We start from the raw sequence: 115,343 nt of genomic DNA on the forward strand, positions 1-115,343 counted from the left end.
AACGCTCCATGGTGGTGGAGTAAGTATACTAAAGCGATTTATTTTTTAATCGCTTCCATGTTACTTGTATTTTGGTTTAGGTTAAGGCAAAAGCGTTTTCAGCAAGTCGTTAACGATAATAAAATCATGAATGAGCTGCAAGAACGGCTAGAGCTTTCTTTGTGGGCCAGCCAAGATGAAATGTGGGATTGGCATATCGATACCGATAAGATTTATCGTCACTGTGTAAAGCCTAGGATTGAATATGGCCATTGTCAGGCTGAGATGTCTGTCCATGATGCTGTGCAATTTATACATCCAAAAGATTACATCGGGTGGGAAGAAAAACTGGAGGCATGTTTAGAGGGTGAGCAGGATACTTATGAAATTGCCATTAGAGTAAAAACAATTGATGAAAAGTGGACGTGGGTGCTCGAGCGAGGCAAGGTGGTCAGCAGAGATAGCCATGGAAAAGTGAAGCGGTTGGCGGGGTCGCTAAAGGATATTGCAGAGCTCAAAGCACATCAAAATGCCTTGCAGTTGCTGAATGAAGATTTGGAAATAAAAGTTGCGGTTCGTACCGATGAACTTTACCAAAAAAACCAAAAATTAGAACAAGCCATGATTGAGCTTAAACGGACTCAACAAGAGCTCATTGAAAGTGAGAAAATGGCCTCCTTGGGTAATGTTGTTGCTGGGATCGCACATGAAATCAACACACCATTGGGGATTTCTATTACCGCTATTTCATATAATCAGGAAAGCCTTAAGCAAGTATCAACTAAATTGCAAAATCAGACACTGAAGCAATCAGATTTAGAGCAGTCTATCGAGGAGCAGCAGGAAGGTTACTTACTGATGAGCCGAAATTTGGATCGGGCAAAGGAGCTTATCAGTAACTTTAAACAGGTCGCAGTCGATCATTCAAGTGAAGTTCAAAGGGAAATAAACGTTAAGTGTTATGTAGAGGATGTCTTCAAGTCTTTGAGCCCATTAGCCAATGGCAAGCAAATTATATTAGAAATTGATGGAGATGAGAGTATTGATGTGGATACTTATCCGGGCGCTTTGTATCAAATACTAACAAACTTATATAACAACTCGATATTGCATGGTTTTGAGGGAGCAGATCAAGGCAGTGTAAGTGTGATAGTTCAGAAGCTTGAAGGGCTTTGGACGTTAACTTATAAAGATGACGGGGTAGGGATGGGAGAGAGCAGTTTACAAACAATGTTTGACCCATTCGTTACGACTAAGCGTAGTCAAGGGGGGTGTGGTTTAGGTATGCACATTGTCTATAATTTGGTTACGCAATTACTGAAAGGCGAGATATCAGCATGGTCAAAGCCAGGCAAAGGGCTCGAAGTGAAATTGAAAGTACCTATTCGGCAAGTGAACGAGCGTAAATAAACATAATAGACCAGCGCTCATTAAACTTAATGTAAAACCAGTCTAATTTTATATGGGTTAAATGCACTATTTTACTGTAATGAAAATATCGTGGTCGATATTATCTTGCCGTATATTCCAATACTCTAATAGCCGTGTGGTGCCTCCCGTATTTCGACAAATTATTTGCGTCGCAATTCTGCCTGTTCTGGCATCATAATAAACTGCCTCATCAAATGAAATTATGTCATCAGTGAATCCATCATTGTGCCATGGTTGTAATTGTAGCGGAGAGTCACTTTCAATACTTGAAGCGATACAAAAGCCAGCTGGCTCGCTATTGTCAATATTAAGGGTTGCACGATATCGGACATCTTGATAAAAACCTGGATAAAGGTGATCGCCGTCAAGCCAATGCTTTGCATCTAGTTGACTCTTTAGTTTGATTTTGGGCGCAGGTGCAATGTGATGCCGTATATGTTCAGTTGAACTAGTTTCATTAGTGCAACGAAGTTCAACGTACTTTTCTTTATTTTCATACCCTTTTGGTATTTTGCCTGTAAGAATTTTGCCTTGAATTTCCATTCCTGTTAGTAAACGATGATCATTGAGCGTGTAAACGGCCGCAGATTGACAAGGTATATTGCTCGTGGGATGGGGAGTGTATATGCGAACATCATATGCAGAACTAGATTGCGTTACCATAACGTTTATGGAGGCTTGGCTATAGTATGTTACTCTGCCAGGTGTTCCATCGGTATCATGAATCACTGTACCAGCAACGGCGGTTGTATGGATGACTATCGCGATAGGTAGCACTGATTTTATTCTCATTATAATTTCCTTTTTACATGTTATTAAAAATTACTTTATCGCGAGATGTGTTTTAGTTAAAGCATTATTAGATAGGGTAATTATGATTGCTTTTTAATTGTTTTATGTTTGGAAATAATTGAACTGTAAGAACGTGATAACCTAATTTGGGTATACCCTGATACTTTTATAAAGAGCTAAGTAACAAATAATTCGGGAAATACTAAAGTACTATAAAGAAGCAGGATAATAACGAAGGGAATATTATAAATAAGATTCAAGAGGAATAGATTCTAGTTTTTAAATACAGGGCATGGCTGTCATTACCATGCCCCAATGTTAGGTATGAGGTTACATTACGCGCATACCTGGCTCAGAACCATCATCTGGGTTCAAGATATATATTTCTTTGCCACCAGGACCTGCTGCAAGCACCATGCCTTCAGACATGCCGAAGCGCATCTTACGAGGCTTAAGATTAGCAACCATGACGGTCAACTTGCCTTCAATGTCTTCTGGTGCATAAGCGGACTTGATGCCTGCAAATACTTGGCGAGTTTCACCACCTAAATCTAACGTTAGTTTAAGTAGCTTCTCCGCGCCTTCAACATGCTCAGCTTTGGCGATTTTAGCTACTCGTAAATCAACCTTAGCAAAGTCATTGAATTCAATTTCGTCTGCGATTGGTTCTTTAGCCAGCGGGCTGTTAGGGTCTAAAGCCGGCTTAGCAGGCTCTAAGCTTTCTTTAGAAGCATCTACCATTGCATTTACTTTATCCAAATCTACACGCTGCATTAGTGCTTTAAATTTATTGATTTCATGGCCTACTAATGGCTGAGAAACTGTTTCCCATGTTAGTTCAGTCGCAAGGAACTGCTCAACATTTGCACTCATGCCCGGTAAGACTGGCTTCAAGTAAGTCAGGATAATCTTGAACATATTCAAGCCCAGCGAGCACACCTGATGCGCACGTTCTTGAGTCGTTTCGTCTTTGATTAATACCCAAGGCGCTTCCGCGTCAATGAATTGGTTTGCTTTGTCTGCAAGTGTCATGATTTCACGGATGGCACGGCTATATTCACGATTCTCAAAATGTGTCGCAATGGTATCCGAAACTGCGCTGAACTCTGCTAGAAGCGCTTCGTCCATGATTTCATTGCTTAGCTTACCTGCGAACTTTTTAGTGATAAAACCAGCACAACGGCTAGCAATATTTACTACTTTACCAACTAGATCTGAATTTACACGCTGTGCAAAATCTTCAAGGTTTAAATCTAAGTCTGTAATGCCACTGTTTAGCTTTGCCGCATAGTAATAGCGAAGATATTCAGGGTCTAAATGCTCTAGGTAGGTACGAGCTTTAATGAATGTACCTTTTGACTTAGACATTTTAGCGCCATTTACCGTTACGAAACCGTGTGCGAATACATTGGTCGGTTTCCTAAATTCAGCACCTTCAAGCATTGCTGGCCAAAATAGGCTGTGGAAGTAGATAATATCTTTACCGATAAAATGATACAGTTCTGCGTCTGAGTCTTTCCCCCAAAACGCATCAAAGTCGATGCCACTTTTATCACATAGGTTTTTAAAACTCGCCATGTAACCAATTGGCGCATCTAACCATACATAGAAGTACTTACCAGGCGCACCAGGGATCTCAAAACCAAAATAAGGTGCATCACGGCTAATATCCCACTGTTGCAAGCCTTCAGCAAACCACTCTTCTAGTTTGTTAGCCATTTCAGCTTGCAAACTACCAGAGTGAAGCCACTCTTTAAGCATGCCTTCAAAAGCAGGCAGGTCAAAGAAAAAGTGCTCAGAGTCTTTCAAAATAGGAGTCGCACCAGACATCGCAGAGCGAGGATCTTTTAACTCTGTTGGGCTGTAAGTGGCACCACAAGCATCACAACTGTCGCCATTTTGATCAACTGCATCACATGTAGGGCATGTACCAGTTACGAATCTATCAGGTAAAAAGATGTTTTTTTCTGGGTCGAAAAGCTGCGAAATAGTGCGTTTTTTGATGTGACCTTTGTCGTTTAAGCGAGTATAGATTAACTCACTCAGTGCTTTATTTTCATCACTATGGGTGCTGTGGTAGTTGTCAAAAACAATATTGAAGTCAGCAAAGTCACGTTGTCTTTCGATACTTACGTTTTTGACCATTTCTTCAGGCGTGATCCCTTGCTTCTGGGCGTTTAACATGATTGGCGTACCGTGCGCATCATCTGCACATACGTAGTAAGCCTCATGACCACGCATTTTTTGAAAGCGAGACCAAATATCAGTCTGAATGTATTCAAGTAGGTGCCCTAAATGTGTTGGGCCATTTGCATATGGTAATGCACTTGTAATGAGAATTTTTCTCTTTGTCATAGTTTTCCCATGGTTAATTAGCCGTTATGGCTAACGCCAGTGTAAACTTTGCGCTCAATTTGACGGTGAAATTGAGAACAATTTTTTTGTCCAACTGGATTATGCCCTAATAACGCGATTTTGACTGGTCTTAATTTATCGAATGTTACATAATTCCTGCGTTCTTTTCATCACCTGATGGCGTTTTATTTGTATGTTTGGCATCAAGAAGTTTTTTAGTAAAGAAGATCCAACTGAAACTGAGATTGTTACGCGATTAAATGGGTATCGCAGTGCTATTTTTCCTATGGGTATTTTAACGGAGTGGATAATATCTGTTAAAAAGGATACATCTTATTACAATGTTGCAATTGAGTTGCCTTTTGCAGCTTGTACCCAGAGCAAACAGCTTGAGCAATACTTGCTTGCACATCACATTAAAGATGTTCATATCTCTATTAAAACCAATATACCGGATACGTATCAATTTAAAAAAATCAAACATATTATTCTTGTTGCATCAGGGAAGGGCGGTGTAGGTAAATCAACTACGGCGGTGAATTTAGCGCTTGCTTTGAAAGAGGAAGGCGCTGAGGTCGGTTTGCTTGATGCGGATATTTATGGGCCTTCAATTCCGTCATTATTAGGGTTAGTGGGTGAGCAGCCTAGTGCAAAAGATGATAAGACGCTTAATCCAATGCAGAAGTATGGACTAAATACGATGTCGATTGGATATTTGGTACCTGCTGAAAAGGCGACGGTTTGGCGAGGCCCTATGGCCTCTCAAGCACTCAACCAGTTGTTAAATGAGACTGATTGGGGAGAACTTGATTATCTCATCGTAGATATGCCACCGGGTACGGGTGACATCCAACTCACGATGACGCAGAAGTTACCAGCGAGCGGCGCGGTTATCATAACAACGCCTCAAGATCTTGCATTAGCTGATGCACAAAAAGGTATTGCCATGTTTTCTCAGGTGAACTTACCGATTATTGGTTTGATTGAAAATATGAGTTATTTTAACTGCCAGCACTGTGGTGAAAAAAATGCGTTGTTTGGTAGCGACGGTGGCAGTGAGTTGGCAGCGCGACATGGCGTCCCTTTATTGGCTGAAATTCCGTTGGATATTCATATCAGAGAGGGATCGGAAAAAGGTGATAACATTATTAAGCAAGGCAATAATATTGCTGACCATTACATCTACAGTGCGCAACTAATTAGTAGCATGCTTAACCTTCAATCATCGCAGTCGGCAGGCGTGGAAATTATTTTTACCGATGATTAAACTTCGCGTTTAGAACATATTGCGCACTTTATTTCTTACAAACACTGGCAAATGTGCTCTCAGCCTACATACTTATCTATGAAGTTTTAGGGTACCTAGCTGATATGTGTTAGGTAGGCATGATTGTGATAGTCCTCTTGGATAGCCGATCAAAATCACTTACTCAAGGAGGTGGGTATGTGGTTGTATATAAAAAAGTTAATTTTATTTATTTGGCTTATTGTTGTCGGGCAGTGTGCGCTTGCGTCACAACAAATTACGGTTAAACAGTTTACCGATACATCAAATCAATTGACGGTTGACACGGTTATAGATAGAAAGCTCAGCTTTGAGACTGCGAACGAGGGCGTTAAATTTGTCAAAGGAGAAACGCTCTGGGTAAAAGTCACCAGTTCAAGCGCGGCAAGTGATCAATTGGTTGTTATTACTAGCTCGATAGAGGGGACCCTGAAGCTATATCAAGTTGCTGATGGTAAGGTGACAGAATACAAACTCGTATCACCAGAAATGGCGCATTTAGCACCCAATGCGCATATATTACCGTCAATAGCCATGGCCGATGATACCAGAAGTTACGATATTTATATTCAGGTTCAGGCAAAGTATAGTGGTATGCTCTCGCTGTCAGTTATGTCTACAGAAGAGTACGGGAAAGCACTAAACAGACGGTTGTTTGTGATAGGGGTGAGTAGTGGTATTCATTACTTTATCACGTTATTTGTTTTTTTAATGGCGGCAAGTCAATCTAGAAAGGGCCTTGCTGCTTTAACGGCTTATTTTATTTGCGTTAGTATTCAAAGCGGTGTGTCTACCGGGGCTAACAATCTTGTTTTTCCAAGTGAGGTCGCAAGTTATTTTGCCCTCTACCAGAATCAAGTTTATTTACTATCTCTCATTTTTGCTGTGTTGTTTCTCAATTATTTTATGGTGGTTAAACGCGCAGAACCTGCATTTACTCGTTTGGTGAGCGCTTCTATTTGGGTTCTAGGGTTGCTCATAGTACTGGTTGCTCCTTTAAAAGCCCAGCATTCTCTCGTGTTTAACTTTCTCGGAAGCCTAGTGTGTGGTGCCGTTTATTTTCTTGTTTTGGCGAACCAGTTCAAGCTGCATAAAAGTGAAGTACTCGCGATTGTGATTACTTGGTTACCTGTATTTGCGTTCAAAGCCTATGTATTTGTTAATCAATTTGGTATTTATTTACCCTTAGACACATCGATATTAAATCAGGTATTAATCACTACACACATCATTTTGCTCGCTTCTTTTTTATATTGGCATGACAAGAATAAGAAAAAACAGCTGCTCTTTTATGCAACACATGACAAGGATACCGGTGCGCCAAACCGCTATATGCTGCAGCAAAGTTTAGAGTCTTTGGGGAATAAGAATAAAGATCATACCTTATTGTTATTTAGACCCTTGGTATTACAAACCATTCGATTAAATATGGGATGGAGTTACGCCAATGCGCACCTAAAAAAGTTACTCAATAAAGTGAGTGGACAGCTTAACACGTATGGAAATGCAGTGATTGCAGGGCACGATAGTTTGCATACCTCAATATACCGGTTGGATGATTCCTTGTTTGCAATTATTTTGCTGGGTAAATTCGAGTTGAGCCAAGTAGAGCAGTTTGTTTGTGTGTTGTCGGCCAGTTTTGAAGAAGGGGTAGATTTTGGAGGTGATTTGCTAGTTGACCAATTGGAAATTGGTGTAGCAAGTAATCCTATTCATGCAACAAATTCAGATTCTTTGATCCAGTGTGCAATGCAAGCAATGGCTTCAAAGCCAGCGGGAACAAATAAATGGCAATTGTTTGATTTTGGCAACTCCATTGTGTCTCAAAGGCGTATAAAAATTGCGTCGGCTTTGAAAGTGGCCATTGAACGTGAGCAATTGAGTTTATATTTACAGCCGCAATTACACTTAGGCACGGGCCGAGTATATGGTTCAGAAGCGTTACTTCGATGGCATCACCCAGAGTTAGGGGTTGTACCGCCGAGTGAGTTTATCCCGATCGCCGAGTCTTCAGGTATTGTATTTGAGCTGACAGAGTGGGTCATTGAAACTGGTCTAAAGCAACAGGCGGAGATTATCAAATTATTGCCATCCCATACTTTATCACTGAACATCTCAGGAAAAGATGTTGGACGTAAAGAACTGACGGTGCAACTCATTGAACTGGTGAATCAGTATGCATTGGCACCATCACAAATTGTATTGGAAGTGACGGAGTCAGCAACCGTTGAAAATGAAAATATACTGTTTGATACTTTGGCTGATTATCGCAGCATAGGATTACGCGTTGCCATTGATGATTTTGGTACAGGATACTCATCCCTGGCCTATTTGAGCCAACTGGGCTTTGATAAACTTAAAATTGACAAGCGTTTTGTTATGGATGTAGAAAGCTCGAAAACCAATCAGACCATTTGTAAGGCTACATGTGACATGGCCCGCAGCTTAGGCTCTGTTGTTGTTGCTGAGGGGATTGAGAGTGAGGGGAGCTATCGACAGCTACAGAGTTATCACTGTGATATTGGGCAAGGCTATTTTATATCAAGACCTTTACCATTTGAGCAATATAAAGCATGGCTTCAAAGAATGATCGATGTCGAAGATGTTATTCACTATTTGACGTCCTAGTCTTTGCGCTTATTTACGGTGTTTTTTCGATACAAGTAGCGATAATTCGGCCAAGTGTCATAAAGTCAATGGGCTTGGGAAGTATGTCATGCATGCCAGCAGCTGCAAAATGCTTTTGACTGAGTTCGTCTGTATTGGCTGTCATGGCAATAATTTGGCAATGCTCTGCTACTAGGCCTTTGTCTAAAATGGTGCTAGTCGCGGTCAGTCCGTCCATAACAGGCATTATACTATCCATAAAAATAACGTCGTATGTGCTTTGCTCGCATTGTTGAATTGCTAATTTACCATTGGGAGCAATATCAGGAGTGATATTAAACTTGCTTAAAAAAGCACTGATGACCTTTTGATTAATATCGTTATCTTCGACAACTAGGACCGCTAATTTTGAGGCGTCAAACTCTTTAGTGGATGGTAGGGTCTTAGCTTTAGGCTCAGGTGCACTGGTTAATGGGATACACACCTTAAACTGGCTACCGTGTTTTAATATGCTGTGTACTTCGATGGTGCCTTGCATCAGCTCGATGAGCTCTTTCACAATGGACATGCCAAGACCGGTCCCTCCAAAATGACTACCAACCTCGTTTTCACCTTGTTTGAATGGGTCGAATAAATGTTTGATACTGGTAGACGACATGCCTATACCTGTGTCATTGACTTCAATAAATAAATCTATATCTGGTTGCCGTTCTTTTGAATATGCTCTTAATTCAACGCCACCGGAGTCGGTAAATTTTACAGCATTGCTGACCAGGTTGGTGATGATCTGATTCAGTCTAACAGGGTCACATTTGACCCAACATTGTGGCGGTAAGTCGATGCTATATGAGAACTCAATGTCTTTTTTGTTAGCTAATTGCTTTGATAGCTCGACGACATCGTAAATAATACGCGTGATGTTACTATGATGATAAGTCAGAGAAAGGCCTTTCTGGGAAATTTTAGAAAAATCTAATATCTCATTGACTAAGCTAGTTAATATCTCTGTACTGCGCAGTGCCAATTGTATATTTTCGGTCACTTTTGCTTGCTCAGGTTCATCCATTGCGTTTAAGAGCAATCCATTAATTCCATTTAATGGTGTTCTCATTTCATGACTTATTTTTGCTAGTAATAAACTTCTTTCATTTAAAAGTGTTTCAGCTTCTAGCTTCTGATCTTTCAACTTTTCTCTCAGTAGAACATCTTTGGTGATATCTTGAAGTGAGCCGATTAGGTTAATGCACCCACCGTCTTTAGATTCAACTTCGCCATGGCATGAAAGCCAAATTTTGCGCTTATCCTGTGTTGTTGCTGGAAACTCTAACTCCCACGATTCACCGTCATTTTTGGAATGAGATACTGCGTGTAAAAACTTTTGTTGATATAACTCACTGTCAATAAATTTCACCCATTCAGAGAGGGAAGGGGTCGTATTCAAGTCTATACCATGAAGTTTCTTTGTTTCATTGCTCCAAAATACTTGTTGATTGGACATATTAACCCTCCAACTCCCGATGGCGGCAACTTGTTCAACCTTTTTTAGCGTCTTGTAATTATTTCTTAACCTAACCTCTGACTCAATTCTAGCAAGTTCAAAGCCTAGCCACTGCGCAAATAATTCAACATAATCAATGTGCTCAGCTGTAAAAGGTTGACTAACTTTAGCAGCAGAGAAGTTGATTGTACCAAACGTTCGGTTAGCAACGCGAATAGGCGCGCCAATATAAGATTCTAACTGAAACTGCGTATAACAGGGGTGCTTTGAGATGTCGCTATTACCAGCATGGTGAAATGACAGCGCTTTGTTGGCTTTAAGCGTATGAACACAGTATGTGCCTTGTAAGTCAAATTTGCACTGTGGAGTAAGCTCTGCGTTGTCTGACTCAACATATAATATAGTGTAGGTTGCATCAGTAACCTCACTGACAATGGCGATCTCCAGATCAAAGATTTCAAGCCCAAATTTAAGTAATAACTGAATTTTCTCTGTTGTACTTATGTTTTGCTGTGACACGATGTTATGGAATCGTCTTAAAAAGCTCACTAGCATAAATCCTTTTTTTTGGGCCGCCGGTCAGTAACCGCAGTGACATATCTTAAGTATAGAATGGTGATACTATATTAAAAAATACAGATTTCAATTTTATATTTTATTTTTAACGGGTGTGCTAATTGCTTTCTTTATGCAAGGCTTTACCTAGTATTTGGAAATAATAGCTAATGTTTTGCGCTATTTTTACTTGTTCTTCGGCAAGTGGAAATCCGCCGGCAGACTCTAATTTTGACTGAATGACATCTGAGACAAGAAATTCGTTTTGAATACTTTGGTCGTGCGCAATATAGCACTCAAAAGCGCGTGCAGTGAGCTCTTGAGGTAAGCTGTAATATAAGTGCTGCGCTCGTTTATCCAAAGCGATTGCGCGTTCAAAAAACGCGCTTGGTTTAGCACCATCTTCTGTGAGTAATATTGATTTATAGACTTCGTTAAGCAATTGGTTAAGCGGGTGCGATAAGTTTGGAGAAGATGTTAGCCATAAAGAAGAGGCGAAATCACTGGCTTTGCTTTGCGTGAACAGGTGTTTACAAATGTAGTGGTCAAATGCGTGCCACCATTCGTGCGCGAGTGCACCGCCACCAGCATTTTTAGCTAAGGCCAGAGTGCGTTTTGCGGGTGCATAGTGTGCTTGAACACCTTTTTGACCACCACTACCGAAAGCTAAGTTTAATGTGCCCCGCAGCCCCATTGCTTTTGGTGGTAATGATAATATTTGAGCAAGATCTGCCAGTGCATCATAAATCAAGTTTGCGGCAATGTGCTGTTCTTGTTGAGAAACCCAATTCCCAAGAACAATAGTCTTAAAGCCAAAAGTTGACTTTAACTCATCAAAACAAACTTGATCACCAAAGCGGTAATCAGGACCAAGCCGTCTAAATTGCCGATGTAATCTAGTTGTCTTCACTTAGGTATCGCTTTTTTACATCGTCAGGCATGAACTTTGTTTGCTCGTGGATCATGCCAGCGAGTAAATGATGTAACGGTTCTATTTCTAAGTTTTCGTAACATGCTAAGAAGTAGGCACAAGCTTCTAACGTTGAGAGACTGTACGATTGTTCAGCTTTTCTAATTGAGTAGTTATTTTCAGGTAGCTGTGAGAACGTAATTTTGTTGAGGTTATTAAGCCATGGGTTTAACAAAGCTATTTTATTGGCTTTTTTCCAAGTGCCGTCTAATACGAAGAGCACATCGACAGGCTTTGATTTTGATGAGATTGACTCAACATTAATGGCATTTGGATCTGGATATAAAAGCCCGCAATTATATGTTCTAGCAATTTCTTGAGGCACTTTAAAATCCGAAGGACTTTCGCCTACGTACACTTCTATAGCAGACAATTGCAACTTTAAAAGCCGAACAGTGTTTTTCGCAACGGGTACTTCGCTAGGATGTTGTAATACTATAATCCTAGTTTGATTACTCAATTTTGGGCTTGTCACATAACTACACACACATGTTTTTGTTGAAAAGTGACAAATATCGCAAGTACTTCTTTTCATAGAGGCTTTTAACAGGTTTAATTGGTATATATATTAACATAATTTAGAGTTGGCTTTGCTCTTGTTGATACTCTTAACTAGCATATAGGTATAAAACAGTATACGGGCAATAGACAATAAAGGACTTTTATGGAAACTAAAATTGATGAAACTTGTTTGGAAAACATGCAAGCGCTGTTGGGCGAACAGTTTAGCGATACGTTGGAGTTTTGCCTTAGCGAATTTGATAGGTTAGCAAATGAAGTGAGGGCAACCATTGATAATGACTTGGAAGCCGCAACGAGAAATGCGCATAGCTTAAAGTCTAATGCAGCCCAGTTCGGTGCTATGAGTCTTGCTGATGTGTCGAGAAGTATAGAGATGGCATTGGTGGAAGGCAATGTTGATTATGCTAAAACACAGGTGAGTGTGTTATGTAGCGAAGTTGATGCTTCTAAGGCTTTGTTACAGCGTTGGTTAACTTCAACAAAAGTTTAGTTATACAAAAGCCGTTATCATGCTTTAGTGACGTAAGGTAAACAGTCAAATATTCTGCCAACGCAGTATTTAGGTATGTGCTGTTGATATTCCCCAAATGATACTTTCATATTCCCTCATTCATGGTTATGCTAGGCTAGGAATGAGGGAGAAAAGAATGAATAAAATAAGTAAAAGCAATAAATTAAATGGGGTTTGCTACGATATTCGCGGGCCGGTTTTGTCTCAAGCACAGAAAATGGAAGACGAAGGCGTAAAAGTACTCAAGCTGAACATTGGAAATCCTGCCGCATTCGGTTTTGATATGCCTGAGGATATGCACAGAGACATTATCAGAAACTTGCGTCAGGGTCAGGGATATTGTGATTCAAAAGGGCTATATTCTGCGCGCGTAGCCGTTTATCAATACTATCAACAAAAAAACTTCCCAAATATTAGTGTCGACAATACCTTTATTGGCAATGGAGTGAGTGAGCTCATTCAAATGGTCACTCAAGCACTACTCAATGATGGTGATGAGGTTCTCATTCCAGCACCTGATTATCCGCTGTGGACTGCATCAGTTAAGCTCTCTGGTGGTGTTCCTGTGCATTATATGTGTGATGAGTGTGCGGATTGGTTCCCTGATATTGCGGATATTAAAGATAAAATTAATAGTAAAACTAAAGCACTTGTGTTGATTAATCCTAATAATCCAACAGGCGCAGTCTACAGCAAAGCGTTGTTAGAGGCGCTTATTGAGGTTGCGAGAGAGCACAACTTGCTTATCTTAAGTGATGAAATTTACGAGAAAGTCCTGTTCGATGGTACCGAGCATTTCTCCATAGGATCCTTGTGTGATGACCTACCAGTGATCACCTTCAATGGGTTGGCAAAAACCTACCGAGCTGCCGGCCTGAGAATGGGGTGGATGGTTGCCAGTGGCAAGGTCTCAGCAATGCGAGATTTACTTGAAGGACTAAACATGTTGGCATCAATGCGTTTATGTGCAAACGTGCCTGCTCAATTCGCAATACAACAAGCGCTCGGTGGAGTGCAATCGATAGACGATTTGTTATTGCCTGGTGGACGTTTATACGAACAGCGTAATATTGCATGGGAAGGTTTAAATGATATTCAAGGCATATCTTGCGTAAAACCTAAAGGGGCATTATATGCATTTGCTAAGATCGATACTAAGCATTTTAATGTGAAAAATGATGAGCTGATGGTTTTGGATTTACTCAGAGAAGAAAAAATTCTACTCGTACATGGTCGCGCATTTAACTGGCCATCACCAGATCATTTTAGGCTGGTATTTTTGCCTCATAAAGATGAACTTGAACCCGCGCTGCAATCTATGCAACGCTTTTTTGACCATTACCGACAGTAAACATATTGGTCGGAAATTATTACCGATTTAATTAGTTTTTTGCGATATTAGTAACATATTGAGTATATAGCCTTGGTAGGTCTGCTAATATCGCTTCTTTACCGAGTATATCCTGTTTTGCGATGGCATCGTGTATTGTGTTGGGCGTAACACATTTTGTCATCATGTTCGCAGTTTTGATATGGCTAATATGCCAAGGCTCAGCGGCAACACCACCTCGATATTTATCATACGGTTTAAAAAAGCCGAATTCAGATAATGAAGATTCGAGCCAGCAAGAAAATTCATAAAATGGCCCACCAGATTGATATTCCCATGGTTCAAGTTGAAGCGATTGACCCGGGTTGAGGAAATTACTGGCATAGACGTCTAAATCACTACCAAAATGGTGGCGGCTAGTAGCTGGTAAAGCTGAAAAAAGCATAATGGCTTCAACAATTGCTTCATCGCTTAAGGTATCAATGTTAACCGCTTGATTGTTTTGGTCGAAAATAGGGCGTTGGCCACTAAACTTCGCATTCCAAATATGAGCTTGTCGATGAAAATCTCGGTGAGCAGACGCGATTGTAAACTCAAATCCTGCGCTGCGTGCTGCGCTGCTAAGCGCATCTAAATCATCAACAATTTGTGCGTGTACCAGATTGCTCTGGTACTCGACAAGATGTGTGGTATCTAAACCTAAAGCTTGCTTTATAATGGAGGTCATTATGCCTTCACCAGCAGCTTTTCAAGAATGGATTCATAAATGAGTGCTAAATCATCCAGCGATTTGGCACAGACTTGCTCATCTACCTGATGAATAGTTTTGTTCACAGGTCCAAGTTCAATGACCTTACAACCTGTCTGCGCGATGAAACGCCCGTCAGATGTACCACCCGTTGTTTCAGGAGTCGAATCAATACGAGTAACTTCTTTGATTGCTTCTAAAGTTACGTTAAGCAGCTCTCCTGGCTCAGTTAAGAAGGGGAGTCCATTTACTGTCCAGTTAAGGTCATAATCAAGCTTATGGGCTTTTAAAATGTCGTTGACGCCCTGTTGCAGTTGTTCAACGGTCGACTCAGTACTGAATCTAAAATTGAACTGCACGTCGACAGTACCAGGTATCACGTTCCCAGCGCCTGTGCCGCCATGGATATTTGAAATCTGAAAGCTGGTTGCTGGGAAAAAGTCGTTTCCTTTATCCCATTCCTGAGTGCTTAACTCAGTAAGTGCGGGAGCCACATCATGAATTGGGTTCTTTGCAAGGTGAGGGTAGGCAACATGCCCTTGAATACCTTTAACGGTTAAATGCCCTGTTAAAGAGCCTCGACGACCGTTTTTGACCACGTCTCCTAATGTATCCCTAGAAGAAGGCTCACCAACTAGGCACATATCGATTTTTTCATTGCGCGCCTCAAGTAAGTCGACAACCTTAGTGGTACCGTTAATGAATGGACCTTCCTCATCTGAAGTAATTAAAAAGCTGATAGAGCCGTCATGATCTGGGTGTTTTGCAACAAAACGTTCTGTGGCAACGACCATCGCAGCCAAAGAGCCTTTCATGTCAGCTGCGCCCCTTCCGTGCAGAATGCCATCTTCAACGAGGCCTGCAAAAGGAGGATGGCGCCAGTCTTGTTCGTTGCCAACAGGTACCACGTCAGTATGTCCTGCAAAGCAAAAATGAGGTCCTTGAACACCTTTTCTTGCCCATGTATTGAGCGTATCAATAAAAAAGTGCTCTTCAATCTTGAAGCCTAGCTTTTCTAAACGGCTGTTAATTAAGCTCTGACACCCAGCATCCTCTGGTGTGACTGAAGGGCGTTGGATTAGTGCTGAGGCGAGTTCAACAACTTCGCTTAGAGGGGGTTGGCTCATTTGAAAATCTCTTGATATTGTGCAGCTTTAAAACCGATATGTAGATCCGAGTTCACTTTTAAAATCGGACGTTTAATCATTGCTGGTGCGTCAAGCATGTGCTGTTTGGCTGAGGCTTCATTTAAGCTCTGCTTTTGCTCATCGCTCAGAGCTCGATAAGTCGTCCCTCGCTTGTTTAACACGGTTTCCCAACCTAATTTCTCAACAAAGTGATCAAGCAGTTCAGGTGTCAACCCATCTTTGCGGTAGTCGTGAAAATCGAACTCAATATTTTGTTCTTGCAGAAACTTTTTGGCTTTTTTAATCGTGTCACAATTTGGAATACCGTATAAAACTATACTCATAATTTACTAGCTCTCGATAATGTAATTAGCGGTTCTTTACCCGCATTCACTTGATTTAACGGATAATAACATGGCCCTAGTTTATCTGCATTGAGAATTAACAATGTACCAGTGATGGGCAATTCTTGAGGTACATCAAAATAGCAAAGAATATCACCGGTGATGATATGTTTCTGACCAACGCTATGTTTTATTAAGTTTTCCATCTTTCGGTATTCACTTGGGATGTGCAAGTGTAGAAGTAGCTGAAGCCCTGATTCTGCTCTGATCACAAATTCACAGCCTTGCTGACTGACTTTGATCACTTTTCCATTACATGGTGACATCATCAATGCTTGGTTCATTTTGACACATACACCACTGCCAATCATCCCAGTTGAAAACAAGGGTAAAGGGTGGTGAGTTAATGGGAAGACTTTACCAGTAAATGGACTCGCAATATGTAAAAGGGGGTTTGCTATTTGCGTTATAGGTGCGTAATTAATAGGTTTAGAGAATATCATTAAACAAAAAGGTAACCGTCTTTTCTGAGCGCTTGAATGGCGTTATTGAGCTGTTGCTCTTTCACTAAAATATAATCTGTGTCGTATGTAGAAATAGAGAAAATAGAAACGTTTGCGCTGGCAAGTACTCCAGAAATGTTTGACATAATTCCTGTCAATGAAAAACCAAGTGGGCCAATAATCTCAATCGCTCTCCAATATGGTTCAGCCGCGAAGCTTTCTAATTTGATATCAGATGGGCAAACGATAGACAATTCTTCCGTTGTTTTTGCAATGAAAAAGATATCAGATTGCAATACATTTGCAGGAATTTCAGCATCGTTATCGAGGCTGTGAATTGTAAAGTCTTGTTGTAGTATTTGTAGCGTTTGTTTGGACATACTTGCGCTCTAACTGCACCGACTCTTTCATAGTATAGGCAAGCAAAAAGAAAATAAACCCTTTTATTCAGGGAGTAGAGATTTCTACTCCCTTGATAGCTTTAAAAAAGGCTTGTTATGGGCGTTGGCCTGCCTGGATAGCAGTCAAAGCAATTGTGTAAACAATGTCATCGACGAGGGCGCCACGGCTCAGGTCGTTGACCGGCTTACGCATCCCTTGCAACATTGGACCGATACTGATCAAGTCTGCGCTTCGCTGTACCGCTTTGTAGGTTGTATTACCTGTATTTAGGTCAGGGAAAACAAACACAGTTGCTTTACCAGCAACTTTACTGTTTGGCGCTTTTTTACGGGCTACGTTTTCCATAATCGCAGCATCATACTGTAGTGGACCATCGATATCCAAATCAGGGCGTTTTTGTTGTGCAAGTTTCGTAGCTTCTCGCACTTTGTCTACGTCTGCACCTTGACCAGAGGTACCTGTACTGTAACTGATCATTGCAACTTTGGGCTCAATACCGAACGCCGCAGCTGAGTCCGCTGATTGAATCGCGATATCAGCAAGTTGCTCGGCGGTAGGGTCAGGGTTAATCGCACAATCACCATAAACCAATACTTGATCAGGCAATAGCATAAAGAATACTGAGCTGACTAAAGAAGAGTCTGGTGCCGTCTTGATGAGCTGTAGTGGTGGGCGGATCGTATTCGCAGTGGTGTTAACTGCCCCAGAAACTAAGCCATCCACTTCATTCTCTGCAAGCATCATGGTCCCTAGTACTACGTTGTCTTGCAGCTGTTCAGCAGCCACAACTTCGGTAAGCCCTTTGTTCTTACGAAGCTCAACCATAGGTGCTATGTACTTATCGACGGCTTCATTAGGATCAACAATGGTGATGTTTTCGTTTAATACCACGCCTTGCTGTGCTGCAATGCGTTGTATTTCGTCATGATCACCCAATAAAACGGTTTTGGCGATACCACGTTCTCCGCAGATAGCGGCGGCTTTGATTGTCCGTGGTTCATTGCCCTCTGGCAGTACGATGGTTTTATTGGCTCTACGAGCTAGATCCGTCAACATAAATCTAAATGCAGGAGGTGACAGTTTTCTGGTGCGAGCAACACCCTGTGATAAGCTATCTAGCCAGTCAGGGTCAATGTGATCCGCATTGTGCTGTTTCACTTTATCGATTCGTTGTTCGTCATCTGCAGGTACTTCCATATTGAAGTTGTGCAGCAGTAGAGACGTTCTCCAAGTATCGGCTTCAGTTGCAAGAATGGGTAGGCCCGTATTCATAGCTTGCTCGCACAGTTCCATAATTCTTGGTTCTGGCTTAAAGCCTCCGGTAAGTAAAATTGCACCTAGTTTTGTACCATTCATTGCAGAGAGGCACGCAGCGACCAAGATGTCTGAACGGTCGCCTGGTGTTACTAATAACGCACCCGGTGTAAAGTGATTTAGGATATTGGATACCGTACGCGCACAAAATGTAACGCGGCGCAGACGCCTATGCGCCATGTCCCCTTCATTAATGACTTCAGCTTGCAGATATTCACTCAGATCTCTCACTCGAGGTGCTACAAGGTCAAAATCCCAAGGGATGGCGCCCAACAACATAAACGGATGTTTACGGAAAATTGGCAGTGATGCCAAACGGTTCATCTCGTTTTCTAGTTGCTCAGGCTCATGCTGGTCTACCAAGTCGGCGCGAGCACGTCCGTCTTCATCAAGAGGCGCATTGACTTTGTTAAAGATACAACCCAACACTCTTGCATGATCAATACCACCATAGTTACCAGAAGCGATTTCAAGGCGGTCTTCAAGCTGATCATTCGTGTCATTACCTGGTGTTAATACGAATACAATATCAGCGCCCAAGGTTTGCGCAATTTCCCGGTTTACACGGCCGGCGTATGGTTGTTTTCGAGTTGGCACCATACCTTCAATAATGGCCACCTCATCGTCTTGAACACTGCTTTCAAAGCGCTCAACGATTTCCTCTAAAAGGTCATCCCCTTTTCCATCTCCAATCATTTGTTCTGCATAGTGCAGTTCAAATGGGGTAGGAGGGGCAATTGAAGACCCTTGCTTGATAATTAACGTCGACTTCTCCGGGCCCACATCAGCATTGCGAGGTTGTGCAATAGGCTTGAAAAAGTTAACTTTTACAGCTTTTTGCTCTAGAGCACGCACTAAACCGACAGAAACAGATGTTAAACCAACCCCAGTTGAGATTGGGATAAGCATTATTCTACGACCCATATTTATTGCTCCCCAGCAAGCATGGCTGCATCTTGTGCGATGACTAGCTCTTCGTTGGTTGGAATAACCATCGCAATAGGGTTAGAAGAGTCCTCAGTGATGACGCCTTCGCTGCCGAATCTGGCTGCCAAATTTCGTTCATTGTTTAACTCGAAGCCCAAGAAGCTTAATTGGTCAACAACACTTGCGCGGATCACATCAGAGTTCTCTCCAATACCACCTGTAAATACCAATGCATCAATCCCGCCAAGAGGTACAGCGAAACTGGCGATTTGTTTGGCGAGTCTGAAGCAGAAAATATCTAGAGCCAGTTGTGCTTTTTCATGTCCGTCAGCTGCACTTTCTTCAATAGTACGGCAGTCATTTGATAGTTCACTGATCCCTAGCAGGCCACTTTCTTTGTTTAATAAAGTATCTATCTGTGAAGCTGAGTAACCAAGTTGATTAACTAGGTAGGCAAATAACCCAGGGTCTATATCACCGCTGCGAGTGCCCATAACAAGGCCTTCTAATGGGGTTAATCCCATACTGGTATCGACAGATTTTCCATCTTTTACAGCACAGACAGAGCAGCCGTTACCAAGGTGCGCGGTAACAATTTTAGAAGATTTGTTTGTTAAGCCTAATTGTTCGATGGCCTGGGCCGATACGTAGAAGTGGCTAGTACCATGGAATCCATAGCGTCTGATGCTGTGCTTTTCATATAGCGAGTAGGGTAGCGCGTATAAAAATGCAGTTGGTTCCATCGATTGGTGGAAAGCAGTGTCGAAAACAGCAACCTGAGGTAAAGTTGCAAATGCTTCGCTGGCAGCTTCAATGCCAAGCAAGTTTGCAGGGTTATGTAAAGGCGCAAGTGTCGCTGTTTGCTTGATAGCATCTAGCACTGTGTCGTTGATCAGTGCTGATTTAGTGAAGTGTTCACCACCGTGAACAACGCGATGGCCAACAGCAACTAACTGCTGGTCAAGCTTGAGTGATTTAACAAGATCGACCAGTTTATTGATAGCGACTTCGTGGGCATCACCGCTGGATAAAGAAATAATGTGCTTTTGGCCATTAAATTTGTATTTAATTTGAGGTGAAGACTCACCTAAACGCTCCGCTAAGCCGGATAAATGCTCTTTTGCAGAGCTTGAATCTATGATTGCAAATTTGAGGCTAGAACTGCCACAATTGAGGACCAAAACATGCGACGATGACATAATGACTTTCCGTTTTGACAATAAGAGTAATTGCGTATTAAGCTAAATGGTGAAGTTCATTCAGCATTACACTTAATACTAAGGTATAATTGACATGAATGACGTAATTTTACCTTATTTTTTTAAGAAAAGTTAGCACCTAGGAGTTATGATGCAGAAAAGTCTTATTTCACAAGTGCAACTGGGCCGTCAATATGCTAAAGAATGGCCAATGCGTAAGGAACTTGCGCCTCTATTCCCTGAGTTTAGAGTGATTAAGGCTACGGAACTTGCTTTGCAAACTATGCCAATTTTGGCGCTTTTTACTGTTTTTTTTCAAACCAGCCTATTAGGTATGGAGTTTTTACCTCAGTCGATTGCAATTGCTTTATTTTTTCTTACATTACCTGTGCAGGGGCTGTTGTGGCTAGGTAAACGCTGTGATACGTCTTTAAGTCCAGCTTTGTCTTCTTGGTATAGGGAGCTTTACCAAAAAATGGTGGCTAATGGGTATCAAGGCGATATGTGTACAGGGAAACCAACTTATCGAGCGCTTGCAAAGTTACTCAGAGATATGTTTGATAAAATGGACAAAGCGTTTACCAAAGAAAATTTATAACTAAGCCATGCACATCTCAAGGTGTGCTAATTAAGGGCATTTGCATATACACTTCTTTTCCTCAGCGTGACTAGCAGAAGTAAGGGGGTTAACCAACCCAGTGTACCCCCTGAGCTCGATTCAGCTGTTGATGTTTGCACTTGGTTGGAAGGGGCTGTTGGCTCAACTGGATCTGAAGTATTTTCATTGTTTGGTACTACAATAAACTCAAAATTATCGTGTGCAACCATTACATCATCATAATATGCTTTTACACTCACAGCGTGCGTGCCGACCTCATCAAATATAAAGTCAATCTCTTGTCCAGTATGGAACAAACCGCCTGGAAACTCCCATTGGTAGTCTAATGAGAGGTCGTAATCTGATGAGAGTAAGACCCTTGCGTTAACTCTTTTTCCTACCTCAATCATGTCAGGTAAAGCCAAGCTAATAGATTTAATTGCAGGGGAAATGGCGTTGACTTCATACTGCTGACTATAACTCAGCTTTTCATTGATAGAGGCCGTGAGTGAAACGGTATAAATACCAGGTGTGCTATATTCATGCGTCGGACTTTCTTCGGTGCTTGTTGTCCCATCTCCAAAATCCCATAAATAAGCAGTTTCTTGAGCTATAAGCAGGTAAGGTATGCAATACATCAAACTTGCTATACATGTATTCCTTTTAATCGACATAAGTTAAACCCTTCACCTTTAAGCTCTTATTAATTACTTTTCAAATATAGAACAGAACTTTATTTGCAAGTCAAAAACGTTATTAATCTAATACACTTAAAAAAACTTTTAAATACATACTTTAATATTATGAAATTGTTTATATATTATCCTAGCTCCACTTTTTAATCTGGATTAATAGTCTTTTTTTGGTTATTTTTTATTAGTTTTATTTGAATAAAATAACTTCAGAAAGGAGTCTCAGTGTCTAACTTACGACTTGTTGTTGCCTTAATTACTTCCCTGACCTTTACGTATAATGCGAAGGCAAAAGAGCAATTATCCTTTGTTCATCAAGCTAACAGCTTAAAATTGTCAGGCTTTGAGTATAAATTAAGTAAAGTTAAGCAGGCTGATAGTGCCACTCGTTTTGAGCACTATGAGTTATATTGGCAAGGTGTACGGTTATATAATAGTACTTTGGTTTTTCAAAATACGATGGGTGTTGCTTCACGACTAATTTCAGGAAATACCAGGTTAACTACCCAACTAGCATCGGATAAATTACATGCAACGAGCATAGAAAGTAAGTTTACGTTTTCAGATGAAGCAGTTACTCAACACGTATATCAGCACTACCCATCAACTTTAGATATTATTAACACCGAACGCTTAATTGTTCGAGAAGAAAATCTAGCCTCTCACTTTGTGTATCGAGTTGAGGTGAAATCAAAGCAGCATAATCGTCTGTTTTTAATTTTGGATGGTCAAACACTTGAGCAGTTAGGTTCGTCGGCAAGTCATTACGCATTTGATGGGCATCATGATCAAAGCTATCACGCGGTCGCAACAACCACAGGTAATTATAAGTTAGGCTTAAATTGCCACCAAGCGCCAAATATGACAACGCAAAAGTGTCAAAATACGGTGCTACCAATGGAGCATCCGCTGACACAAAAACATTTTCCTAATTATCCAAGTGTAAGAAATGTTTATTTTAGAGGCGAAGCAACTAGCGCGTTTGACGAGTTTAGTGGCTACCCAATGGTTGTAAAACTTGAAAGCAACCGGTGCATTTTTAAGAATAATTGGGTTGAAACATATCAAGGCAGTGCCTTAGAGCCATATTCTTATGCATGCCCTAATGGAGCAGTGGAAAGCCATGGCATTGATGGCGACCCTTATTTTTATTACTTCTTGAAAGGTGCATTTAAAGCCGTTAACGATGGGCACTTTTTCGGTGGTGTGGCTGCGCAAACTTTACACTGGCATTTTAATGCACTCTTTCCAAACCAACAAAACCGCTGCGACGCAAAAGCGGGTTATTGCCTAAATACAATTAAACAGCGCATTGATGCTGGTAACCTTTATCAAAGTAGTTGGGACGGTGAGTTTACGAACTATGCTGGTGGCACCATAGGAAGCCCATTTCCTCATGGTAGTTCTTTAGACATTGTTGCACACGAAATAGGGCATGCAATTTTAGAGTGGAACACTGGCAATATTCTTTCTGATTTGAATTTTGGCGGTGAATCAGCTGAACTTCGCGCGAAACGCAGTGCTTTACATGAGAGTTTTGCTGATATTACAGCCATTGCTGTGAAAGATTATTATGCGCGTCATTTGCAAGCGGAACCTTCAGATTCTAACTGGATACAGACTGCTATTTTCTCCGAATTGTATCACTATGATAATAAGTTTTGGGCTATCGGTTATGATAGCAGACTTGCTAATTCTTTTTTGCGCCATGTATCTGTGCCTAGACTAGACGGCATTAGCATGGATGACTATCGAGATTATGAACAAACAAGGGGATCCCACCAGCGCGCTGGGGCACTAAATAAATTGTTTTATTTAATTTCCACTAGCGACGGTTGGGATGTACAACGTGCGTATAGACTGGTTTTAAAAGCGATGACAGGGTGTTTTCCTGCCAATGCTGGCATGTATGAGGCGTCACAGTGTCTTATTGCTACAGCCGATGAGTATGATAAACAACATATCACTAATCTTGCTGAGCAGGTTGGCTTTGTTGCGGCTTCAGAGGCCGATAACCAACTTGAAGTAATTGTAAAGCGCATGTATGGAGAAGCACAGTTTGATATTAGCGACTCGAGAATATCGCAGGATAATATTGCTCAATTAGAAGTGAAGCTGGATGATAAGCCATTTCTTTCATGGACACCGCAAAGTGCTGAGCTGTGGGAGGATGTAAAGTCTATACGTCATACTTTTGGGGATGGAGAGCATGCGTTATCATGGCATGTTGAGCTTTACGATGGCTCCGAATTGACATCAAAACGGCTACTGAGTCTATTTGAATCGCCTTTATGTAAACCAGACCAAACTACTGAACGTTTTATATCTGAGCTGTCTTTCAATGGTCAAAAAAGTGAAATCAAAGCAGGAACCAGTGACATCATATTGACCGACCCTGTATATAAGCAATCACCTATTAAAATAGACATGTTTAAACTTGATGGCTATTCAACCATTGCTGCCTATTTAGATACGGATAGAAACGGCTATTTTGATGCAGATAGTGAAAAGTTGATCAATCAGAATGACTTTGAGGATAAAGTTGTTTATGACCTTAGCCAATTCCAAAACTTAGAGACTGGCCCAAGTGTGGTGAGATTTGTGTTATCTGCACAACAAGAAACATCGAGCTGTACTGGCTTAAATGAATCACAAATCATAGATGTACATATTACCTTAAATGAAGGGGAGTATGTTGCACCCAGCATTGATTTCGGCTTTAAACAAAAAAACAACGACCTACATTTATCTGTTAAGCAACAGTTTAGCAATGCCTATACATTTAAATGGATTTTTGGTCAGGAGGAAGTCGTGACCTCTGACTATCATATTGTTAAATCACTACACCAAACATCACAGGTTACCTTAGTATTACTTCGAGACGATGTGGAAGTTAACCGCCTGCCTAAAACGGTGAATGTTGCATCAGAGCCTGAGTTTAGTATTAACTGCCAACAAAACGGTACTGAATGTAAGTTATCAATAGAAGGTGAGCTACCGAGTAATATTGTAAGGTTTGCTTGGCGAGTAGATGATCAGCACTACACGAGTAGTAATCGCTATTTAGTATATGACTTCGGTACGACGGGGCTTAAAAATGTGACTGTATCCCTTATTTTTCAGGGTGCCTCAGTCATATTTGAAAAGTCACAATCTATCGAGTTAAAAGAAGTTATTAATCTTGAGGTTAACGTTCAACAAGAAAACGCTGACTTTATTTTGAATATTTCTCAAACGCTTCCGAAGGGGTACTCTTTGGTTTGGGTTGTAAACGATATTGAATACCCGCACAGTTTAGCTGGCATTAAACTAGCCGGACTAGCACCAGAGGATAGCGTCAGTTACATTTTGAAAAAAGATGGGGAAACGATACTGGAGAAGCCGCTAAGTATAATTCATGTTAGCGATCCTAATTTGAAGGTTAGTTACCATAGTGCCGGCTTAAAGCGTATTTTTTTGGCTGAACATCAGGCAAATGCAAAGGAATTAAAGTACATTTGGGACTTTGGTGATGGCACTGTTAAAGAAACTGATACACAGCAAATGAGTTATAGTTATTCTGAACTAGGTGAATATAAAGCCAGTGTCACTCTTGTTGTTGAGGGGCGTGCCAAGTTCACAGCTCAAACATTCGTGAATGTGTTATCAACTACACCAAACATAACGATTAATGTCCATCAGCATAACCAAATGCTCTCTGTGAGCGCTTCCGGTGATATAAATGATGAGATGACATTTCAGTGGTTAATAAACAATGAGATCAAGTTTGGACGCACTATTGATTATCAATTTCCTGACAAAACACAGGTAACGAGCATCAAACTCAATGTATATCAAAATAATCAAGAAGTGATAGAGGTCATTGAGGACATTCAAGTGGTTGAAAATATGAATTTAGACTTTGGATGGTCTCAAAGTGATGGGGATAACCCCCTTAAGTTTAGTTTTTCTGTAAGGAAAGAGTAGGTTTGAAATTGAAATGGCCCATCGCTTTATGCGCAAGGGCCATTTAGTGAATCATTCGGTAATTTTTTTGTATTGGGTGATTAAAAAAGAAAAGGTCACGTTATGGGCTTTTCTTTGCGCTAATTCATTGTAATGAGAGTCTTTGAATTTCCACGCAAATGGGGTCATTTTAATTAAATGTTCCACAATATCAGATGCAACGGATTGATTATCTTCGACTAGAGTTTGCTCTACGACCTCAAAACCTTCAGGACATTCTGGTGCTTCGTGTAAACGAACATCATCATAGATCTTTTGTTTTAGCTCAAACAAGTGTTTTGGGCCTGGGCCTACGACAATCAAGGTGCCATCTGGCTGTAATAGGCGTGCAGATTCTTGTGTAAAGACAGGAGCAAAAATACTCAAGACAACATCAGCATATTCACTTTTAAAAGGTGCATCTTTACTAGAGGCGACGCTAAAGTTTGGCTTAGTATATCTCTTAGCTGCATATTTGACTGCTGGTTTACTAATATCTAATCCATAGACTGCGGTCGAGTCTGTGACAGCTGTTGCGATAGCTTGGGTATAAAACCCTTCACCGCAGCCAAGGTCTATCACCGCTTTGGGGGTTTTGGATGCGACTAATCTGGCTAGCGATTGCTGTAAAAAGGCGTAGTGATTAGTTGCAAAAAAGGCGCGTCGAGCTTGCACCATATCTAAATTGTCACCGGGTTGCTTTGAGCGTTTAAACTGCACTGGAAGCAAATTGACATAGCCTTCTTTTGCAAAGTCGAATTGATGACGATTTATGCAGCCCAGTGTATTGTTTGTTTGTGATAGTGGTTCTGAGCATATGGGGCAACGGTAATCTAATGTCATCTATCTAAATATTCCTGATCATAAAAGGTCCTAACCCAGTTAGGCCGGTAGGTGATCATCAGTGTAATTGCCATGCCATTTAACATTGCTTCCGGAAACCACATGATCACTGAGTAAAACATATAATTGTATTGCAGTGTCTGCCAGTCGTATAGACCTACTGACCAATAATAGACACCGGTGAGCAGTATTTTACAGGCTGCGACAATGCCTGCGCAAATAAATGCGCATACAAATATATAAATAAAAAAGTGCCTCGGTAAATACTGATAACAAAGTAGAAAAATTGCGTAACTGATATATACAGGAATAATGCCGGTTAAAAACCAAAAAGTGAAAAATTCGATTTGGGTCGAAGTGAAGATGAAGTGTAATAAAGAGGCAAGCAATGTGCTTATTAGGGATAACCGCCAGCCCAATACTAAAGTGACAGTGGTAATGGCCAAAATATGGATGTCTAAAAATGGCAAAATACCAGCCTGAATCTGCCATAATATAGCCATGACCAGCGCACAGCAAAATACGCCAGTTTGTCTTTGCGGAGTTTTGAGAAGTGCAAAAAATTGCACTTTGTCAAAACTCACTGCAAATGCGAGCAATGAAAACAACATAATTGCCATTGGCTGTTACCTGTCATTGCAAGGAGTTGCTATCTATTGTACTTAAATATCGAAAGTGGCCCAAATTGGTGCGTGATCAGATGGCTTTTCGATGCCTCTGAGCTCATAATCTATATCACTTTCGGTACAGGTCGCCATTAAGCTTTCTGTGGCAAGCACGACATCGATACGTAATCCTCGGTTATCATTAAATCCTTTTGAGCGATAGTCAAACCACGAGTATTTGTCTTGTGCGTCTGGTGTTAATTCTCTAAAGGTGTCTTTTAATCCCCAATCCATCAGTGTTTTAAGCCACTCACGTTCTTCTGGCTGGAATGAGCATTTGCCAGTTTTTAGCCAACGCTTCATATTGGCATCGCCAATACCAATATCACTGTCAGTAGGTGAGATATTGATATCGCCCATAACCACAAGATTATCCTCTGCAGATTCATGAGTATTGAGGTGGGTCATTAAATCTTTATAAAATTGGCGTTTATACGGAAACTTAGTCTCGTGGCTGATGTTGTCACCTTGCGGGAAATAACCATTCATGACAGTGACTTCTTTACCACTATCACTCTCGAATACGCCAGAGATCATGCGCTTTTGAGCTTCTTCGGTATCTGTTGCAAACCCTTTAAGAATAGCCTTTGCAGGTTTCTTAGATAACAGAGCTACACCGTAATGCGCTTTTTGACCGTGAAAGTATACGTTGTAACCCATTGATTCCACGTCTTCGATAGGAAACGCTTCATCATGCACCTTAATTTCTTGTAAGCCGATGACGTCAGGCTGATGTTTGTCGATAAGTGCTTGTAGTTGATGCAGCCTAGCTCTAAGGCCATTGATATTGAAGGAGATAATTTTCATATATAAAAGTTATTGGTAAATAAAAATGAGTGTAACACTTTTGCTTATAAGATAGGTGAAAAGTTTACTGATGAAGGCTTCTGAATTGTTAATTTTTTTTACCATTCTCGCCAGTTAAAGCGACATGTTTATGAAGTTGTTAATTGATCATTAAATAGTCAAAAAAGTTTATTTTTATCATTTACAGACTATTTTTTGATTATATAATGCGCAGCAATTCGTTCTTTTGAGGTAGATTATGTTTAAGTCTTTCACTATTGCTGCACTTGTTTCTCTTACGTCAACTGGTGTATTTGCATCTGAAGTTCAGAGTTTTAAAGCAAGCGATGCATCTGTAATTTCTAAAGTATGCGAGGTTGCTGCAAACCAAGGTTTAAGTGCTGCAAGAAAAGAGGGAGCACAACACGGTGTGTTTATTTCTCGTTTCTCTGAAACGGTAAAATGTAACGGTGAAGACATTCGTACATTTGCTAAATCTCAAAATGAAATGCAAATAGTGAAACAAACGACCCAGTCAAAGTTGGTGGCAAAAAACACATCAATAGCAACTGAATTGTGTTTAAAGGCGGCTAAAGAAGGCTTAGACAGTTTGAAAACATATCGCGGTCAAGCTAGAAGCTTAAAGTGTAATAATCTACCAGTTAAGCAATTTGTTCAACAGGTTAACAAAACAGCTATGTAATTAGTTGCTTAATAAAATTAAAAACCCAGCATTATTGCTGGGTTTTTTTATGTCTTTATTTTGACTGTATCATCTCAAGTTTAAACTTTTCCCATTAGTTTATTTTTTGTAAATTAAACGCATGTTAAATGTGTTTTTATTGTTTTTTCTATGTGTTATAAATGTTGTCGAGATGTTTTTTTATAACACTACGGAGAAGAAAGATAATGAAAAAGGGGATTACGCTAATAGCATCTGCGGTCGGTATTGCATTGCTTGGAGGGGCAAGTCCAACATTTGCAAATGACGGAGAGGTCGAGCGAATTGAAGTAACTGGCTCACATATTAAACGCTCTGATTTGGAAGGGCCGTCGCCAATCCAAACAATTTCTGCAGGCGACCTAGCAGCAACAGGATCTACAGACCTTATCGGTGCCTTACAAAAGTTGCCAGTCGCTGGTGCAGGTACGTTCAGTACACAAGGTAACTCAAGTGATGATACTGCAAATGGCGGGTCAAGCGTTGCTTTAAGAGGCTTAGGTGCTTCATCTACTTTGGTATTGATCAATGGTCGTCGCGTTGCAGTGAGTCCATTTGCGAAAGATATTGAAACATCTTTTGTCGATTTAAATACAATTCCAGTTTCATCGGTTAAGCGAATTGATGTTTTGAAAGACGGTGCGTCAGCAACTTATGGTTCTGATGCTGTCGCTGGTGTTATTAATATTATTTTACGAGATGATATTGATGGGTTCGAAGTCGCAGGCAAAATATCTGATACTGCCGATGGTGGTGCAAAAGAGGAAAACTTTACACTTTTATGGGGTAGCTCGACCGATAAAGGACACCACAATTTCTCACTGGATTATTTCAAACGCGGCGATGTATTTTATGCGGATAGAGACTATGCATCTACGGCAGATCAAAGATTTAGAGGTGGCAATAACGCACTGAGTTCTTCTGGTATACCAGGCAGTATTGAAATAGTAAGGTCTGCCGTTACTGATGCTCAATGGGAAGCGTTGCCTGTAACCCGTGTTGAAGATGATGGCACTAAAGTAAGACAAACCTTGTTTGCTGATGTATGGGGTTCAGATACATGTCCTGAAAATATGATCATTGGTGATATTTGTCGTTACGACTATGCACCGCATATGACCCTTATTCCGTCTACAGAGCGCATCAGCTTTAACTATAACGGCGTGCAAGAAATCACTGACAGTGTAGAAGGTTTTGCTGAATTTTCTGCGCAGCATACGTCAACGTTTATTCAAGGCGCGGCCAGCCCGAGTTTTACTGAATTATTTATGTCAGGTGATAATCCTAATCATCCGCTTGCAAATCAGCCTGATCACTTCCTGCATGGCGTAGATATTTCTATGCGACGACGAACAGTTGATATTGGCAATCGTAAAAAAGACGTCGATTCTGAATACTATCGAGCAGTTATGGGGATGCGTGGTGAGTTTAAAGAATGGGATTGGGAGTTTGCCTATTCTGCTATCCGTTCGAGTGCAGTTGAAAAAGGCTTTGATGGCTTTCCAAACAAAATTAGAGCACAAGCTGAGATAGATAATGGTAATTGGAATCCATTTGAACCTAGTCAAAACTCACAAGAAACATTAGACAGAATAGAAACAACGACGACCCGTTATGGTGCATCGACTATGCAATCTTTCGATGCGACCATTTCCGGTGAGTTATTTGAGTTTGGTGATGGCTATGTCGTGGCTGCATTTGGTTTAGAGCACCGGTATGAAAAAATTGAAGATAACCCAGACAGTCAGTACTTAAATGGAGAAATTTTCGGGACTGAAGCGACACAAGCAAATGGTGATCGTGATAATACGGCTTTGTTTGCTGAATTTAATGTGCCAGCTACTGAAACTTTAGAACTACAACTTGCATTACGTTATGAAGATTATAGTGATTTTGGTAACACGACGGACCCTAAAGTCGCATTTCGTTGGACGCCTCTTGAGGAAATTGTCGTACGTGGCTCATGGGGTACCGCATTCAGAGCGCCTTCATTGGTGCAACTACACTTAGGTAAAACAGAAGAGTCTCCAAGCGTCATTGACCGCGAGCGCTGTAAAATCACGAAAGATCCTTTAGATTGTGAACCATTTGAGTATACGGCTGATGTGGCAGGTAATAAAAACTTGCAACCTGAAGAGTCTACTAACTACAACTTGGGTGTGATCTGGCAGGCATCCGATGAATTTAGTATCGGTTTGGACTATTGGAATTACGATCAAGATAATCTAATCAAGAAAATTGGTGCGCAGGAGATAGTGGATTGCTGTGGCGATGACACAAGTTTAGTCACAAGGGATCCAAGCACTGGAAGTACGCCGGGTCGTATCCGCCGAATTAATGATACGTTCGTCAATATTGGTGGCAGAAAAACTGACGGTATAGATATTGATTTAGAGTATAGGTTGCAAACCCAAGACATGGGTGAGTTTAAATTTGGCTACAACGTTACATATGTGCTTAATTACGATGAAGAGTTATCAAAAACAGATGATAACGGTAATCAGATCACAGTCATAGAAGATGAAAATGGAGAGTATCAACATCCAGATTTGCGTTGGAATGCGCGAGTTGATTGGACATTAGACGATTGGGTCGCTAACTTCAGCGTCAATTATATAGACTCATATAATGACTTAGCAGATAGTGACGGCAACAAATTTGAAATTGACTCTTGGACGACCATAGATACGAGTGTCACGTATATTGGTTACGAGCAACTAACTGTAACAGTAGGTGCCTCTAACTTAACAAATGAAGAAGCGCCATTTGCGCCATCTGAATCTATGGGCGTAGACAATAAAACCCATAGCGTGCTTGGACGCCAGGCCTACTTAAAGTTCGCTTACAAATTCTAACCCCTTTAAATTGTCAATTACAAGGTCCTGCATCATGGGGCCTTTTTCTGCTTTTTAAACGCAATAGATGTGTTAAAAGCACGCTTCTCGTAACAGCTTCTTCAATAAATTGCGTATCGATTCTATTATTTAGAGTAATAATTGAAGGAGCACTGTCTATGCACTCAAGCAAATTTATTATCACCGGTGTCGTTCAAGGGGTTGGTTTTAGATATCACACTAAGATTAAAGCTTGCTCTTTAGGGTTAACGGGATTTGCCAAAAATTTACCGGATAGAAGTGTGGAAGTGGTCGTGACTGGTCAGGAAGAGGACATCATAGCACTCGAAGCATGGTTAAAAAAAGGGCCAGTTATGGCAAAGGTCGCATCAATAAGTAAAGAAAGCATCGATGAGGTCATGTCAGAAGGCTTTGAAATACTCTGAAAAGAGCATATTTTTTGTGAATTACGCACGAATATATATGTAAAGTAAAGCTTACGTATTTGAAATGTTCTCAAAAAAGGGCGAATTTTGACATAAAAAAAGAGGCTAATAAGCCTCTTTTTTCAAATAAAGTGAGTGATTAACGCTCACCTTGGTCCTGATAATCGCGTGCAGTGTAGCCAGTGTAAAGCTGACGAGGGCGACCGATTTTGTGACCAGCTTGAGAAAGCATTTCATTCCAGTGTGAAATCCAGCCAACTGTACGAGACATAGCGAAGATTACAGTGAACATGCTTGTTGGAATACCAATTGCCTTAAGAATGATACCTGAGTAGAAATCTACATTCGGGTAAAGCTTCTTCTCGATGAAGTATGGGTCTTCTAGTGCAATTTGCTCTAGCTTCATTGCAACGTCAAGAAGTGGATCTTGGATATCCAATTCTTTAAGTACTTCGTGGCACGTTTGACGCATTACTGTCGCGCGTGGATCAAAGTTCTTGTAAACACGGTGTCCGAAGCCCATAAGACGGAACGGGTCGTTCTTGTCTTTTGCTTTTGCTACGTACTCGTCGATACGGTCTACAGAGCCGATCTCTTCAAGCATAGTTAGACAAGCTTCGTTTGCACCACCGTGCGCAGGACCCCAAAGTGAAGCGATACCAGCAGCGATACACGCATAAGGGTTTGCGCCTGAAGAACCAGCTAGACGAACAGTTGAAGTCGAAGCATTTTGTTCGTGGTCAGCGTGCAACATGAAGATACGGTCCATTGCTTTTGCTAGCACTGGGCTTACTTTGTACTCTTCAGCTGGAACAGAGAACATCATGTGTAAGAAGTTTTCTGCATAGCTAAGATCGTTACGAGGATATACGAAAGGTTGGCCTACGTTATATTTGTATGCCATTGCAGCGATAGTTGGTAGTTTAGCAACTAGCTTAGTTGCACAACGCATACGCTGTTCTGAGTCTGAAATATCTAAATCATCGTGGTAGAAAGATGATAGTGCGCCTACTACACCACATAGCATTGCCATTGGGTGTGAATCAACACGGAAGCCTTGGAAGAAAGCAGCAATCTTCTCATGCATCATAGTGTTACGAGTGATCTCGTCAGAGAACGTGTGTAGTTGCTCTGCGTTTGGTAGTTCACCGTTAAGAAGTAAGTAGCAAAGCTCGATGTAGTTTGAGTGCTCTGCTAATTGTTCAATCGGGTAGCCGCGGTGAAGAAGTACACCTTTTGCACCATCAATGTAAGTAATAGATGATTCACAAGAGCCAGTCGACATGAAACCAGGGTCATATGTGAAGAAGCCGTGAGCACCTAAAGTACGAACGTCGATAACGTCTTGGCCAGCTGTACCAGAGTGGATCGGTAGTTCGATTGGGTCGTGCCCATCGATATGGACTGTGGCTTTCTTATCTGCCATCTATCTTATCTCCTATGAAATAACAACATTCTGATTGTTATGTTGTGATACTAATGTTAAGCAAATTCAGATCATTGTAACTTATAAATGGGGTGAAAAGTCAATTTTTCTAAGAATTATGCAAAAATGTATAATAAGTATTCTAACTAGATTAAATATTATACCATTGGCTAATTCGCAAGCGTACGAAACTAAACAAGAATTGTAAAAACACGCACAGCCTTATATACTGTCAACGGTTTTATACCGTGTCGTCTGTGGGTAAACCTATTTTTACATCGAAGTTTTACAGGCAAGTGATCTTTTAAGTGTTTAAACAGGTTTATCTAGAGTGTGCCATTTGTGCATGTCGTGCAAGTGGGTTGATAAAAACAAGTAGATGAAGCTCTTATCGAGCAAAGATGGGCAAGTAACTGTGAAAAAGCAAAGACCTGTAAATCTAGATCTTACGACTATATCTATGCCAGCAACGGCAAAGGCGTCGATCTTACATCGTGTCACTGGTGTCGCGTTGTTCTTCGCGCTGACATTTGTCATTTGGGCGTGGTCTGAATCTCTCTCTTCTCCTGAAGGTTTTGAATTTGTAAAAGAGCTTATGACTGGCTTTGTTGCAAAATTCATTGCGTGGGGCACCTTGGCTGTATTGTCTTACCACATCATTGGCGGCATCCGTCACATGATCCAAGACATGGGCCACTGGGAAGAGTTAGAGTCGGGCAATGCAAGTGCTAAAATTGCAATCGCCATTTGGGTAATCGTTGCGATTCTTGGTGGAGTGTGGATATGGTCTTAAATCAAGCAACTCTGAAACGTGATGGTGTACAAGATTATGTATCACTTCGCGCAACAGCATTAATCATTGCAGCATATGCTGTATTTATCGTGGGCTACTTAGCGTTAACTCCTGAATTAACGTATGAAGCATGGACTGGGTTGTTCGACAACTTGGCTATGAAAGCTGCAACTATTATTACACTAGTTTGTATAATGGTTCATACTCGTATTGGTCTTTGGCAAGTTCTTACTGACTACGTCAAGTGTTCAACAATGCGTTCAGTTTTAGGCTTTGTATTAAATCTAATGGCACTTGCATATGTTGCTGTTGGTTTGTTTGTTCTGTGGGGTGTTTAAGTGAAATATAATGTCCGTGAATTTGATGCTGTAGTTGTTGGAGCCGGCGGCGCGGGTATGCGTGCTGCACTTGCTATTTCTGAGTCAGGCAAGACATGTGCTCTTATCTCTAAAGTATTCCCAACTCGTTCTCACACAGTATCTGCGCAAGGTGGTATTACGGTAGCACTTGGCAACTCTCATGAAGATAACTGGGAATGGCACATGTACGATACTGTCAAAGGTTCTGATTATATCGGTGACCAAGACGCTATCGAATATATGACTAAAACGGGTCCTGAAGCTATTACTGAATTAGAAAACATGGGTTTACCATTTTCTCGTTTTGAAAATGGCCGTGTTTATCAGCGTCCTTTTGGTGGTCAGTCAAAGCATTTTGGCGGCGAGCAGGCTGCACGTACAGCAGCTGCTGCTGACCGTACTGGTCACGCACTTCTTCATTGTCTATACCAACAAAACGTTAAAAACAAAACAAACGTTTTCTCTGAGTGGTATGCCCTTGACCTAGTTAAAAATGACAAAGGCGACGTTGTTGGTGTTACAGCGATTGAGATCGAGACTGGTGAAGTTGTTTACTTCAAGTCTAAAGCCGTTGTACTTGCAACTGGTGGTGCTGGTCGTATCTATGCATCAACAACAAATGCACACATTAACACTGGTGACGGTGTTGGTATGGCAGTGCGAGCTGGCATCGGCATGCAAGACATGGAGATGTGGCAGTTCCACCCGACAGGCATCGCAGGTGCTGGTACGCTAGTAACAGAAGGTTGTCGTGGTGAAGGTGGTTACCTTCTGAATAAAGATGGCGAACGTTTCATGGAACGTTATGCCCCTAATGCTAAAGACCTTGCTGGTCGTGACGTTGTTGCACGTGCAATGATGACTGAGATCCGTGAAGGCCGTGGTTGTGAAGGCCCTTGGGGTATTCACATTAAGTTGAAACTTGACCACCTTGGTGAAGAGATGCTTAACCTTCGTCTACCAGGCGTTTGTGACCTATCAAAAACATTCGCACACGTAGACCCAGCTAAAGAGCCAATTCCAGTAATCCCAACATGTCACTACATGATGGGTGGTGTACCTACAAATGTAAACGGTCAAGTACTTGACGTAGACAATAACGGTAACGAACGTATCGTTGAAGGTCTATTCGCAGTAGGTGAGATTGCTTGTGTATCAGTACACGGTGCAAACCGTCTAGGTGGTAACTCGCTACTTGACTTAGTTGTATTTGGTCGTGCAGCAGGTAACTTCCTAGGTTCTTACTTGAAAGACTTTGAGTCAACTGGTGAAGCGTCTAAAGACGATGTTGATGCAGCGTTTGCTCGTTACAATCGTTGGGAAACTTCTGAAGTTGGTAAGGGTGAAGACCCGGTTCAAATCAAGAAAGATCTGCAAGAGTGTATGCAGCTTAACTTCTCGGTATTCCGTGAAGGTGATGCAATGGCTGATGGCCTTAAGCAGCTTAAAGAAATCCGTGAACGTCTTCAGTATGCGCGTCTTGATGACAAGTCAACTGAATTCAACACGCAGCGTATTGAGTGTCTTGAACTAGATAACTTGATGGAAACAGCATACTCAACAGCAGTTGCTGCTAACTTCCGTACGGAAAGCCGTGGTGCGCACTCAAGATTTGACTTCCCTGAGCGTGATGACGAGAACTGGTTATGCCATTCAATGTATCACCCTCAAAGTGAGTCAATGACAAAGCGTGATGTTAACTTTGCGCCGACTACGCGTGAAGCATTCCCACCTAAAGCTCGTACGTACTAGGAGTTAGACGATGGCAACAGCAACTTTAGAATTATCTGTTTATCGTTACAACCCAGATGTTGATACTGCACCTCGTATGCAGGAATACAAACTTGAGGTTGAAGAAGGTCGTGACATGATGGTGCTTGACGCACTACTTATGTTAAAAGAGCAGGACTCAACACTTTCTTTCCGTCGTTCATGTCGTGAAGGTGTTTGTGGTTCTGATGGTCTAAACATGAATGGTAAAAATGGCCTTGCATGTATTACTCCATTGTCTGCTCTACAAAAGAATGGCAAAGGTAAAATTATCGTACGTCCACTTCCTGGCTTGCCAGTAATTCGTGACTTGGTAATTGACATGAGTCAGTTCTACACTCAATACGAGAAAGTAAAGCCTTACTTGATCAATGATAAGCCAACTGGTGGTGAAGAGCGTCTTCAATCTGTTGAAGACCGTGAAAAGCTAGATGGTCTTTATGAGTGTATTTTATGTGCATGTTGTTCTACTTCATGCCCATCATTCTGGTGGAACCCAGATAAATTTATCGGTCCTGCGGGCCTTCTTCATGCGTATCGTTTCTTGGCAGATAGCCGCGATACAGCAACTGAAGAGCGTTTAGCTGGTCTTGATGACGCGTTCAGCGTATTCCGTTGTCACAGTATCATGAACTGTGTTAGCGTTTGTCCGAAAGGTTTGAATCCAACCAAAGCGATTGGACACATTAAATCTATGCTATTAAACCGTTCGGTTTAAAGCATATTATTATCTTAAGATGGCATGCTGAGCATGCCATCTTGTTTTCGTTTAAGTTTAAGTTTCTGCGCTAGAGAAAAGGGCTAATAAATGCACGAAGGTGTGATGAAAGCATGGCTGGAATCTTCTCACTTATACGGCGGTAACGTTGCATATGTAGAAGATTTATATGAGGCGTATCTTGATGATGCGGCTTCAGTGCCAGAAGAATGGCGAGAAGTGTTTGATCAACTGCCTAAAGTAGAAGGTGTTGATGTTGATATTAAACATTCCGATGTAAGAGCACAATTTGCTGAGCTTGCTAAGAACAAACACAGAGAAGTAGTAGTTTCTGCAGAAGGTGCGGCAGATGCAAAACAAGTGCGTGTGTTGCAGCTTATTAATGCATTTAGATTTAGGGGCCACCAAAATGCCAATCTAGACCCGTTGGGTTTATGGCAACGTGACCGAGTGAGAGAACTCGAGTTGGCTTACCACGATTTAGATGATGTGGATCACGATAAAGAATTCAACGTTGGCTCTTTTGCCTGTGGCAAAGAGACAATGAAATTAAAAGACTTGTACGCTGCGTTAAAGTCTACCTACTGTGGTTCAGTTGGTGCAGAGTACATGCACATCACATCAACCGAAGAAAAGCGCTGGTTACAACAACGCTTAGAAGCCGGTTTCTCTAAGCCTCAATTTAGCAAAGAAAACAAACTACGCTTATTGCAAGGTTTAATCGCTGCAGATGGTCTTGAAAAATATCTTGGTGCTAAGTTCCCAGGTGCAAAACGTTTCTCACTAGAAGGTGGCGATGCACTTGTACCAATGCTGAAAGAGCTGGTACACAGAGCTGGTGAAAGTGGCCAAGAAGAAGTTGTTATCGGTATGGCTCACCGTGGTCGTCTTAACGTATTAGTTAACGTCCTTGGTAAGAACCCTCAAGAATTATTCGATGAATTCGCTGGTAAATATGGCGAGTCTGCAGGTTCTGGTGATGTTAAATATCACATGGGCTTCTCTTCTGATTTCGCGACGCAAGGCGGCGATGTTCACATGGCATTGGCGTTTAACCCGTCTCACTTAGAAATCGTTAACCCAGTGGTTATGGGCTCGGTAAGAGCACGTCTTGACCGTTTAGATTGCGCAAGTGGCTCTAAGGCACTACCAATTACGATTCATGGTGACTCGGCAATTGCAGGTCAAGGTGTTGTACAAGAGACGTTTAACTTATCTAAGACGCGTGCATATGGCGTTGGCGGTACTGTTCGTATCGTTGTGAATAACCAAGTTGGTTTCACAACATCTAAACCAGAAGATACACGTTCAACAGAATACTGTACTGACATCGCAAAGATGGTTCAGGCACCAATCTTCCACGTAAACTCTGACGATCCTGAAGCAGTTGCATTCGTAACACAAATTGCGCTTGATTTTCGTAACAAGTTTAAGCGTGATGTTGTTATTGATTTAGTATGTTACCGTCGCCACGGTCACAACGAAGCTGATGAGCCAAATGCAACTCAGCCTCTAATGTATCAAAAGATCAAAAAGCACCCAGTACCGCGTCAGCTTTATTCTGACAAACTTGTCGCTGAAGGTGTATTGTCAGCACAAGAAGCAAAACAGCTTGCTGATGACTACCGAAATGGCTTAGACAATGGTGTGTGTGTTGTTTCTGAAATCCAGCCAGAAACGAAGCATTCATCTGAGTGGTCTAAGTATGTCGGTCATGACTGGGATACGCCTTACGAGACAGAAGTTTCTGTTGATAAGCTTAAAGAGCTTGGTGAAAAGGTTGCTAGCTACCCAGAAGATCACAAAGCACAGTCTCGTGTTAAGAAAATATACGATGACCGTAAAGCGATGGCTAAAGGTGATAAGCCACTCGATTGGGGTATGGCAGAGACGCTTGCATATGCAACTATGGTTGACCAAGGTACTGACATTCGTCTAACTGGTCAGGACTCTGGCCGTGGTACTTTCTTCCACCGTCACGCCGTTGTTCATAATCAAAACGATGCGTCTACTTATTTGCCGTTGCAAAATATCAGCCCAGAGCAGGGTACTTTTGAGGTTTATGACTCAGTACTTTCTGAAGAAGCTGTATTAGCATTCGAATACGGTTACGCTACTGCAGAGCCTACTTCATTGGTTCTTTGGGAAGCACAATTTGGTGACTTCGCAAACGGCGCACAGGTTGTATTTGACCAATTCTTAAGTTCTGGTGAGCAAAAGTGGGGCCGTTTGTGTGGCTTGACTCTGTTGCTTCCACACGGTTACGAAGGTCAAGGTCCAGAGCATAGTTCTTCACGTATGGAGCGTTACCTGCAGCTTTGTGCTGACCACAATATGCAAGTATGTGTACCAACTACACCTGCGCAAGTTTACGCAATGCTGCGTCGTCAATCAGTACGTCCATTACGTCGTCCATTGATTGTAATGACACCAAAATCATTGCTACGTCACCCATTAGCGGTTTCTAGTCTTGAAGAACTGTCTGATGGTGTTTTCCACAATATGATCGATGAAATCGATGAGATTAAGCCGGAAAACGTAGAGCGTGTTGTATTCTGTAGTGGTAAGGTTTACTACGAACTACTTCAAGAGCGTCGTAAGCTTGAACTAAACAATATTGCTATTGTACGTGTTGAACAGTTATATCCATTCCCTCACAAAGAGATGGATGAGATCATGGCTCGTTACCAGCATGTTAAAGATTTCGTATGGTGTCAGGAAGAACCACAGAACCAAGGTGCTTGGTACTGTTCTCAACACCATTTCTGGGAAGCAATCCCTGCAGGTGCAAACCTAACATATGCTGGCCGTAAGGCATCAGCTGCACCGGCATGTGGATATATGTCTACCCACACTAAAGAACAAAACGCGTTGATTGCTGACGCATTAACAATTAAAAAATAAGGAATAAGAGATGACAACCGAAATTAAGGTGCCTGTTCTTCCTGAGTCAGTTGCAGACGCGACCGTTGCGACATGGCATGTAAGCGTTGGTGATACGGTAAGCCGTGACCAAAACCTAGTTGACATCGAAACGGATAAAGTCGTTTTAGAAGTTGTCGCACCTGAAGATGGTGTAATTGTTGCTATCTCCGAAGAAGAAGGCGCAACAGTATTAGGCGAGCAAGTAATTGCACAAATCGGTGCTGCGGGTGCGGCACCAACTCAATCAAATGAACAACCAGCAGCGCCAGCGGCAGCGGCGCCAGCAGCAGAAGGTAAAGAAGTGGACATTAAAGTACCAGTACTTCCAGAGTCAGTAGCAGACGCTACAATCGCAACTTGGCACGTTCAACCAGGTGAGGCAGTAAGCCGTGATCAAAACCTAGTTGACATCGAAACAGACAAAGTTGTTTTAGAAGTTGTTGCACCTGAAGACGGTGTAATGGGTGAGCACTTGCATGCTGAAGGCGATACAGTACTTGGTGAGCAGGTTATTGGTAAGCTTTCTGCAGGTGGTGCACCAGCTGCAGCGCCAGCAACTTCTGACGCAGCACCTGCAACATCTGACGAAAACGCAGATGTGCTTACGCCTTCAGTTCGTCGTTTAATCGCTGAGAAAGGCTTAGATGCTTCTCAGATTAAAGGTTCTGGCAAAGGTGGTCGCATCACCAAAGAAGATGTTGACGCATTCCTTAAAGCGCCAGCAGCTAAGCCAGCAGCAGCACCAGCAAAAGCGGCAGCGCCAGCAGCACCAGTAGGTGATCGTACGCAGAAGCGTGTTCCAATGACACGTCTTCGTAAGACAATTGCTAACCGTCTTCTTGAAGCAAAGAATTCAACAGCAATGCTTACTACGTTCAACGAAGTAAACATGAAGCCAATCATGGACCTTCGTAAGCAGTACAAAGATGTATTTGAAGAGCGTCACGGTATCCGTCTTGGTTTCATGTCTTTCTACGTGAAAGCAGTAACAGAAGCACTTAAGCGTTTCCCTGAAGTAAATGCATCAATCGACGGTGATGATATCGTTTATCACAACTACTTCGACATCAGCATCGCTGTTTCTACACCTCGTGGTCTAGTAACACCAGTACTTCGTGACTGTGACAAGCTATCTGTTGCTGAAATCGAAAAAGGTATCCGTGAGCTAGCGCTTAAAGGTCGTGATGGTAAACTAACAGTTGATGATATGACTGGTGGTAACTTCACAATCACAAACGGTGGTGTATTTGGTTCACTACTTTCTACGCCTATCATCAACCTACCACAGTCTTCAATTCTTGGTATGCACAAGATCCAAGAGCGTCCAATGGCTGTAAACGGTAAGGTAGAAATTCTACCTATGATGTACCTAGCGCTTTCTTATGACCACCGTCAAATCGATGGTAAAGAATCAGTTGGTTTCCTAGTAACAATCAAAGAATTACTAGAAGATCCAACACGTCTACTTCTAGACGTTTAATCAAAAGATTAAATCTTAAGCTGTATGCGTGCAATTAAGCAACATACAGCTTTTTTTTTGCGCCTTTGGTCTAACTGGGGTTTTATTAAAACGCCGTGGGATCTATACTATGTGCGCAATTTGGGATAGCTGATTATTTGCATAAATATTCAGCATTTTTAGTATAAAAAATTGGATAAAGCATCATGAATTTGCATGAGTATCAGGCAAAACAACTTTTTGCCGAATATGGTTTACCTGTGTCTGAGGGTTACGCTTGTGACACTCCTCAGGAAGCAGTTGAAGCTGCTGGTAAAATTGGTGGCGACAAGTGGGTCGTTAAATGTCAAGTACACGCGGGTGGCCGTGGTAAAGCTGGCGGTGTTAAGCTAGCTGATAGCAAAGACGAGATCCGCGCATTTGCTGAAAACTGGTTAGGTAAAAACCTAGTAACTTACCAGACTGACGAAAAAGGTCAGCCTGTTGCTAAGATCCTAGTTGAAAGCTGCACTGATATTGCAAATGAGCTATACCTTGGTGCTGTTGTTGACCGTGCTTCACGTAAAATCGTGTTCATGGCTTCAACTGAAGGTGGTGTTGAAATCGAGCAAGTTGCTGAAGAAACGCCAGAACTAATTCACAAAGCTGAAATCGATCCACTAGTAGGCCCTCAGGCATACCAAGGTCGTGAGCTAGGCTTCAAGCTTGGTCTTAACCCAGCACAGATCAAACAGTTCACTAAGATCTTCCTAGGTCTAGCGAACATGTTCATCGATCACGATTTCGCACTTCTAGAGATCAACCCTCTAGTAATCACTGACGAAAACAACCTACATTGCCTAGACGGCAAGATTGGTGTTGATGGCAACGCGCTTTTCCGTCAGCCTAAGATCCGTGAATTCCACGATCCTTCACAAGAAGATGCACGTGAAGCTCACGCTGCAAGCTTTGAATTAAACTACGTTGCTCTAGACGGTAACGTTGGTTGTATGGTTAACGGTGCAGGCCTAGCGATGGGTACAATGGACATCGTAAACCTACACGGCGGTAAACCAGCTAACTTCCTAGACGTTGGTGGCGGCGCGACTAAAGAGCGTGTATCTGAAGCATTCAAGATCATCCTTTCAGATGACAACGTAAAAGCAGTACTAGTTAACATCTTCGGTGGTATCGTTCGTTGTGACATGATCGCTGAAGGTATCATTGGTGCAGTTAAAGAAGTTGGTGTAAGCGTACCTGTAGTTGTACGTCTTGAAGGTACTAACGCTGAAGCTGGCCGTGAAGTACTAGCTAACTCTGGTCTTGACATCATCGCTGCTGAATCACTAACTGATGCTGCAGAGAAAGTAGTTGCTGCTGCGGAGGGCAAATAATGTCTGTACTAATTAATAAAGATACTAAAGTAATCTGTCAGGGTTTCACTGGTGGTCAGGGTACTTTCCACTCAGAGCAAGCTATCCAGTACGGTACGCAAATGGTTGGTGGTGTTTCACCTGGTAAAGGTGGTCAAACTCACCTTGGTCTTCCAGTATTCAACACTGTACGTGAAGCTGTAGAAGCAACTGGCGCAACAGCGACAGTAATCTACGTACCAGCTGCATTCTGTAAAGACGCTATCTTAGAAGCTATCGACGGTGGCATTAAGCTAATCGTCTGTATCACTGAAGGCATCCCTACACTAGATATGGTTGATGTTAAAGTGAAGCTAGAAGAAACTGGCGTTCGTATGATCGGTCCTAACTGTCCAGGTGTTATCACTCCGGGCGAGTGTAAGATTGGTATCATGCCTGGTCACATCCACTTACCTGGTAAAGTAGGTATCGTATCTCGTTCAGGTACGCTTACTTATGAAGCAGTTAAGCAAACTACTGACGCTGGCTTCGGTCAATCTACTTGTGTTGGTATCGGTGGTGATCCAATCCCAGGTACTAACTTCATCGACGTACTAGAAATGTTCCAGAACGATCCAAAGACTGAAGCAATCGTAATGATTGGTGAGATCGGTGGTACAGCAGAAGAAGAAGCTGCAGAGTACATCAAACACAACGTGACTAAGCCAGTTGTTTCTTACATCGCTGGTGTTACTGCTCCTCCGGGCAAGCGTATGGGTCACGCTGGTGCAATCATCTCTGGCGGTAAAGGTACTGCTGATGAGAAGTTCGCAGCTCTAGAAGAAGCAGGCGTTAAGACTGTTCGCTCTCTAGCTGAGATCGGTTCTGCACTTAAAGAAAAAGCTGGTTGGTAATCGTTTACCATTCAGTTAAAAAAGGCTCCCTAGGGAGCCTTTTTTGTTTTTATTAACTCGTTCTAAATAGCGTTCATACTTTTCAAACTGAATTTGGAGAGCGTAATATAATCACTAGCTAAGCAAACTCTGCACGATTATTATTTAGCAATTAAATGAGTCTTAGAAGAACCATTAAAAGGCGAGCCAATCTACGACTCGTCATAAGTTGCGATTAAACCCAATTTACATTGATCCCACATAATATCTAGAGGTTGAGTTAGTTACACAAAACGAGGAGCGCACTATTGTTTAATGAGACGAATACCTTTAACAGATTATTCAAAAGCTTAAGCTTGTCTGCACGACCTTGACTTGGTGTCTTTCATCTCTTATTACTAGTTTTTATTTTAAACTAAGACCTAATTTATCTTTTACAGTTAGTTGTAATTAAATGTGCTTGAAGTGACACTATATTCCCTGTTATAAACATCAACTCGATGCCATTTAATATAGGTAACACTATGTCCAAGAAGGACTTTGTTAGTCATTTACTGACAGAATGCGATGTCATGATCCGCTATGCTTCAGGCGAAGGAAAGACCATGCCAAGCTATATCCCGAACACAGTTTATCAATTACAAAATAAGCAAGAGGTGAGAGAGGGAGATAGTTATAGCTTAATGTTAGAGCACGAGTTAACTGCCCTGACGAAGTGTCATAAAGAGTTATCTTTACTGGTTTATCCAGCTAAGCCACTGACGCTTGCTATTATGGACAAGGAGTCTACTTCGGTTAGTTGGTTAAGGTTTTTAGGGCCTGTTAAGTTAGTTCGGCATATGTCATTGCTGGCGCTTTTCTTTTTAATTTCTATTATTTCGCTGTCTATATCACCTGAGGTCAATCAGAAAACAATTAATGAAGGTTTATTTAACTCAGAAGGCAGGGTGCTCTTACTGAATCAGTTATTTTTGCTCTGCTGCGCGGGGCTTGGGGCAACATTTGCTTGTTTACATAAATCTCGTAATTTTATTCGATTATGCAATTACGATCCCAAGTTTGATTCTACTTATTGGTCTATGGTGATTATGGGATTTATGGCGGGATTGATGATTGCAGAGCTGATCCCAACCCAAGAGATAACTCAAAATCACTCTTCATTGGGTGACTTTCATAAGCCGCTCGCTGCATTACTCGGTGGTTTTTCAGCAGATGTGATATACAGCGTGTTGAGTCGATTAGTTGAAGTAGTTAACCAGCTGATGGGCAGCACAGATCAGAGAACCAAAGATAAAGTAAAAAATGGGCTAACCCGAGCCGATCTCGCTGAGCAATTGCAGCAGCAAAATAAAGATATCAAAGATACTATCTCACAAAGCCAACGATTAAATCAGCAGCTCATGTCTACAATTACACAAGAGAGCGAACCTTCGTTATACAGTCAAGCACCATTGCCTCATTCTCCTCAGCAGAAGAGTACTGAGACGTTAAAATCGACTCATGACACGATAAAAACATCGGCTAGCAAATCTAAAGCGGCTTTAATGGAGCCTTAGTATCTATAAAATCTATTGAGCATTCTTTTGGATATCAAGCCCGTAATTATTGTACATTTCGTAATAAAGGATTACATTTAAAGCGAGAGATTTTATACGGGCTTTTATATTTGCAACTATTCATTTTTTTCGCAGTTTCTTTATTATTTACGTGTTCTGCATTCGGTGTTTCAAAAAAGCAGCTTTTGGAGTACGAAGCTGAAGCTGTAACATCGCCATCAACGCTGCTTTCGACTCAAGTACCACCAGAGTCGACTGATGAAGTCTTATGGCTCACATTGAAAGCACGCGCCGCTTTTTTTAGAGGAGATATTGAAACGGCTGAAGCTGTTTATGATTCGGGAAAAGTAAAAGTTCAAGCATCTCCTTTAAAGCTATCGTCTGGATATTGGTTCTTGTATCGTGCTTTTTTTTCCATAGAGCAGGGAGAGTTGGACAAGGCAAAGCAATATATCAAACAAGCTAGGTTGTGCTTTACACAAAATAAAGCAACCGATTTTCTGATCCGAACCTATGCAATGGAGGCGATTATTTCTGTTTGGCGTGAGGAATACAGTTTTGCGTTGAAGTCACTTCAATCAGCTCAAGCGCTGCTCACGCGGAGCGAAAATAAGTCCGACCCCATTACGAGAATGATGGTATATGATAGCTCCACAGCTTATTATTCGACGTTAAAGTTTTATGTTAAAGCCTTGGGTTATGCACATCAGGCACAGGATTTGGCTCAGCAGTCTCACAATTTGTTAGACGGACTCCCTATTAAGTATAATTTGTGCTTAACATTGTTACGTGCTCAACTGATTGAAAAAGCCCAGCAGTGTTACCAGAAAATGTATAACGTCTCTGAGTTACATAATTTGCCTAGATACGAGTTTTGGGCCTTATCTGGGCTCGGTAAAATAGCGCTTTCAAATAAAAATTTTACTGATGCGATTAAATATCTTCAAGCTGCTCGACAAACACAGCATAACGCCATTATTAATCCGGCACACATCATTGTGTTACATAATAATTTAGCCTATGCGTTTGCTCAGATGAAGTTATTCGACCAAGCGTTAGAGCAAATCGCGCTATCTAAGCAAGTGTTAAAGTCGTATAACAGTGCGCTTAATAATCGCTATACTCGACAAACTTTAAAAATTGAAGCCGATGTTTATCAATCGAAACAAGATTTGCCGCAAACAATTTCTACGCTGCGTACTTACATTCGCTTGCTTGAAGAAAGTGAACTTAAAACACAAAGCAAACCTGAACACAAAGCAATTGTACTCGAGCAACCAATCAGATCAGCTCGCCAAGTTAACACGGCAGCTGAAGACGAAGTTGTAAAAGCGCTTAAGCATGCCCGTATTATTATCGCACTGCTTATTGTTACTTTGTGCGCTGTGATTATTTACTATAGGCGCTCTAAACACAATTTAGCACAATCTTTGAACTATAAAGATACTGTAACAGGGCTATATAACAGGCGGTATTTTATTGAGCAGTTTGAAGGGATCTCAAAGAAGAATCTCGATTATGCCATGGCGCTTATTGAGATCAGTCCTGAACAAAGTGAAACTATGTCTGCCTCGGATATGGATGCCAAGTCTATTAAATTTGCGGCACAACAGCTATCTATGCAGTTTAGGGATGATGGCGATCTTGTATGTCGAGTGAGTGGGCAAGAGTTCGTCATTTTGTGTGAAGGGATGAAAAAGCCTGTTTTACAAAAAAGATTAGCGGTATTACAGCATGTATTTGCCGCACAAGAAAATGTAACGGCACTGCAAATGTCAGGGGCGCTGATATGCTCGGAGGAAGGGGATTTTGGTAATATCTTTGCTGAATTAGAGAGCCGGTTAATTCATGTTAAACGGACTGCAAAAGGGCAGGTGGTCGCATTTTGACCACCCGCTTTAGATTGCCTTATTTGATTAGTAAGTATAACTAATATGCTGGAAGAACCGCATTGTTACATCCTGCTTCTCAGGGTTTATAGGTAGTTGAGTAATAAATCGTCGAACCATCGTTTCTACATTATTCATAAATTTTCCATAGCCAGCATCTTTGTTATCCGCATCACTGGCCACGATGACAAAGTGCATGACATCACATAAATGTTGCGCGTCCCAAATTGTATGGGTTTGACCGTCTGCTAAAGATGTATCAAAGCTTAACTTTTGTAGCTCTCTATTGTGTGCCGACTTATCGATTTGACTGTTTCTTATTATTGGCATTCGACCATCAGCCACAAACCCTACATGAGAAAGCTGTAGCTGAGTACAGGTTGTCAATAGTTTGTCTTCAATATGTCGGTAAAACCCAGAATAATCTCCTGGTCTCAATAAGTGTTGATATTCAGTCTTTATCGCTCTGGTGATCGGTACTGAAAAAGTAACATAAGTGATTTCACTGTGTGCCTCTGGCAGTGAGCAGTTTCTTGCCTGATATCTTGGATATAAGCTTCTTAACTTATAGCCATATGTTTCTCTGTGTCCTTTTATTTTCGAGAATATATCGTAAGTTAGGTGTTGATGGTCCCTTACTTTAAAGCACATGTTCTCTTTTTCGTATTGTGTTTGTAAAGCATCTAAGGTGCGCTTTACTTTGCTGTGAAATGCCGCTGCATTTGCTCTTAATTCATCACCCGTTGCTAAAAATAACAAACGGATCTTTCTCGCTTTGTGGCCTTCGTCTTGATAGATCTTATGGGCTTCATGGTATTTTGGGTTGTAAAAAAACAGTATTTGCTTATCTGTTTGTAAGCTATATGCTTCTTCATGATATCGGACAACTGGTAATTTGTCGTTCACGATAAGTTGAACGTTATAGAGTTCATATTCATCACACAGTGCAAATAACTTTCTCGCAAGCCTTTGATATGCACTCTCTAAGTCATCAAAATGGCTGTAAAATGAGTCATCAGGTTTAAACTCAGCCAGAATGTAGTGGTTATTGCGAGCATTGGTTGGAATATAGACGCGATGTAAATTCAATGATGCCATTTTTAATCCTTAACGATACACCTAATTTGACTTCATATTATTGAATTTACGTGACGATTTTATTGCGCTGGAACAAAAGTTGTCACAAAACTTGGGTTTGTTCTTATATTTAATCGTAGGAAATTAATCATGTTTGTGCTGCAAATTAGGATAACAGATTAGACAAGTAAATGATTCTCGTTTAAAGTTTTTGTGTATTAAATAGGAACTTGATAAATGAATCTATTACCTTTGAGTGATCGAGCACTCAACTTTTTAGCTTTAGCCGAAGCAAATAATAACAATGCTAACTCTTGCGACCTTGTCATTTTAGAAGGCCATTATGGCATGCAACGGTTGTTTGACTGTGTGGATAAAATTGCAAGCTTACATCCAATAATGCAAAGTCGCATTGTCAGAAAAGGGCTAAAGTATTTTTGGGAGTATGATGAAACGCTTTACCCTGAAAAGTTGCAACTGGATTGGACTGATCGCTTTGTAGACTTAAAGCAATGGCATATCGCGCTGCGACAGTACGCGATTGACAACCCCGTTGACCCATATGTTGGATCCCCAGTTCAATTTGTCTGTATCCGGTTTAAACAGTACAGCGCATTGTTATTTCTTTCTTCACATACTGCATCAGATGCCCGCAGCGGCTACATTTTATTTGAACAGTTACATTCACTTTTACTCAACCAGCCTATTTCGTGTATTGATAATAGCTTTTGTGAAGAGCATATGCTTTTTGATAAAGTTGGTACAAAAGCATTGTTTCATGCTGGTGTTAGATTAGCCGTTGATTTATTTAGAACGAAAAAAAGAATTGCGATTGCAGACTCAGAGTGTTGGTGTGTTGATTATCATGACTTCGGTTTGGACGCGACTAAAGCGCTGAAAACCTGGTCTAAACGGCATCAGGTTTCTGTGAATGTCGCGCTTAATTATGTCTTAAATAAAGCACTGAATAATGGTCAAAAATACACTGTACTTGAAACTATTTCGCTCAGGGGAATAGCGAAAAAGGATCTTGCTGCCTCATATAATAATTTAATTATGCCTTTCGGTTCAGAGATCGGAGGCGAAAGTTGTTGGATTAAGGCGTACCAGGCGCGTTTGCAAGAGTTGAAACTTGAAGGGTATAAGGTGCATCAAGCCGAGCAGAAGATTCAGTCTTACTCAATAAATCTAGTACCAAAATCTGCGCTTAAATTACTTGTTGAAAGTTATAAAAGGTTGTTTCTCAATGGTAATGTGATCTTGTCCAACCTAGGTAAATTGGAGTTTAACTTAAGCTATATTGGCTCTTTTAAGATTATTGATGTGTATAATTTTAGTGTACCATTGCCACCTGCTGGTCTGGCGTTAGTTGCCAGTACGTACCAGGGGCGATTGCGTATTTCATATGCTCATAGGGGTGAGGTAGAGTTATCGATCACGCCTTCGATTGAACGTGAGATAGCAGCGCTGAATACTTAAATGTCATAAGTGCTTCGCAATTAGTCACTTTGGATATGGATAATGCCCCCTACAATTGGATGGGATGTTTTATCCAATATCAAGCTAAATACCTATTTTCTTGTAAAGTTTTATCATTACAACGCGCTTTGCTTCTCATTTGAAATACTGAGTGTTAAACAGAATAGAGTTATACATCAAATAAACAATGGTTTATATATTGTATTAATTTTGTTTTCACATAAATGGTAATAGCGCGTCTTTCCTCCGATATAAATTTTTTTATTGGAGAAATGATGTTACATACAGGGGAGTTGGTTGCCTTAAAACAAAGGCAGCTAAAAGGACATAGTGAATTTTGGAAAGTTTGGCTTGAAAACAAAGATAAATTATTAAGTTGTTGTCATAGGTGGTTAAGAAATGACAGCGATAAGGTAGAAGATGTACTTGCGCAAACCTGTGAAAAGGCATTTAGAGCATATAATCGTGCTGATTATACTATCGAGAATGAATTCGCTTGGTTATGTCGCATTGCTCACAACCTCTGCATGGATGAACATCGTGCTAAAGCAAAACACCAAGATATTGTTAATCATGTATCTGAATTACCAGACCATTTTTTCTTCGCAGATAATCAATCTACTTCGCTAGAAAGCGATCATTGGAATTCTAGTTTGTATACAAGGCTAGTAAATGAAATCTCTATTTTGCCAAAGGATTTACGCCTTGTGATGCAATATAAATTTATATATGAAATGGATTACCCTGAAATAGCCAGGCGCCTTCACTTATCACTAGAAAATGTTAGAAAACGTGTGCAACTCGCGAGAAGACAGCTGACAAGTTTAAAAGAAGAATATAAGAGATATAGCTAACGGATTTTTGATAGTCTGGTGGCGTATAAATTTTTTAATATAAATATTTAACCTAAAAGCTCAATAAATAAATTCACACATATCTCAGTCTTACGTTTATACCTTGATAGGTTTTTGAACATAAGCCCAACCTGTAAAGTGGCCTTATTATGTAAGGTCACTTTTTTCAAACTATTAAAAATTTAATTTTCACAAAAAATAACTATTTCCGTCTGTTTAGTATTAAACCAGCAATAGGAAATCGAAAAGTTTTTATTGCTATAGCTAAAAACTAACTGCCGTTTAAGTTGCTTCATATTGGGGGTGATGTGGCGGAGCGTATCTGGAATTTGTGATGACAACAATAAGAAACTGGTATGTAGTTTACACCAAACCGAATACTGAAAAAAAATTCGCGGAGCAGGTTTCACTCATAAAGAGTGGCTGTGAGGTTTTTTTACCATTAATAGTCGAGAAAAAACAGTGGAGCGACCGAATTAAATCAATAGCGAAACCTTTATTCAAATCTTATGTATTTGTTTATGTCGATGACTTTGAATATCACCATGTAAAGCGACTTAGTGGTTTTGTCGATTTTATTAAATTTAACGGTAAACCTAGCATGGTGAGTAATTCAGAAATTGTAAAAATTAAAACGGTGATGTCGTCAGGTTACCAGTGCGAACCAGTACCGACTCGATTTGCCGTTGGGAGCGTTGTAGAAATTACTGTGGGCACTCTTAAAGGGTACCAAGGAAAGCTCGTTGAACGTAAAAATGACTCCGTATTTGTTATCGAGATAGAAGGATTGGAGCAAAGCTTAATGATATCAGTGCCTTCAGACCTTTTGCTTTCGAAGGAGGTGTCATGACTCACGGTGTCTCGCGTCAAAACCTTGAAGCATTGAAGGTACAATTGATTTGCCATGAAGGACTTACTGTTAAACCGGTGAGAAACAGCGACGGCGTACTCGTTGTCGGTGTCGGTAGGCAAATAGAGCAGGTAGGTATTAGCGAACAAGAGGCGGAATATATGCTTGAAAACGATATTGCCTATTTAGCTCACACTCTTTCGGTAGAGGTACCAATTTTCAATCGTTTGAATGAGTCTAGAAAGCTGGTCCTGCTTAATATGGCCTTTAGCATTGGTATCGATGGCTTAAAAGGATTGAAAAAACTATTAGCAGCCTTGTGTGTCGAGGACTTTTCATTGGCTGCGCATGAGGTTTGGCACTGTGGCTGGGTAGACACGTGTTGTGATAGAGCGATGGAGCTCGCTATTCAAATGAAACATGGGTGACCAAATGGAAATTCATGACGACTCAGCAAAACAATTTAAAGCCGAAAAGCAGCTATCATTGCGATTTTTTCAGGTTGGCATAGCGCTAGCTAATGATGATGACAATATACAGGAGCGATTAAGTCAACTTGATGAAGCATTAAGTACACTGATTAACACCTCTAGATTTAAGTATGTTGAAGGGCGTTTTTCTCTCACATCACATGAAATTAGGTTGATTGCTCTTGTCTACATTCAAACTCTGGAGCCGGATATTTTAATGCCTTATATCGGCCTGAGTTGGTATGAGCAAGGGCCAATGTTAAGTCTCGATAAATTGCTTTTCCTTTGCCAGCGAGGCTCTAAACGAGCCTTAATTTCTAAAAATGTGCTATGTGGTCAAGTATTCGATTGGCGTTTATTGCAATGCTCCGAAAAAAAGTTGCTGACTGAAAGTGTCAGTTTACATATCGAACTCAGGCAATTCTTACATACTGGTCAAGTCACTTTGAGTAATGATCACTTTGTAAAGCTGGGCTCGTCTACCGTTCAGGATGTGGCTTTTACATCGTGTTTCAACCCTAACATTGACTTAAGTGACTCACAGTTATTCGAACTTGGCACAACTGACCCTCGGATGGCTCAGTGGTACACAGAGCAACTGGCTTTGTTATCAGGAGGGGATTTTGGTTATTTTTCAGATGAGCAAGCGCAAGATCTGACTTTGTCAGAAATCATGTTGTCGTTGGTTGGACTAATATTAAATGCGAATTCTAAATGCGTGTTTATATTTATTGAAAAACTTCATACAAAACATGCCCATGCACTACAAAAAATGCTGGAGCATGGACAGGGTGCCCAAACCCGATTGTATTTTTTTACTTTAGAGGCTTCAAACACGAATCGAGATAAAAGCTTGTTTCGTGTGATCGAGTGTCAACCGCCTTCACATAAGTCGTTAGTATGCGCCTGGCTGAAACTGTCTTTAGAGCCTGATGAAGCAAAAGCGCAGTGTATCGCTACGAGGTACCCTGTGCCAATTTATCTAATGTCAGGGCTAGCGCAAGCCGCTAAAGTTACCCTTCAGAATAACGCTGATTTTTGGCGTGAATTACAGCTTCGGTGTTTGGAAGAGCTAAATAAAGGACCTGAAGACCTAGCGAAACTTTCTGAACCAAGGTTCAAGTTGTCTGACATGGTGCTGTCTCCAGCAATACACAGCCAACTTTATGAATTAGTCGGCCGAATTGACAGGCAAGCCGAATTACAATCCTTACTTCAGCGCTTTACGCCAGGTTGTAAGGCAATTTTTTGGGGCCGTCCTGGTACAGGCAAGTCAATGGCTGCTGAAGCAATTGCAGGTGAACTACAGCTTCCTTTATATGTCGTTAATTTAGCTAATATTGCCAGTAAATGGATTGGTGAAACTGAAAAGCACTTAGCGAAGCTATTCGATCAAGCTCAAAAACACAATGCAGTGTTGATGTTTGATGAGGCTGATGCTGTGTTTGCAAAACGTAGTGCTGTTGAATCCAGTCAGGACAAGAATGCCAACATGGGTGTCAGTTACCTCTTACAGAAAATGGAACACTACAGCGGGTTACTGCTGTTAAGCACCAACTTAAAATCAAACTTAGATGACGCGTTTTTGAGGCGTTTTCATAATGTGATTGAGTTTACTATGCCTTCAGCTCAGCATCGGGAAGAGATATGGCAGCGTATGTTGAGCGGTATTTCAAACGATGCGTTGACCAAATCTATTGGGAGTTTGGCACAAAGGTTTGAGTTAAGTGCAGCACAAATTATCAATATTACAGAGTCAGCGTTACTTCAACGTTTGATAGAACAGCATAGCTGTATTGACCCGGAATCATTAGCCAGAGCGCTCAAAAGAGAGCTTGCGAAACAGCATGAAGGGTTTATGGCACAGCATGAAATTAAAGCTTGGTTGCAAGGAAATTAAGATGGACCCAAAAATTGTTTATAACACTCAACAAGCACTGAAGACGTTTTTGACTGAGCGGATTTTGTCTATGAGCAAAGGCGGAGATACCGAGTTAGAAGGGGATATTGCATTGAGTTTTGTCGCGCCCGATAAGGCCTTTTATGACAAACAGGTGAGTGATGAACCGACAGTAAACTGCTATCTAATTGGTGTAGCAGAGGACACGACACGCAGACAAAGTGAGCCACCGAGAAGTTATCTAAATACAGCTCAGACTCATAGAGTGCATTATAAAGAGCCTCGATTTGTATCGTTAACTTATATGCTGACGGTCTGGAGTAAAGCGGAGATGGGAAGTGCTGAGTTAGAGCATATGGTGCTGAGTTACTTACTGTGTGGCTTAGGGGCTTATGACTTTTTACCAGAGGACATTCTTACGATGTATGGCGTGGAAGATAAGCCTTATGGCATTCGAACGCAGTTGTTTGGTAATGAACATAGCGAAAAAGTAAGTGGGCATGTCTGGCAGGCATTAGGGTCCACACCCAAGCCTACACTGTTGCTGTCTTTGTCAGTACCTGTGCCAGTATTCACGCCAGATATATTGCCGATTGTTCAAGATATTGAAACGCAAATGGATAACAAATCGGTTTAATCCTAGCTTTGTTTACCCGCAATATTTTCTTGCTACTGAACTTCCTCCCTTCCAGTGGCAAGTCCCCACAATACACGACTAATTATCAAAGGTTAACTATGAAACATTCAGAACTGAATACGGAGTTACGCGGCTATTTTGAAAATGGAGACATTCCTACACAAGAGGAATTTCGTAAGCTCATAGATGCGGCAACGGATAACTCGACAACATTTAGCTTACTGGCCCATTTGTTCGGCACTACAGTAGATTGCGCAGTCAGTGAGTCCAACCTTGATTTGCAATCCGACTTGACTGAAATTCTATCACCATACTCACTAGTACCTGGTGAGCGAGTGATCATATATCTTCAGCAAGACGTGACTCAAAATGGTGTCTACATTTACGATGCATCTTCAATAGAAAGCGCCGCGACGTTGACCAAGCAAACCATTAATGAATATGAAGGCATGTTAATTAAGGCTAATAGGTCATTGGATAACAGTGCCAGCTACTTTCATTATGTCATGCTGAACGAAACCAGCGAAAACTTGAATTGGTACAAAGTTGAAAACTTTGACGTACCTGAGTATTACTCAGAGCATATTCAAAACGCGCGTTTTCCTGTTGAAGTTGATTTGACTCAGCAAGGAGATATTACACATAGTAAGTTGACGGCAGACTATTTGGTTGGGGATGGTGAAGGCATCACAAACCTAAATAATGCTCACCTTCCAGCTCATATCGATTTGACACAAGTGGCGAGTGACTCAAGTATCACCGCAAAAAGTATAACCGGACATGGTGGCTCGCTGACCGATTTAGATGCAGGGCAATTGACTGTTGGACAAGTGCCGCCTCAAAGGTTAAATTTCGCAGATACAAATGATTTAAAATCTGGCGGCACAGATAAAATACTCAGTGCAGATCACGGTCAGTGGTTAAATCAAAAAGTAGAGTCTTTGGGCGTCTATACATTCAATGAAGTGATGATCACTTGTGCTGAAACGTCTATTAATATTGATGTCTCGCTACCACTTAATACTCTGGATGATATTGTACTTCAGGTAGGGGATCTAATTTTATTAACCGCACAAGATGACCCATCTGAAAATCAAATTTGGCAAGTTCAATTAGATAAATCGTTGGCTGTGCCTGCTGCGGCTATTTCATTATATCAGGGCCTTGCTCTCTCAATTTCTGCAGGTACTTCCCACCAACATAAAGTATTTGTATTGACCTCTCAATTTATTAATCACTCTGGTAAAAGTGAAAATCACTGGCAAGACTCGTCGCAGATTGCACTTGTTGGCGCTGGTTTAAAAGCATTTAACAACCAAATTTCTGTTGATATTGCGACGCCAGCTGATATCGAGGCGGGACTGGCAGATAAATTATTGGATGCTGCGCAATTTAAAACGCAGCAATCTTCGGGCTCAAATGCTTTAAAAGCAGATTACAACGCTAAAATCACGGTTCAAAAGGAGCGAATTGACAGTATTTTAGAAGCCAGTGATGCCGATGCGGACTCGTTTAAAGAAATTGTTGATCTTATCAACTCTGTCGACACTGAGTCGGATCAAGCTTTTGCCAATTACGTTTTAACAAATGATGCCCGCAGCGCTCAGATAGAAACAGAGTTAGCAAATGAATCTAATACGAGAAGCCAACAAGTTGCTACATTACAGAGTGCTTTGCAGCAAGAAGTTACCGACCGAACTGCGGACTCTACGAATCGTTATACTAAAACAGAGTCAGATCAACGCTTTTTGAAATCGGTCAATACGCAGTTAGTTGGTTCCGTCGACATTACCCAAGCGACCTTCTCGGGCGATATGGCTGTCACAGGCGCGATAACAGCAACAGGAGATGTCACAGCATTCTCTGATGCTCGCCTGAAATCCAATATCAAACCGATTGAAAATGCGTTGGCTTCGATTCATAAGCTGGAAGGTGTTACGTTTGAACGAGCAGATGTTGATACTGGTAGACGTTATACCGGACTGATCGCACAAAATGTTGAGCAAGTCATACCTGAAGCTGTCTATGAGCAAGATGAATATATGTCAGTGGCTTATGGTAATTTAGTTGGCTTGTTAGTTGAAAGCATAAAAGAGCTCAATGAGAAAGTGGTGGGGCTTGAGCAAAAAATAGTGAAACTTGAGTCTAACTAAGGGGAGTGAAGCATAATGACTTTACAAACGAGTGGACCAATATCACTTAAAGATATCGGTGATGAATACCGTGATACTCAGCCTTTTGAGCTTGGTTTTTATAGTGAACACGTCACTAAAGTACCTGGAGATACGATTGCAATTAGTGAATTTTATGGGAAATCTGCACAAACGATACGCCTAGAATTGAAAACCTTTGAAGTTTATACGCAGCGCACAGCAATCATTCCAATTGCTAATATCCTTGAAGGGAGTTTTGATGAATATAGCAACGGGCAAGATCCAGTGCGGTTGATAGCTGTACACACACCTCAGTTTGGCACAGTGCGGATAGAGGGAGCTAACATCGAGTTTACTTCAAATAGTGGGATCGGAAGCGCGGCAGGCTTTGATTATGTGGTAGAAAATAGTATAGGGATCCGAAAAACAAACTTCGTCACAATGTCAGTCGTTGCTGTTCCGCCTATCGTGTGTAACCCTGATACGTTTAGTTTGCAACAGGGGGAGTCTGTATTTATCAGTAAGCAGCAACTCATTGTAAATGATGAAGATGGTTCTGGTACTGGCTTGTCTTTAATCGGTGTATCGAATGCACAGGGCGGTACAGTGTCTCTTAGTGGCGATACAATTACTTTTGTGTCTACGGGTCTTGCAGAGCAACCAGCGCAATTTTACTATAAAGTGCGCAACGGCCACGGTGTTGAGCAAACAGGCGTCGTCTATATAAATATTACGCCATTGCCTGAGCTTGAGTCATACATATACCGCACTCAGCAACAAGCTGATCAAGCACGACAAGACTACAGACCGCCGACGGTACAAGATATATTCAACAACTGGGCGAGATTTAACGGCAATGAGTATTTCTTAAACAAGCAAGACGCAGAAAATCGCAATAGCGCTAACGCAAAAGCATGGTTCTACCAAGCTTCTACAGACAGTGTTGTAATGCCACTTAATGTTTCACCTGCGAACGGGTTTGTATCCGCAGAAAAAGTTGATAACTATACACTAGAAGCGACGTTATCCTCTGATAGTACAGACAATGATACCATTGGTGTGGTTGCCGCGTTTGTCAGAGAGGGGAATATAAATTATGTACTCACTATTGTCTTGAATACAGGCGGTACTCCCCCTAACGCGACAGGGTGTGGTGTATATTTTGGTTATGCTGGAGTGGGGTCTGGGTCTGATAAGCTTTTAGGACAGTATAATATTGGAACCGGTGGTAGTTGGAGCAATAAACGGGTTCGTGTAAAGGTTCAGCGTCAAGGGGATATTTTTAAATTCTATGTGACTCCTTGGGATCAAACTGGCAGCTTTCAGTCGGCCAGCGAAATTGTGGTTGATTTAAATAATGACACTGATTTGCATCGCTTCAAGGGTAAGCAATCCTATGGCTACATTACTTACTCTCAGCCTAATTCCACTTATCTTGATATCGATTTACGGGGTGGCCTAGATGTATCAAAAATATATGATGCACAAAATAACGATGTTTGGGAATATGTAGGCAGTACCTGGCAAAGAGTGTCTGGCAGTATCCAAACTCACCTTGGCTACGTTCGAAAAGCATATAATCCGCAAAGTAAAGAACGCTTCTTAATATCTCCAAATGAAGTTAATTATCTAGGTAACTTAGTAGAAAACAGTGTGTGGGATACAACCAAAATACTAGATGAAAGGCAGTATATATTAGCCGAGCAAACATTATCACAACATGGGGCACCTGCCGGTCGACGCATGTTAGCACTATATACAAAGGGCAAAGAAGAAAAAAATTATCTGAAAGATAAGCCGAGTGTTTCATCTATCTCAGCCCATACTCACCACAATAGCAACCCGGGTTTTAATAACATTGGTAGTCGTAACTGGTTTACTGATAATCAAATAGATTTAGCGATTACCGATTTTGTTGGGGGCACTGTGGTATTCGAAGGGGGAGTCGTTGGCATTATCACAAGCATAGGTAATGACAATGGCACCAGTGCGTTTGTGCATTATCAAGTGGCAGATTATCGTCTTTTTGAATATATCCCTTAAGTTTCACTTTTAACCTCACTCATCACAGGTACTTCACCATTACGCCGTCCAGTTAGGACTGTTCCCCATAGCTAATTCGATTTTCTAACCCGTTGCGTGTGTTTATACACGCAACATTTATCAAGGAGGCCTTATGGCTCAAAAAACGCTCTCTGGTATTCTCGCAGCGATTGATGCTGAACAAATTGCAGTGAATATGACAGCAACGAAATCACTTTATCGTTATACCGGCATTATTGACCGTGTGAATAGCGCTAAAAAGGATACGAATGTCGATTTGTCGACAGCAAACAATGACAACTATTTAACCAACACGTTGAATCTTGCCGATGGCGACAAGATTTTGCTTACCAAGCAATCTACGCCTTCTCAAAATGGTGTGTATCAACGAATTGCTGACACACTTAACAAAGTGACGTATCCAAACATTGAGCTAGGTAACTTAGTTGAGTTACTTGGTACACCGCCGACCTCATCTACTGTGTTTTATAAATTGATGGAAGGCGATCAGTGGAGTGAAGTCACCTTAAGTGACGGCGCGATCGCAGTTTAATTATGAACTGGTCAAGCGATATGCTTGGCCAGTAATTTACGCGGGGTTATGAATATGGCTGCAGGGTACGTCAATGTTAATCAATTACTAGATAGATTTATGAGGCACCAACGTCATATAGAACGATTTGTTGGGTTCATTGGTGTCTTAGATGTGGTTTTCGATACTCATCAGAATATAGATTTACCTCTACCCCCAAGCTATTGGCAAATGTATGTGTTACTGCTAGCACAAAGAGATAAAACAGAGAATGGCATATATGTGATAGGTGCGTCTGGTCTGTGGGAACGTGCAGCTATTGAGCTGGAGCTAGGTAACATAGTGTCAGTAAATACAGCACAAAATGGGGGCGCTGAAAGTTACTTTAAAGTCACTGAAATATCTCATACAGGCCAGGTTTGGCAAGCACTTCACCTTCCTAAAAATGAGATCAGCACGGCAAGTGGTCTTAAACTTTCTTAACCTCATGCAAGGAGTGTAAATGGCAATGCAGCTTCGAAAAACGCTTAAATCTTTTTTTAAGCGCGGCGCAAAGCCGACAGAATCACAGTTTGCCCAGTGGCTAGATGCATGTTTATTGCAAGGTGAAGATGGTATTGCAAAGCGTAGCACGGGCCTAGAAATCACTCAAAACTTGAAGATCAGTGGCAGTTTAATTGTGGAAGGCACATTTTGGCTTGCTGAACAAACACAAACAGCATCGCTACATACAAAAGCAACGCAGACAAATGGGGTGCCAAATGGGGCCGTTTTTCTATACCACGGTCAGTCAATACCGCTAGGCTACGGGTTATGCGATGGTAAAGACGGAAGACCACTGCTAAATACCCCGCCAGGTGGAGCTGACCACCTTCACTACATAATTAAACTGCCGTGACGTCACAAAACAAAAAACAGGGCATATACATGACAGAAGAAGCACGTGCAAAAAAGCTTAATGAGGTGTTTAATGGCGTCGGTTATGCGCAATTAAAGCCAGCACCCAAAGCGACTTTTTTGACTGAACAACAAAAACAAAAATGTGTATTTAACAAAGCGCCAGAGGCTGATATATGGTCAGCACAAGACCCGTCACCACAAAACGATTGCTGGCATAATCAAGCTTGGATCGCCCTTTATTTTGATCTGCTTACAGCTTGGCTACACGACATAAAAGGCAATAATCTGTTAAACCAGTCTGAGCCAATATATCTATTGTGTCTTGGAGAGGCGCGTTACGCCTTTGGTTTGGCGTTAATGAATAAACTTTTGGAAGAGGGGCCACAACAAGGCTTGGAAGAATTCAATGTGTGTTTGTTGTTGATGGAAACAGACAAAACGGCACAGGCACAGCTTTTGCGCCACCCCGATTTCAGCCATTATCATCAGATTGGAAAAGCACACATACTAGATTGGAGTATATCTTCAGAACAGCCGTTACCGCATCAAGATATTGACGAAACGATGCTTGCATTAGGCGCAAATCCAGCATTCATGATAGCTCATGGTGTGCTTTCTAAGTTGCCACAGGCGATATATCATACACACTACCAAGATCTTTACCGAGCCGAGATAGCAAATATCGGCCCCAGCAACAGTGCCGCAAGCACTGAAGAGGCTAATAGCCAAGAGCTGCCGCTACTTTGGCGTATGAAAGCGCACTCACCCTCGGATAAAGCTGAGGATAAAATTCGACTTGCATATCAGTGGTTCAAGACGAGTATAGATCTTGAAGTCGGGCACGGCGACATAGCTTTGCTATTTGACGACATATTGAGAAAAGAGTTGGCAAGCGGGAGCTGTAAACCTATCGCGCTTCCAATCAATGCGGTACAAGTATGTATGCGTTTAGAGCAGGCTTTTGACAAAGGGGTATGTCATTTAATTAGCGATCATTTGACGCCAGAGCACGGGCTTAATCTTCCAACAGTGATTACACAAACTGGGGTGGAGTTACCTTTAGATTTGAAGGCATTAAGTTATGTGAGTTCGGCTGTAACCCATACCCAAATAAAAAAACACGAAGGCACAGAGATGGCGACGTGTATGAGGTTAGGCCATCAAAACCCAGCGGAATTTATTTACACGCAGCATATATTTGAGAAAGCCTGCTCTGAGCATTTACCCAGTTGCCAGGTAAATATCTATGAAAGCTTAAAAAGCTGCTCTGAGAGCTTAACTGAGGCGCAAATGTTAGCGTTTGCTAGATTCTGCAAATATGATCCAAATGTGTTGCAGATTTTCCTCCCACAATTGCTCAAGCAGGGGGTGTCTGTTGAAAATCGTATACAGTGGTGCGGTGTACTCTCTCAAGTTTGGCAAAATCACATTGTTGCCTGTAGACAAGAGTCTTTTGCTTTTGCACTAGGCTTGTTGGCCATTGATCTTAGCCATTGGGAGTTAGCGAAAAACTGTATGCTGGCTTGTATGGAAGTTAATGGGCCTAGTACAGCATATTTACACAATTTGGCATTAGTGGCTTGGGCTACTGGGGAGCAAGAAGTGGCGAGTCAAAGCGCAGAATTGGCACTTGATTTCAGTCCTGAAGATGCGCAAGTAAAGCAGCTTAATATCGATATTGCTACTTATCAGCAGCAAACTAACCAACTATCTTGGTTTGAAAAAGGACTTAGGTGCACTCGATGCGAAGTGTCAGGGCTCAGAATTTTACCACTTGGAGCACATCAGTTAGGTGAGTTTTATATTCAGTATCGACAAGATGATATTGCCGAACGCCTGCGTGGTTTGAAAATTGATCAGTTTAATCACTTACAAGCAGTTTGGCCGACTTGGCTTGAAGAGGGACTGCGTGGTGAAAAGGCGCATTTTGCACTCGTTCATGAGTCTTTTGGTTTTGTGGGGGCAATTGTTGTGGACTTTTATCCGCTGCCGGATGCGATTGACAATCAAAATTCGCAACGTCATGCACACTTATCGTTTTGGGTGGGGTGCGATTACCAGCATCGTGGTTTTGGAAAAATAGGGGTTAGCTTGGCAGTAGCCACATTAAAACAGCGCTCGCTCAAACTGAACATCTCTCATATTAAGACCTCTGCGTGGGTACATAACACGGCCTCTCGGCACATTTTAACGCAAGTTGGATTTAACGCGTTGGAAGAGGCCATAGGCGAAGGGGCTGAGCAAGAAGTGTTTTATCAATTAGCACTTGTGAATTAGAAAGTGAAACAAGCACTCATTTTAAGCTGTTTCGAGTCGATCTAGAAATATATTGACCATTGGTAAGCACCCATGCTTAAAGTCAATGAGCACAATACCCTCCGTTTTATTTATTCAGAAATACCTCATATAGCAGAGCTCAAATACTCGTAAACTACTAAAGGACCGCCCACTATGATGTCAGATATGGATGCTTCATACTTGCTTGATAGCGAAGAACAGAAGCAAAGGGACAAAGCCCGCCGTCAAAAAAGAAACCGAACGGAAGAAGCGTCTTCTCGTTTTCGAGAACGTAGTCCTATTCGGGAGCCAAAGCACAACCTATCTCGGCAAAACTCAGATATGAGTATGCAAGAAGAGGATATTGAAACAATTGTGCTTGATGATTTAGATTACAGTGAGTCGATTTCAGAAGATGAGTATGACAATTTTATTCCTATATTAGATCAGTACTCGACTGATTTGACGTCGACTGAAAAAGTTGAACAAGCAGTTGAAGTCATCGGTAGCAGCCATTTTGATGTGTTGATGGATGAGGAGCAAGTTTATGATGTCGCACAACGGTACTATCAAGTCGTTGGCGCGAGGCTTAGCCACATTTACAAACTGCTTCTTCCAGAGAGCAAGGATGTTGACTTTGCGTTCAAAGTCATCAATCAAGTGGCTCAAAAAGATATGCCCGGAGTTAACTTAATTCAAAACTTTGCTTATCAATACAACCCATATTTAATAGGGACTTCATTCTCAATTAACCCTGCATGGAATATAGCCATACCTGCTGGAGGCAGCGAAGAAAGGGTACGTGAAACTGCTGGTTCAGATTCGATAAATGATACAAAAATTAAGTTTTTTGCGGCCAAAGACTTTAAGTATAATAATGCATCCGGTGCTGATGTAACGATTAGTAATATTGTTGGTGATAAAGTTGAGGCTCGATTATCTCGTTTAGCCCCCAGAGGCGAGTCTGCTGAAGTCAATGCCGATCAAAGCGATTTGATGAAGAATAAGCTTGTTTATAATAACAACGGGAATAATGCCAATGAAAAAGGGTGGATCCGTGGCCACCTTCTCAATGACAACCTAGGCGGCTCAGCACTGAAGTTTAATTTGTATCCTATTACAGGATCTGCGAATAAAGAGCATCACGCTCGAGTTGAATCTCATGTAAAAAACCTCGTCGAAGCCGGTTATATTGTTGAATATAAGGTAGAAGTTGTACCAACTGTCCCTGCACCTCATCAAAAAGAAACCGCCCCTGGGTATAAAAGCGGCGCTGCGCCCAAGGCAAATTTAGTATGCGAGGTAAAAATTTTAAGTGATATCAGTACGGATGCGGCGAGTAATTACCATCCTGAAGGGTCGTTTTCAGTGACCATCACATCTGAATACAAAACCAAACATGCCTCCACAGGAGATGTGTCGACTTTAAAGGCATTTACAAACAAAGCGGTTAAAAGCAAAGACAACACGGTTGACAGTAAGGCATATATGCGACCTTGGACAACGAGAAAAGGGCTTATTAAGCCGTTGGGTCTTGCACATAAAGATGATAAACACATTCGTGATAAAGACTATAAAGATTGGACAGATAAGCAAAAAAATAGCAAGTTCTGGACATGGGACCAAACACGGATTGATGCGCTTAAAACGGCACTAAAAGGCTAAGTTAACTCTCACTGATATTAGAAATACCCGCTTCACACATGCATTTGCGCTTCTACTCAATACCTCTTCTAAGTTTCTATTCTTTACACAAGCAACAATAGGAAATTATTGAAATGCAACAACAAGAACAGGAGCAAGCTCCTACCTTTCAAAGTTATCCCACGCGCACTGCGTTATCAGTGAGCAATGCACTAGACTCTGATTCTGTGAGTGTTGATCTACTCTCATCGGGCGTTGATGTTGCAAAGCGATATGCCTCACAAGTGGTTTGGGATCATTTTAATGGCGATGCAACAGCTAAGCTGATTATCTCAAGTGTATTTAATTATGCGGTGGCATCATTAAAGTCTTTGAACCCATGGGTGACGGCAATCTCACAAGCACTTTTACTTTTGGCAAAAGTTCCGCCCGGTGTTGTTTCCGCTGTTTTATGGGCCATTGGCAAAATCTGGCTTTGGGCTGCAAATAAATTTTATAACGGTGGTTGGATAGCCGCTGCGTGGGGAGATATTGATGAGCCATATATTTATCAATGGTTAAAAAAAGGCAGTGATGCACATGGGGCATTACGGGCACTCGTGGATGATTTAAAAGCATGGGTCAAGTATATTCAAGATAAGCTTGCCAGTAGCGTTGCACGTTTAATTGGTGTCTCGAATTCAAGTAGTGAAGAAGAGCAAAGCGATGAGCAACAAACGGATCAAGATGCACAAACATCACCTAACATAGTGGATAATAAGTTCATTTCATTGGGGATAAACCAACCTGAATTATTGGACTGGGAAGAGGGGGCAAGTAAGCCCAAGCGCGCTGGATTACATGGTACGGGTGTTGCCAAGGTCAATCTGCTTGGTCAGCAATTTGGTGGTGATATAGATGTAAAATTACCATTTGGCAGTGGCTGGGAAGTGGCGGTATCTCCGGTTTTTGCAAGCCAACAAGGGGTGGGTTTTAGTGGTTATATTGAAGCGCATCAAGTATTGGGCGATGAGCTGACCATTAATGAAGAAGGCCTTGCTCGTTTTAAAGCAAGCATTGTTGGGCTAAACATTGCGAACAAGCGGGTTTACTCCGATTTAATGTCACTTGATTACAATAAGCAGCAAAAAGAAGTTCATTTTGCAGGTGATGCACATGTGCCGCTTTGGGATAAAAAGAAACTGGATGGTGAGTTTGATTTAAAATTGGATACTGCAGGTAAATTCAAATCAGGCAGGACCAAAATATCTTCTAAAGATACATTCGAAGTGATCCCCAAGTTTTTGTCTATCAGCAACCCGAGTGGTGAAGTAGAAGTTAAAGAAGATGCTTCACCAGAGTTTGAGGTGAGTACTGACGCTGCGCTTTACGGCTTACCCGCTGGTGTGAAAGCATCAATTACGCAAGCAAAAGTGATGTATCACGATGAGCAATTAGGCGGTGAGATTGAGCAGGCTGATGTGGAGATCCCAATTAGCAAACACACTACAATGACGCTGGCCATGACTAAGGCTAAGTTTACAAAAGATGCAATTGAAGCTGAAAATGCTTTTATGGATCTCGATCATGATAATGCCAAAGTGCTTAATGAAACGGCCATTGTCGAGTCAGACTTTTTCTCTGGAAACTTCGATTTTGGAAAAGTGTTTGAGCTTAAGCAGTTGAAAGTCCACCAAGGGTTAAACGCGCTTAAATTTGCTGGTGGTAAATTCTCCTACGAGAAGGATAGCAACAATGGCTTGCAGTTACTTAGGGCACGTATTTTAGGCCTTGAGGCTTACTATAATAGAAAAGATCGTGAAGGTGGGATCACTGGAGAATGGCACAAAGGGATTGATTTTCCGGCTTTCTCTTTGGACTTTCCCGTTGCGGCTGGTGTTGCAGGTGTTGGAGTCGATATTACCGGGGGGTTTGAGTTTGGTGCGAGTATCGGCGCTAAGCTTAAAAATGAAGAGCAGCATAACACAGAGACACAAATGCTTTTCTCTGTGAATGGTGCAGCTTCGGCCAGTGCCAAAGCTAAAGCGAGAATTGAGGCTGGTGCTTTTGTGGGGGTCCCTTATCTTGCAAAGGTTCAAGGTGGTGTATTTGGTGAGATCCGAGGTGGTGTTGAAGGTAAGGTTGAAACAGAAGGGCGTTTGAAATACACGCGTGGCAAAGGCGGTGATAGCTTTGGTCAATTTGCCATTGATAGTGATTATCCAATGGAGGCGAGCTTTAGCCTAACCGGCTCATTAGAAGCGGAAGTAGGTGCATCGATAAAAGCCAAAGTACTGACATTTGAAAAAGAAATTGCGTCGGTATCTATTGGTGATTGGACACTGGGTGAGTACACGCTTAATGGTAAAATCAAGAAAGATCCTAATGGGAAAGGGTATATCGTTGAGCGCTCTAAAGGGGAGTTTACCGAAGGCAAACCAAAACCTGCCGAGGTAACTAAGGAGGCACTCCCAGTAGATAAGTGGGTTAATCAGTTAGAAAAAGATCATACTCATATTGAATACACCGAAGATGAAGCCAAAAGAAAGTTACCTGAGGTTGCACGTAAAACGGTATATAGTCACCTGAGTCCAATGCAAAAAGAGGATGTAAGTGAGCGATATACTCATTTGCTCAAGTTGATATCGCAGCAAAACAAGTTCACTGAAATTTATCGAGAAACCAAAGCTGATAGGGATAAGTTACCGACCAGTGGCACTTATATTTGGACCTCTAAAGTTTGGAATGAAGCGGTACAGCGCAAGAGTTTCTGGATTTTCGAAATGAGTAAGAGTAAAGCAAAAGTGGCGGATAAGCTGGATAAATATCACAAAACGCACTCTATTTTAGAGCGGAGGCTGTTACTTGCAAAGCTAGAAGAGATAGCCTCGGACTATCGCAAAAACCGCTCGAAAAACGCAGAAAATAAAGAAGCTGCCGGGGAGTTTTTAGAGAGTATTGAAAAAGAAAGGCTCATTTTAATGTAATGATCTGTTAGTCACAAACTAACTTGTTCTGATAATTGAAAAAATGACAATGAGTGTAATAAGGCGTAATAGATATTGGCTAGTGAGTTCTTTATGTTGCTAGTTAGATTTGAGTGGCTGTGAGTTCATAACTGCTCGTATCGATACAACATGTAAAAGGAACATTGATCCATGCCAAAGCCTAATTGGCGATACACACACGCGGTCAGAGATGGCCCTTCGCTCTTTGATTCAATAAAAGCAGCCTGATGGCTGCTTTTTTTATAACCCCAAAAAAGAGGTTTACTTTTAATTTAATATATTTTTATAGCTGCATTTTTGGTTTGGACACGTTTTTAACAGCGCATCCTTACAGTACGATTTAATACTAACTAGGTGGTTGGGCATATAGTAGTCCATTGTTAAAAAATTAGTTATACCTTTTTGCCCACCATTTTTTATTTCAAAGTATAAACCTTTTGGGTTTCCACCAATATATTTGTGAGCCCAATTGGGGATGCTTAATATTAAGCTTCCTGTAAAGTTAATATCCCCTGTAGATTGTCTATATTTACCATAATCGTAAGACTTATCAATTAGAGTAAAGCGATAGCCATCATCAATTAAGTTGCTACTCGTAGGTAAGATACGGGTCTCGACGTCTTTTGAAAGCCCGTGCTTAGAAATTGAAAATGGAGAATAGCACTTATCAATAACTACGTTTTAACTGAAAAAGTAACACCCTTACAGTGAAGTTAAGCTAGTAAATAAAATTATTGATTTTATGGTGTTATATCATTTTTTAATGATTCATATTTTCTGATTTTTTAATTAATGTGTGATAACACAGGCAAAAAACGTTTACTTAAAACGAGTGATTTAAAGCGTAATCACGACAATAGTTCGGTTTAATCTGTGTTTACTACATCATAATACGCTCTTATGGGTGTGGTACCAGGTACGTAAAGTACTTAATATCCTGATAAACATGAGTTTGTGCGTTATTTTTGTCTCTAAATAAAATACAAGCGTGTTGCATTTCGTGTACAATTCGAAAAATTTTTTTAGTTATGAACTTCATGAAAGTAAACCAATTGACAGTTACCCCTATTTTGGCTTCGATATTTGTGCTGGCAGGATGCGGTGGGTCTTCAAGTGATCAACAAGACAATAATCCTGTTGTAACAAAGCCAGATGCACAACCAACTCTGACATTAAATGTTAAAAAGCGTACAGAGTGCGGTTTGGTTGCTTACCCTAATGCGAGTATTGTATTTCACGACGACAACGGTCAAGTTGTTGCGTCACATTCTAGTGATAGTAGCGGGTATTTTAGTCAGCAAATTCCCACTGGCGCTAAACATGCCTCTATTATTGGCATGGAGAATAACGGTGGCTTTGAAAATATTCGAAAAATATATACCAAGTTAGATATTTCTTCAGGCGCTGATTTTACGACAATCGAATTTCAGGACCTGTCTGCTTATTGTAAATGTAAAGAAATAGACGTTGATCTGAGTGCACTTAAAGTAACACATAGCAGGTTTCGTGTTTCAAGATCTAACGGTGGTGATATACAAGACTATCAAGATGTTGTAAAGGTCTGTGGAAATGACGAAAAGGTATATTACACTATCGATCAACCAGGCTATGATTCTAGCCTACTAGCGGTAATTGATGTGCCCGAAGGTGTAAATACAATCACAGTAAATGGTAGTGACTTTGTGCACCACAGTGCAGATTTATCGACATCACAATTTGAGCAAAAATCGAAAGTCTATTTGAGTGCTGTTGATAAGATAGGCAATCACTTTTTTCAAGATTTTGATTTTTCAGTTGAAGGTGGTGTCAATCTAAAAATGTACCCAACAGGGTTTGTTGAGCATGAACTCAGTAACTACCAGAGTATATTGTTCCATTATGAGGGGCTCCCTGTCGCTATATCAAATGGCGTGACACTGCGCTTTGATAAACTAGACCAAATTGGCGAATTGACGTTTCCAATTGCATCTACTGAGCTGGCGCAGCAATTAACTGTGGCTATTTCCTCTCTAGAGCAGGGGGATGCAGTAAGTTATGACTTTACTGGGTTAGATACACGTATTCAGAGCGCAGCATGGGAATTTAGTTTTGATACGAGCAAGTACCCAATAAAGTGGCACGTCTCTGGTGCTTTGGTTTCTGAACTACCGAGTTTTAGTTTTGGTGATGAGACCTTTTTGCCTGCGCAGAATAGACCTGATCATTCTCGTGTAATGTTGTCTGGCTTTGATGGGGCACCAGCAAGCCTTTCTGAATATCGACGTTATGTTTATCAGCGCCCTGATAAAAAAGCGCTTGGCCACCGTGTATTTATTTCCGTATCCACGTTTAATCATTCTCAACTTTAAGATATAAAATAAATGGCAGCTAATTTAAGCTGCCATTTTCAAATCGTTTCTGGTCACTACTTACTTAACGATAAGTTGGTCTTCATAAGTGTAGATACCGTTTGGATCTGTTAAGTTGAATACTTTAACAGCCATTGTTTTACCAGCAGCATTTTCACACTGAACAATTTGGTAAAGAACAGGTTGTGCAGTGTCATTGCTGTACACTTTGTCTTGTGTGAATACATCTGAATGGAAAGTATTCGAAGTATCACTACCGTGGAATAGGCCTAGAGATAGACCACGGTTAGCAACTGTGTAACAGTATGACTGGCTCTTATTTTGGTTGTTCACATTAAGCGTGCTCTTAACACGGAATGCTGAATGGTAACCAAATGAGTATGGCTGGTTTACGAACTCACCTGCAGGCTCAACTGTAATGTCCCAATTTACAATAGGCGCACCAGGTACGTTTACCAGAACGTTATACCAAGTATTGTCTGCATCATAGCAGCTTAAGTGAAGTGTTTTGTTGTGTGTTAATTTGTCTTCTGCAATTGCGTTAGTCACACCGATTGTTGCTGCATTTGCGTTAGACGCATTTGCTTGAACACCAACATTTACAACATGGCTGCTGTCAACGTTTGAATATAGGTTACCATTATCACAACGCGCGCCGTCGCGAAGTTCAATGTCAGCTGAGAAGTTGTGCGCAAACTCACTGGTGATCACGACGCGGCTTACTGGGCCCTGTGAGTAAACAGTGTGGCGGTCATAGCCATTTGTGTCAGCAACGTTGATAGGCGCAGCAACGGCACTTACTGTGGTTAATAAAGCAGCTGCAAGTGTACCTAATTTAAACATTTTCATTTTTTTTCCTTTGGTCGTTCTTTAATTCAGTTGTTTATTACTTGTTAGTTTTAGTGAGTTATCACTTGGGCCCAAAGTGTTAACGAGATGCAAAGTATCAAACAAAATGAACATCAGCAAATTGGTGATATGTAAAAGTTAAATTGTAGAGGTTGAGAATTTATATGTATAAAAATCAATGTTTTGATGGTTTTTTCAAGTGGTTTAATTAATTAGTTAATTTGACTAAATATGCAATTCATAAGCTTCAATTAGCTTTACTGATGACTTCATTGTTTAAAAATAATCAACCATTTTAATTTAATGTAAATTATTGTGCTTTTCTAAAGTGCAATAATTAGGCTGGACAGACAAAGGAATAAATATTTTCTATATTTTTATGAAGTGACTTAAAGCTCATCAAAGAGAGAAACTTATTGAATGGTTTTTACCGCATCTTGTAACTTTTTATCTGACCATTTCTCTGGTTTGCTTGGTGGCTTGCCAAAAGTCAGCGTTGTACCTAACCCGGGGGTTGATATGGTGACTCGGCCGTATTCATTTTCAACAACAAGCGGGTGTTCACTGTCTAGCAAAATAACATCGATTGTGTCTTCGCTATATAAATTGCCTCCCCAAAAGTCTGTGCCTCTGATCCCAATAGAGCCCATCGGTGTTTTAATTTTAAAATCGGGATTGGTAACCTGAGTGATTTGACCTGTCACGACTCTGAATGCGCCTTGTATAAATTCAAAGTGCGCTTCAGAGACTGTTTCATGTTCAAATTGATCGACAATAAACTGAGTATGCTCACCCAGTGACAAAATCGTACCATCATAAAACCTAAATTGTGCTCGGGCATTTTTTCCTGTTTTTAGTATGTCTGCGCGATAGACCGGGGACTTTCGGCTCAATCTGCGCTCAACCGAAGCCGATGTGGCCATGACTTGCTCTTTAGCAAGCATGACCTTAGCGACTTGCGCATCAGCTAAGCAGGCGCTTGAAAAAAGTATAAAACTTAAAAGTTGAATTTTCATTGCATGTGGCCGTGTGTTTTCTTTAAAAGTAGAAGCTCAGTGGTAGGGTGTCGACTTTATCTAGCCATTACTTTAACGAATTGTTCACAAAGCTCAGTTTAGTACGTCGGGTTATCGATCTAATTTGAAAGGGTAAAAAATTCGTGCAGGTGAGAGCAACTTCCGTTTATAACAGTGAGCCTTTGGCAATTATGCGCACTGGCTCCTTGCATTGGGCAACAATGCAGCTAAATAAGGCGCCTTATTTCACAAAGTCGCTATTAAGACAGCTTAGCCAGTTCTTTTTACCAGAATCTAATACACAAAAGCGTGTAATTAAGGTCCTCAGCAGCGACAAATCAGGTGTATTTAGTTTGGGAGGAGACTTAGGTAGCTTAGCAAGTTGTGTGTCTGAGCAAGATGGCGTTTGGCTCAAAGACTATGCGTTTACTTATATGACGCTGCTGCAGCGAATTTTACACGGCGCGAAACATAATGTGACCAGTATCGCATTGATACAAGGCCGTGCTTACGGTACAGGTATGGAAGTTGCTTTGTGTGCGGATTGTGTTGTAGCAGAGGAAGGCGCAGTCTTTATGTATCCTTCTACGATGTTTAATCATGGCTTAGAGCATCTTTTAATTGCGAAGCTACAGCACAAAACATCGCGCAGTGCCTTGATGGAAGTCATGTATTCAGATAAGCGGTTCAGTGCCAAAGAGCTGTATGAACTCGGTTTGATTGATGTGTTAGTCAATGTCGGTGAAGGAGAGAAGAAGGTCAGAAGTCTGGTTGCTCGAGCGCAAGCTTGTGATATTGGACATGCGGCTTTACAGAAATACCGTTATCAGAAAAGCATTAATACGTTCAATCAGTTAAATAGCGTTGCTGAGACTTGGGTAAAAAACGCAATTAAAGTGGATGCCGTGCAGCAAAAATATTTACGCCGATTGGCACGCAAGCAATATTAGATCGCAATAATCATGGCGAAGAGGGCCGCTTTACGCGCACGGAAGGGGTAAGCGGCCCTATATAATAGGCAGTTTAGTATTTATTTTTCGTTGTGCTTACGGTGTTTTTTAATGGCTTTTGCAATACGCTTAGCCGCGCGTTGCATGGTTTTCCTATTCGGGTGTAATCCGTCATCCATGGGTTCAAAGCCTTTCCAGATATCCAAAAAAATGGCATCGGGCACTTCAGCTCGGAGGCGGTTTAGCCTGAGTTCAGAAAACGTCTCGTAATTTTCTTTACTGATTATCCAAGGCCAGTTGAATCGGCTTCGCAACGTTTCCCAATCTATGGCGTCATAGCTCGGTGCTTTTGAAAATATGGGAGTGATCCCAGCATCTAATGCTCGATTAGCGACGCTGACAAATGTATCAATGTACGAGTTCATTTGCTCAATGGTGCATTCTGATGTGTCTGCCATTGGTATACCGAATGCATCTGGGTGGTTACAATCGTTACCGCGAATAATTACGATATACTCTGCGGAGACTTCACCGGAAAATGAAGTTACTCTACTTAAAGCCTTGGTAAATAGCTTTTCATACCCTTCCCAGCCTGGGCCTACGCATTCTGGCCCCGGAAAGCAAGTGAGCCTGTCAAATGTTGTGGCACCAGCTTGGCCTTCGTTTATCAGGTGCCCAGATAGTCGAGGTTCTCTGATCAAGGCATTACCCAGTGATAAGTACTTCCCTGAATTGATTGCTATACCGTTTAGTGGGGCCTCAAGGTTATCGAAATAAGGCATTTTTGCATTCGCGAATGAAGCACCAATTAACAGCAGTGGTGGCTCTTCAGATTTGGGAGCAGCATGTAGGTGCGAAGTGAGCAATAAGCTTGTACTGAATAGAATGGTTTTTAACGTATTTGATGTCAACATAAAGGTCCTTTTGGCTGAAAATTAAACACTTCTAAGTTATGGGATGGAATTCAAACTGTAATTAGGACTTTGGTCGATTATCATAAAGATTGGTTATTAGCCTTATTTCGCAACGGATAAGTTCATTGCGAAAATAAAATTCACAACTTAGGCTCAGCGCCGTTGTATCTAGAGTCGCCCAAAGGCGTTCATCTCCATCAGCTTTTGAGTAGTGACTTTGTGAGGAGTAAAAGTATAAAAACTCTAAAGCACACCCGTTTATCGCATTGCGCTAGGTATCAATAATGATAAAAATTCTCAATGAAAGTACCGTTTTTAATTTGTTGCTAGATAAAGGCGTCTTGGTTGTTCCAACCGCAGGCCCTTTAGAAGTGGCTTCCAAAGGACTAATTTGCCAAGGGGAGATAGCCGTACAAGATGACATAGAAAAATTCTTGACCAAGAAGGTTAATATGTCGCCTTATATTAATGGTGCCTATGCGGCCGGTGGAGCGGTCACATTCAGCGCAATTAACGATATTGTTTTATCCGAAGTGACATTTAAAGGCGGCGCGCCAATTGTACTTAAAGGTGATATTGTGTGCGCATTGAGCGTGATCCCCGCACTTAACCCTCAGGGAGTACCGGATCCTGGTCCTCCGACTGAACTTACGGTCAAATATGAACCGACCCAGCCGATTGTTATCTCTAAATAAAAAGTCAATTTACTGCACTTTTTTCATTTTATACACATACTTAAATGCCCATTTATAAAGGGAATGAAAGGAAATCTCATGAATAATGTAAAGTTGTCTCGTTTTCTCAGCATCACTTTGCTGATATGTATACCGCTGGGGTGTTACAAAGAGGGGATGATAAGAGGCAGTAATGAACTCTTAATAAATGGCAGTTTGCTTAAAGGCACGATGGCCTATGCTTCTATTATTATTTCTGATGCAAAACGAGCGACCATTTGGCAAGGCCAAAGTGATGAATTTGGGTCATTTGACAGTCAGTTTAGTGTGAGCGAAAACAGCGTTTTTTATATTGAGGTAAAAGTAATAGACGACACAACAATGGTTTGTGATGCAGTTGAGTGCTTCGATAGTGATGGAGGCTTAATTGCTAACTACCAAGAAGTCGTCACAGCCCCTGAGCTTGCTCACTTACAGCTAAATTATATGGCTTCATCCAATCATTTAATTGGCTCTGTGCAAATAAATGCTTTAACGAGTTTGGTATATGGCCAGATCAATAATAAATTAAACCAAGGTACAAGCTTAGGTGAATTTGACTCGATTGCTCAGCAAGCCAGTCAAGTGGTTTTGACGGCACTTAATTTGCCTGATCAGCAACGCAATATACTGGCTACTGAGCTAACGCCAGTAGACCAACTCAGTGCTGAGCAAGAACAGACTCTGATGCTATTGAGTTTAGTTAATGCGGCGGTAGCCGAAAATACCACACAATTATCACCGCTTATCTCAGCAATTAAGCAGTTTAGCACCCAGCCAGAAGATGCAGCGAACCGAGATAAGTTATCAGAGTTAAAAACGGCACTGATGGCAAGCTCCGTTAAGTTAGCGCAAAGTGGATTAGTGAAAAATATTCCAGACGATATCAATCGCCGGTTGCACGAGGCACAAACCCAACCGATTAATTTTGATTTATTGAAAGCCGAAAATATACAGCTACAAGCAGAAATTCAGGCTGTGAATGTGACGGGGGTGACTGGTGGAAATGGTTAAGATAAAGTCTCCATGCGATGTAAAAACAGCATCGGTCTTATTCGCCTTACTCAGCATTTTGTTGATGAGTATGGGCTTGAGTGCTCAGCCTCTTGTTTTGCAAAAAGAAAAGCGTTCAACCAGTATGCCTTGGCATAAAAAGGTCAACTATTTTGGTAACATCTCGGCATACAATCAATCGATTTCTTTGAGCAGAGAGCCTGTTAACCAAGTAATAAGCAGTGATGTTTTCTCAGGAGATTCCAATACACTTGAAGGACGCTTCAGTGCGGGTGGTAAGTTGTTTTCGAGTGGATCTATTTATGCGGAGTTAACGTTAGAACACACCAAGCTTAAAGGCCAAATAAGTCGTGCTGGCGAAGCGAGATTTATTGACTCAGTGAATTATCGGCGACATAAATCTAGGCTCGAACTATTTTACGAATATGACCTAACCCATGGATACGCATTTGGGGTTGATGTGTATGCTGGTGGTGAAAAATACCAACATCAACAAAGTCGCTTTACGGATAAAGAGTTAGGTGGTGCTATTTTATTGAGTCATCAACGGCGTTTTGAAAATGCAAAGGTTGATCTAGCTTATGTACTAAGCTTTCGAGAGTTGGATTTTGAGAGTGAGTCGTTAGACGACACAAGTCAGGTTTATCATTCTTTACTTATTGAGTACGGGTATCAATTTTCGCATTTACTAACCTTGTATGTGGGTGGCCGGCACTCTGTTTTTCCAAACCACATTGAGCGGAGCTACTGGGGTAGTCAATCACAACAGGCGTTAATGTCAGAGGCCGAATACCGTTTTGATGCAAGTACGTTGATCACAATCAAATTCGAAAAGTTATGGCTGAGTGATAGCGGGCACACGCATACACTCTCGGCACAATATGAATATAAGTTTGGTGGAAAAAATACCAAGCGTCGTAAGCGAAAGTATAAAACCCCTAATCTGTTAATAAGGTAATTAACGCGTCAAAGGAAATAACGTTGGAAAGGAAAGCAAACCTTAAAATCGCCTGTTTTGGCGGGGCAGGTATTGGCCTTTTGTTCGGTGTAATTATGGGCACAAGTGTGACGCCGACAGTGACAGTGTTACTCGGTGCATTGACGGCAGTACTGGCTGCTATCTTAGGACTGAATGATCGTCACTTTAATGATGCTAAGGCGCTGCGTATTGGTGCATTCGGGATTGCCTGTGTTATTGGGGCGTACATGGGGATTTATGTACGTGCCCACAATGTATTTACGCCTTCGTTGTTGGAACTTAAAGCACAATACTTAGCAGCAGGTTACACACAGCAGCAAGCCCTACAACTTTTGACCTTAAAAGAGTTTGGCATGACACTAGAGCATGCCAGTCGCGCTGAAGACGCATCATCCAGCGGAATCTTTCACTTTTCAGAGCATGCAAACTTGTTATCTAATCAGCATAATAGTGTGTTATTCAGTGCCAGTGTATCTGTAACGGGTTGCGAGGAGTTAAGATATACAGATCGTAGCCTTGAGCTGGAAGAGGTGATTAATAATTTGACTCTCACTGGCGATGAGTGGGCGACTTTGAGTGAGTCAGTAGTGCGTCAAGTTGAGCCGGGCGACCAAAAGTCTATTTTATTGGCGGTACGGGATACGGTTTGTGGTGAACTCGGCGATGAAAAGCCTTGCTTAGATGATACGGAACTTGCAAATATAACTGAGTTTGATGAAGCCCAACATATATTGTCGCAAGCTTGGCATCAAACCTTGCAACAGTTAAATGAACAAAGACTATCAGAGGTGAATAAGCTCCATGTGCTGAAGTACGTTCATGAAATGGTCTGTCCAGAAAAGCAAGGTTGATAATATGACAAAGTCACTGTTTTTGCTGTCACTGTTTTTGACGTTTTTTTCCGTTAAATATGCCTTTGCCAGTTTAGATCCTGATGTTCTTAGCAAGAGTACAGTCAGAGTCGTTGTCAAAAAACCGAACAATGCAATGGGAGTCGCTTCAGGGTTTTTGTGGCAACAAACCCATTGGGTCGTGACGTCTTTGCACGTGATGGACCCGCACCCAAGGAGTAAAATTATCATAGACTTTGGGAAGAAAAGACGTCTAGCGAAGGTGTCTCGTGTTTTCCCTGAAGCAGATTTAGTCTTGCTTGAGGTCGTTAACCCACCAAAAGGGTGGCGCCCTTTAAATCAAATTAAGCAAGTGAAGCCTGAGTACAGAGAACATGTGACTGCATTGGGATTTCACCATGGCGCGCTGGCGATGAGTACACGTGAATTATTGAAAGGGTACGCAAAGCCAGAAATATTAAAGCAGTTTTTACCACCTTATGCCGTCGATACATTAGCAAAAACCAATATACCCGATGTTGAGTTTCCTATTTACTACTTGGACGGCAGTCTATTGCCTGGTTTTTCAGGCGCACCAGTATTTGATAGCCAGAGCAGGTTAGTGGGTATAGGGAACGGTGGGTTAGAAAATGGCGCCGCTAATGTCAGTTGGGTGATCCCAGCGACCAATTTAGCTAAGCTGGTTAATTCTAAGTTAAGGGTATTACCCGAAGGGTTAAAAAGCACTTCTGAGCTGTTCACGCTAGATAAAGTGACAAAAGCTCAAAGACAGCCGAAGCACAGAAAGCGAAACATGGTGCAACTACCTCGTTTATCAAATTTGTTTGTAACTAAAGCGCATGCAGGCTCTGAATTAGACACGGATAATGAATTATTGCCACCATTATACTCTGTTAAATATCAGGGCTTTGAATTTGTTAAAGTGAAATCGCGCACGCTCGCTGAACTGGCTTTAAGTAGTGCCACACCCAACGAATTTGATCAGGTTGACCAATTATTTAAATCAGTTTATGGCAACTTTATCCTCGATATATCTTCGTTGAGTTTTGATATTTATAGTGATGCTTTTTACGGCATTAATATTGCGATACCCAGAGGGGCCGAGTTATACGTTGATGCCCAAGGTTACCTATTGGCCAGAAGTGCAACGTTATGTCGGCTTTGCTTTTACGAACTGCAGTATCATGCAAGGATGCTTGATAAAAAGCAGCAAGTAACCTTGAACCAGTCACCTCATAGGTTCTTTGAGCAAAAGGCGTTGGAACATTGGGAAGCGCTTAACGAGGAAGGTGAGTTTGTAGAATATACGGACTACAGAAACATAACGGCCTATGGAGACAAACGATTTGTTTTAAATGCGCTTTTTGCAAATTTCAGTGAGCCACTCATTGACAGTTATGAACTTAATTATGTGTCTATTGCGACTAACAGAGACAGTTGGTTACAGGCGCAAGCCATTAATAACCGCTTTGACAGAGAATATCTTGATCTACTTGCTAGTCAAGCACAGTTGAATTGTCATCAAGTGAATTTGTCATTCACTCAAATTGAGTTATGCCAGTCACTGCATAGTGCCTACGCACTACTTATGAGCGTATATTTAACTGGTTTTTCAAATCGTTTCTATTCAATTTAGTCCTTTTCACATTCCACATCATTATTACACCCACTTTCCTTATATCGCCAGTAAAGGGATATTGGTGTGTGTTATTTCATAGCGAAATATGCATTTAAAAAACTGTAAATCAATCATTTAAAAAAATTTCATTTTAATTTTCACACCCTTTAGGCCATGGCGTCATAGCAGTACAAATTAATTAATACATACACATCAGTTGGGACTGATGTGGCGGAGCCGTGCAAAGGCTCTTCGATTTCAGAGGCGCAAAGGAAAGGGTGGGTTTGTTCCCATTGATTTGCCACCTGAACTGTTATGACCGAACAGCTTTGTGCCTCTTTTCCCACAAAATTCTTGCCTAACCGGCTCTTTAGAATGTAATTATCAACGTAAGGAAAAACTATGCCTCAATATAAAACCCCAGACGTCTACGTCCAAGAGAAGTCAACTCTGCCTCCGTCAGTTGCAGAAGTGGCTACTGCTATCCCAGCTTTCATCGGTTATACAACAAAGCTCGATGATGCTGGTAATGTTGCTTACCTTAATTCACCAACTCGTATTACGAGCATGGTTGAATTTGAAGCTGTATTTGGTGGCGCATATCAAGAGAGCTTTAAAGTTGCACCCAAGTCAACAGGTGGCTTCAATGTCACGTCAGATGGCACAATGCTTGCGGATGCATTTTTCTTTTTACACCAAGCAGTAAGTCACTTTTTTGCGAATGGTGGTGGTGCGTGTTATGTGGTGAGTATCGGTGAGGCTAGTGCTTCGCTCATCACAAATAACGAACTACAAAGTGCACAAGCAGCCAATTTTACTGCTGCAATCACATTGCTTAATAAAGTAGATGAAGTCACGCTCATCTCTTGTCCTGAAGCGATTGGTTTGAATACAGTTAAGCATTACGAAGTACAAAATAAAGCACTCGTCCACGCAGAAAAGAGAATGGATCGTTTTGCCCTTGTTGACGTTCAAATGCAAGCGGATGCAAGTAGCATTGACCCAATTGCAGACGACTCGAAAGCATTGAGAGCAGGTGCAACACTGGGTCTTAAATATGGCGCGGCTTACTATCCATATTTAACAACTACGATGGCACGTACTTATGATGCGAAGCAAGTGGTACTAAGTACGCCTTTAACGGCGCAGGCTTGGTGGCCAAAAGCGGCTTCTCATGAACTTGTTTGTGTCGGTGACAATGGTATGTGGGCACCGATTGGTCAGGATTACTTATATAATCCTGCTGGGGCGAACGACCAGACTGACGCAGCATATGATCCATCAGGAAACCGTTATTTAGTGCCAGAAACGGTATTTGCAACAGACGGTACTCATTATTACCGTCTAACAGATGGTGAGCAAGTTGATCTAGCAAACGGCGAAGTAACAGCAACACCAGGTGGTTCTGCAATTACTATCACGGATGACTTCGAACTCATTAATATTACGCTTCCAAAGCTACAGCTTGCAGCCATTGGTGATCCAGCTTACCCATTCTCATCAGCAGATGTGTATAACCAAGTAAAAGCAGAACTTGGTAAAAACTACCTTGATTTACCACCTTCACCAGCAATCGCGGGTGTGATGGCTAAAACAGATAAAGATCGTGGTGTTTGGAAAGCGCCAGCTAATGCTGCACTTGCACAAGTATTAATGCCTAAACTGGCAATTGATAATGCAGATCAAGAAAACCTCAATGTTGATGCAACTTCAGGTAAGTCTATCAATGCTATCCGTACATTCGTCGGTAAAGGAACGCTTGTGTGGGGGGCGCGTACGCTAGCGGGTAACGATAACGAGTGGCGTTATGTGTCTGTACGTCGACTATTTAACATGGTTGAAGAGTCTGTACAAAAAGCAACCCACTTCGCAGTATTTGAGCCAAACACACCGTTCACTTGGCTAAAACTTAAAACCATGATTGAAAGTTATCTAGAAGGGCTTTGGCGCTCAGGTGCTTTCTTTGGTGAAACACCAGAACAAGCATTTTTCGTCAACGTTGGCCTTGGTCAAACAATGACTGAAGATGACATCAACAATGGCTTAATGAACATTGAAATTGGCCTTGCGGCAGTACGCCCAGCTGAATTCATCGTACTAACATTCTCTCATAAGAGCCTTGAAGGTTAATTCTTGCGCCTAAAGGCAATTAGCTAATTAAACATTGCTATTTGGCGCTGAATCTTGGCGTCAAATAGATATTTATTTTTCCTACAGCACAGCTGTAAATACCGAATTTTTGGAGTTATTACATGGCTACTACTAAAGCAGATATCGCAGCAGAATATCCAATTCCCGTCTATCGATTTGTTGTCAGCTTCGGCGAAGAGAGCATTCCATTTTCAGAAGTATCTGGTCTAGACATCGGCGTTGAAACAATTACGTATAAAGATGGCTATGGCAAAAAACACATGCCTGGGCAACCAACAGACGTCAACATTACTTTGAAGCGTGGTCTGGTTAAACAGAAGAGCCAATTCTACGATTGGATCTCATCTATCAGCTTGAACTTAGTTGATAAAAAAGACATCACAATTTCATTGACCAATGAAGACAGATCTCAGCCATTGGTGACATGGAAAGTGATTAATGCATTTCCTAAAAAACTGACCGCACCGAGTATCAACGGTGGTTCTAACGAAGCCAGTGTTGAGTCTTTAGAGATGATGGCAGATGACATCAAGATTGAGTTCCATTAATTTTTAACTCTCTTTTAGGGCACGTAAGTGCCCGCTTAGGTGGCTAATATGTTTCAAGACCCTAGAACTCCCATGGTCGGGTATCGATTTTTAGTTGGTATTGTGGCCGCAGGCATTCCTAACCCCATTGATATTTTGTTTAAAGAAGTCAGTGGTCTAAAAATGAACCGAAGTATCGACTATACCAATAACCGCGTTAGCATTGCGAATCAAAAACAAGCGAAAACACTCACTTTAAAACGTGGCGTTTTCCAAGGTGGTAGCCCGTTGATGTTGCAAAATCTTGTATTTGGTGATGCTTGGAATACCTACTTGGTAAAAAATCAGATTTTGATCACCACCTTAGACGATAACTACTTACCATCGCAAGCTTGGCTTGTACAAGATGCATTTTTAGAAAGCTGGGAATGGGAGGGGATTGATGCGAGTAGAAATGATGTGCTTATTGAGTCTCTTAGTTTTAGTTATCGCGATTTGGTGGCTGTGCCTATTCCAGGTGTGCCAGTGTAAGGAGCTCAATAGATGGAAGTTAAGTGTAACAATGTTCGAGTTAAAGCACGGATCCGTGCTGATGAACCTGCCCAGTCAACGGTGGCAAACTCTACCGGTGTGTCCAGCGACGAGGCGCAACAATCATCGCAGTCTGAGTTTTATAGCAACGCAGTAAGCTGGTCCGAACTACAAGACTTATTACACCAGTTAGAGTCAGATTTAAAACGACATATTGAGTTTAGATTTGCACGTCAAGGTAAGGAAAAGAGGCCCTAATTATGAATAAAGCAGACGGCATTAACGCAAGTGGCTTACCACTTTGCAAAGTGACTTTTTATAAAAAAATTGAGCGTGGCGATGGCAATAAGTTGGGTGAGTTAACGCTTCCGTATGATCCGAAATCACTCAATGTCACTCATCAAAATTGTTTAAAAGATTCGAAGGCCATTGGCTCGGAAAGCGGCTCTGCACGTTATCAAAAATCACCCCCGTCCGTTTTAACGATTACGTTTTTACTCGATAACACGATTATTGAAACTCCCTCTCAATATGCAATGACCATGAGCGGTGAAACGTCAACCGAAGACAGTATTCAGGAAATGTTAAAATATGGCCTTGCAGTGCAAGGGGAAACGCACTTGCCTGCGTTCGTCACTATTATGCCCTTGAACATGGTCCTTAACCATGGTGCCGATGGCGGTTTTCATGGCATGTTTAGCGATATTAATGTCATTACTGAGTTGGTTAACTCCAAAGGCAATCGAGTAAAAGCTCAGGTTGTCTGTAATATCTCTGAGTGTCTATCGAGCAAAGAAATTAAACTCAGAACAGGTAAAAGCTCGCCTGATCTCACGCACGAATTACAATTTTTAGATGGGGACAGTTTGGTTTCGAAAGTCACCTCTATATACGGGAAAGCAAACTATGTTCATCAAGTAGCGAGCGTCAATAGACTGCCCTCGCTCCGCAGTGCTGAAGTGGGTGACTATATTACCTATCCACCATTGGAGCGATGACATGGATATTCGTTATACAATATTAGTTGATGGTAGCGAAAAGAAACTAGAAGTCGGCGTACGTGAAGTCGTTACCCATCGTGGGCTAAACCAGGTTTCTGAGTTGTCAATTGTATTCGAAGATGGCGATATGGCTGAGGAAAGCTTTACATTAGATCTGAATAAAGATTTTCAGCCCGGTAAGTCCATCGAGGTCAAAGCCGGTTTTGGCGACGACGCGCAAATGACATTATTTGTTGGTGCCATAACAGGAGGCAAAGTTGGCTATTGTAGTGAGCCTTATATTACCGTATTCGCTAAAGGTGAAGCCAATAAGCTCTGTCAGTCCAAAATAAGTAAGCTCTACAAGCCAGACTCTACTGACACAGACATTATCAATGATTTACTCAAGCTCTGTGGCGGCAAAAAAACCGTGGCGGACAGTAAAATAAAGCACTATCAATATCTCATGGTTGAGAAAAAACCGTGGGAAGTGATCATGAATCGTATCCTGACCAATGGGTTTGCGCTTTATGAAGAAGAAGGGATCAACATCGTTGATTTGACGACGCACAAACCCGCAGCGACGGAGTTTAATGTAGCGATGGATGGGTGTACTGAATTTGAGCTTTGTATGGACAATAGTTCATACGCTCAAAAAGTCGACCACAGTGCATGGGATATTAAAACCCAAGCCATGTTACTTGAAAACTATGACTCGGGTGAGAAAAAAGAGGGCGCGACCGCAGATGTCGTCATCAAATCACAAGCGCCCATCGATAAAGTCGAGCTCGCTGCTAAAGCAAAAGCCGAGCAAGTTTATCGTTTATTAGACACTAGCCAAGGCCGTATCCAAGTCGATATGTCTGAGGCCATCACTCTACATAAACTGAAACTACTCGATGCAATCAAAGTATCGGGAGCTGGCGAAAACAACAAAGCGGATTATTTGGTGACTGAAATTCATCATCACTTAAGTAATCAAGGCTGGTTCTGTGAGTTTACACTGGGTTTATCTTTAACGAAAAGTGGCTGGTCTAAATGGACTGAGCTGCCAGCTACGCCAATGTTGGTTGCCACCGTTGCGCCGTTTAAAGACGATAAAGAAAAATTACATCGCATACCCATCACCTTAAATACATTAACCACGGAACCTATTTGGGCAAGGCTTTTGACAACCTATGTTGGCAAAGAAGAAGGGTTGTTTTTACCCCCCAATCCAGACACTGAAGTGTTGGTGGACTTTATCGGGGGGGATGCCAGACATCCTGTGATTGTCGGGGCATGTCACAACCCAGTGGCCATTCCTCCTTTGGGTGGGTACAAACAGGAATATGATGTTAGAGGGTTGTTGTTTAAAGAACAGGCCACCGCGCTGAAGTTCACCTTTAAAAAACCACACATCATCATGGAAGGAAGTAAAGATCACTCAATCTCTTTAGGCGAAAGCTCGGGTTATGCTTTATCTCAAAAAGACAAGGCGGGTATGACTGCTAAAACGGATGTGGTGATTAAAACACCTGATGATAGTCAGATAAAAATGGATAGTAAAATTACCATTGAAAGTGCAAAAGTGGTGGTTGCCACAGACAAGATGGAAATAGGATAACGAGGAGGTAGCTATGAACAATTCATTTCTGGGTAGAGGGTGGGGATTTCCGCCAAAGTTTACCAGCCCGGATTCTGGACCTGATATGGAAGACGGAGAGACATTGGTTAAACAGGCCATTTCTATTGCACTGAATACACTCAAAGGCGAGCGGCCTTATTGGAGCGAGCTGGGTTCCGGTTTATCTAATTTTGTTTTTGAGGATGTCAGTGAGTCGGCACTGGTCACGCTCAAGCAAGAGGTTTCTGCGGTGCTTTTAAACTATGAACCGAGAATTATCCTTGAGGATATTTCGTTTGATATGTCAGATGTATACGAAGGTGCCTTATTAATAGAGCTCACTTATTTGATCCGTAAAACCAATAGCCGCAGCAATATGGTGTTTCCGTTTTATCTCGCCGAGCAATCTGTTTAAACCCGCGTTTCAAAACATTTGGTATCACCCACAGAATCACCCATTTCGACCTTGCTCGCCAAGCAATATGCAGACCCGCACCGCTTATCCTTTTACCAAGACTTAGTAGTGCATAGGTATGCTCATTAATAACATTAATAAGGTAATCTCATGACTTTTAAGTCTCGTAGTCAATCACTTATCTCTGGCAACGGTAAAGGGTTAAGTCAAACCGCACGACAGATCCCCGAGCTTTCCAGTGATTTTTTCAGTATCGAACCGCGTACGATTGAGCAATGGCTGTCTTACTTGTCTTCTGTCGCTCAACACACCCAATTTATTGGTCAAGCAACGTGGCAGCCAGTACAAACTTGGTACAAAGTGTTACCTGAGCCAGATAAGTTTGCCGCACTGGCTAAATTAATTCTGGTAGGAAGCGGCGGCGAACTTATGACTCGATTGGCGAGCCGACCAGACCTGTCTTTACTACTTACTTTTGTTGATCTGTTACAGCATACCCAGCAGCAGTTTAACGATTTTGTTCAACGCCATCTTGACCATTATTATCGCGATATATTGGGCTTTGAGTTGCAAAGTGCAACGCCTGATTCAGCCCATGTTTTAATCGAACTGAACGAGGTCGAGTCGCTGACGCTGCAACCTGGAACTCAGTTTGATGGCGGCAAAGATGACAACGGCGAAGAGCGAATTTACCAATTGGCTGAACCCAGTGCGATAAATCGCGCAGTGGTAGAGACGGTGACAACGGTGAACAAAGCGCACTTTGCAAGTGGCGTGAAGATCTGTCGCAATGTCTTACTGGATACTGAATTGGGTATTGAGCTTGAAAGCAGTGCAATGACATTTGGCGATAAACAAATGTCAGAAACTCAATTACCGGTAGAGATTGGGTTTAAAGTTGCTTCGCAGGATCTCTTTTTGAGTAGTGGTAAACGCATTATCTCACTGCGTTTTTCTACCGATGAATTTGGCGAAACGCCCATTGACTTATCACTTTGGATTGAGAGCTTTGATATTTGGGTAAGTACCAAAGAAGAAGCTGTGTTGTTAGGCTCAGAACAGCTTAGCCTCAATGGTGAGAGTGAACTGGTTATTCATGTTGATGAGCTATTTGCGCCAATTGCCCCTGTCGCTGATTTAATGATTGGCAAAGACATGGTGCTCCCTTATATCGCCTTTGTGTTAAAGCAGACAAAATACGACGCGCTGTATGCATTGGATCTTAATGAAAGAGTGGAGGCACTGGCAAACTTAGCTGTCAGTGAAATTCAAGAAGTGCGAATGGCTGTAACCGTACTCGGTGCAAGTGGCTTGGTTGCCAATAATGGTACTGGCTTTTTAGATACCACTAAGCCCTTTGAGCCATTTGGTTTTACCCCTCAGCTGGCAGAGAAGTTCGAATTCACGCACCCTGAGCTATTAAGCAAAAGAGTGACAAGGGCAAGTATTGAATTTAATTGGGTGGGTAGACCGGCAGATTTTGATGCGCATTACCAAACTTATATGGACTATCAGAGTGCAATGACACCACCAGCTGACTCTGCGCAACCTGCCAGTGAGGCTTGGCCAAGAAACCAAGTATTGATATCGCAATCGGACATGACTTATAGCAGTGAGCAGAGCAAATTGGTTGCGGACCTATTTTATAACGACTTGGTGTGGCAAGCGTCTGATAATGAATTAACACCTGATGAGCACACGTTGATAGTGCAAGACAACACCGGTGAATTACCTGATGTTGTGAATAATATTGCGACTAACCGCTTGGTTTTTACTTACGATGACGACAATGGTGATGTGGATTACCTGTCTTTGCCATTCAATTTGACCCAAGCCAAATTATGGCCCAAATGGTACACTTTGGCTTTATCCAATCAAGATTTTGGTCACCCGCAATATACTAAGGTATCTGAGTATTATGCGTTCCAAAATAGTATTAAGTTGGCAAACTGGAATCCTGCGGATGGTGATTTTATGCCAACGCAGGTACCAGAGCCGTATACCCCATTATTAGACTCAGTCAAATTACATTATCGAACGCAAAGTATTTCTCGGGCGCAAAGGGCTGCCATAGGTAATTCTATATGGATAGAGCATATTTCACCTATTGGCAGACAGCTACAAATATTGGAGCAGCAAAGTACGCTTCATTTAATGCCGAAAATAGACGATTTGGGTTATTTGTATATTGCCATTGGAGCTCTGCCGACACCCGGCCAATGCAGCGTGCTGTTCCAACTAGAAGCGGTTGATGGCTACAATTTTTCCGAGTCTCCGCAGTTTAAGTGGGAATACTACAATCAGGGGCAATGGCACCTCTTTAGTCGAGAAGACTCTCAAGGTAGCGGGGAAGAAGGGCGAATATTACAAGACAATACCTATGATTTGCTAGATTCGGGGATCATTATTTTCTCTTTACCAGAATTTGATTTAGCGGATCAGTTTAATCAAGACGGTAAGGTCTGGATAAGAGCCGTCATTGATTCAGAGATGCTGCAAGATGACTATGTAAACCCCATCTATTCAAAACTAAAAGGCGTCTATGCTCAGGCTGTCCAAATTACGCTTAATTCAGCTGAACATGCTCAATCTCATTATTTACAACCGTTGGCAGCTGGGAGCATTAGTAAATTAACAGTGACGGACCCTTTAATCGCGTCGATTGAACAGCCATTTGATAGCTTTGGTGCCAAGGTTAAAGAAGATGATAGTCGTTTATATAGGCGTGTCAGTGAGCGCTTAAGACACAGAGATAGGCTTCAAACAGGGTGGGATTATGAGCATTTTACGTTGCAGACTTTCCCTGAATTACACTCTGTGAATGCTTATCAAAATGCTGATGGTGTGAACATCACCGTCATTCCACTTAACCATGATGTAGATATTTTACAACCCAAAGTACCTCGCTACTTGATGCGTAAAATACAGGATGAAGTGACAGCCCGCTGTGCGCCATATCTCAATGTTAAAGTTGAAGATCCAACATACATTGAAGTGCAGCTAGAAATCATCATTCAGATTGACCCAAGATTTGATATTCAGACCACCGTAGTTGAACTAAATGACTTAATTGTGGATACCTTAACCCCATGGAACAAGCCGGATGCTGAGTTATCTCAAACCATCTATTTGTCGGATGTAGCACAGGCGTTAGAAGCCCATCAAGCGGTCAACATGGTACAGGTGATCCGAGGTAAACGCATGGATGATCTGATAAGGCAATACTCTCAAATTTCGCCTAATGAAAGCAGCGAAATTTTAGTTCCGACACGCAATCATAAAATCTCTTTAACGAATGTAGATGGTGACGTATTTGAAGGGATTGGAAAATGGAAAATTCAGCATAATTTCGTTGTGCAATAAGCTATTTACGTTTAAAGCGACGCCAAATTAATAAACTGTTTCACAATCTTGAAGGTTTGGCGTCATCTCCCATATCGACTTACTTTCCAAAGGAAAATCATGGAAACCAACGCACTGAAAATTGCTTCAGATGCTGTGCTAAACCCTGGGCAAGATCTAGATGGTTTGCGAGCACAGGGGATTGCGCAGCTACAAAAACTCGCACCCGATACATGGAGCGACCACAATGTATTTGATCCAGGCATTACCTTGCTTGAAGTATTGGCTTATGTGCTATCGGATTTAAGCTATAAACTCAATTATACCGTTGAGGATCTTATCGCGGTTGAGCCTGGGGAGTCTCTTGCACCGACGCAGTTTTTAAACTCGGAGCAAGTGATGTTTAGCCATTGCGTTACGCTTGCTGACTATAGGCGTTTGTTGCTTGATATCACAGAGATAAAGAACATTACGATTTCTGTTCGCGATGAACGCGCGACTGGCGCGACAATTTTTGATGTGATTGTTTTAGCTTCACCGTCGTCACAGGTATCACAAGACCGCCTGCGAGAAATAATCCATCACACGTTTTCTGCGTCTCGTTGTATAACACACCAGCTGGGTGAGATTGAATTTTATCAAGCTGTACCTGTGCAATTGGGTATGCATTTGGTACTCAAAGATGCGCAAGACATTGTACACGTGATGGCCGATATTTTGAGTAAAGTCGCTCTTGAAATATCGCCTAATTTAACCCGTTACACTAGTCAGGAATTATTGGATAAAGGGATGTATGTAGAGGATATCTACGTAGGTCCATCGTTAAGTAATGGCTTCATTTTAGACGAAGATTTAGAGAGCACACCGGTTAAAAAGCACCTCTATAGCTCAGATATTTTAGATGCACTGCGAGTTCACCCGAATATTGAACAGATTGAAGAGTTTAGATTTATCGTAGATCAAGGTGCTCAGCCAGGTTATGAATACTGGCAAGTTGAAGTTCAAGACTTAGACCCTAGTTCAGTGAACTTGGCACCTGAGTTAGGATTTTTGAGTACGCAATTCTTTGATGCTATTTCTTTAGTCATTGAAGGTCAAAGTTATGTACTTGATGAAGATGAAATGGCTTCAATTAGGTACGCAATCGGCGAGCGAATCCTTGAACAAACGTCAGAGCTAACCGAGCAAGTTGATCAAGAGCCACATCGATTCTTACCCTTGAGCCAATACCGTTCACTGCAGCATGAATTGCCACAAGTTTATGCGCTGACAGAGCAGTCTTTAAATCGAGATATTGACTCTGATCAAAAAGCACAATTATTGCAATTTAAAGGGTATTTACACTTGTTTGATCAAATATTGGCTGATCAGCACAAGCAACTTGATGTTTTACCTCATATTTTGGCATTGCCCCAATATACGCATTTCGAGCGATTAGGGCAGATTATGGATAGAATGTTGTCCAGCGAAGCACTTTCGCAAGGGCTTCTTGATGAGTTTTGGCACAGAGTCAAAGCTTTACCACACACACAATTGAGTCAAGCGGTCACAGGCATTAGTGGCGTCAATCATCTGGTGAAATTGGCATTAGACGCGTATCAACAACAAGGTTTACAGCAGCAATTAGAAAGTGACTTTTCAGTAGCTCAGTTGACGCGTTTGAACGACAGTATCGCGCATTTGCTGGCACGTGTTGCCATTAAACTACCGAATGCAAACCTGCTCAAATATCGCGAAGTATTTGGCTTTTATGTCAATGTGATTGGTGCCTGCCAGAATGATCCGAGCGAACATGAGGATTTATTATCACGTCTGGTATTGCTGCGCCAGTACATTGATAAGTGTCGATTACTCAATGAGATTGGCGCTTTGGGAGAAAATCGCTGTCGCGGTTTTGATTATTTATCGAAAGATCCAAAAACAGCGCATATTGCGAGCCTGAGCCGCTTAGTGATGCGCAGCCTTGGCTTTTCGCACCATGGCCAGATGCCGTTAGCGACCCATAACAGAGAGAGCTTTTATTTATTGGAAAGCGATCTACTGGGGAATGACTCGACGGGCAAATTATATTGTGTCTTACCCAACTGGACGACTCGTTTACAAAATACCGCGTTTAGAGTGTTAGTGGAAAGTCAAATAGGTAAGTTTAAGCCTCTGCATCTATCTGCTCAATGTGTCTGGTTAACGCGAGAGCAGATGAGTTTATTTGAACGCTTATATTTTGGTTGGTTGAATTTTTACGGTCAGGCACAACGTGAAAGGTTTGCAGAGGGTCAAGACCATATTGCCAGTGTCGCAGCCGATATCGGCAGTTTGTTGGAAACTGTACTGGTATCTGAGCCAGATACCATGATTGAAAACATCATTAATTACGTACTCGCTAAGCCTCAGGGTATGGAAGTACTTGAAGTGTATCTTGTGCAGATATTGTCTGAGTACGCATATGAACCTTTGCCCAATGAAATTGAAATTGATGAGCAAAGTTATGCGCAAGTACGCAGCGCGGTTGCGCAAATTATCAATGAACACAGTGCGCTTTATCCTGATGGATTTAGCGAAGATCAAGTATTGTATTTAGCCACACAGTTGTGTATCGACCACATTTGTACACCTAATGCATTTGCACAATCAAGCAATACTCGGTTTACGGTTGGATACTCTCCACTCCCTTTTCTTAAACCAATATTACCTGTGTCTTTTTCACAAATTAACTCAAATACCGCGGTGGTTTCGAAATTTATCGTGGCGACCAGCGTGCCAAATCGCATAGATCCTGAAGGAAACGAAGAATGAACAAAGTCAGTGACCAAGAAGTGTTAGTCGAATGTGACCAAACATCTATAGTAACTAAGCGCAGCCGCGCAGAATTAATTGAAAAGTTTGACGATCTCAAAACGCCTACAGGGGACGATTTTGAATCTCTTATTCGCTCAGGCTTTAATCAAATAGATGACCCTATCGCGGTAGAGAGAGTCGGAGAAACTCAAGAAATAGCGGTTACATCGCCCCTCACAGTCAGTCCAGATGGTGAGACACCGCGTTTACGCGTAGATACTGATGCCGTCAAAATTGATCACGAACTGGTTGTTTGTGATGGTGAAAGCGAAATGCAGGTGCTCAGTGCCGATGCGCAAAGCGTTTCTGTGTATGGCAAAGTCGAAGTGTTACCTGACGCAGAAGAGGTTTTACGAGTTTCGGGTAGCGCAAAGTTAACAGAGGGCTTAAAGTCACAAACGGCGGATATCAATCAGCACTTAAGAGCGGGCGCGTTGTCTGTCAGTAAAGGCACCATTCAGACATTGGAAGCGGGCTTGGATGATGATGATAATCCAAAAATTACCGCTTATGGTGATGTTGAAGTAAACGCAGATGTCGCTGTTGAAGGTCAAATTCAGGCTGATTCAATCTCCGTTGCGAATGATGCCAATGTGAGCGGTAATACATCAACTCAGATGCTATCGGTCGCAGAGCGTACCATGTTACTCGGTGAGCTCAGTGCGCAAAATGCAATCTTTACAGAGCATGTAGAAGCCCCGATGTTAGGTGTTGGCCTAGATGAAAATAGCACTTTGGCGAAATTGCATATTGGCAAACGTTCATCAGACACGAGCGATCTACTCCGAGTGGATGATTTAAACCAAGATAACACGCCTTTTATTATCAACCCTGAAGGTAAAGTTGGGATTGGTACAAGTGTGCCTAAAGCGCGCTTCCATGTTGCTGATTCGGTATTAGTTGGTCAAGATAAAGACCAGCCTCACATCTCACTAAATGAAGACGGGCGTGCACATTTTTCTGGGACTGTGAGCATAGAGCAAGCAGCAGACATTACGGGCGATTTGAACGTAGAAAGTGATGCGTATGTCAACGGCAAGCTGTCTGTGGGAACCCAAACACCGAGTGCAAAAGTAGATATTCAGGCTGGCAGTGGTGACTTACTGAATATTGGCGATGGCAATAGTAATTTAGTTAAAGTCACGAATATGCCCCTTGCAGGTGAACAGTCGATCAATATGTTTGCACATACATACATTTCAGATGATTTGACTGCTGCTGGACAAGTCAATGCGGAGACTGTGCAGGTTACAGATACTTTAACTGCGGGTAGCACGGTGCTTGAAGCGCTGCTGATTAATCAAGATGCCCAAGTTAGCGGTCAAACACGTACGCGCCAGCTTCAAGTCGGCGAAACGCCTAGCACACCGGTACAAACAGATGCAGGCGCACTTATTAATACCACTCTCGATGTAACTGCACATGCTACGTTTAAATCATTGCATGCAAGTGAGGACATTACGACCGATACCTTAGTCCAAGCAACCGACGGTGTAGTGAAGCACAATCTAACTGTGGGTGAGCAGGTAGGCAACCATGATGCGACGTTGACGGTGAAAAGTACAGCGACAAATCACCCGTCATTGCTAGTTGCTGATAAAGAAGGTAACCCATTGCTGCGTATTGATAATGACCAAGCAGTGATGGGGAGTACAGGCCAAGCGCAATCTTTGACAGTTAAAGGGGATATCACAACGCCTGATCTAGACGTTTCTCATGAGGCGACTATTTACCAGGCGGACTTTAGTGAACATGTGGTGATTGCATCTAATACGGTTCAAAGTGACTGGACAACCAACGCAAAATTGGCTGTGCTAGCCCACAACGGCCAACCACAAAGTGTGGACGTCAGCTTTTTTGACGGTTTAAATACAACGTCAGTCATCAATGCAACGGGCAAGCAAATTGGTTTGTTCCAAAATAACCCGCAGCAGAGCTTACATGTCGGTGAATCTGCATTGTTTGATAAAGATATCACGGCCCTTAAAGGCGTTTATGTTGCCAGTGAGAACAGTGAATTTGGTGGTTTCAGTGCGTCCTTGATACAAACTCAAGTGGGTACTGAGCAGAAGTCCGCAGATTTGCACGTGTATGGTAATACACATTTATTTGATGAGTTTACCATTGTTGAAAACGATCACATCGCAGTCAATTTTACGAATAGCCAATTTGAGCTCACTCAATTATCAGAAAACCCCGTATTTAGAATCACTAATCAAGCACAAGATGCGGAAATATTGGCAGCTGCAGGTCAGCTTGCTATTAATCAAATGATCCCAGAAGGTGGCGTTAATTTTGCGGTTACTGGTTTGGCTGATATTACGGGCCAATTAACCATTAGAGATAATGGGATTGCGTTAACAGTAGACGGTAAATCTAAGTTGATGGATCATGCAGAGTTGAAAAACGGACTGCATGTGAGTGTGACTAACAACTCAGGAGATACACAGCGCGCTGCTCTGACAGTATCTGGAAAATCAATATTAGAGGGTGAACTACATACAACGGGTGACGTGCAGTTTGATGCTAATCACACGGTAGATGGTGATAGCGAAATCAAATCTAACTTGGCAGTGAGACGCAATGCTCAAGTTGGGGAAAAGTTAACAGTATCTGGCGAGCATTATGCTGGTGGTAGTGTCGAAATTGAGGGCACTGAAGGCCGCGATGCATTGACTGTAAATAATGATGCTAGTTTTAGAGCCGACGCGACTATCTCGGGGAATTTGTCCTTAGCACCATATCAAGCGACTGCGCGAGTGCATATCTGCGAGACGGATCAGCAAGCACTTCGTATAGATGACCCAAGTGGTAAGGCACAGTTGGTGTTTAGCCATGGCAATTTAGGGTTAGGTGTTGAGCGTCCAGATTACATTTTAGATGTAGGGGAAGATGCCTGTTTTAGAAGGGATTTGACTGTCAATGGCCGCGTCGAAATAGATGATAGTCTACACGTAAATGAGTATGCCAGCTTTAGAAGTAATGTGAACATTTATGGCACATCAGAATTACAGGGTGAAACCAGAATTGGCCTGGCTATGCACGCGCAAGATGAAGACGCATCTATAACACGCCGTAACGCCCAGTTTAGTGTAGAGCAAAACCACTTTGAGTATGGTTTAGCCGTATATCATAAAGGGGTTAACCCAATTGTGTTCCAAGATGGCAAAGTGGGGATCCGCAATGCACAACCGGAAGCTGAGCTGGATATTTTAGGTGATATTAAGGTCGAAGGTGATATTGAACTCAATGGGGTATTGCGTGGTACCGGCCAACTTGAGTGTTTAGATGGCGCGAAGATTTTAGGTGATGTGGAGCTGCGCTCTGACTTGACCGTATACGATGATGCCTTATTTAAAGATACTGTCACAATTGAGGGCCTAACAACCATAGAGCGTAAACTAAATCTTCTGGCTGACGCCGACTTTGCTAAAAGCTTGCATATAGGTGAGGAGCTAACAGTAAGGGGTAATGCATTCTTTAAAGAGGCGGTTCACTTTGATAAAGATACAACGGTACGTGGCAGCTTAGTCGTTGAAGGTTTAGATGCGGCAAATCAGGTCGTGTTTAAACCGCATGTGGATATTCATAGTCATTTAGCCGTGCAAGGTGAAACAAACTTTGGTAACGACACGCATGTGAAAGGCGATTCGTATATCAGTGGTGCAGTGAGTGCAGCAAGCGTAGCGGTAGAACACAGTGTTAAAGTGGGTATTTCACATAATGACAGCGCGATGGTGTCAGTTAATACCAGTGAGGGGGAAGCTGCACTAGATGTGGCTGTGCGTGGTAACTCAGAGCTGATTGTTGATGGTAATGCAAATGTCGGTATTGGCTGTAAAGCACCTGAGCACAAGTTAGATGTCCGTGGCGATGCGCGCGTATCTGACTCGTTGACTGTGGCTGGTGAGTTAGTTCTCGAAAGTAAGCTTAACCTACAACAGGGGGCGGAAATTGTTGGTGATTGTGCTGTTCAAGGCCAAATTGCGCCACAGCAACTTCAATTACCGCAAGGGCCGCAGATTGACGCAATATCGTCAGACTGTGAACTTGGCGGTGATATGGCGTCAGATCATGTACTTGCCACTCAAGCTGCTGTTAAAGCCTATGTGGATGAACATGCATGGCGTTTTGGTCGCGGTAAGAAGGTTGTTGCCGTCCACAATCAAGAAGAGTTTGACGAGATATTTGCGAGAGATTGCTTGAATAATATGACGATCTTATTGTTCCCACACAATGGTCATCGTCAGGTTTCTAGAGCATATAAACTGAAAAATGCCGTTGAGGTCGGTTCAACCTTAAGTATCGTGGGCTTTAATGAACGTGAAACGCGCATTGTCAAAGCACATGCAGGGTGCCGCTTCTTGATCCGTGGTGATAGAGACGCGATGGTCAAACATGTTGAAATGCACGGCTTTACATTTGATGGTGCGATCCACGAAGTGTCGAGAGAACTCAGTGCTTATGAAGGAAATGGCGGTGCATTTAACTTACGCTACGCCGATCAAATACAACTTAATTGTGTGATTGAGAACCATGCAGTCAGTGGTGATGGTGGTGCGATTTATGGTGAAGATGTGACTAACATCACCGCGAACAATATCCGCAACTGTCGAGCAGGTCGTCAAGGTGGGGCGGCTTATGGTTTGAGGTATGCCAATATTCAAGCACAAAATTGTCAAGCTGAACGCGGAGGTGCTGTCGCGCATTGTGATGACAGTGAAGTGGTTGCAATCAATAATACTGCACAGCTGCATGGTGGCGGCGCTTATAAGTGTCAAAACTTGATCTGTAAAGGATTCTGGCGACGTAATACGGCACAACAAGGTGACGGAGACCATATATATAGCATGGGCTGTTATCACCTCGAAGAGCAAGAAGAACACCATGGTGACTTTTTGTGGCATGCGCTGTATTTAGACAAGCCTATGAATCACTCTCGCTTCTTCTGGCGTAACGATCACGTTTAACCATGAAGCTAGCAATAGGTCAAATAGGGGCTGAATTAGAAGCCCCTGCACACTTAGTGAGTTTAGGTCAGCACAGTATTGCTGACCTAGAGTCACTGTTCAAAAACTGGTTGTATAAGGAAATAAATAAACTTGAATTAGACTGGCCAATGACGGTATCAGGTACCGTGCCTGTGACTTTGGATGATATTGAAATAGAGCTACCAGATATTGACCTAAATGCGTTAGAGCGTGACCCAAGTAGTTATTTTAATAGGGTATTTAGTCCAGTCTTTTATACTGCTTTGGAGCAGCAATTTATTAAGCACTTGAGTGGCGCTCAAAAACAGAATTACCATTTGGCGCCGCTAATGTTAAACGACGTATTAAAACGCGGGAAAAGCGAGCAGAGCACGCATATTTGGCAAAAAGTATTGGCGGCTTGTTGGCACAGTTTACAGCACCAGCCAGCGTTATTTTTGAAGGTGCTCAACAGTGCAGAATGGCCGAGTATGCGAAAACGGTTTGTCGAGGCGATATATCAAGAGCCTGAATATCTTGTCGCGTCATTCTCTGTTATCAGTGATGGGGTTATTTCCAGAAACGCTGAGGCATTTTTGTCCAAGTTGTCACAGCCTGAATGCATTGAATTATGGAAGGATATAGAAACACTTCGGATCATACATGCATCAGATTTGAATACTCGCCAGCACAGCTTATCGCTCGTGTTAAAAAGCTTTAAGATGTATGTAGCGCAGTCAGAATTCTCAGAGCAGATAAGAAGGCGTGTGGTCAGCGGAATAATAAACAGCAATTTATCCCTTCGCTATTTATCAACTTGGTTTACGGTTAAAGCTTCGACTGAATTGACGCATTCTGACTGTCAGGCATTAGTGCACCTAATAGATAAAGCAAAGGTTAAGGAAAAGGCTGTGGCAAGCGCTCGCGCGCTTATAGCCCCTTATCAGCCTAGTTGTTTAGCTAAACTGTTGGATCATTATAGTCCTGTTGGAGAGCCACAAACGACAGTTAACCAAACGCGTCAAAAAGAGGCTTCATATCTGCTTGTTCAGCTCCAGAGTCAGCTTGGTAGTGGTTGTAGAAAAACAATTCGAGCCTTAGAAGTGTTGATTAAGCTCATTAACACTGCTGTTACTACCGGCGAGTTACCTTTTTATAGTCAAGTACTGTGGTGTGAGTTTATTGCTCAGCATGATATTGAGCAGCGCTTACCAGCATCTTTGCTGACCCCTTTGAAGCACTTGTTGAGATCTCAGCTCGGTACTGAGCAAGTCTTGTTGTCTAAGCGTCGAGCTGTCAATTATGCATTGGCATTGATCGCTCGTGAATACGGATGGATAAAGCGTAAAAATGTAACTCAATCTAGGCCGGTATACGCTCGTCGTTTATATGCCGTGTTGTGCCAAATCAAAAATATACCATGGCAATATATTGATCAATTTAAGCGTATGTTCGGACCTTCAATTCATGCAACCAGTGACCTTATATCTGCGGTGGAGTTTTCTAGCTATGAAAAACTGCTGCAAAAGGTTGAGCGCTGGTTAGGTGATGAACACATACTGGATAAGCAAAGTGCCATTCGTATCTGCGAAGCTAAAGTGGTCAATGATATGCCCCTAAAAGACGATACTTCAAATCTAATAGAGTGGCGTGAAAGAAATACTAATGAGCTTGGGGACGGATCTGAAGTTGCAACACCGTTGGCGCTCAGTAACGTAAGTGAATTTGGCCCTTCACTGCGAACTGTGTGTGGAAGCACATCTGAAAAATATTTAGATCAGGTAGAAGCTGCACAGATCAGATTAACGTTGTTGGCGGTTTCTCCACGGTTAAATGACAGCAAAAGATTGAGATTGAATACCGAATTTAAAGGTGCAAGATTAGAAAAGTTAAAATCGCTGCTCAGAAAATATGCTTCAGATTTGAGTTCAACGGCGGTTTTGGCAACGCAAAATGTCAATCAGTGTTACGACGATGTTTTTACACACACTGCTAAAAGCCTGTCGTCAATTGCAAGTTTGCTCTCTGTCTGTGAACAGCTTAGTCAAGACCTTGAACAGGCGATTTATCAGATCCGTGACGTTCAAAAATTACAAAGTGAGTTAGCTGATAAAGTGCAGTTACAAGCTCAAGAGCAGCAGCAAGCCCTGAGTGAGTCGCAGCAGAGTTTAAGTAGTAAAAATAAATCAAGTAGCAGTGGAGCGGTACCAGAAGTGGCTCGTCAGTCGCTGTCTAAACCTTCAAGTCTTGAATTGGCCAGAATGTTGAGTATCGCCTCGCAATTATTACGTTATTGTGATGCACTTAAACACACTATCAAAGTCAATCAAGCGAGTATCCAGTTGCATGATAATCATGAACTGGTTGTGTATATGGTGATATACCTGCGCAGTTGGCAAAAAGTGTGTTCAACCCATAGTCTATCGCTAAGTACACCTTCATTAAATGAGATATTAAATAGTGCAATTATCAAACTGAATACTGTGCGGGAGGAGAACTATCAACTAAACCCTTATTTGAAAACTCAAGCACAGAAAGGACACATGTGGTGGCTAGAGTTGTTAGATGTGTCACTGTCACCTGATAGTCATTTTGCAAAAGATGCCTCAAGCGCCTTAGAAAATGCGAACTATGATAGCGCGTCAGGTGGGTGCTTGAACGAAGAAAATCATCAGCAAATGCACCATATGAGTTCCGCTCAAAACGTGATTACGATAAACGATATCAGTGAGTATGTTGAGGCTCGAACTTTTGCCGACGTGACTCGATTATTAACCCATTATGAGGAACGGATTCAAGCAGCTAAAAAGCACCGAGACGTTTTGCTTGGAGAGGCTGATTCGGCTGATGACGCTGTGGTTGCATTGAACAGCGCAGAGCAGGGTGAAAGTACCAATAAATCGTTATCTGCGACACACACAGATATGAGCAATAAATTGAATCCTAAGGTGGTTGAAAAGGGAAAGTCACACTCAGTCGTAAAAGAGACGTCGCTGTGGCAACAAGAGCAGCATCGAGTCAAACATATTTCCGCACGCCTGTTAAAGCAGGTACATAGGTATCAAAATAACCTGAAACGCTCTGGCATAGAGCCATTAAAAGCGCACAGTGAACACATGCTAAATGAGCTACGACATCAATATCAGCAATCAACAGAGAGTCTTATTAGTGACGACGCCGGTGTGGTGTTGCTGTGGCCATTTTTAGAAATTTTATTCACTAAGTTAGAGTTACTCATTACAGCTGAAAACGGTCAGATCACGTTTGCGGATTTAGCTGCTCAACAAAAGGCGCATGCTCTATTGTGTGAACTGGCAGGGATAGAAGCAAATAGTGCAGAAACATATGCGATTAATGCTTTGCTAGGCCTAGCGCTTGACCATGAGTTTGACGAAGAAGCGCTTGTTTTAGATAGCGAAGCACAAGACGAATTAAACACCCTTATTAAAGCCGCGATAAACCGCTGGGAAGCGCTCAAAGATATGCCCATCGATGCATTTAGACATATGTTCTTGCAGAGGAGGGGAGAAGTGAAGCTCACTGCCAATGGTGTGAGTATTGTTGTCGAGAACAAACCTCAAGATGTGCTACTTATGAAACTACCTTGGGGCTTAGGCATAGTGCAGTTACCTTGGTTAGACACCGATCTTATTAACATCGAGTGGGATTACGGCTTTTAGTATAGCGTCTACAAGTCATGACCCTAAATTCACAATAAAACTTAAAATGAAAGCGCATTATTTGACGTGGTGCGCTTCAACGCCCAAAACCAATTATCAAATGGACTCGCAAACTCTGAGCCAGTCCCAATTCAATATGGAGAAGTGTATGCCTGTAAATAATCATTCAAACCTACGCGCCTTAATTGAGGAACATCAGGTGCGCCAACAGCAGTATCAAGTTGCGGAAAATAAAGTACAAGCTTATTTGGAGTATAATCGTCGGTATTTACTCCAACATTTGAATAACTTATTTACAAGCAGGGTATTACCACATCTAGAGCTAGTAAAATCATTACTCATTGAACAAGGGTATACCGCAGATATCGAGATAGAAAAGCAGACGTTATATGAAGAAAGTTCAGCGATTGAAGTGATCACGCAAGTATCTTTATTATTCTCAGGTAATCAAGACGACCAAGATATTGGTTTAACACAAAATAGGTTGTTGATTTTTACAAGGCCGAACCATGCGTTTATATATGCAAAATATATTACAGAGCTCGTTACCAGCCAGACTCAGCCTCTATTTTTTGCTGATGATTATTACTATCAAAATATACCGACTGCGGATATGCAGTTTCCACACCTACCATTTCCGCCCAATTTTGAGGACCACAGTGAGTTTAAGTCCATGGCCTCGGATTTTCTAAGCCTGGTTTTTTTACAGATCAGAGGGAAGTTAAGCTAATAAAAGGTCAAATACAAGTCTTGGTTTTTTGTCACAAAACTTATCTGCTTGCGTCAGTGTTTAAATATGCTAAGGAGAGTCACTGTGGCAAATTATCAAGAGGCATTTCAATATGCGTTTTCTAACACGAGCGAAATTCGTCAAAGCTTATATTGTAATTCAGACCGACTGATTTACTGGCAAAGTCTGTATAACCATGGGTTTAGTGCAAAAGAGGTTCAACGAATATTTGAACATATTTATGCATTTGAACTTTGGTCAGAGCTCAAAGGTGAGCAGATCCAGAATCAACAAGCCGCAGGGTTACTGTTATTAATCAATGCTCAAGGCTACCTCTCAGTTATACTCAGTGAAATGCAAAACTACTTTAATATTAATTTAAGTAGCCAAATGTGTGCGTGTACTTTAAATCAGATAAATACATTACCTGAAAACAAACTCATTGAGTGGCTCGCAGCTGCAGTTGATTATTTCTCGCTCATTGAAAATAGGCGATTAGAAAACATGATTCATGCTATTAAAACTTGAATTATGAGTTTATTACCCAATATAGGTAGTCATTTATACTGCTAGTTTAAGCAATGAACTAGAACAATTAAGGAAAGCACTATGACAATACAACAGCCGAAAGTTGGTCAATTTACCTTTGAACAAGAAGGGCAAGAAGGTGGGCGTTACCATAGTCGCGTGTTACATGTGCCTTCAAAGTATTCTGGCCTGACAATTGGCCGAGGATTTGATCTCAAACACCGCAGCTCAAAACAGATACTCAAATCGCTTAGTGAAGCTGGCGTTGCCCTTGAAGATGCAGAAGTTTTGGCAAAAGCTTCAGGCTTATATGGGTCGCAGGCACAGCAGTTTATAAAGGCCCATGGTCTTGAAGGCTTTGAAGTGAGCCCAAAGGAGCAAGTGATTTTATTCGAACAAACATACGAAACCATGTCAAAAGACGTCAAGCGAATATGTGATAAAGCAGATTGTGTTGAAGTATATGGGCCCGTGGACTGGGAAAATCTTCACCCTAAGATAAAGGAAATTTTGATTGATTTACGCTACCGAGGGGATTACACCCCAGCAACGCGCAGGAGAATTCAGCGCTATGTAGTGCAAAATGACCTAGAGGCGTTTAGTAAAGAGATGTCCGATAGAGAACTGTGGAATACGGTGCCAAGTGAGCGATTTAAGCAGCGTTTGGCCTATTTGACTACAACGTAAAAAAAGCTGCTTCGGCAGCTTTTTACAATTAGAATCGATTTTGAATGTCGCGTTTTAAAGCGAGTGCAAGTATGCAAAAAGTGACAATTTCTATTGTTATCTTTGTAGCAGGGTTAATAGCTACTTTTTTAGTACAATATTTAACAGAGCTTAATCGACCGGTTCTGGCGGATTTCTCAATTGTGTCTCAAGCTGCACCAGTCATTGTAGAAGAAATACCGTGCAACAACCGACGAAAGTGCTCTGAACGTATTCAATTTACGATTAAGAATGTCTCTTTTACTGTCAATGAATATTTTCCATTCTATAGACAAGTTAAACAAGGGTTGCCTACTGGCAGAGTACGAGTCTGGTATGATGCTTCAAACAATAATAAAATAGTAAATATCACTCAAAATGGGCGCGTCATTGCACCATTTGAAAAGCTAGTGCATGTTCAAGGGTATGCGAGTAGTGTTACTGCTTTGATACCCTTTGGCTTAGTCATCTTTTTTCTAATGGTGTGGTGGAGAGCAAGTGGCAAATAAGTTCAATGCGCTCGGTTTTAAACACACATAGCTTGGCCCCCTTTAGCGTTAGGCGCTCAAGCTATATAAGCTCACAGTACAACTAACCACCTATGTCGCTGGCTGAGACACTATTTATACGGTGATCTTCAATAAAGTTAATCATGCCTGGGTGTTTGTAGTGCAGCGTCTTAGATTCATTTGAAATCGCCCAAATGGTGTTATCTCTATCAACCTCGATATTATAAAAATCTCCGAACTTTTCTAACTTAGAGCCATTTAATTGGTAAACTTGTTGCTCGCCTAAGGTGTTTTTAACGATATGAGCCGTGAGGTATATTTGACCTGCGCCGACGGCAATGTCTTTAAAAGAACACGCTCTAGGACAGACAACCTCAACTTGTGACCAGTGATCACCTCTGCGCACGTAAACTTCGTTGTCTTGTGTGAGTGCCCAAACATCTCCTTGATAATTGACATCTACTTTGGTGATTTTTTTGCCGTCGATGCCATAGCTCCCACCAAAATTACCATTGTTAAGGTTGAAGCGTTTTAAATCACCACTAGCATTAACACAATAAGCGTATTTAGGGCTATGAGATGAGACGTCCCTAGCATCCCAACATCCAAAAATGTGTTGCCATGCATCGTTTTGATATCTAAATATCATGCCATATTCACCCACTGCGAATGTGGCCTCTTCATCGAAGGCATAACCTGGACTGTTGTAACTTTCATGACGATAGTGAAAATAACCACCGGAAGCGGCAATGGCCTTTTGATAATAGGGCAGTTGAATTGCTTGCCATGTTCCAACATTATCGTCTTTGTGGAGATAGGGGGTCCCTTGCTGGTCTATCATAACTCGAATGGCCGAATTTTCATGGCCTTGAGCATAGGCGAATGAAGTACTTAATGTGGTCGTTAATCCCAAAATACTCAATATTTTTGTTATATGCTTCATTTAGTTTTCCTTTACATGCTGTATATGTCTAAAAAAGTGTAAGCATATTCAAGAAAAATAAGACATACTAAAATCACAAAAAGTAATACTTTTGAATCTTATTTTATTTTCTATACATTTAGAAATTAATGAATTTTTATTGTATTTTGACCGGGGAGCTCATCGTTATTGAGCTCTATAAAATGATGTTATAGCAGTATTGTTTTATTTAACACACCAAAATATGACAGGTTTCGCGATAAAGTAAGCTTAGTGGTATGTCGTATAAAGATAAATATAAACGCCAATAGGTGTTTTATTCTCGGGCTCCGACAGTGTCCAACTGAGTGGACAGCTTTGCCACGTGTGCCTTTTTTTTCTTTCCCATAAAGGGTATGAAGATGCTTTTGTCTTGGTCGCAGCGAGCTTATAATGACAAACCTTATAGCTAGCGTTCTGAGCTTCTTTTTCTGAGCTGTTCGCAATAGCGTTAAAGGACACACTCAAACCTAGTGAGAGTGCCAACATACTTTTCATCATCATATCTCCTTGATTACCTCTAATTAACTTAACTGCCCAACCTATTTCCATTTAAGTTGGATTAGACCCTATAAATAAAACACATTATGAATGAAAAGTGAACAAAAAATTGTAAGCTTTATTTTTAATAGTGACATAAGGCTGTTTTTTGTACTTTTTCTAGTTTTAATGAGCGGAGCCTGTTGTAGCTAAGTGTTTCAATAAGAAAAAGATGAAACAACCCGTCTTCTATGAGTGTTACATACCTTTGGCATTAGGGTTTTGACATACTTATCTTTATCCATAATTAATGAATAAGTGGCGAGTGAACTTAAATAGTGAATAAGCATGATGCGCTGTGGCAAGTGATAAATTGGGAGTTATCATTTTGGTTTTTTGAAGGTGTTAATGGCGTGAGTTGCAAAGTGAGTTGCAAAGTGAGTTAGCGCGGTGTCATTCTTTAAAAATTATTTTGATATTTGTTATCGCATGAAGCCCACTTGAAAAACCGCTTGGAAGGAACAACTAATGAAGTTGTATGTAAATTGTGCAGCATACAAAAAACATTAAATAAATCGACTTTAAGGGTCGATAAGCGCTGTAAGTTACCTGATTAATTTGTAATAATGCGTCAGTTAACAAGCTACAAATTCAGAGGAAAGACCTCCTATGGCGGATACAGAGAATCGCCCAACAAACTTCATCAGAAATATCATTGACGGAGATCTGGCAAGTGGCAAACACGCATCAACACATACGCGTTTCCCGCCAGAGCCGAATGGTTTTTTACACATTGGCCATGCAAAGTCTATCTGCCTAAATTTTGGCATTGCTCAGGACTATAAAGGTCTTTGTAATTTACGTTTCGACGATACTAACCCAGAAAAAGAAGACATCGATTACGTAAACTCAATTCAAGAAGATGTAAAATGGCTAGGCTTCGAGTGGGATGGTGAAATTTGCTATTCATCAAACTATTTCGACAAGCTATACAGCTATGCTGTAGAACTGATCGAAAAGGGTCTAGCATATGTCTGTTTCTTGTCTCCCGAACAAGCACGTGAATATCGTGGCACACTGACTGAGCCTGGTAAGAATAGCCCACACAGAGATACCTCACCTGAAGAGAACTTAGCACTTTTCGAAAAAATGAAAAACGGCGAGTTTAAAGAAGGCGAGTGTGTGTTGCGAGCAAAAATCGACATGGCAAGCTCGTTTATGGTGCTTCGCGATCCGATTATTTATCGTATCCGCTTTGTTCATCACCATCAGACTGGTGACAAGTGGTGCATTTATCCAATGTATGACTTCACGCACTGTATCTCTGATGCGCTAGAAGGGATCACGCATTCATTGTGTACACTTGAATTCCAAGATAACCGTCGTTTATATGATTGGGTACTTGAGAACATCAGCATTGAGTGTCAACCACAACAAATTGAGTTTTCTCGTTTAAACCTAGAATATACTGTGATGTCTAAGCGTAAGCTCAATGACTTAGTTGTTAACGGTCAAGTAGAAGGCTGGGATGATCCGCGTATGCCTACCATTGCGGGTCTACGTCGTCGTGGTTACACACCGGCATCTATTCGTGAATTCTGTAAGCGTATTGGTATTACAAAACAAGATAACATGGTTGAAATGGGGATGCTTGAAGCATGTATCCGTGATGACCTAAATGAAAATGCACCACGTGCGATGGCTGTTTTAGATCCAGTTAAAATTGTTATCGAAAACTATGATGCAGACCAAGTGGAAATGTTATCTGCTCCAAATCACCCAACATTAGAAATGGGTGAGCGTGAATTGCCATTTACTCGTGAAATCTTCATTGAACGTGAAGACTTCCGCGTTGAAGCGAACAAAAAGTTTAAGCGTTTAGTGTTGGGTAAAGAAGTGCGTTTACGTAATGCTTACGTGATCAAAGCTGAGCGCATTGAAGAAGACGATGCAGGCAATATTACAACTATTTATTGTACATATGATGCCGACACGCTTGGTAAAAACCCAGCAGATGGCCGTAAAGTTAAAGGCGTAATTCATTGGGTTTCAGCGTCACATTGTATTGAAGCGGAAGTACGTCAGTATGACCGTCTATTCAATGTACCAAACCCAGCTGCTGCAGAAGACTTTGCAACTACGCTAAACCCTGATTCATTGGTTGTGATTGCAAATGCAAAACTTGAGCCTTCACTTGCTAAAGCAAATGCTGAACAAGGTTTTCAATTTGAGCGCCTAGGCTATTACAGCCGAGACAACAAGTCTGAAGCTTTGACGTTTAACCAAACGGTGGGTCTTCGTGACTCATGGGCAAAAATTGAAAAAGCGTAAAGCAGTTTAATTTAACGCTATTTTTTATTAAAAAAGGTCGACATTTGTCGGCCTTTTTTTCAATATATTCATCAAATTAGTTTTATTAAGTCGTGCCGTGAGCAAACAGTCAATTCACAATTTCTACATTAATGAACAGCAGTCGATATATTTGCTTTCTCACCATGATGCAAAAAAACACCGTCAATGGCTAAACATTTGTAAAAAGCAATTGTCGTTGCTTGGGTATCAAGATGTTGAACTGATAGGCTCTGGTGCCTTTGGGTTTGTATTCGCAGGTGTTGAAGACAGTGGCGCACAGTGGGTATTTAAATTTTCTCGTATCACATTGGCGCAGAGTGTAAGAGATCGGCTTGAAGATGAAGCTTATATGTTATCTCAAATTAATAATCCTATGGTGCCAGAGTTTTTCGCATTTGAACGTGTGAAAAAACAGGGAATATTAATGATGGCCCGAGCCCAAGGTGAAGATCTTGAGCAAATTTCGTTGAAACAAGGGCGGCTAAAGCCACATATCTTGGTTCATTTGGCCCTGAAATTACGCAATGTGTTGTTAGATTTGAGAGAACGAAAAAATGGTATGTCCTTACAGCCTGTGGTTCATGGAGACATAAAACCTTCAAATATTGTTTGGGATCAGCAATCTGATGCTTTCTCTTTAGTTGATTGGGGTAGCTCTGTTTATGCGCAAATAGATGTACATGGCGAGCCTGTCGCCAGTAATATCATGGATTTAATGTCCTCTGATATCGCCAGTACGAATGCTCGAATGGGGGATGTGTATTTTATTGGTGATGAGCAAATGTCGGGTTCACGATCTTCTCCACGTTTTGATGAGCAAGGCGTTGCTTCGACTATCTATGCGCTGGCAAGCGCACAATCATGTCGCTTTGGTGCGCAAGTAATTCCTGCAACCAGCTTGGGGTTACCCATGGAGTTTTCACGAGTTATAGATGGGATGTTGAGTAAAGATAAAGCGGTCCGCGATGCTGCAGGTGATTATTTTATGCGTAATATGCCAGCGATGGCCAAAGTATATTTGCCTGATATTGACTCGCCTCAACTCAAAGCGGATATACCATTTTGGACTTCTTCACAAACTGATTTGCCAGATACTGTAGTTTATAGTTCAAGAAAACAGTTCTTGCGCCGTGCCGATCATAATCAACAATTACTCGATGTTAATGATGCACAGCTAGATAGGTATTATAAAGAGTTTCTATTTGATACGGGGGACACTGAAAAGGCGTTTTTAGCTTCTATTAGTCGGCTAGCCAAATATCCGGTAGTAGGGGGCCTGAGCTTTCATTGGCAGCAAGCGTCTTTATTTGTTGAGTCCAGTTTGATGCTGCATGATGATAGTTTACAAAGTGCGTTTACAGATGCAGTCAACGCCACCGTTATGCTGGCACAGGGGATTGAGCAAAAAGGTCTTTTTAAGTGTTGTTTATTTGATGCGAGGCAAACAATTCAATTAGAACGAGACGAAACAGGTGCTTATATCTTTGAGCAGCTTCCTGAGTTGCAGTATACAGTGAGTCATGTGGCTGCGTCAGAGGTGACGCGACCTCATTCTTATTTTGAAGATGGTAAAGACCCTGATGAGCAACTGCAATTGCCTAAGCAAATTATCCAGTGTGTATTTGAGCTAAATAAAATTCACCATACAGGCTGTATTATTTTTGAGTCATTGAGTGACCGATTGAAAATTCACTACTATTATCGATTGCTTGATGCTGAGCAAGAAGTCGCCTTTGCAGCGCTTTTAAAGGAGATTATTCAATACACAGTGAGTATTCAAGACTATGGTGTAGCAGGGTTTATGAAGCTGCCTTACAAAAATACCCGAGAATTTGAATTGTGTCCTAAGCAACCGGATAACTACTTTCCAAAAAATCCAAAGTCGTAGAGTGGGAATGCGAGTGTTAATAGCTTTAAAATAAATAGTAAAATTTGAACTAGTATATGACGAATTGTCAATTGAAATTTGGCTGAGTATGTAGCAACCTTTTAAGAAATAGGAGGGAGCTATGGATAAAGTAAAAAGACAGGAGATCTTAACCTTGAGTTGGGGGATCCACGATGAAGTTGAGCAAGCAATCGTCCATCACACTGCCGTTGAAGGAGATGATGATTGGTCTGAGAAGCAAAGATTATTGATAGCCGATATGTCTTTGCATTTGCTGCAAACAGCGCTTAAACCTGAACCAATGTGTCATGAAAAACTCAAAAATAATTTGAATGCTATTTTAACTTTATCGAATGATTTTGTAGGTGAGGTTGATCTGAAACAGGTTGCTGATGCACTTTACAGCATCGAAAAGGCGTGAAAATAAGCGCACGATTTAAGCGTTTTTTATACAAATACCAAAGAAAAAAGCCAGCAAACTTGCTGGCTTAATCATAACAAACTAGAAGCAGTTTGCTATTAAGATTCGTCAGATTCAGTAAATCTTCTACACTCTTCTTCGTCAACACACTCACCATAAAGGTAAAGAGAGTGGTTCGTCAGCTTAATGCCATTGCTGGTCGCAATTTCTACTTGACGAGTTTCAATCACTTCATCTTCGAATTCGATAACTTTGCCACACTTCAAACACACTAAGTGGTCATGGTGAGTGCTACCTGATAATTCAAAAACTGACTTGCCGCCTTCAAAATGGTGACGTGTCACAATACCGGCATCATCAAATTGGTTCAGTACACGATATACCGTAGCCAAGCCAATTTCTTCGCCCTTGTCGAGCAAAATTTTATAAACATCTTCTGCGCTGATATGTTGATTTTCAGGAGATTGCAAAATCTCTAGAATTTTAATACGCGGTAAGGTGACTTTTAAGCCCGCCTTTTTAAGCTCTAAGTTGTGATCAGTCATTTAATCTGTCTCAATCTATTATCTTTTTACTTCAATTCTTAAGAATAAGCACGACCATTTTCTTAAGAATAACGTGCACGGGCAACAAGTCAAAGCTTGTTTTATTAATTCAATGAATTAATCTTCTAATTCACTTAAACACATTTCGTCATATACCTGTGCACACCAAGCTTTAATACGCTGCTCAGTAAGCTCTGGTTGACGGTCTTCATCGATACCTAAACCAACAAAGTGGTTGTCATCAACAAGTGCTTTTGATGCTTCGAATTCGTAGCCTTCAGTTGGCCAGTGGCCAACAACAATTGCACCGCGCTCTGCTACGATGTCGTTTACCATGCCCATCGCATCTAAGAAGTATTCAGCATAATCTTCTTGGTCACCACAACCAAAGATAGCGACTAGCTTGCCTTCAAAGTTAATTTCTTCAAGCTCTGGGAAAAAGTCATCCCAGTCACATTGCGCTTCACCGTAGTACCAAGTAGGGATACCAAATAGAATAAGATCAAACTCTTCGATGTCTGCTTTGCTACTTTTAGCGATGTCTTTTACATCGATTAGTTTTTTACCTAGCTCTTTTTGGATCTGTTTAGCAACGTGTTCGGTGTTACCCGTATCACTGCCGAAAAAAATACCTACGCTTGCCATTAATTACTTACCTTTATCTATTAATCGCTAATTTCTCTTGCAAAATGGTTTCTATAAGTGCACTACGGCTAATATTTTGCTCTTCGGCCATATCACTTAACGCTTGGTAAAGTTCCGAAGACACTTTGAACTCTACGCGTTTTAAACCTCTTGCTCTATCTCTTTTAATTTGATTACGCTTGTTGATCTTTAGCTGCATCTCCCTAGGTAAGGGATTTGTTTTGGGCCGACCAGGGCGTTTTTCGTTTTCAAATAAGTCGATAGTTGTTCTATCTAATTCAGACTTGGCCATTAACCAACACCCGCACCTTGCCAAAACACTTGTATCACACCTTTGGCTATGAAACCTGAACAACCTAAAAACAACACCAGCCAAACGATGTATCGACCAAATTTAGGCACATCACCTTTCTTTAGAACGTCCTGTATGGCCATTCCAATAAGAAAGAATATACATGCGAGCGCAAAGTAAAAACCAAGAGTTTCAAACTCATTTATGTATTGACTGATCATCTTTGCACTACTAAAACCTTAAACGGCGGCTACTATAGCATACCTAACTACAATAAATTAAGTTTCGCTATACAAAAATCTCCGACAATTATTGAATAAAATCAATAATTGAACGATTGACTGCTTCAGGCTTTTCAGCGTGTAGCCAATGCCCAGCACCTTGAATGACTTTTGCTCGGGCTTTTGTAAATGCGCCCACGATGGCATTTTTGTGCTCTGGCAAAATGTAGTCGGAGTTATTACCTTTGATAAATAGCGTATCACACAAACAGGTACGAGGTGTATCTATGTTGGCGATAATCTTAGAATAATTTTTTTCAATTACGGATAAATTGAATCGCCACTCAAGCTTTCCTGAGTCATTTTTTGCCAAGCTTTTCAACAAAAACTGTCTCACGCCAAGTTCATCTATATGTTCAGCCATAACCTTATCAGCTTCACTACGGCTATTTGGTTCATGGAGAGAGACTTGATTTAATGCGGCAATAATAGAGTCATGCCTCGGGTGGTAGGCCACAGGTGCTATGTCGAGTACGACCAGCTTAGTCACTTTTTGTTCGTCGAGCATAGCGACTTGCATGGCTACCTTACCGCCCATAGAGTGCCCAACAAGTGTGACACTTTCTAAACCTAAGTGGTTAATCAGGTTGATGATGTCTTGTGCCATGAACTGGTAGTCCATATCGTCGCTTTTAAAAGAGCGTCCATGGTTGCGCAGATCCACATTGATAACATTAAAGTTAGCTTCTAGTGCTCTGGCGATGACATTGAGATTTTCTAACGAACCAAAAAGGCCATGAATTAAGAACACTGTTTTGGCGCTTTTTTGGTCTAAACCACTTTGTTTAAAATTGAGTAACATACTACCTCCAAGTTTGCGACGCTATTCTGCCAGTCTTAATTCAAAATTCAAAGCCGTAGAGGAAGAAGAAAAATTTAGATATAATCCCCCCAAATGCAGTATATGTATAAAATGACAGGACAAGCATGAAAACAATAGAAATAGATGACGAACTATATCAGTACATTGCAAGCAATACGCAAAGTATTGGTGAGAGCGCCTCACAGATCCTGCGTCGTTTACTAGAGTTAGAGCCAGTTCAGGGCGCTTCGGTCGCTGTAAAGGTCGAAGAAAAACAAGTTGAGCCAGTTCAAGCTCAGAGTAAAGTTGAAGATAAAGTAGAGCCAGTACGAGAGTCAGCGAATGTATTTAACATTCTTAATAAAGAAGAGCTTGCTATGCAAAAAGGCGTAGTTGGGCGGTTCTTATTTATTTTGGCTGCATTTCATCGCACTCACAAAGCGCAATTTAATAAAGTGCTCGAAATAAAAGGGCGAGACCGAATTTACTTTGCAACAAGTAAAGAAGCGTTGCTTGAAAGCGGGAGCAGTATGAACCCAAAAAATATCACCGACAGTGAGTATTGGGTCATGACGAATTCAAACACCACGCGTAAAAAGATGATGTTGCACGAGGTAGCTTTGATTTTAGGCTACACTCAGCAGCAGGCAGAAACAGTTCGAGACTACCTATAAGGAAATGTGATGGCAAACCATCCAAACGCAGGCAAAAAAGCTCCTAAATCACAGCTCGCAAATATTCCGAAGCTGGTGTCAGCTTATTATTTGAATGAGCCAGATCTTGAAACAAATCCAGAACATTGTGTGGCATTTGGTACATCTGGCCATCGTGGCTGTTCATATAACGTCAAGTTTAATGAGTCACATATTTTAGCGATCACACAAGCTATTTGTGATTACCGTAAGGCCAATAATATTTTTGGTCCTCTATATTTAGGTAAAGACACGCATGCATTGTCTGAAGCTGCTTTTAACTCAGCTATTGAGGTCCTGGTCGCTAACGAAGTGCAAGTTATAACTCAGGACAATGATGACTTTACACCGACACCAGTGATAAGCCATGCGATTGTATGCCATAACCGAACTCACCCAAATGAACTAGCAGATGGCATTGTCGTGACACCATCGCACAACCCGCCTGAAGATGGTGGGTTTAAATACAACCCACCAAATGGTGGCCCTGCAGATACGGATGTAACAAATTGGATTGAGCAACGTGCAAATCAGTTATTGCGTGAAGATTTGGTTGAAGTTCAATTGTTCCCTTTTGCAAAAGCTAAGCGTTCAGGTTTTATTAAATACGAAGATTTAATCACGCCTTATGTGGAAGATTTGGCAAATGTTATTGATTTAGAAGCCATCGCAAAAGCTGGCGTTTCTATCGGTATTGATCCATTGGGCGGTTCAGGTATTAACTTTTGGCCTGTGATTGCGGACAAGTTTGGGCTCAATATGACGGTCGTAAACGATGAAGTGGACCCGCGATTTGCATTTATGCCTCTTGATAAAGACGGCAAAATTAGAATGGATTGCTCGTCACCGTTTGCAATGGCAAATTTAATTGAAATTAAAGACGATTTTGATATTGGCATTGGTAACGATCCTGACTATGACCGTCATGGTATTGTCACAAAAGATGGTTTAATGAATCCGAATCACTTTTTAGCTGTTGCCATTGATTATTTATTAAAACACCGAGATTGGGCAAAAGACATCAAAGTCGGTAAAACACTAGTATCAAGCGGCATGATTGATAAGGTTGTGCAAAGTCATGGCAATGAAGTATATGAAGTCCCAGTGGGCTTCAAATGGTTTGTTGAAGGCTTAAGTGATAAGTGGCTTGCTTTTGGTGGTGAAGAGAGTGCCGGCGCATCATTTTTGAGAAAAAATGGTGATGTTTGGAACACTGATAAGGATGGCTTTATCCTTGGTTTACTTGCCGCTGAAATTTTAGCTGTCACAGGCAAAACACCTTCTGAGCGATACAAAGAGCTTGAACAAGAGTTTGGTGCGCCAAGTTATAAACGAATTGATGCACCAGCAAATGATGCGCAAAAGGCCAGACTTAAAGCACTCAGTGTGGATGATGTGAAAGCGACAACGCTTGCAGGTGATGAAATTACCGATATTCTGACGCATGCACCAGGTAATGGCGCAGCGATTGGCGGCTTGAAAGTAGTGACTGCTTCTGGTTGGTTCGCAGCGAGACCGTCTGGCACAGAAGATATTTACAAAATTTATTTAGAATCTTTCAAAGGCGAAGCGCACCTCGCTGAGCTTGAAAGTGCAGCGAAAGCACTAGTAGATAGTGTGATCAGCTAAAATATCAAATATTAAAGGCCATGTTTCATGGCCTTTTTCTTTTTTACATCTCTCATAAGGTGACAGTATGTACCTTGATACATTAAAAGCAACAGGGGACTTTTTAACCATAACTCGTGAAAATGAGTTTGAATTAGCATCGAGCCAATTTACATTGGAAAACGGTACTGAGGTTAAAGTAATAGATACCGGTGTAATTCAATTTACTCCAGCGTGTGAAACACAAAAAGATTTTGTCTTTTCGAGTGCTGTTCACGGCAACGAAACCGCGCCAATCGAAATCTGCGATGAGCTTATCCAGAAGATCATTATGGGTAAACTTGAACTTAAGCAACGTGTTTTATTTATTTTTGGCAATCCAAAATCAATTAACATTGGCAAGCGATTTGTAGACGAAAACTTAAATCGTCTTTTTAATGGTGCTCATGAAAATAAGTCGGATAACCCGGAGCAGGTACGCGCAGCAAATTTAGAAAACTATGTGCGAGAGTTCTTCACGAGTGTTGAAACAGGTCGCTATCGTGCGCATTATGATCTTCACACGGCTATTCGAGGCTCTAAAAACGAAAAATTTGCGGTTTATCCTTTTTTACATGGCAAACCTTGGAAAAAATCACAATTACAGTTTTTATTATCTTGCGGTGTGAATACTGTTCTGATGATGCGCTCGGCTGCAACTACTTTCAGTTATTTCTCATCAAAACAGTTTGAAGCAGATGCATTTACCGTTGAGCTTGGCCAAGTTAAACCGTTTGGTGAAAATAATATGGCAAGCTTCGAAGCGACAAAGCAGACGCTTTGTGCATTAATTAGCCAAAAAGAAGTTGGATATAAAGAATTCGATGCAAAAGACTTTGAGCTATTCACTGTGCATAGAACGATTAACCGAACTTGTGAAGCGTTTTCATTTCCATTCCCTGATTCTGCTGTAAACTTTACAGGATTCGCTAAAGGTGAGCTACTGGCAACAGATGGAAACACTGAGATTTTTGCTGAAGTAGAAGGCGAAGCTATTATATTCCCAAATGCTAAAGTTGCCCTTGGCCAACGTGCATTATTAACCGTGATCCCCATGGAAGTGAACGAAAACTTTGTTTAACCCTCTGAAATAAAAGTTTTTTTGTAACCGTATCGAAATCTTTCCAGAATAAAAATGCAAATTATCGGTTATTCATCTAGGATTAGTTGAATAACCGTTTACGTTAACGTAAAGTGGCAAAAGCTTTAATTTAAGTAATTTGCATTTACCGCACTAATTATTCAAAACTCAACACGCGGGCTTTTATGTCAATGCTATTGACTGCAAGTATTGCAAATTGGCGATGACAACAAGAGAAGGTAGGTTATGACTAACCCCAATAACATATCGTTAAACATAAGCCATGCACTCGAATTTATCGACGGCCATGCGCTTAACATCCCAACATTGAAAATTTTAAGTGAACAAGGCGAGATCTTAGATGGCGCAACGTCGCCTGAATTAGATAAAGAAACCGCACTTAAAATTTATAGCACGATGAGATTTATCCGTTTGTTGGATGAACGTATGCAAGCCGCTCAGCGCCAAGGCCGTATTAGTTTCTATATGCAATGTCTAGGTGAAGAAGCCGCGATCACGGCGAGTGCTGCTGCGTTAAAGCAAGATGATATGATCATGGCTCAGTATCGTGAGCAGGCTGCACTGCATTATCGTGGCTTTACACTAGAACAATTCATGAACCAGCTTTTCTCAAATGAAAAAGACTTGGGTAAGGGTCGTCAAATGCCGGTGCATTATGGCTCTAACGAACTACATTATCTGACAATTTCTTCCCCACTTGGTACTCAAATTCCACAAGCTACCGGTTATGCATATGGCCAAAAGCTCAAACATATTGATAAAGAGTCTGGTGAATTAAATTCTGAAATCGATAATGTGACTATCTGTTACTTCGGTGAAGGTGCTGCTTCAGAAGGTGATTTCCATGCTGGCCTTAACATGGCCGCAGTACACAAAGCTCCTGTTATCTTCTTTGCCCGTAATAACGGTTACGCCATATCAACACCTGCGGATGAGCAGTTTAAAGGTGACGGTATTGCAGCACGTGGTGTTGGCTACGGGATTAAGACTATTCGTGTTGATGGCGCTGATACACTAGCTGTGTATGAAGCGACTAAAAAAGCCCGTGAAATAGCAGTCACAACAGGTGAGCCTGTGCTCATCGAGTCAATTGCATATCGCCTTGGCGCTCACTCTACTTCTGATGACCCATCAGGATACCGTACTAAAGATGAAGAGGCAGAATTTAAGAATAACTGCCCAGTTGCTAGATTCAAAGCATGGCTACTGAAACAAAACTGGTTGGATGAAAAAGAAGACGAAGCAATTAAAGACAAGATCCGCGAAGAGATATTGGCTGCATTAAAAGTTGCTGAAAAGGTACAAAAACCTGCTTTAGAAGAGCTTGTTTCTGATGTGTATGACACGCCAATCCCCGCGCTACAAAAACAATACGAAGAATTAAAAGAGCATATTAAACAATATCCAGATGCCTATCCAATTACAGCAGGGAGAATCAAATAATGGCTAAAATGAATATGTTACACGCCATTAATTCGGCGCTTGATATTAGTATGGCAGAGCACCCTCAGGCTTGTATCTTCGGTGAAGATGTGGGTTATTTTGGCGGTGTATTCCGTGCAACATCTGGATTGCAAGAAAAGT

At 41.6% G+C, this 115,343-nt stretch carries 91 protein-coding genes (2 of these 91 running past the window's edge); 64 read left to right on the forward strand and 27 right to left on the reverse strand.

The window, feature by feature from the left end:
* A protein-coding gene (locus N473_RS02575; protein ID WP_231099508.1) for a two-component regulator propeller domain-containing protein crosses the window boundary here: on the forward strand, positions 1-1,389 show its end. 2,205 nt of this gene lie to the left of the window's left edge; only the last 1,389 of its 3,594 coding nucleotides appear in the window; the start codon falls outside the window, past its left edge; it ends in the stop codon at positions 1,387-1,389.
* A gap of 66 nt (positions 1,390-1,455) precedes the next feature.
* Here the strand turns inward: N473_RS02575 and N473_RS02580 are convergent, their stop codons facing one another.
* Both N473_RS02580 and metG read right to left on the reverse strand, forming a co-directional pair.
* Entirely contained in the window at positions 1,456-2,202 is a 747-nt protein-coding gene (locus tag N473_RS02580; protein ID WP_063366587.1) for a hypothetical protein, read from the reverse strand.
* Between the two features lie 330 nt (positions 2,203-2,532).
* Positions 2,533-4,557, reverse strand: a complete 2,025-nt coding sequence (gene metG, locus N473_RS02585) for a methionine--tRNA ligase (RefSeq protein WP_039609772.1) — start codon at positions 4,555-4,557, stop codon at positions 2,533-2,535.
* Positions 4,558-4,750: 193 nt separating this feature from the next.
* Here metG and apbC point away from each other — a divergent pair, with 193 nt between their 5' ends.
* On the forward strand, positions 4,751-5,824 hold the full coding sequence (apbC, locus tag N473_RS02590) for an iron-sulfur cluster carrier protein ApbC (RefSeq protein WP_063366588.1): 1,074 nt from the start codon (positions 4,751-4,753) through the stop codon (positions 5,822-5,824).
* A 177-nt stretch (positions 5,825-6,001) separates the two neighbouring features.
* Entirely contained in the window at positions 6,002-8,470 is a 2,469-nt protein-coding gene (locus tag N473_RS02595; RefSeq protein WP_063366589.1) for a putative bifunctional diguanylate cyclase/phosphodiesterase, read from the forward strand.
* A 13-nt stretch (positions 8,471-8,483) separates the two neighbouring features.
* Here N473_RS02595 and N473_RS02600 read toward each other — a convergent pair whose 3' ends face one another.
* The 3 genes from N473_RS02600 to N473_RS02610 all read right to left on the reverse strand — a co-directional run bounded on the left by N473_RS02600 (position 8,484) and on the right by N473_RS02610 (position 12,007).
* Positions 8,484-10,496 (reverse strand): GAF domain-containing hybrid sensor histidine kinase/response regulator, encoded by a 2,013-nt coding sequence (locus N473_RS02600; protein ID WP_063366681.1) that lies wholly within the window; start codon positions 10,494-10,496, stop codon positions 8,484-8,486.
* A 124-nt stretch (positions 10,497-10,620) separates the two neighbouring features.
* On the reverse strand, positions 10,621-11,412 hold the full coding sequence (locus N473_RS02605) for a CLCA_X family protein (protein WP_063366590.1): 792 nt from the start codon (positions 11,410-11,412) through the stop codon (positions 10,621-10,623).
* Positions 11,399-12,007, reverse strand: a complete 609-nt coding sequence (locus N473_RS02610) for a tRNA-uridine aminocarboxypropyltransferase (protein WP_063366591.1) — start codon at positions 12,005-12,007, stop codon at positions 11,399-11,401. The genes N473_RS02605 and N473_RS02610 overlap by 14 nt, the downstream gene beginning before the upstream one ends.
* A gap of 129 nt (positions 12,008-12,136) precedes the next feature.
* Here N473_RS02610 and N473_RS02615 point away from each other — a divergent pair, with 129 nt between their 5' ends.
* Entirely contained in the window at positions 12,137-12,484 is a 348-nt protein-coding gene (locus tag N473_RS02615; RefSeq protein WP_039609776.1) for an Hpt domain-containing protein, read from the forward strand.
* Between the two features lie 157 nt (positions 12,485-12,641).
* Positions 12,642-13,856, forward strand: coding sequence for a pyridoxal phosphate-dependent aminotransferase (locus N473_RS02620; RefSeq protein WP_063366592.1), 1,215 nt, complete (start codon positions 12,642-12,644; stop codon positions 13,854-13,856).
* A gap of 31 nt (positions 13,857-13,887) precedes the next feature.
* On the opposite strand, the gene N473_RS02625 is transcribed toward N473_RS02620, so the two are convergent.
* The 7 genes from N473_RS02625 to N473_RS02655 form a co-directional block, all read right to left on the reverse strand.
* Complete coding sequence (locus tag N473_RS02625) at positions 13,888-14,562, reverse strand: M15 family metallopeptidase (protein WP_063366593.1); 675 nt, start codon at positions 14,560-14,562, stop codon at positions 13,888-13,890.
* Positions 14,562-15,710, reverse strand: a complete 1,149-nt coding sequence (gene dapE / locus N473_RS02630; protein ID WP_063366594.1) for a succinyl-diaminopimelate desuccinylase — start codon at positions 15,708-15,710, stop codon at positions 14,562-14,564. Before dapE ends, N473_RS02625 begins: the two co-directional genes overlap by 1 nt.
* Complete coding sequence (locus tag N473_RS02635) at positions 15,707-16,054, reverse strand: ArsC family reductase (RefSeq protein ID WP_063366595.1); 348 nt, start codon at positions 16,052-16,054, stop codon at positions 15,707-15,709. Before N473_RS02635 ends, dapE begins: the two co-directional genes overlap by 4 nt.
* Entirely contained in the window at positions 16,051-16,557 is a 507-nt protein-coding gene (locus N473_RS02640; RefSeq protein WP_063366596.1) for a PTS glucose transporter subunit IIA, read from the reverse strand. The genes N473_RS02635 and N473_RS02640 overlap by 4 nt, the downstream gene beginning before the upstream one ends.
* Positions 16,557-16,937, reverse strand: coding sequence for an ACT domain-containing protein (locus tag N473_RS02645; RefSeq protein ID WP_063366597.1), 381 nt, complete (start codon positions 16,935-16,937; stop codon positions 16,557-16,559). The genes N473_RS02640 and N473_RS02645 overlap by 1 nt, the downstream gene beginning before the upstream one ends.
* 115 nt (positions 16,938-17,052) lie before the next feature.
* The gene (gene pta / locus N473_RS02650; protein ID WP_063366598.1) at positions 17,053-19,197 is read right to left on the reverse strand and encodes a phosphate acetyltransferase; all 2,145 of its coding nucleotides are present in this window, start codon (positions 19,195-19,197) and stop codon (positions 17,053-17,055) included.
* A 2-nt stretch (positions 19,198-19,199) separates the two neighbouring features.
* A complete protein-coding gene (locus N473_RS02655) occupies positions 19,200-20,399 on the reverse strand; it encodes an acetate kinase (protein ID WP_063366599.1) in 1,200 nt (399 codons plus the stop codon).
* Positions 20,400-20,550: 151 nt separating this feature from the next.
* Here N473_RS02655 and yfbV point away from each other — a divergent pair, with 151 nt between their 5' ends.
* Positions 20,551-20,997: a terminus macrodomain insulation protein YfbV gene (gene yfbV, locus N473_RS02660; protein WP_063366600.1), complete on the forward strand. Its 447-nt coding sequence runs from the start codon at positions 20,551-20,553 to the stop codon at positions 20,995-20,997.
* Between the two features lie 26 nt (positions 20,998-21,023).
* Here the strand turns inward: yfbV and N473_RS02665 are convergent, their stop codons facing one another.
* Entirely contained in the window at positions 21,024-21,635 is a 612-nt protein-coding gene (locus tag N473_RS02665; RefSeq protein ID WP_063366601.1) for a PKD domain-containing protein, read from the reverse strand.
* A gap of 279 nt (positions 21,636-21,914) precedes the next feature.
* Between N473_RS02665 and N473_RS02670 the strand changes: the two genes are divergently transcribed.
* The gene (locus N473_RS02670; protein ID WP_063366602.1) at positions 21,915-25,655 is read left to right on the forward strand and encodes a M4 family metallopeptidase; all 3,741 of its coding nucleotides are present in this window, start codon (positions 21,915-21,917) and stop codon (positions 25,653-25,655) included.
* A 51-nt stretch (positions 25,656-25,706) separates the two neighbouring features.
* On the opposite strand, the gene rlmA is transcribed toward N473_RS02670, so the two are convergent.
* Genes rlmA through xthA form a run of 3 tightly spaced genes read right to left on the reverse strand, consistent with a single transcriptional unit; the run spans position 25,707 to position 27,988 of the window.
* Positions 25,707-26,516, reverse strand: coding sequence for a 23S rRNA (guanine(745)-N(1))-methyltransferase (gene rlmA, locus N473_RS02675; protein ID WP_063366603.1), 810 nt, complete (start codon positions 26,514-26,516; stop codon positions 25,707-25,709).
* Positions 26,513-27,136 (reverse strand): hypothetical protein, encoded by a 624-nt coding sequence (locus N473_RS02680; RefSeq protein ID WP_231099509.1) that lies wholly within the window; start codon positions 27,134-27,136, stop codon positions 26,513-26,515. Before N473_RS02680 ends, rlmA begins: the two co-directional genes overlap by 4 nt.
* A 42-nt stretch (positions 27,137-27,178) precedes the next feature.
* Positions 27,179-27,988 (reverse strand): exodeoxyribonuclease III, encoded by an 810-nt coding sequence (gene xthA / locus N473_RS02685; RefSeq protein WP_063366604.1) that lies wholly within the window; start codon positions 27,986-27,988, stop codon positions 27,179-27,181.
* A 238-nt stretch (positions 27,989-28,226) separates the two neighbouring features.
* Between xthA and N473_RS02690 the strand changes: the two genes are divergently transcribed.
* The 3 genes from N473_RS02690 (at position 28,227) to yccX (ending at position 31,968) form a co-directional block, all read left to right on the forward strand.
* Positions 28,227-28,670, forward strand: a complete 444-nt coding sequence (locus N473_RS02690) for a hypothetical protein (RefSeq protein WP_039609790.1) — start codon at positions 28,227-28,229, stop codon at positions 28,668-28,670.
* A 206-nt stretch (positions 28,671-28,876) separates the two neighbouring features.
* Entirely contained in the window at positions 28,877-31,543 is a 2,667-nt protein-coding gene (locus N473_RS02695; protein ID WP_063366605.1) for a TonB-dependent receptor plug domain-containing protein, read from the forward strand.
* A gap of 158 nt (positions 31,544-31,701) precedes the next feature.
* On the forward strand, positions 31,702-31,968 hold the full coding sequence (gene yccX, locus N473_RS02700; RefSeq protein WP_063366606.1) for an acylphosphatase: 267 nt from the start codon (positions 31,702-31,704) through the stop codon (positions 31,966-31,968).
* A 139-nt stretch (positions 31,969-32,107) separates the two neighbouring features.
* Here yccX and N473_RS02705 read toward each other — a convergent pair whose 3' ends face one another.
* A complete protein-coding gene (locus tag N473_RS02705) occupies positions 32,108-33,394 on the reverse strand; it encodes a citrate synthase (protein WP_063366607.1) in 1,287 nt (428 codons plus the stop codon).
* 415 nt (positions 33,395-33,809) lie between these two features.
* On the opposite strand from N473_RS02705, the gene sdhC reads away from it, so the two are divergent.
* The 10 genes from sdhC to N473_RS02755 all read left to right on the forward strand — a co-directional run bounded on the left by sdhC (position 33,810) and on the right by N473_RS02755 (position 47,087).
* Positions 33,810-34,187, forward strand: a complete 378-nt coding sequence (gene sdhC, locus N473_RS02710) for a succinate dehydrogenase, cytochrome b556 subunit (protein ID WP_145925080.1) — start codon at positions 33,810-33,812, stop codon at positions 34,185-34,187.
* Positions 34,178-34,525 (forward strand): succinate dehydrogenase, hydrophobic membrane anchor protein, encoded by a 348-nt coding sequence (gene sdhD / locus N473_RS02715; protein ID WP_039609795.1) that lies wholly within the window; start codon positions 34,178-34,180, stop codon positions 34,523-34,525. The genes sdhC and sdhD overlap by 10 nt, the downstream gene beginning before the upstream one ends.
* On the forward strand, positions 34,526-36,298 hold the full coding sequence (gene sdhA / locus N473_RS02720; protein ID WP_063366608.1) for a succinate dehydrogenase flavoprotein subunit: 1,773 nt from the start codon (positions 34,526-34,528) through the stop codon (positions 36,296-36,298). It begins immediately after the preceding gene.
* A 10-nt stretch (positions 36,299-36,308) separates the two neighbouring features.
* Positions 36,309-37,034 carry a succinate dehydrogenase iron-sulfur subunit gene (locus N473_RS02725; RefSeq protein ID WP_039609797.1) on the forward strand — a complete coding sequence of 242 codons (726 nt, stop codon included), beginning with the start codon at positions 36,309-36,311 and terminating at the stop codon, positions 37,032-37,034.
* Between the two features lie 90 nt (positions 37,035-37,124).
* Positions 37,125-39,938: a 2-oxoglutarate dehydrogenase E1 component gene (gene sucA, locus N473_RS02730; RefSeq protein WP_063366609.1), complete on the forward strand. Its 2,814-nt coding sequence runs from the start codon at positions 37,125-37,127 to the stop codon at positions 39,936-39,938.
* A 10-nt stretch (positions 39,939-39,948) separates the two neighbouring features.
* On the forward strand, positions 39,949-41,439 hold the full coding sequence (odhB, locus tag N473_RS02735) for a 2-oxoglutarate dehydrogenase complex dihydrolipoyllysine-residue succinyltransferase (protein WP_063366610.1): 1,491 nt from the start codon (positions 39,949-39,951) through the stop codon (positions 41,437-41,439).
* Between the two features lie 185 nt (positions 41,440-41,624).
* A complete protein-coding gene (sucC, locus tag N473_RS02740) occupies positions 41,625-42,791 on the forward strand; it encodes an ADP-forming succinate--CoA ligase subunit beta (RefSeq protein ID WP_023399327.1) in 1,167 nt (388 codons plus the stop codon).
* Positions 42,791-43,663: a succinate--CoA ligase subunit alpha gene (gene sucD / locus N473_RS02745; protein WP_023399328.1), complete on the forward strand. Its 873-nt coding sequence runs from the start codon at positions 42,791-42,793 to the stop codon at positions 43,661-43,663. Before sucC ends, sucD begins: the two co-directional genes overlap by 1 nt.
* Before the next feature lie 503 nt (positions 43,664-44,166).
* Entirely contained in the window at positions 44,167-45,198 is a 1,032-nt protein-coding gene (locus N473_RS02750) for a hypothetical protein (RefSeq protein WP_155735516.1), read from the forward strand.
* A gap of 185 nt (positions 45,199-45,383) precedes the next feature.
* Positions 45,384-47,087, forward strand: a complete 1,704-nt coding sequence (locus tag N473_RS02755) for a GGDEF domain-containing protein (protein WP_155735517.1) — start codon at positions 45,384-45,386, stop codon at positions 47,085-47,087.
* A 27-nt stretch (positions 47,088-47,114) separates the two neighbouring features.
* On the opposite strand, the gene N473_RS02760 is transcribed toward N473_RS02755, so the two are convergent.
* Positions 47,115-48,185, reverse strand: a complete 1,071-nt coding sequence (locus N473_RS02760) for a DUF3083 family protein (protein ID WP_063366613.1) — start codon at positions 48,183-48,185, stop codon at positions 47,115-47,117.
* A 216-nt stretch (positions 48,186-48,401) separates the two neighbouring features.
* Between N473_RS02760 and N473_RS02765 the strand changes: the two genes are divergently transcribed.
* The 15 genes from N473_RS02765 (at position 48,402) to N473_RS02835 (ending at position 69,238) form a co-directional block, all read left to right on the forward strand.
* A complete protein-coding gene (locus N473_RS02765; protein ID WP_063366614.1) occupies positions 48,402-49,643 on the forward strand; it encodes a hypothetical protein in 1,242 nt (413 codons plus the stop codon).
* A 272-nt stretch (positions 49,644-49,915) separates the two neighbouring features.
* Positions 49,916-50,497: an RNA polymerase sigma factor gene (locus tag N473_RS02770; protein WP_196766361.1), complete on the forward strand. Its 582-nt coding sequence runs from the start codon at positions 49,916-49,918 to the stop codon at positions 50,495-50,497.
* A 334-nt stretch (positions 50,498-50,831) separates the two neighbouring features.
* Positions 50,832-51,347: a UpxY family transcription antiterminator gene (locus N473_RS02775; protein ID WP_063366616.1), complete on the forward strand. Its 516-nt coding sequence runs from the start codon at positions 50,832-50,834 to the stop codon at positions 51,345-51,347.
* Complete coding sequence (locus N473_RS02780; protein ID WP_063366617.1) at positions 51,344-51,775, forward strand: glycoside hydrolase family protein; 432 nt, start codon at positions 51,344-51,346, stop codon at positions 51,773-51,775. The genes N473_RS02775 and N473_RS02780 overlap by 4 nt, the downstream gene beginning before the upstream one ends.
* Before the next feature lie 4 nt (positions 51,776-51,779).
* Positions 51,780-53,717, forward strand: a complete 1,938-nt coding sequence (locus tag N473_RS02785) for an ATP-binding protein (protein ID WP_063366683.1) — start codon at positions 51,780-51,782, stop codon at positions 53,715-53,717.
* Position 53,718: 1 nt separating this feature from the next.
* Positions 53,719-54,354 carry a Pvc16 family protein gene (locus N473_RS02790; RefSeq protein ID WP_063366618.1) on the forward strand — a complete coding sequence of 212 codons (636 nt, stop codon included), beginning with the start codon at positions 53,719-53,721 and terminating at the stop codon, positions 54,352-54,354.
* Positions 54,355-54,452: 98 nt separating this feature from the next.
* Positions 54,453-56,507: a tail fiber domain-containing protein gene (locus N473_RS02795; RefSeq protein WP_063366619.1), complete on the forward strand. Its 2,055-nt coding sequence runs from the start codon at positions 54,453-54,455 to the stop codon at positions 56,505-56,507.
* Between the two features lie 15 nt (positions 56,508-56,522).
* The gene (locus tag N473_RS02800; protein ID WP_063366620.1) at positions 56,523-58,550 is read left to right on the forward strand and encodes an Ig-like domain-containing protein; all 2,028 of its coding nucleotides are present in this window, start codon (positions 56,523-56,525) and stop codon (positions 58,548-58,550) included.
* Between the two features lie 133 nt (positions 58,551-58,683).
* Complete coding sequence (locus N473_RS02805) at positions 58,684-59,103, forward strand: hypothetical protein (protein ID WP_063366621.1); 420 nt, start codon at positions 58,684-58,686, stop codon at positions 59,101-59,103.
* Positions 59,104-59,157: 54 nt separating this feature from the next.
* On the forward strand, positions 59,158-59,565 hold the full coding sequence (locus N473_RS02810) for a hypothetical protein (protein ID WP_063366622.1): 408 nt from the start codon (positions 59,158-59,160) through the stop codon (positions 59,563-59,565).
* Positions 59,566-59,584: 19 nt separating this feature from the next.
* Positions 59,585-59,980 (forward strand): hypothetical protein, encoded by a 396-nt coding sequence (locus N473_RS02815; RefSeq protein WP_063366623.1) that lies wholly within the window; start codon positions 59,585-59,587, stop codon positions 59,978-59,980.
* Between the two features lie 29 nt (positions 59,981-60,009).
* The gene (locus N473_RS02820; protein WP_155735518.1) at positions 60,010-62,259 is read left to right on the forward strand and encodes a GNAT family N-acetyltransferase; all 2,250 of its coding nucleotides are present in this window, start codon (positions 60,010-60,012) and stop codon (positions 62,257-62,259) included.
* Between the two features lie 174 nt (positions 62,260-62,433).
* A complete protein-coding gene (locus N473_RS02825) occupies positions 62,434-63,924 on the forward strand; it encodes a DNA/RNA non-specific endonuclease (RefSeq protein ID WP_063366625.1) in 1,491 nt (496 codons plus the stop codon).
* A 113-nt stretch (positions 63,925-64,037) separates the two neighbouring features.
* Positions 64,038-66,869 (forward strand): hypothetical protein, encoded by a 2,832-nt coding sequence (locus N473_RS02830; protein WP_063366626.1) that lies wholly within the window; start codon positions 64,038-64,040, stop codon positions 66,867-66,869.
* A gap of 1,058 nt (positions 66,870-67,927) precedes the next feature.
* A complete protein-coding gene (locus N473_RS02835) occupies positions 67,928-69,238 on the forward strand; it encodes a hypothetical protein (RefSeq protein ID WP_063366627.1) in 1,311 nt (436 codons plus the stop codon).
* Between the two features lie 60 nt (positions 69,239-69,298).
* On the opposite strand, the gene N473_RS02840 is transcribed toward N473_RS02835, so the two are convergent.
* Together N473_RS02840 and N473_RS02845 are read right to left on the reverse strand one after the other, a co-directional pair.
* Positions 69,299-70,087 (reverse strand): hypothetical protein, encoded by a 789-nt coding sequence (locus N473_RS02840; RefSeq protein WP_063366628.1) that lies wholly within the window; start codon positions 70,085-70,087, stop codon positions 69,299-69,301.
* Positions 70,088-70,500: 413 nt separating this feature from the next.
* The gene (locus N473_RS02845; RefSeq protein WP_063366629.1) at positions 70,501-71,103 is read right to left on the reverse strand and encodes a FecR family protein; all 603 of its coding nucleotides are present in this window, start codon (positions 71,101-71,103) and stop codon (positions 70,501-70,503) included.
* A 221-nt stretch (positions 71,104-71,324) separates the two neighbouring features.
* On the opposite strand from N473_RS02845, the gene N473_RS02850 reads away from it, so the two are divergent.
* Positions 71,325-72,053, forward strand: a complete 729-nt coding sequence (locus tag N473_RS02850; RefSeq protein WP_196766362.1) for an enoyl-CoA hydratase-related protein — start codon at positions 71,325-71,327, stop codon at positions 72,051-72,053.
* Positions 72,054-72,133: 80 nt separating this feature from the next.
* Here the strand turns inward: N473_RS02850 and N473_RS02855 are convergent, their stop codons facing one another.
* Positions 72,134-72,967, reverse strand: a complete 834-nt coding sequence (locus tag N473_RS02855) for an SGNH/GDSL hydrolase family protein (RefSeq protein ID WP_063366631.1) — start codon at positions 72,965-72,967, stop codon at positions 72,134-72,136.
* 284 nt (positions 72,968-73,251) lie between these two features.
* Between N473_RS02855 and N473_RS02860 the strand changes: the two genes are divergently transcribed.
* From N473_RS02860 to N473_RS02955, 20 genes are all read left to right on the forward strand, one after another.
* On the forward strand, positions 73,252-73,662 hold the full coding sequence (locus tag N473_RS02860; protein WP_039609819.1) for a hypothetical protein: 411 nt from the start codon (positions 73,252-73,254) through the stop codon (positions 73,660-73,662).
* Between the two features lie 78 nt (positions 73,663-73,740).
* Positions 73,741-74,694, forward strand: coding sequence for a hypothetical protein (locus N473_RS02865; protein WP_063366632.1), 954 nt, complete (start codon positions 73,741-73,743; stop codon positions 74,692-74,694).
* Positions 74,687-75,652 carry a hypothetical protein gene (locus tag N473_RS02870; protein WP_155735519.1) on the forward strand — a complete coding sequence of 322 codons (966 nt, stop codon included), beginning with the start codon at positions 74,687-74,689 and terminating at the stop codon, positions 75,650-75,652. The genes N473_RS02865 and N473_RS02870 overlap by 8 nt, the downstream gene beginning before the upstream one ends.
* A gap of 23 nt (positions 75,653-75,675) precedes the next feature.
* Positions 75,676-76,524, forward strand: a complete 849-nt coding sequence (locus N473_RS02875) for a hypothetical protein (protein WP_063366634.1) — start codon at positions 75,676-75,678, stop codon at positions 76,522-76,524.
* 4 nt (positions 76,525-76,528) lie between these two features.
* Complete coding sequence (locus N473_RS02880) at positions 76,529-78,160, forward strand: S1 family peptidase (RefSeq protein ID WP_063366635.1); 1,632 nt, start codon at positions 76,529-76,531, stop codon at positions 78,158-78,160.
* Positions 78,161-78,544: 384 nt separating this feature from the next.
* Positions 78,545-80,272, forward strand: coding sequence for a phage tail sheath family protein (locus N473_RS02885; RefSeq protein WP_063366636.1), 1,728 nt, complete (start codon positions 78,545-78,547; stop codon positions 80,270-80,272).
* A gap of 122 nt (positions 80,273-80,394) precedes the next feature.
* Positions 80,395-80,841 carry a phage tail protein gene (locus N473_RS02890; RefSeq protein ID WP_039609825.1) on the forward strand — a complete coding sequence of 149 codons (447 nt, stop codon included), beginning with the start codon at positions 80,395-80,397 and terminating at the stop codon, positions 80,839-80,841.
* Positions 80,842-80,889: 48 nt separating this feature from the next.
* Complete coding sequence (locus N473_RS02895; RefSeq protein ID WP_039609826.1) at positions 80,890-81,351, forward strand: phage tail protein; 462 nt, start codon at positions 80,890-80,892, stop codon at positions 81,349-81,351.
* A 12-nt stretch (positions 81,352-81,363) separates the two neighbouring features.
* On the forward strand, positions 81,364-81,609 hold the full coding sequence (locus N473_RS02900) for a hypothetical protein (protein WP_063366637.1): 246 nt from the start codon (positions 81,364-81,366) through the stop codon (positions 81,607-81,609).
* 2 nt (positions 81,610-81,611) lie between these two features.
* On the forward strand, positions 81,612-82,349 hold the full coding sequence (locus N473_RS02905) for a hypothetical protein (protein WP_063366638.1): 738 nt from the start codon (positions 81,612-81,614) through the stop codon (positions 82,347-82,349).
* A 1-nt stretch (position 82,350) separates the two neighbouring features.
* Positions 82,351-83,937: a phage baseplate assembly protein V gene (locus N473_RS02910; RefSeq protein ID WP_063366639.1), complete on the forward strand. Its 1,587-nt coding sequence runs from the start codon at positions 82,351-82,353 to the stop codon at positions 83,935-83,937.
* A gap of 13 nt (positions 83,938-83,950) precedes the next feature.
* A complete protein-coding gene (locus tag N473_RS02915; protein ID WP_063366640.1) occupies positions 83,951-84,352 on the forward strand; it encodes a GPW/gp25 family protein in 402 nt (133 codons plus the stop codon).
* Between the two features lie 150 nt (positions 84,353-84,502).
* Positions 84,503-87,715, forward strand: a complete 3,213-nt coding sequence (locus N473_RS02920; RefSeq protein ID WP_063366641.1) for a hypothetical protein — start codon at positions 84,503-84,505, stop codon at positions 87,713-87,715.
* A gap of 99 nt (positions 87,716-87,814) precedes the next feature.
* Positions 87,815-90,487, forward strand: a complete 2,673-nt coding sequence (locus N473_RS02925) for a hypothetical protein (RefSeq protein ID WP_063366642.1) — start codon at positions 87,815-87,817, stop codon at positions 90,485-90,487.
* Positions 90,484-95,499, forward strand: a complete 5,016-nt coding sequence (locus N473_RS02930; protein WP_063366643.1) for a hypothetical protein — start codon at positions 90,484-90,486, stop codon at positions 95,497-95,499. Before N473_RS02925 ends, N473_RS02930 begins: the two co-directional genes overlap by 4 nt.
* Positions 95,500-95,501: 2 nt before the next feature.
* Positions 95,502-99,179, forward strand: coding sequence for a contractile injection system tape measure protein (locus tag N473_RS02935; protein ID WP_063366644.1), 3,678 nt, complete (start codon positions 95,502-95,504; stop codon positions 99,177-99,179).
* A gap of 148 nt (positions 99,180-99,327) precedes the next feature.
* Positions 99,328-99,909 (forward strand): hypothetical protein, encoded by a 582-nt coding sequence (locus N473_RS02940; RefSeq protein WP_063366645.1) that lies wholly within the window; start codon positions 99,328-99,330, stop codon positions 99,907-99,909.
* A gap of 84 nt (positions 99,910-99,993) precedes the next feature.
* Positions 99,994-100,437: a hypothetical protein gene (locus N473_RS02945; protein WP_063366646.1), complete on the forward strand. Its 444-nt coding sequence runs from the start codon at positions 99,994-99,996 to the stop codon at positions 100,435-100,437.
* A gap of 81 nt (positions 100,438-100,518) precedes the next feature.
* Positions 100,519-101,124, forward strand: coding sequence for a hypothetical protein (locus N473_RS02950; RefSeq protein ID WP_063366647.1), 606 nt, complete (start codon positions 100,519-100,521; stop codon positions 101,122-101,124).
* Positions 101,125-101,195: 71 nt separating this feature from the next.
* Positions 101,196-101,651 (forward strand): hypothetical protein, encoded by a 456-nt coding sequence (locus tag N473_RS02955; protein ID WP_155735520.1) that lies wholly within the window; start codon positions 101,196-101,198, stop codon positions 101,649-101,651.
* 82 nt (positions 101,652-101,733) lie between these two features.
* On the opposite strand, the gene N473_RS02960 is transcribed toward N473_RS02955, so the two are convergent.
* The gene (locus N473_RS02960; RefSeq protein ID WP_063366649.1) at positions 101,734-102,594 is read right to left on the reverse strand and encodes a hypothetical protein; all 861 of its coding nucleotides are present in this window, start codon (positions 102,592-102,594) and stop codon (positions 101,734-101,736) included.
* 1,167 nt (positions 102,595-103,761) lie between these two features.
* On the opposite strand from N473_RS02960, the gene glnS reads away from it, so the two are divergent.
* From glnS to N473_RS02980, 3 genes are all read left to right on the forward strand, one after another.
* Entirely contained in the window at positions 103,762-105,423 is a 1,662-nt protein-coding gene (glnS, locus tag N473_RS02970; RefSeq protein WP_039609838.1) for a glutamine--tRNA ligase, read from the forward strand.
* A gap of 97 nt (positions 105,424-105,520) precedes the next feature.
* Positions 105,521-107,332, forward strand: coding sequence for a protein kinase domain-containing protein (locus N473_RS02975; RefSeq protein WP_063366651.1), 1,812 nt, complete (start codon positions 105,521-105,523; stop codon positions 107,330-107,332).
* Between the two features lie 121 nt (positions 107,333-107,453).
* Positions 107,454-107,753, forward strand: a complete 300-nt coding sequence (locus tag N473_RS02980; RefSeq protein ID WP_039609840.1) for a hypothetical protein — start codon at positions 107,454-107,456, stop codon at positions 107,751-107,753.
* Between the two features lie 98 nt (positions 107,754-107,851).
* On the opposite strand, the gene fur is transcribed toward N473_RS02980, so the two are convergent.
* The 5 genes from fur to N473_RS03005 form a co-directional block, all read right to left on the reverse strand.
* Positions 107,852-108,298 (reverse strand): ferric iron uptake transcriptional regulator, encoded by a 447-nt coding sequence (gene fur, locus N473_RS02985; RefSeq protein WP_046356269.1) that lies wholly within the window; start codon positions 108,296-108,298, stop codon positions 107,852-107,854.
* A 117-nt stretch (positions 108,299-108,415) separates the two neighbouring features.
* Positions 108,416-108,943, reverse strand: a complete 528-nt coding sequence (gene fldA / locus N473_RS02990; RefSeq protein ID WP_039609842.1) for a flavodoxin FldA — start codon at positions 108,941-108,943, stop codon at positions 108,416-108,418.
* Between the two features lie 13 nt (positions 108,944-108,956).
* Complete coding sequence (gene ybfE, locus N473_RS02995; RefSeq protein ID WP_023399385.1) at positions 108,957-109,235, reverse strand: LexA regulated protein; 279 nt, start codon at positions 109,233-109,235, stop codon at positions 108,957-108,959.
* Complete coding sequence (locus N473_RS03000) at positions 109,235-109,456, reverse strand: DUF2788 domain-containing protein (RefSeq protein ID WP_023399386.1); 222 nt, start codon at positions 109,454-109,456, stop codon at positions 109,235-109,237. Before N473_RS03000 ends, ybfE begins: the two co-directional genes overlap by 1 nt.
* An 88-nt stretch (positions 109,457-109,544) precedes the next feature.
* The gene (locus tag N473_RS03005; protein ID WP_063366652.1) at positions 109,545-110,318 is read right to left on the reverse strand and encodes an alpha/beta fold hydrolase; all 774 of its coding nucleotides are present in this window, start codon (positions 110,316-110,318) and stop codon (positions 109,545-109,547) included.
* 125 nt (positions 110,319-110,443) lie between these two features.
* Between N473_RS03005 and seqA the strand changes: the two genes are divergently transcribed.
* The 5 genes from seqA to N473_RS03030 form a co-directional block, all read left to right on the forward strand.
* Positions 110,444-110,992: a replication initiation negative regulator SeqA gene (gene seqA / locus N473_RS03010; RefSeq protein WP_039609844.1), complete on the forward strand. Its 549-nt coding sequence runs from the start codon at positions 110,444-110,446 to the stop codon at positions 110,990-110,992.
* A gap of 9 nt (positions 110,993-111,001) precedes the next feature.
* Entirely contained in the window at positions 111,002-112,639 is a 1,638-nt protein-coding gene (pgm, locus tag N473_RS03015; RefSeq protein ID WP_063366653.1) for a phosphoglucomutase (alpha-D-glucose-1,6-bisphosphate-dependent), read from the forward strand.
* A 67-nt stretch (positions 112,640-112,706) separates the two neighbouring features.
* Entirely contained in the window at positions 112,707-113,738 is a 1,032-nt protein-coding gene (gene astE, locus N473_RS03020) for a succinylglutamate desuccinylase (RefSeq protein ID WP_063366654.1), read from the forward strand.
* Positions 113,739-113,984: 246 nt separating this feature from the next.
* Complete coding sequence (locus N473_RS03025; RefSeq protein WP_063366655.1) at positions 113,985-115,202, forward strand: thiamine pyrophosphate-dependent dehydrogenase E1 component subunit alpha; 1,218 nt, start codon at positions 113,985-113,987, stop codon at positions 115,200-115,202.
* A protein-coding gene (locus N473_RS03030) for an alpha-ketoacid dehydrogenase subunit beta (RefSeq protein ID WP_039609848.1) crosses the window boundary here: on the forward strand, positions 115,202-115,343 show its 5' end (the start). The gene runs 836 nt beyond the window's last position; the window shows 142 of its 978 coding nt (coding positions 1-142); it begins with the start codon at positions 115,202-115,204; its stop codon lies beyond the right edge, outside the window. The genes N473_RS03025 and N473_RS03030 overlap by 1 nt, the downstream gene beginning before the upstream one ends.

Origin of the sequence: Pseudoalteromonas luteoviolacea CPMOR-1 (assembly GCF_001625685.1) — a bacterium.
Lineage (GTDB): Bacteria > Pseudomonadota > Gammaproteobacteria > Enterobacterales > Alteromonadaceae > Pseudoalteromonas > Pseudoalteromonas luteoviolacea_K.

Coding starts and splice junctions, on each gene's coding strand:
- N473_RS02580 (WP_063366587.1), bottom strand. CDS start 2,202: ATGAGAATAAAATCAGTGCTACCTATCGCGATAGTCATCCATACAACC.
- metG (WP_039609772.1), bottom strand. CDS start 4,557: ATGACAAAGAGAAAAATTCTCATTACAAGTGCATTACCATATGCAAAT.
- apbC (WP_063366588.1), top strand. CDS start 4,751: ATGTTTGGCATCAAGAAGTTTTTTAGTAAAGAAGATCCAACTGAAACT.
- N473_RS02595 (WP_063366589.1), top strand. CDS start 6,002: ATGTGGTTGTATATAAAAAAGTTAATTTTATTTATTTGGCTTATTGTT.
- N473_RS02610 (WP_063366591.1), bottom strand. CDS start 12,007: ATGAAAAGAAGTACTTGCGATATTTGTCACTTTTCAACAAAAACATGT.
- N473_RS02615 (WP_039609776.1), top strand. CDS start 12,137: ATGGAAACTAAAATTGATGAAACTTGTTTGGAAAACATGCAAGCGCTG.
- N473_RS02620 (WP_063366592.1), top strand. CDS start 12,642: ATGAATAAAATAAGTAAAAGCAATAAATTAAATGGGGTTTGCTACGAT.
- N473_RS02625 (WP_063366593.1), bottom strand. CDS start 14,562: ATGACCTCCATTATAAAGCAAGCTTTAGGTTTAGATACCACACATCTT.
- dapE (WP_063366594.1), bottom strand. CDS start 15,710: ATGAGCCAACCCCCTCTAAGCGAAGTTGTTGAACTCGCCTCAGCACTA.
- N473_RS02635 (WP_063366595.1), bottom strand. CDS start 16,054: ATGAGTATAGTTTTATACGGTATTCCAAATTGTGACACGATTAAAAAA.
- N473_RS02640 (WP_063366596.1), bottom strand. CDS start 16,557: ATGATATTCTCTAAACCTATTAATTACGCACCTATAACGCAAATAGCA.
- N473_RS02645 (WP_063366597.1), bottom strand. CDS start 16,937: ATGTCCAAACAAACGCTACAAATACTACAACAAGACTTTACAATTCAC.
- pta (WP_063366598.1), bottom strand. CDS start 19,197: ATGGGTCGTAGAATAATGCTTATCCCAATCTCAACTGGGGTTGGTTTA.
- N473_RS02655 (WP_063366599.1), bottom strand. CDS start 20,399: ATGTCATCGTCGCATGTTTTGGTCCTCAATTGTGGCAGTTCTAGCCTC.
- yfbV (WP_063366600.1), top strand. CDS start 20,551: ATGCAGAAAAGTCTTATTTCACAAGTGCAACTGGGCCGTCAATATGCT.
- N473_RS02665 (WP_063366601.1), bottom strand. CDS start 21,635: ATGTATTGCATACCTTACCTGCTTATAGCTCAAGAAACTGCTTATTTA.
- rlmA (WP_063366603.1), bottom strand. CDS start 26,516: ATGACATTAGATTACCGTTGCCCCATATGCTCAGAACCACTATCACAA.
- N473_RS02680 (WP_231099509.1), bottom strand. CDS start 27,136: ATGGCAATTATGTTGTTTTCATTGCTCGCATTTGCAGTGAGTTTTGAC.
- xthA (WP_063366604.1), bottom strand. CDS start 27,988: ATGAAAATTATCTCCTTCAATATCAATGGCCTTAGAGCTAGGCTGCAT.
- N473_RS02690 (WP_039609790.1), top strand. CDS start 28,227: ATGTTTAAGTCTTTCACTATTGCTGCACTTGTTTCTCTTACGTCAACT.
- N473_RS02695 (WP_063366605.1), top strand. CDS start 28,877: ATGAAAAAGGGGATTACGCTAATAGCATCTGCGGTCGGTATTGCATTG.
- yccX (WP_063366606.1), top strand. CDS start 31,702: ATGCACTCAAGCAAATTTATTATCACCGGTGTCGTTCAAGGGGTTGGT.
- N473_RS02705 (WP_063366607.1), bottom strand. CDS start 33,394: ATGGCAGATAAGAAAGCCACAGTCCATATCGATGGGCACGACCCAATC.
- sdhD (WP_039609795.1), top strand. CDS start 34,178: ATGGTCTTAAATCAAGCAACTCTGAAACGTGATGGTGTACAAGATTAT.
- N473_RS02725 (WP_039609797.1), top strand. CDS start 36,309: ATGGCAACAGCAACTTTAGAATTATCTGTTTATCGTTACAACCCAGAT.
- sucA (WP_063366609.1), top strand. CDS start 37,125: ATGCACGAAGGTGTGATGAAAGCATGGCTGGAATCTTCTCACTTATAC.
- odhB (WP_063366610.1), top strand. CDS start 39,949: ATGACAACCGAAATTAAGGTGCCTGTTCTTCCTGAGTCAGTTGCAGAC.
- sucC (WP_023399327.1), top strand. CDS start 41,625: ATGAATTTGCATGAGTATCAGGCAAAACAACTTTTTGCCGAATATGGT.
- sucD (WP_023399328.1), top strand. CDS start 42,791: ATGTCTGTACTAATTAATAAAGATACTAAAGTAATCTGTCAGGGTTTC.
- N473_RS02750 (WP_155735516.1), top strand. CDS start 44,167: ATGTCCAAGAAGGACTTTGTTAGTCATTTACTGACAGAATGCGATGTC.
- N473_RS02760 (WP_063366613.1), bottom strand. CDS start 48,185: ATGGCATCATTGAATTTACATCGCGTCTATATTCCAACCAATGCTCGC.
- N473_RS02765 (WP_063366614.1), top strand. CDS start 48,402: ATGAATCTATTACCTTTGAGTGATCGAGCACTCAACTTTTTAGCTTTA.
- N473_RS02770 (WP_196766361.1), top strand. CDS start 49,916: ATGATGTTACATACAGGGGAGTTGGTTGCCTTAAAACAAAGGCAGCTA.
- N473_RS02775 (WP_063366616.1), top strand. CDS start 50,832: ATGACAACAATAAGAAACTGGTATGTAGTTTACACCAAACCGAATACT.
- N473_RS02780 (WP_063366617.1), top strand. CDS start 51,344: ATGACTCACGGTGTCTCGCGTCAAAACCTTGAAGCATTGAAGGTACAA.
- N473_RS02785 (WP_063366683.1), top strand. CDS start 51,780: ATGGAAATTCATGACGACTCAGCAAAACAATTTAAAGCCGAAAAGCAG.
- N473_RS02790 (WP_063366618.1), top strand. CDS start 53,719: ATGGACCCAAAAATTGTTTATAACACTCAACAAGCACTGAAGACGTTT.
- N473_RS02795 (WP_063366619.1), top strand. CDS start 54,453: ATGAAACATTCAGAACTGAATACGGAGTTACGCGGCTATTTTGAAAAT.
- N473_RS02800 (WP_063366620.1), top strand. CDS start 56,523: ATGACTTTACAAACGAGTGGACCAATATCACTTAAAGATATCGGTGAT.
- N473_RS02805 (WP_063366621.1), top strand. CDS start 58,684: ATGGCTCAAAAAACGCTCTCTGGTATTCTCGCAGCGATTGATGCTGAA.
- N473_RS02810 (WP_063366622.1), top strand. CDS start 59,158: ATGGCTGCAGGGTACGTCAATGTTAATCAATTACTAGATAGATTTATG.
- N473_RS02815 (WP_063366623.1), top strand. CDS start 59,585: ATGGCAATGCAGCTTCGAAAAACGCTTAAATCTTTTTTTAAGCGCGGC.
- N473_RS02820 (WP_155735518.1), top strand. CDS start 60,010: ATGACAGAAGAAGCACGTGCAAAAAAGCTTAATGAGGTGTTTAATGGC.
- N473_RS02825 (WP_063366625.1), top strand. CDS start 62,434: ATGATGTCAGATATGGATGCTTCATACTTGCTTGATAGCGAAGAACAG.
- N473_RS02830 (WP_063366626.1), top strand. CDS start 64,038: ATGCAACAACAAGAACAGGAGCAAGCTCCTACCTTTCAAAGTTATCCC.
- N473_RS02835 (WP_063366627.1), top strand. CDS start 67,928: ATGAAAGTAAACCAATTGACAGTTACCCCTATTTTGGCTTCGATATTT.
- N473_RS02840 (WP_063366628.1), bottom strand. CDS start 70,087: ATGAAAATGTTTAAATTAGGTACACTTGCAGCTGCTTTATTAACCACA.
- N473_RS02845 (WP_063366629.1), bottom strand. CDS start 71,103: ATGAAAATTCAACTTTTAAGTTTTATACTTTTTTCAAGCGCCTGCTTA.
- N473_RS02850 (WP_196766362.1), top strand. CDS start 71,325: ATGCAGCTAAATAAGGCGCCTTATTTCACAAAGTCGCTATTAAGACAG.
- N473_RS02855 (WP_063366631.1), bottom strand. CDS start 72,967: ATGTTGACATCAAATACGTTAAAAACCATTCTATTCAGTACAAGCTTA.
- N473_RS02860 (WP_039609819.1), top strand. CDS start 73,252: ATGATAAAAATTCTCAATGAAAGTACCGTTTTTAATTTGTTGCTAGAT.
- N473_RS02865 (WP_063366632.1), top strand. CDS start 73,741: ATGAATAATGTAAAGTTGTCTCGTTTTCTCAGCATCACTTTGCTGATA.
- N473_RS02870 (WP_155735519.1), top strand. CDS start 74,687: ATGGTTAAGATAAAGTCTCCATGCGATGTAAAAACAGCATCGGTCTTA.
- N473_RS02880 (WP_063366635.1), top strand. CDS start 76,529: ATGACAAAGTCACTGTTTTTGCTGTCACTGTTTTTGACGTTTTTTTCC.
- N473_RS02885 (WP_063366636.1), top strand. CDS start 78,545: ATGCCTCAATATAAAACCCCAGACGTCTACGTCCAAGAGAAGTCAACT.
- N473_RS02890 (WP_039609825.1), top strand. CDS start 80,395: ATGGCTACTACTAAAGCAGATATCGCAGCAGAATATCCAATTCCCGTC.
- N473_RS02895 (WP_039609826.1), top strand. CDS start 80,890: ATGTTTCAAGACCCTAGAACTCCCATGGTCGGGTATCGATTTTTAGTT.
- N473_RS02900 (WP_063366637.1), top strand. CDS start 81,364: ATGGAAGTTAAGTGTAACAATGTTCGAGTTAAAGCACGGATCCGTGCT.
- N473_RS02905 (WP_063366638.1), top strand. CDS start 81,612: ATGAATAAAGCAGACGGCATTAACGCAAGTGGCTTACCACTTTGCAAA.
- N473_RS02910 (WP_063366639.1), top strand. CDS start 82,351: ATGGATATTCGTTATACAATATTAGTTGATGGTAGCGAAAAGAAACTA.
- N473_RS02915 (WP_063366640.1), top strand. CDS start 83,951: ATGAACAATTCATTTCTGGGTAGAGGGTGGGGATTTCCGCCAAAGTTT.
- N473_RS02920 (WP_063366641.1), top strand. CDS start 84,503: ATGACTTTTAAGTCTCGTAGTCAATCACTTATCTCTGGCAACGGTAAA.
- N473_RS02925 (WP_063366642.1), top strand. CDS start 87,815: ATGGAAACCAACGCACTGAAAATTGCTTCAGATGCTGTGCTAAACCCT.
- N473_RS02930 (WP_063366643.1), top strand. CDS start 90,484: ATGAACAAAGTCAGTGACCAAGAAGTGTTAGTCGAATGTGACCAAACA.
- N473_RS02935 (WP_063366644.1), top strand. CDS start 95,502: ATGAAGCTAGCAATAGGTCAAATAGGGGCTGAATTAGAAGCCCCTGCA.
- N473_RS02940 (WP_063366645.1), top strand. CDS start 99,328: ATGCCTGTAAATAATCATTCAAACCTACGCGCCTTAATTGAGGAACAT.
- N473_RS02950 (WP_063366647.1), top strand. CDS start 100,519: ATGACAATACAACAGCCGAAAGTTGGTCAATTTACCTTTGAACAAGAA.
- N473_RS02955 (WP_155735520.1), top strand. CDS start 101,196: ATGCAAAAAGTGACAATTTCTATTGTTATCTTTGTAGCAGGGTTAATA.
- N473_RS02960 (WP_063366649.1), bottom strand. CDS start 102,594: ATGAAGCATATAACAAAAATATTGAGTATTTTGGGATTAACGACCACA.
- glnS (WP_039609838.1), top strand. CDS start 103,762: ATGGCGGATACAGAGAATCGCCCAACAAACTTCATCAGAAATATCATT.
- N473_RS02980 (WP_039609840.1), top strand. CDS start 107,454: ATGGATAAAGTAAAAAGACAGGAGATCTTAACCTTGAGTTGGGGGATC.
- fur (WP_046356269.1), bottom strand. CDS start 108,298: ATGACTGATCACAACTTAGAGCTTAAAAAGGCGGGCTTAAAAGTCACC.
- fldA (WP_039609842.1), bottom strand. CDS start 108,943: ATGGCAAGCGTAGGTATTTTTTTCGGCAGTGATACGGGTAACACCGAA.
- ybfE (WP_023399385.1), bottom strand. CDS start 109,235: ATGGCCAAGTCTGAATTAGATAGAACAACTATCGACTTATTTGAAAAC.
- N473_RS03000 (WP_023399386.1), bottom strand. CDS start 109,456: ATGATCAGTCAATACATAAATGAGTTTGAAACTCTTGGTTTTTACTTT.
- N473_RS03005 (WP_063366652.1), bottom strand. CDS start 110,318: ATGTTACTCAATTTTAAACAAAGTGGTTTAGACCAAAAAAGCGCCAAA.
- seqA (WP_039609844.1), top strand. CDS start 110,444: ATGAAAACAATAGAAATAGATGACGAACTATATCAGTACATTGCAAGC.
- pgm (WP_063366653.1), top strand. CDS start 111,002: ATGGCAAACCATCCAAACGCAGGCAAAAAAGCTCCTAAATCACAGCTC.
- astE (WP_063366654.1), top strand. CDS start 112,707: ATGTACCTTGATACATTAAAAGCAACAGGGGACTTTTTAACCATAACT.
- N473_RS03025 (WP_063366655.1), top strand. CDS start 113,985: ATGACTAACCCCAATAACATATCGTTAAACATAAGCCATGCACTCGAA.